The organism is Kitasatospora sp. NPDC088861 (genome assembly GCF_044750105.1).
Classification (GTDB): Bacteria; Actinomycetota; Actinomycetes; order Streptomycetales; family Streptomycetaceae; genus Kitasatospora.
In genome coordinates this window covers 124,101-235,549 of the sequence record NZ_JBIVJF010000007.1, presented here as the reverse complement: position 1 = coordinate 235,549, position 111,449 = coordinate 124,101, and the positions used below count along the sequence as shown (strand labels likewise).

109 protein-coding genes (2 of these 109 cut by a window edge) are annotated in these 111,449 nt (G+C 72.5%); 50 read left to right on the top strand and 59 right to left on the bottom strand.

Annotated elements, in window-relative coordinates:
• From ACIP37_RS16000 to ACIP37_RS15935, 14 genes are all read left to right on the top strand, one after another.
• Nucleotides 1–633, top strand: partial view of an ABC transporter permease gene (locus tag ACIP37_RS16000; RefSeq protein ID WP_400334696.1) — the 3' portion only. It extends 405 nt beyond the left edge of the window; 633 of the gene's 1,038 nt are visible here — the last part of the coding sequence; its start codon lies beyond the left edge, outside the window; its stop codon occupies nt 631–633.
• Nucleotides 633–1,442, top strand: coding sequence for an ABC transporter permease (locus ACIP37_RS15995; protein ID WP_387818562.1), 810 nt, complete (start codon nt 633–635; stop codon nt 1,440–1,442). Before ACIP37_RS16000 ends, ACIP37_RS15995 begins: the two co-directional genes overlap by 1 nt.
• A gap of 78 nt (nt 1,443–1,520) precedes the next feature.
• A complete protein-coding gene (locus tag ACIP37_RS15990) occupies nt 1,521–2,606 on the top strand; it encodes an ABC transporter ATP-binding protein (RefSeq protein ID WP_363580531.1) in 1,086 nt (361 codons plus the stop codon).
• A gap of 55 nt (nt 2,607–2,661) precedes the next feature.
• On the top strand, nt 2,662–3,396 hold the full coding sequence (locus tag ACIP37_RS15985) for an HAD family hydrolase (RefSeq protein ID WP_400807504.1): 735 nt from the start codon (nt 2,662–2,664) through the stop codon (nt 3,394–3,396).
• Between the two features lie 5 nt (nt 3,397–3,401).
• A complete protein-coding gene (locus tag ACIP37_RS15980; protein WP_363618628.1) occupies nt 3,402–3,722 on the top strand; it encodes a multidrug efflux SMR transporter in 321 nt (106 codons plus the stop codon).
• Between the two features lie 100 nt (nt 3,723–3,822).
• Entirely contained in the window at nt 3,823–4,311 is a 489-nt protein-coding gene (locus ACIP37_RS15975; RefSeq protein WP_363580525.1) for a hypothetical protein, read from the top strand.
• Nucleotides 4,312–4,445: 134 nt separating this feature from the next.
• Nucleotides 4,446–4,742, top strand: a complete 297-nt coding sequence (locus ACIP37_RS15970; RefSeq protein ID WP_363580523.1) for a hypothetical protein — start codon at nt 4,446–4,448, stop codon at nt 4,740–4,742.
• Nucleotides 4,739–6,052, top strand: coding sequence for a putative T7SS-secreted protein (locus ACIP37_RS15965; RefSeq protein ID WP_400807503.1), 1,314 nt, complete (start codon nt 4,739–4,741; stop codon nt 6,050–6,052). Before ACIP37_RS15970 ends, ACIP37_RS15965 begins: the two co-directional genes overlap by 4 nt.
• A complete protein-coding gene (locus tag ACIP37_RS15960) occupies nt 6,045–6,716 on the top strand; it encodes a hypothetical protein (RefSeq protein WP_400807501.1) in 672 nt (223 codons plus the stop codon). Before ACIP37_RS15965 ends, ACIP37_RS15960 begins: the two co-directional genes overlap by 8 nt.
• Complete coding sequence (locus tag ACIP37_RS15955) at nt 6,713–7,606, top strand: hypothetical protein (RefSeq protein WP_363618636.1); 894 nt, start codon at nt 6,713–6,715, stop codon at nt 7,604–7,606. Before ACIP37_RS15960 ends, ACIP37_RS15955 begins: the two co-directional genes overlap by 4 nt.
• 307 nt (nt 7,607–7,913) lie before the next feature.
• On the top strand, nt 7,914–8,246 hold the full coding sequence (locus ACIP37_RS15950; protein WP_400807498.1) for a WXG100 family type VII secretion target: 333 nt from the start codon (nt 7,914–7,916) through the stop codon (nt 8,244–8,246).
• 135 nt (nt 8,247–8,381) lie between these two features.
• Nucleotides 8,382–9,872 (top strand): hypothetical protein, encoded by a 1,491-nt coding sequence (locus tag ACIP37_RS15945; RefSeq protein WP_400807497.1) that lies wholly within the window; start codon nt 8,382–8,384, stop codon nt 9,870–9,872.
• A 20-nt stretch (nt 9,873–9,892) separates the two neighbouring features.
• Nucleotides 9,893–10,453, top strand: coding sequence for a hypothetical protein (locus tag ACIP37_RS15940; protein WP_400807494.1), 561 nt, complete (start codon nt 9,893–9,895; stop codon nt 10,451–10,453).
• 175 nt (nt 10,454–10,628) lie between these two features.
• Nucleotides 10,629–11,243 carry a hypothetical protein gene (locus ACIP37_RS15935; protein WP_363618644.1) on the top strand — a complete coding sequence of 205 codons (615 nt, stop codon included), beginning with the start codon at nt 10,629–10,631 and terminating at the stop codon, nt 11,241–11,243.
• A 60-nt stretch (nt 11,244–11,303) separates the two neighbouring features.
• Here ACIP37_RS15935 and ACIP37_RS15930 read toward each other — a convergent pair whose 3' ends face one another.
• From ACIP37_RS15930 to ACIP37_RS15910, 5 genes are all read right to left on the bottom strand, one after another.
• A complete protein-coding gene (locus tag ACIP37_RS15930) occupies nt 11,304–11,978 on the bottom strand; it encodes a phosphonatase-like hydrolase (RefSeq protein WP_363627935.1) in 675 nt (224 codons plus the stop codon).
• A gap of 11 nt (nt 11,979–11,989) precedes the next feature.
• Nucleotides 11,990–13,111: a TIGR03364 family FAD-dependent oxidoreductase gene (locus tag ACIP37_RS15925; protein ID WP_400807492.1), complete on the bottom strand. Its 1,122-nt coding sequence runs from the start codon at nt 13,109–13,111 to the stop codon at nt 11,990–11,992.
• Between the two features lie 104 nt (nt 13,112–13,215).
• Nucleotides 13,216–13,731: a pyridoxamine 5'-phosphate oxidase family protein gene (locus tag ACIP37_RS15920; protein WP_350880400.1), complete on the bottom strand. Its 516-nt coding sequence runs from the start codon at nt 13,729–13,731 to the stop codon at nt 13,216–13,218.
• A 221-nt stretch (nt 13,732–13,952) separates the two neighbouring features.
• Entirely contained in the window at nt 13,953–14,624 is a 672-nt protein-coding gene (locus tag ACIP37_RS15915) for a phosphatase PAP2 family protein (RefSeq protein WP_371519329.1), read from the bottom strand.
• Nucleotides 14,621–15,289, bottom strand: coding sequence for a DedA family protein (locus tag ACIP37_RS15910; RefSeq protein WP_363580503.1), 669 nt, complete (start codon nt 15,287–15,289; stop codon nt 14,621–14,623). The genes ACIP37_RS15915 and ACIP37_RS15910 overlap by 4 nt, the downstream gene beginning before the upstream one ends.
• A 115-nt stretch (nt 15,290–15,404) precedes the next feature.
• Between ACIP37_RS15910 and ACIP37_RS15905 the strand changes: the two genes are divergently transcribed.
• The 3 genes from ACIP37_RS15905 (at nt 15,405) to ACIP37_RS15895 (ending at nt 18,792) form a co-directional block, all read left to right on the top strand.
• A complete protein-coding gene (locus ACIP37_RS15905) occupies nt 15,405–15,860 on the top strand; it encodes a BlaI/MecI/CopY family transcriptional regulator (RefSeq protein ID WP_363580501.1) in 456 nt (151 codons plus the stop codon).
• Nucleotides 15,860–16,954 (top strand): M56 family metallopeptidase, encoded by a 1,095-nt coding sequence (locus tag ACIP37_RS15900; protein WP_363627936.1) that lies wholly within the window; start codon nt 15,860–15,862, stop codon nt 16,952–16,954. The genes ACIP37_RS15905 and ACIP37_RS15900 overlap by 1 nt, the downstream gene beginning before the upstream one ends.
• A gap of 314 nt (nt 16,955–17,268) precedes the next feature.
• Complete coding sequence (locus tag ACIP37_RS15895; protein WP_400807487.1) at nt 17,269–18,792, top strand: GAF domain-containing protein; 1,524 nt, start codon at nt 17,269–17,271, stop codon at nt 18,790–18,792.
• Here ACIP37_RS15895 and ACIP37_RS15890 read toward each other — a convergent pair.
• A complete protein-coding gene (locus ACIP37_RS15890; protein ID WP_400807484.1) occupies nt 18,711–19,211 on the bottom strand; it encodes an SsgA family sporulation/cell division regulator in 501 nt (166 codons plus the stop codon). The genes ACIP37_RS15895 and ACIP37_RS15890 overlap by 82 nt on opposite strands.
• A 346-nt stretch (nt 19,212–19,557) precedes the next feature.
• Between ACIP37_RS15890 and ACIP37_RS15885 the strand changes: the two genes are divergently transcribed.
• From ACIP37_RS15885 to ACIP37_RS15870, 4 genes are all read left to right on the top strand, one after another.
• Nucleotides 19,558–20,907, top strand: a complete 1,350-nt coding sequence (locus ACIP37_RS15885) for a hypothetical protein (RefSeq protein WP_371519325.1) — start codon at nt 19,558–19,560, stop codon at nt 20,905–20,907.
• Nucleotides 20,908–21,141: 234 nt separating this feature from the next.
• Nucleotides 21,142–22,419 carry a TerD family protein gene (locus ACIP37_RS15880; protein WP_400807619.1) on the top strand — a complete coding sequence of 426 codons (1,278 nt, stop codon included), beginning with the start codon at nt 21,142–21,144 and terminating at the stop codon, nt 22,417–22,419.
• A gap of 191 nt (nt 22,420–22,610) precedes the next feature.
• A complete protein-coding gene (locus ACIP37_RS15875; RefSeq protein ID WP_363580491.1) occupies nt 22,611–23,573 on the top strand; it encodes an SGNH/GDSL hydrolase family protein in 963 nt (320 codons plus the stop codon).
• A gap of 129 nt (nt 23,574–23,702) precedes the next feature.
• Nucleotides 23,703–24,191, top strand: coding sequence for a GNAT family N-acetyltransferase (locus ACIP37_RS15870; protein WP_400807481.1), 489 nt, complete (start codon nt 23,703–23,705; stop codon nt 24,189–24,191).
• Between the two features lie 9 nt (nt 24,192–24,200).
• Here the strand turns inward: ACIP37_RS15870 and ACIP37_RS15865 are convergent, their stop codons facing one another.
• The 5 genes from ACIP37_RS15865 to ACIP37_RS15845 all read right to left on the bottom strand — a co-directional run bounded on the left by ACIP37_RS15865 (nt 24,201) and on the right by ACIP37_RS15845 (nt 29,732).
• Entirely contained in the window at nt 24,201–24,578 is a 378-nt protein-coding gene (locus ACIP37_RS15865; protein ID WP_363580487.1) for a hypothetical protein, read from the bottom strand.
• 363 nt (nt 24,579–24,941) lie between these two features.
• Nucleotides 24,942–25,871 carry a proline dehydrogenase family protein gene (locus ACIP37_RS15860; RefSeq protein ID WP_363580483.1) on the bottom strand — a complete coding sequence of 310 codons (930 nt, stop codon included), beginning with the start codon at nt 25,869–25,871 and terminating at the stop codon, nt 24,942–24,944.
• 212 nt (nt 25,872–26,083) lie between these two features.
• Entirely contained in the window at nt 26,084–27,712 is a 1,629-nt protein-coding gene (gene pruA, locus ACIP37_RS15855) for an L-glutamate gamma-semialdehyde dehydrogenase (RefSeq protein WP_363580481.1), read from the bottom strand.
• A gap of 161 nt (nt 27,713–27,873) precedes the next feature.
• Nucleotides 27,874–29,139: an FAD-dependent oxidoreductase gene (locus ACIP37_RS15850; protein WP_400807477.1), complete on the bottom strand. Its 1,266-nt coding sequence runs from the start codon at nt 29,137–29,139 to the stop codon at nt 27,874–27,876.
• Nucleotides 29,136–29,732, bottom strand: a complete 597-nt coding sequence (locus ACIP37_RS15845; RefSeq protein ID WP_063349534.1) for a PadR family transcriptional regulator — start codon at nt 29,730–29,732, stop codon at nt 29,136–29,138. Before ACIP37_RS15845 ends, ACIP37_RS15850 begins: the two co-directional genes overlap by 4 nt.
• A gap of 142 nt (nt 29,733–29,874) precedes the next feature.
• Here ACIP37_RS15845 and ACIP37_RS15840 point away from each other — a divergent pair, with 142 nt between their 5' ends.
• Nucleotides 29,875–31,512: a PucR family transcriptional regulator gene (locus ACIP37_RS15840; RefSeq protein ID WP_400807475.1), complete on the top strand. Its 1,638-nt coding sequence runs from the start codon at nt 29,875–29,877 to the stop codon at nt 31,510–31,512.
• 27 nt (nt 31,513–31,539) lie between these two features.
• On the opposite strand, the gene ACIP37_RS15835 is transcribed toward ACIP37_RS15840, so the two are convergent.
• Nucleotides 31,540–33,030 carry an alkaline phosphatase PhoX gene (locus ACIP37_RS15835; RefSeq protein WP_363580473.1) on the bottom strand — a complete coding sequence of 497 codons (1,491 nt, stop codon included), beginning with the start codon at nt 33,028–33,030 and terminating at the stop codon, nt 31,540–31,542.
• A gap of 203 nt (nt 33,031–33,233) precedes the next feature.
• Entirely contained in the window at nt 33,234–34,322 is a 1,089-nt protein-coding gene (locus tag ACIP37_RS15830) for a hypothetical protein (protein ID WP_400843996.1), read from the bottom strand.
• Nucleotides 34,323–34,607: 285 nt separating this feature from the next.
• Here ACIP37_RS15830 and ACIP37_RS15825 point away from each other — a divergent pair, with 285 nt between their 5' ends.
• Nucleotides 34,608–35,051 (top strand): VOC family protein, encoded by a 444-nt coding sequence (locus ACIP37_RS15825; RefSeq protein WP_363580469.1) that lies wholly within the window; start codon nt 34,608–34,610, stop codon nt 35,049–35,051.
• Nucleotides 35,052–35,094: 43 nt separating this feature from the next.
• Here the strand turns inward: ACIP37_RS15825 and ACIP37_RS15820 are convergent, their stop codons facing one another.
• The gene (locus tag ACIP37_RS15820; protein WP_400807468.1) at nt 35,095–36,735 is read right to left on the bottom strand and encodes a hypothetical protein; all 1,641 of its coding nucleotides are present in this window, start codon (nt 36,733–36,735) and stop codon (nt 35,095–35,097) included.
• A gap of 345 nt (nt 36,736–37,080) precedes the next feature.
• Here ACIP37_RS15820 and ACIP37_RS15815 point away from each other — a divergent pair, with 345 nt between their 5' ends.
• Complete coding sequence (locus ACIP37_RS15815; RefSeq protein WP_400807466.1) at nt 37,081–38,412, top strand: MFS transporter; 1,332 nt, start codon at nt 37,081–37,083, stop codon at nt 38,410–38,412.
• 61 nt (nt 38,413–38,473) lie between these two features.
• On the opposite strand, the gene ACIP37_RS15810 is transcribed toward ACIP37_RS15815, so the two are convergent.
• From ACIP37_RS15810 to ACIP37_RS15770, 9 genes are all read right to left on the bottom strand, one after another.
• Nucleotides 38,474–39,133 carry a Uma2 family endonuclease gene (locus tag ACIP37_RS15810; RefSeq protein ID WP_400472055.1) on the bottom strand — a complete coding sequence of 220 codons (660 nt, stop codon included), beginning with the start codon at nt 39,131–39,133 and terminating at the stop codon, nt 38,474–38,476.
• Nucleotides 39,134–39,258: 125 nt separating this feature from the next.
• On the bottom strand, nt 39,259–39,639 hold the full coding sequence (locus ACIP37_RS15805) for a metal-sulfur cluster assembly factor (RefSeq protein WP_350880450.1): 381 nt from the start codon (nt 39,637–39,639) through the stop codon (nt 39,259–39,261).
• A gap of 20 nt (nt 39,640–39,659) precedes the next feature.
• Entirely contained in the window at nt 39,660–40,112 is a 453-nt protein-coding gene (sufU, locus tag ACIP37_RS15800; RefSeq protein ID WP_063349529.1) for a Fe-S cluster assembly sulfur transfer protein SufU, read from the bottom strand.
• A 16-nt stretch (nt 40,113–40,128) separates the two neighbouring features.
• A complete protein-coding gene (locus ACIP37_RS15795; protein WP_350880453.1) occupies nt 40,129–41,388 on the bottom strand; it encodes a cysteine desulfurase in 1,260 nt (419 codons plus the stop codon).
• On the bottom strand, nt 41,385–42,149 hold the full coding sequence (sufC, locus tag ACIP37_RS15790; protein WP_030290237.1) for a Fe-S cluster assembly ATPase SufC: 765 nt from the start codon (nt 42,147–42,149) through the stop codon (nt 41,385–41,387). Before sufC ends, ACIP37_RS15795 begins: the two co-directional genes overlap by 4 nt.
• A gap of 6 nt (nt 42,150–42,155) precedes the next feature.
• A complete protein-coding gene (locus ACIP37_RS15785; RefSeq protein WP_063349526.1) occupies nt 42,156–42,473 on the bottom strand; it encodes a bifunctional 3-phenylpropionate/cinnamic acid dioxygenase ferredoxin subunit in 318 nt (105 codons plus the stop codon).
• A 5-nt stretch (nt 42,474–42,478) separates the two neighbouring features.
• Nucleotides 42,479–43,711, bottom strand: coding sequence for a Fe-S cluster assembly protein SufD (gene sufD, locus ACIP37_RS15780; RefSeq protein WP_363627949.1), 1,233 nt, complete (start codon nt 43,709–43,711; stop codon nt 42,479–42,481).
• 64 nt (nt 43,712–43,775) lie between these two features.
• Nucleotides 43,776–45,191 carry a Fe-S cluster assembly protein SufB gene (gene sufB / locus ACIP37_RS15775; protein ID WP_063349524.1) on the bottom strand — a complete coding sequence of 472 codons (1,416 nt, stop codon included), beginning with the start codon at nt 45,189–45,191 and terminating at the stop codon, nt 43,776–43,778.
• A gap of 9 nt (nt 45,192–45,200) precedes the next feature.
• Nucleotides 45,201–46,043, bottom strand: coding sequence for a MarR family transcriptional regulator (locus tag ACIP37_RS15770; RefSeq protein WP_350880459.1), 843 nt, complete (start codon nt 46,041–46,043; stop codon nt 45,201–45,203).
• Nucleotides 46,044–46,207: 164 nt separating this feature from the next.
• On the opposite strand from ACIP37_RS15770, the gene ACIP37_RS15765 reads away from it, so the two are divergent.
• Entirely contained in the window at nt 46,208–47,134 is a 927-nt protein-coding gene (locus ACIP37_RS15765; RefSeq protein WP_400807458.1) for an ABC transporter ATP-binding protein, read from the top strand.
• Between the two features lie 50 nt (nt 47,135–47,184).
• Nucleotides 47,185–47,904 (top strand): ABC transporter permease, encoded by a 720-nt coding sequence (locus ACIP37_RS15760; RefSeq protein ID WP_363580676.1) that lies wholly within the window; start codon nt 47,185–47,187, stop codon nt 47,902–47,904.
• 122 nt (nt 47,905–48,026) lie between these two features.
• Here the strand turns inward: ACIP37_RS15760 and ACIP37_RS15755 are convergent, their stop codons facing one another.
• Entirely contained in the window at nt 48,027–48,731 is a 705-nt protein-coding gene (locus ACIP37_RS15755) for an LAETG motif-containing sortase-dependent surface protein (RefSeq protein WP_363580455.1), read from the bottom strand.
• A 301-nt stretch (nt 48,732–49,032) separates the two neighbouring features.
• Nucleotides 49,033–50,385 (bottom strand): choice-of-anchor A family protein, encoded by a 1,353-nt coding sequence (locus ACIP37_RS15750; RefSeq protein ID WP_400807454.1) that lies wholly within the window; start codon nt 50,383–50,385, stop codon nt 49,033–49,035.
• 267 nt (nt 50,386–50,652) lie between these two features.
• Between ACIP37_RS15750 and ACIP37_RS15745 the strand changes: the two genes are divergently transcribed.
• Nucleotides 50,653–51,576 (top strand): heme A synthase, encoded by a 924-nt coding sequence (locus ACIP37_RS15745; protein WP_400807615.1) that lies wholly within the window; start codon nt 50,653–50,655, stop codon nt 51,574–51,576.
• 44 nt (nt 51,577–51,620) lie between these two features.
• Here ACIP37_RS15745 and ACIP37_RS15740 read toward each other — a convergent pair whose 3' ends face one another.
• Nucleotides 51,621–52,025 (bottom strand): NUDIX domain-containing protein, encoded by a 405-nt coding sequence (locus tag ACIP37_RS15740; protein WP_363627998.1) that lies wholly within the window; start codon nt 52,023–52,025, stop codon nt 51,621–51,623.
• 14 nt (nt 52,026–52,039) lie between these two features.
• Nucleotides 52,040–52,597 (bottom strand): GNAT family N-acetyltransferase, encoded by a 558-nt coding sequence (locus ACIP37_RS15735; protein ID WP_363627951.1) that lies wholly within the window; start codon nt 52,595–52,597, stop codon nt 52,040–52,042.
• Nucleotides 52,598–52,858: 261 nt separating this feature from the next.
• On the opposite strand from ACIP37_RS15735, the gene ACIP37_RS15730 reads away from it, so the two are divergent.
• Nucleotides 52,859–52,981, top strand: coding sequence for a hypothetical protein (locus ACIP37_RS15730; RefSeq protein WP_400807450.1), 123 nt, complete (start codon nt 52,859–52,861; stop codon nt 52,979–52,981).
• 66 nt (nt 52,982–53,047) lie between these two features.
• Here the strand turns inward: ACIP37_RS15730 and ACIP37_RS15725 are convergent, their stop codons facing one another.
• Nucleotides 53,048–53,386, bottom strand: a complete 339-nt coding sequence (locus ACIP37_RS15725) for a hypothetical protein (protein WP_350880471.1) — start codon at nt 53,384–53,386, stop codon at nt 53,048–53,050.
• 72 nt (nt 53,387–53,458) lie between these two features.
• On the opposite strand from ACIP37_RS15725, the gene ACIP37_RS15720 reads away from it, so the two are divergent.
• Complete coding sequence (locus tag ACIP37_RS15720; protein WP_400807447.1) at nt 53,459–54,100, top strand: DUF2461 domain-containing protein; 642 nt, start codon at nt 53,459–53,461, stop codon at nt 54,098–54,100.
• A gap of 54 nt (nt 54,101–54,154) precedes the next feature.
• On the opposite strand, the gene ACIP37_RS15715 is transcribed toward ACIP37_RS15720, so the two are convergent.
• Nucleotides 54,155–55,102 (bottom strand): heme o synthase, encoded by a 948-nt coding sequence (locus tag ACIP37_RS15715; RefSeq protein ID WP_363580445.1) that lies wholly within the window; start codon nt 55,100–55,102, stop codon nt 54,155–54,157.
• A 463-nt stretch (nt 55,103–55,565) separates the two neighbouring features.
• On the opposite strand from ACIP37_RS15715, the gene tkt reads away from it, so the two are divergent.
• The 5 genes from tkt to pgl all read left to right on the top strand — a co-directional run bounded on the left by tkt (nt 55,566) and on the right by pgl (nt 62,403).
• Complete coding sequence (tkt, locus tag ACIP37_RS15710) at nt 55,566–57,665, top strand: transketolase (protein ID WP_363580443.1); 2,100 nt, start codon at nt 55,566–55,568, stop codon at nt 57,663–57,665.
• An 89-nt stretch (nt 57,666–57,754) separates the two neighbouring features.
• Nucleotides 57,755–58,894 (top strand): transaldolase, encoded by a 1,140-nt coding sequence (tal, locus tag ACIP37_RS15705; RefSeq protein ID WP_063349514.1) that lies wholly within the window; start codon nt 57,755–57,757, stop codon nt 58,892–58,894.
• Between the two features lie 64 nt (nt 58,895–58,958).
• On the top strand, nt 58,959–60,515 hold the full coding sequence (zwf, locus tag ACIP37_RS15700; RefSeq protein WP_363580670.1) for a glucose-6-phosphate dehydrogenase: 1,557 nt from the start codon (nt 58,959–58,961) through the stop codon (nt 60,513–60,515).
• Nucleotides 60,512–61,618, top strand: coding sequence for a glucose-6-phosphate dehydrogenase assembly protein OpcA (gene opcA / locus ACIP37_RS15695; RefSeq protein ID WP_363627954.1), 1,107 nt, complete (start codon nt 60,512–60,514; stop codon nt 61,616–61,618). The genes zwf and opcA overlap by 4 nt, the downstream gene beginning before the upstream one ends.
• On the top strand, nt 61,615–62,403 hold the full coding sequence (gene pgl / locus ACIP37_RS15690; protein WP_363580439.1) for a 6-phosphogluconolactonase: 789 nt from the start codon (nt 61,615–61,617) through the stop codon (nt 62,401–62,403). Before opcA ends, pgl begins: the two co-directional genes overlap by 4 nt.
• Before the next feature lie 68 nt (nt 62,404–62,471).
• On the opposite strand, the gene ACIP37_RS15685 is transcribed toward pgl, so the two are convergent.
• The 11 genes from ACIP37_RS15685 to uvrA form a co-directional block, all read right to left on the bottom strand.
• Nucleotides 62,472–62,759, bottom strand: a complete 288-nt coding sequence (locus ACIP37_RS15685; protein ID WP_063349510.1) for an RNA polymerase-binding protein RbpA — start codon at nt 62,757–62,759, stop codon at nt 62,472–62,474.
• Between the two features lie 205 nt (nt 62,760–62,964).
• Nucleotides 62,965–63,201: a preprotein translocase subunit SecG gene (gene secG, locus ACIP37_RS15680; RefSeq protein WP_063349509.1), complete on the bottom strand. Its 237-nt coding sequence runs from the start codon at nt 63,199–63,201 to the stop codon at nt 62,965–62,967.
• A gap of 87 nt (nt 63,202–63,288) precedes the next feature.
• Complete coding sequence (gene tpiA, locus ACIP37_RS15675; protein ID WP_350885798.1) at nt 63,289–64,074, bottom strand: triose-phosphate isomerase; 786 nt, start codon at nt 64,072–64,074, stop codon at nt 63,289–63,291.
• 5 nt (nt 64,075–64,079) lie between these two features.
• Nucleotides 64,080–65,282, bottom strand: coding sequence for a phosphoglycerate kinase (locus ACIP37_RS15670; protein ID WP_363580436.1), 1,203 nt, complete (start codon nt 65,280–65,282; stop codon nt 64,080–64,082).
• A 150-nt stretch (nt 65,283–65,432) separates the two neighbouring features.
• Complete coding sequence (gap, locus tag ACIP37_RS15665) at nt 65,433–66,440, bottom strand: type I glyceraldehyde-3-phosphate dehydrogenase (protein WP_363580434.1); 1,008 nt, start codon at nt 66,438–66,440, stop codon at nt 65,433–65,435.
• A gap of 300 nt (nt 66,441–66,740) precedes the next feature.
• On the bottom strand, nt 66,741–67,721 hold the full coding sequence (gene whiA, locus ACIP37_RS15660) for a DNA-binding protein WhiA (protein ID WP_063349505.1): 981 nt from the start codon (nt 67,719–67,721) through the stop codon (nt 66,741–66,743).
• On the bottom strand, nt 67,712–68,809 hold the full coding sequence (gene yvcK / locus ACIP37_RS15655; protein ID WP_350885867.1) for a uridine diphosphate-N-acetylglucosamine-binding protein YvcK: 1,098 nt from the start codon (nt 68,807–68,809) through the stop codon (nt 67,712–67,714). Before yvcK ends, whiA begins: the two co-directional genes overlap by 10 nt.
• Before the next feature lie 63 nt (nt 68,810–68,872).
• Complete coding sequence (gene rapZ / locus ACIP37_RS15650) at nt 68,873–69,757, bottom strand: RNase adapter RapZ (RefSeq protein WP_350885802.1); 885 nt, start codon at nt 69,755–69,757, stop codon at nt 68,873–68,875.
• A 118-nt stretch (nt 69,758–69,875) separates the two neighbouring features.
• A complete protein-coding gene (uvrC, locus tag ACIP37_RS15645) occupies nt 69,876–71,957 on the bottom strand; it encodes an excinuclease ABC subunit UvrC (protein WP_363580432.1) in 2,082 nt (693 codons plus the stop codon).
• Between the two features lie 96 nt (nt 71,958–72,053).
• Nucleotides 72,054–72,497 (bottom strand): Rieske (2Fe-2S) protein, encoded by a 444-nt coding sequence (locus tag ACIP37_RS15640; protein WP_363580430.1) that lies wholly within the window; start codon nt 72,495–72,497, stop codon nt 72,054–72,056.
• 111 nt (nt 72,498–72,608) lie between these two features.
• Complete coding sequence (gene uvrA, locus ACIP37_RS15635; protein WP_350885808.1) at nt 72,609–75,518, bottom strand: excinuclease ABC subunit UvrA; 2,910 nt, start codon at nt 75,516–75,518, stop codon at nt 72,609–72,611.
• A gap of 268 nt (nt 75,519–75,786) precedes the next feature.
• Between uvrA and ACIP37_RS15630 the strand changes: the two genes are divergently transcribed.
• Together ACIP37_RS15630 and ACIP37_RS15625 are read left to right on the top strand one after the other, a co-directional pair.
• Complete coding sequence (locus ACIP37_RS15630; protein WP_363580428.1) at nt 75,787–76,521, top strand: maleylpyruvate isomerase family mycothiol-dependent enzyme; 735 nt, start codon at nt 75,787–75,789, stop codon at nt 76,519–76,521.
• A 48-nt stretch (nt 76,522–76,569) separates the two neighbouring features.
• A complete protein-coding gene (locus ACIP37_RS15625; RefSeq protein WP_363580426.1) occupies nt 76,570–77,223 on the top strand; it encodes an MBL fold metallo-hydrolase in 654 nt (217 codons plus the stop codon).
• 80 nt (nt 77,224–77,303) lie between these two features.
• Here ACIP37_RS15625 and ACIP37_RS15620 read toward each other — a convergent pair whose 3' ends face one another.
• From ACIP37_RS15620 to zapE, 6 genes are all read right to left on the bottom strand, one after another.
• A complete protein-coding gene (locus ACIP37_RS15620) occupies nt 77,304–78,284 on the bottom strand; it encodes a TerC family protein (RefSeq protein WP_363580424.1) in 981 nt (326 codons plus the stop codon).
• Nucleotides 78,285–78,501: 217 nt separating this feature from the next.
• Entirely contained in the window at nt 78,502–79,080 is a 579-nt protein-coding gene (locus ACIP37_RS15615; RefSeq protein ID WP_363627957.1) for a TerD family protein, read from the bottom strand.
• 281 nt (nt 79,081–79,361) lie between these two features.
• Nucleotides 79,362–81,455 carry an excinuclease ABC subunit UvrB gene (uvrB, locus tag ACIP37_RS15610; RefSeq protein WP_363580420.1) on the bottom strand — a complete coding sequence of 698 codons (2,094 nt, stop codon included), beginning with the start codon at nt 81,453–81,455 and terminating at the stop codon, nt 79,362–79,364.
• Nucleotides 81,456–81,498: 43 nt separating this feature from the next.
• On the bottom strand, nt 81,499–81,777 hold the full coding sequence (locus ACIP37_RS15605) for a helix-turn-helix transcriptional regulator (RefSeq protein ID WP_363627958.1): 279 nt from the start codon (nt 81,775–81,777) through the stop codon (nt 81,499–81,501).
• Nucleotides 81,778–81,803: 26 nt separating this feature from the next.
• Nucleotides 81,804–81,944, bottom strand: a complete 141-nt coding sequence (locus tag ACIP37_RS15600) for a hypothetical protein (RefSeq protein WP_363627959.1) — start codon at nt 81,942–81,944, stop codon at nt 81,804–81,806.
• A gap of 4 nt (nt 81,945–81,948) precedes the next feature.
• Nucleotides 81,949–82,995 carry a cell division protein ZapE gene (zapE, locus tag ACIP37_RS15595; RefSeq protein ID WP_350885869.1) on the bottom strand — a complete coding sequence of 349 codons (1,047 nt, stop codon included), beginning with the start codon at nt 82,993–82,995 and terminating at the stop codon, nt 81,949–81,951.
• Between the two features lie 102 nt (nt 82,996–83,097).
• On the opposite strand from zapE, the gene ACIP37_RS15590 reads away from it, so the two are divergent.
• The 4 genes from ACIP37_RS15590 (at nt 83,098) to msrB (ending at nt 86,355) form a co-directional block, all read left to right on the top strand.
• Nucleotides 83,098–83,865, top strand: a complete 768-nt coding sequence (locus ACIP37_RS15590) for a pyrimidine reductase family protein (RefSeq protein WP_363580416.1) — start codon at nt 83,098–83,100, stop codon at nt 83,863–83,865.
• Nucleotides 83,866–83,931: 66 nt separating this feature from the next.
• The gene (locus ACIP37_RS15585) at nt 83,932–84,393 is read left to right on the top strand and encodes an indole-3-glycerol phosphate synthase (RefSeq protein WP_350885822.1); all 462 of its coding nucleotides are present in this window, start codon (nt 83,932–83,934) and stop codon (nt 84,391–84,393) included.
• A 104-nt stretch (nt 84,394–84,497) separates the two neighbouring features.
• A complete protein-coding gene (gene murC, locus ACIP37_RS15580; RefSeq protein ID WP_400807433.1) occupies nt 84,498–85,928 on the top strand; it encodes a UDP-N-acetylmuramate--L-alanine ligase in 1,431 nt (476 codons plus the stop codon).
• 22 nt (nt 85,929–85,950) lie between these two features.
• Entirely contained in the window at nt 85,951–86,355 is a 405-nt protein-coding gene (gene msrB, locus ACIP37_RS15575; RefSeq protein WP_063349491.1) for a peptide-methionine (R)-S-oxide reductase MsrB, read from the top strand.
• 155 nt (nt 86,356–86,510) lie between these two features.
• On the opposite strand, the gene ACIP37_RS15570 is transcribed toward msrB, so the two are convergent.
• From ACIP37_RS15570 to ACIP37_RS15535, 8 genes are all read right to left on the bottom strand, one after another.
• Nucleotides 86,511–87,701: a cytochrome P450 gene (locus ACIP37_RS15570; RefSeq protein ID WP_063349490.1), complete on the bottom strand. Its 1,191-nt coding sequence runs from the start codon at nt 87,699–87,701 to the stop codon at nt 86,511–86,513.
• Nucleotides 87,698–88,333 (bottom strand): ATP/GTP-binding protein, encoded by a 636-nt coding sequence (locus tag ACIP37_RS15565; protein WP_363580665.1) that lies wholly within the window; start codon nt 88,331–88,333, stop codon nt 87,698–87,700. Before ACIP37_RS15565 ends, ACIP37_RS15570 begins: the two co-directional genes overlap by 4 nt.
• 55 nt (nt 88,334–88,388) lie before the next feature.
• Nucleotides 88,389–88,742 carry a DUF742 domain-containing protein gene (locus tag ACIP37_RS15560; RefSeq protein ID WP_350885830.1) on the bottom strand — a complete coding sequence of 118 codons (354 nt, stop codon included), beginning with the start codon at nt 88,740–88,742 and terminating at the stop codon, nt 88,389–88,391.
• Nucleotides 88,739–89,170 carry a roadblock/LC7 domain-containing protein gene (locus ACIP37_RS15555; protein ID WP_363580410.1) on the bottom strand — a complete coding sequence of 144 codons (432 nt, stop codon included), beginning with the start codon at nt 89,168–89,170 and terminating at the stop codon, nt 88,739–88,741. The genes ACIP37_RS15560 and ACIP37_RS15555 overlap by 4 nt, the downstream gene beginning before the upstream one ends.
• The gene (locus ACIP37_RS15550; protein WP_363580408.1) at nt 89,167–90,987 is read right to left on the bottom strand and encodes an ATP-binding protein; all 1,821 of its coding nucleotides are present in this window, start codon (nt 90,985–90,987) and stop codon (nt 89,167–89,169) included. Before ACIP37_RS15550 ends, ACIP37_RS15555 begins: the two co-directional genes overlap by 4 nt.
• Nucleotides 90,988–91,091: 104 nt before the next feature.
• The gene (locus tag ACIP37_RS15545; RefSeq protein WP_363627961.1) at nt 91,092–92,105 is read right to left on the bottom strand and encodes an MBL fold metallo-hydrolase; all 1,014 of its coding nucleotides are present in this window, start codon (nt 92,103–92,105) and stop codon (nt 91,092–91,094) included.
• 121 nt (nt 92,106–92,226) lie between these two features.
• Nucleotides 92,227–93,030 carry a hypothetical protein gene (locus ACIP37_RS15540; protein WP_363580404.1) on the bottom strand — a complete coding sequence of 268 codons (804 nt, stop codon included), beginning with the start codon at nt 93,028–93,030 and terminating at the stop codon, nt 92,227–92,229.
• Between the two features lie 116 nt (nt 93,031–93,146).
• Nucleotides 93,147–94,067 (bottom strand): GNAT family N-acetyltransferase, encoded by a 921-nt coding sequence (locus ACIP37_RS15535; RefSeq protein WP_363627962.1) that lies wholly within the window; start codon nt 94,065–94,067, stop codon nt 93,147–93,149.
• A 266-nt stretch (nt 94,068–94,333) separates the two neighbouring features.
• Here ACIP37_RS15535 and ACIP37_RS15530 point away from each other — a divergent pair, with 266 nt between their 5' ends.
• From ACIP37_RS15530 to ACIP37_RS15520, 3 genes are all read left to right on the top strand, one after another.
• Entirely contained in the window at nt 94,334–95,647 is a 1,314-nt protein-coding gene (locus ACIP37_RS15530) for a DUF692 domain-containing protein (protein ID WP_400843991.1), read from the top strand.
• A gap of 40 nt (nt 95,648–95,687) precedes the next feature.
• Nucleotides 95,688–96,785: a TIGR04222 domain-containing membrane protein gene (locus ACIP37_RS15525; RefSeq protein WP_363627964.1), complete on the top strand. Its 1,098-nt coding sequence runs from the start codon at nt 95,688–95,690 to the stop codon at nt 96,783–96,785.
• Between the two features lie 69 nt (nt 96,786–96,854).
• Nucleotides 96,855–97,637 carry a TIGR04222 domain-containing membrane protein gene (locus ACIP37_RS15520; protein ID WP_363580396.1) on the top strand — a complete coding sequence of 261 codons (783 nt, stop codon included), beginning with the start codon at nt 96,855–96,857 and terminating at the stop codon, nt 97,635–97,637.
• A gap of 51 nt (nt 97,638–97,688) precedes the next feature.
• Here the strand turns inward: ACIP37_RS15520 and hemQ are convergent, their stop codons facing one another.
• From hemQ to ACIP37_RS15505, 3 genes are read right to left on the bottom strand one after another with little or no spacing between them, the layout of a single operon-like run.
• Nucleotides 97,689–98,414 carry a hydrogen peroxide-dependent heme synthase gene (gene hemQ, locus ACIP37_RS15515; RefSeq protein ID WP_363580394.1) on the bottom strand — a complete coding sequence of 242 codons (726 nt, stop codon included), beginning with the start codon at nt 98,412–98,414 and terminating at the stop codon, nt 97,689–97,691.
• The gene (gene hemG, locus ACIP37_RS15510) at nt 98,411–99,844 is read right to left on the bottom strand and encodes a protoporphyrinogen oxidase (protein WP_363627965.1); all 1,434 of its coding nucleotides are present in this window, start codon (nt 99,842–99,844) and stop codon (nt 98,411–98,413) included. Before hemG ends, hemQ begins: the two co-directional genes overlap by 4 nt.
• A gap of 34 nt (nt 99,845–99,878) precedes the next feature.
• Nucleotides 99,879–100,451, bottom strand: coding sequence for a Uma2 family endonuclease (locus ACIP37_RS15505; protein WP_363618745.1), 573 nt, complete (start codon nt 100,449–100,451; stop codon nt 99,879–99,881).
• A gap of 55 nt (nt 100,452–100,506) precedes the next feature.
• Here ACIP37_RS15505 and ACIP37_RS15500 point away from each other — a divergent pair, with 55 nt between their 5' ends.
• Both ACIP37_RS15500 and ACIP37_RS15495 read left to right on the top strand, forming a co-directional pair.
• The gene (locus ACIP37_RS15500) at nt 100,507–100,959 is read left to right on the top strand and encodes a DUF523 domain-containing protein (RefSeq protein ID WP_363627966.1); all 453 of its coding nucleotides are present in this window, start codon (nt 100,507–100,509) and stop codon (nt 100,957–100,959) included.
• An 88-nt stretch (nt 100,960–101,047) separates the two neighbouring features.
• On the top strand, nt 101,048–102,010 hold the full coding sequence (locus ACIP37_RS15495) for a DUF4349 domain-containing protein (RefSeq protein WP_400807424.1): 963 nt from the start codon (nt 101,048–101,050) through the stop codon (nt 102,008–102,010).
• Between the two features lie 56 nt (nt 102,011–102,066).
• Here the strand turns inward: ACIP37_RS15495 and hemE are convergent, their stop codons facing one another.
• Nucleotides 102,067–103,170, bottom strand: coding sequence for a uroporphyrinogen decarboxylase (gene hemE, locus ACIP37_RS15490; RefSeq protein ID WP_063349474.1), 1,104 nt, complete (start codon nt 103,168–103,170; stop codon nt 102,067–102,069).
• 146 nt (nt 103,171–103,316) lie between these two features.
• Between hemE and ACIP37_RS15485 the strand changes: the two genes are divergently transcribed.
• The 5 genes from ACIP37_RS15485 (at nt 103,317) to ACIP37_RS15465 (ending at nt 110,057) form a co-directional block, all read left to right on the top strand.
• Nucleotides 103,317–103,979 (top strand): DUF3000 domain-containing protein, encoded by a 663-nt coding sequence (locus ACIP37_RS15485; RefSeq protein ID WP_363368843.1) that lies wholly within the window; start codon nt 103,317–103,319, stop codon nt 103,977–103,979.
• A gap of 320 nt (nt 103,980–104,299) precedes the next feature.
• Nucleotides 104,300–105,034: a response regulator transcription factor gene (locus ACIP37_RS15480; protein ID WP_063349472.1), complete on the top strand. Its 735-nt coding sequence runs from the start codon at nt 104,300–104,302 to the stop codon at nt 105,032–105,034.
• A 163-nt stretch (nt 105,035–105,197) separates the two neighbouring features.
• Entirely contained in the window at nt 105,198–106,442 is a 1,245-nt protein-coding gene (locus tag ACIP37_RS15475; RefSeq protein ID WP_363580384.1) for an HRDC domain-containing protein, read from the top strand.
• Between the two features lie 238 nt (nt 106,443–106,680).
• On the top strand, nt 106,681–107,925 hold the full coding sequence (locus ACIP37_RS15470; RefSeq protein WP_363580382.1) for an acetyl-CoA C-acyltransferase: 1,245 nt from the start codon (nt 106,681–106,683) through the stop codon (nt 107,923–107,925).
• A 2-nt stretch (nt 107,926–107,927) separates the two neighbouring features.
• Complete coding sequence (locus ACIP37_RS15465) at nt 107,928–110,057, top strand: 3-hydroxyacyl-CoA dehydrogenase NAD-binding domain-containing protein (protein WP_400807418.1); 2,130 nt, start codon at nt 107,928–107,930, stop codon at nt 110,055–110,057.
• A 75-nt stretch (nt 110,058–110,132) separates the two neighbouring features.
• On the opposite strand, the gene ACIP37_RS15460 is transcribed toward ACIP37_RS15465, so the two are convergent.
• Nucleotides 110,133–111,449, bottom strand: the 3' portion of a protein-coding gene (locus ACIP37_RS15460) for a glycosyltransferase family 39 protein (protein WP_363580378.1). 213 nt of this gene lie beyond the right edge of the window; the window shows 1,317 of its 1,530 coding nt (coding positions 214–1,530); its start codon lies beyond the right edge, outside the window; the stop codon is at nt 110,133–110,135.

Below are 111,449 nucleotides of genomic sequence, written 5' to 3'. Positions count from 1 at the left end.
CTGACCGCGCTGATCGCCGCCGTGGTCGGCCTGCCGCTGGCCCAGGCCGTGGCCACCTCCCGGTTCCGGGTGTTCCGCGAGGCGGTGCTCTCCGCCTCCGGCGTGCTCGCCAACTTCGGCGGCGTGCCGCTCGCCTTCATGTTCGTCGCCACCCTCGGCAACGCCGGCGAGGTCACCAAGAAGTTCGGCCTCACCAGCCACGGCTGGAACCTCTACACCTTCACCGGCCTCTCCGTGGTCTACCTGTACTTCCTGGTGCCGCTGATGGTCATCACCATCACCCCGGCCCTGGAGGGCCTGCGCACCCAGTGGCGCGAGGCCGCGTACAACAACGGCGCCACCGTCGTGCAGTACTGGCGGCACGTGGCCCTGCCGGTCCTGGTGCCCTCGCTGCTCGGCGGCTTCGTGCTGCTGTTCGGCGCCTCCTTCGCCGCGTACGCCACCGCCGAGGCCATGGTGGGCAGTTCGGTGCCGCTCATCTCGATGCAGATCGGCGACGCGCTGTCCGGCAACGTCCTGGTCGGCCAGGGCAACCTCGCCCTCGCCCTCGGCCTCGACATGATCGTGGTCGCCTGCCTGGTGATGGCCGTGTACCTGCCCCTTCAGCGCCGGAGTGCCAAGTGGCTCGCCTGATCAATCGCATCCGTTTCGGCCGCGGCCTCGTCCTGCTGCTCTGCGGCGTCTACTTCGCCGTACCGCTGGCCTCCTCGGTGATCTTCAGCGTCGACGACAACAAGGGCGGCACCACCTTCCGGGCCTACACCGAGCTGCTGAACGCGCCCGGCTTCCTGGACAGCCTGGTGCTGAGCCTGGAGCTGGCCGGCGTCACGGTGGCGGTGCTGCTGCTCCTGCTGGTCCCGGCGATGCTCGCCGCCCGGCTCGGTGCGCCGAAGCTGCGCCCGGTGATCGAGGTGATGTGCTCGATGCCGCTGGTCGTCCCCGTGGTCGCGCTCACCACCGGCATCATCGGCGTGCTGCGCTGGGGCCCGGACTACCTCCAGGACACCCCGCTGTTCCAGACCATCGTGGCCATCCAGGACCCGAAGTTCCCGATCGTCCTGGTCATCGCCTACGTGCTGATGGCGCTGCCGTTCGCCTACCGGGCGCTGGACGCCGGGCTGCGCGGCGTGGACGTCGCCACCCTGGTCGAGGCCGCCCGCAACTGCGGGGCCGGCTGGCTGCGCGCGGTGTTCACCGTCGTCCTGCCGAACCTGCGCAGCGCGCTGCTGAACGCGGCCGTCCTCACCGTCGCCCTGGTGCTCGGCGAGTTCACCACCGCCTCCATCCTCGGCTTCGCCCCCTTCTCGGTGTGGATCAACTCCAACGGCAAGAGCGACGGCCAGATGTCCGTCGCCGTCTCGATGCTCAGCCTGCTGATCGTCTGGCTCGTCCTGCTGCTGATGTCCGCCGCCGGCCGCGGCCGCAAGGGCGCGCGGGCCTGAGGCGCCCCGCCGCACGGCCATCCCGCGCTCCGGCCGCACGGTCCTGAACCACCCCACGCTTTCCAGGAGTTACCAGCCATGACCACGGTTTCCGCCCCCGTCACCGGTGTCGCGCTCGCCCCCGGCGGCGCCACCGTCGAGTTCCGCTCGCTGCGCCGCTCGTTCGGCGCCACCACCGCCCTCGACGGCCTGGACCTGACCGTCCACCCGGGCGAACTGCTCGCCCTGCTCGGCCCGTCCGGCTGCGGCAAGACCACCGCGCTGCGCATCCTGGCCGGCTTCGAGCAGCACGACTCCGGCGAGGTCCTGGTCGACGGGCAGGACATCACCGCGATCCCCGCCCACAAGCGCGACGCGGGCATGGTGTTCCAGTCGTACAGCCTCTTCCCGCACCTGACCGCGCTGGACAACGTCGCCTTCGGGCTGCGGATGCGCGGCGCCGGCAAGGCCGAGCGCCGCAAGCGCGCCCAGGAGCTGCTGGAGCTGGTCGGGCTGCCGCACCGCGCCGAGCACTACCCGCACCAGATGTCCGGCGGCCAGCAGCAGCGCATCGCGCTCGCCCGGGCGCTCGCCCTGCAGCCGCGCGTGCTGCTGCTCGACGAGCCGCTGTCCGCGCTGGACGCCAAGGTCCGCCTCCAGCTGCGCGAGGAGATCCGCCGGCTCCAGCAGGAACTGGGGATCACCACCCTGTTCGTCACCCACGACCAGGAGGAGGCGCTGTCGATGGCCGACCGGGTCGCGGTGCTGCGCGCGGGCCGGCTGGAGCAGTGCGCCACCCCGTCCGAGCTGTACGGCCGCCCGGCCACCGCGTTCGTCGCCGAGTTCGTCGGCACCATGAGCCGCATCCCGTGCACCCGCACGTCCGACGGCGTCGAGGTGCTCGGCCGCCGGCACGCGGTGGACGGCGACCTGCCCGCCGACGGCGAACTCCAGGTGCTGGTCCGCCCGGAGAACGTCACCCTGACCCCGTCCGAGGCCGGCCCGGCCCTGGTGATCACCGCGTCCTTCCTGGGCGCCGTCACCCGGCTCACCGTCCGCCTCGACGACGGCACCGAGGTCAAGGCCGACCTGCCGACCGAGGCCGCCGCCGCGCTGCCGGCCGGCTCGCGCGCCGAGCTCCTGCTGCCGGAGCGTCCGGTGCTGGTGGACCGCCGCACCGTCTGAGAGCCTCGAACCCCATCTGCGTAGCACCATCTGATGAACCACCGAAGGTACCGCCATGCCTGAAGCCCTGACGCCATCCTCCCCGACGCCCTCCTCCCCGACGCCCGGCCCCTCGACGACCGAAGCTCCCCGCCCCGCCGCCGTCCTGTTCGACATGGACGGCACCCTGGTCGACACCGAGCAGCTCTGGTGGCAGGCCGCCGCCGAACTCGCCGACGAGCTCCACCACGCGCTCACCGACCAGGACGCCCCCGAAGTGCTCGGCCAGGCCGTCGAGCACACCGCCGCCCACCTGCACAGGGTCAGCGGCACCACCCTCACCGAGGCCGAACTCGCCGCCCGGCTCGGCGAGTCCTTCGCCGCCAAGGTCGCCGCCGAGACCGTCCCGCGCCCCGGCGCGCTCGCCCTGCTGGCCTCCCTGCGGGACGCGCGGGTGCCCACCGCGCTGGTCTCCGCCTCCCCGCGCCAGGTCGTCGACCTGGTCCTCGCCGCCATCGGCCGGGACTGGTTCGCCGTCACCCTGGCCGCCGAGGACACCCCGCGCACCAAGCCCGCACCGGACCCGTACCTCGCCGCCGCCGAACGGCTCGGCCTGGACCCGGCCACCTGCGTCGCCGTCGAGGACACCCCGACCGGAGTCGCCTCCGCCGCCGCGGCCGGCTGCGCCGTGCTCGCCGTGCCGTCCACTGCGACGCCGATGCCCGACGGCGGCCGGATCACCCTGCTCGCCAGCCTGGAACAGGCCGACCTCGCCCTGCTGGGGAAGCTCGGCGCCGCCCGGGCCGTTTGACCGGCATGCCCTATCTCCTGCTCTCCCTCGCCATCCTGAGCGAGGTCTGCGCGACCAGCTGCCTCAAGCTCACCGAGGGGTTCACCCGCCTCTGGCCGAGCGTGGGGGTGGCGGTCGGCTACGTGCTGTCCTTCGTGCTGCTCGGGCGCGCGCTCAAGCACATCCCGGTCTCGGTCGCCTACGCCGTCTGGTCCGGGGCCGGGACGGCGGCGGTCGCCGGAATAGGCGTGGTCGCCTTCGGCGAATCGCTGGGACGCCTCCAGTGGCTGGGGATCGCCCTGGTGATCGTCGGAGTGGTCGTGCTCAACCTCAAGAACAGTCACTGACGGGCCGCCCCCCGCCCGCGGCGCTGGTCAACTACCCTTTCGGAGCGGGAAGTCGGATGTGCCGACCGCCCGCTCCGAGTGGTTCGCTACCGTGGGCCCCATGAGCGACCCACGACCCCACCACTACCGCTTCGTCCACCGCGAGCTCGCCCGCCAGGTCCTCGAATTCGGCCCCCGGCTGACCGTCCCGGACGCCGGCGGCAGCCTCCTGCCCGTCCTCACCGGTATCTGGGACAACCTCGGCCAGACCCTCCCGCCCGAGGACCGGCTGCCCAGCCACGGTCTGGACTGCCAGCACCTGCGGGCCGACGGCCACCCCCTGCTGCTCGTCACCCTCCCCACCCCGACCAGCGCCACCGAGGCCCACTTCGTCGCCGCCGTCCACCCCCAGGGCACCAAGACCGTCCGCTACGTGACCCTGGAGCACGCGCTCAACCCCTTCGACAGCAGCCCCGGCACCGTCCTCGGCGAGTGGTCGTCCGAAGGCCACCTCAACCACGGCGAGGGCCCCTCCCCCGTCGCCGAACTGTTCGTCGCCGCGGTGGCGAAGCTCGTCACCCCGAAGAAGCGCGGCTTCTGGCGACGCTGACCCCGACGCCGCCGCGCGCCGGCGCATCGTCAAGGTCCCGTCATCGCACCGTGAAGCACCCGTCACAACAGATCGCCCGCGCACCGACTGCGGCTATGCTCGGCCGGTCACGCCATCGACACATCGGGGGAGCAGTGGCCGACTTCACGGTCAGCACCGAGTTCCTCGCCAAGCTGGCCAAGGACCTCAAAGGCTGCGGCGACGAACTCGACCAGGGACTCAAGGCGCTCAAGGAAGCGAGTCGCAGCGGACTGGGCTACGACTTCCTCGACGAGGCCTGCGGACACTTCCAGGGCACGTGGGAGTACGGACTGAAGAAGGTCCGCGAATGCGTCAAGATCCTTGACGACGGCCTGGAGAAGGTGCAACAGGGCTACGACAGCACCGAACAGGACACCACCAAGGCCCTCACCCCCCAGGGGCGCTCATGACCGACCCCACGCCCGACTGGTCCGGCCTCGGCTTCAACCCGACCCCCGGCGACGCCACCGCCGTCACCGGCCTCAGCGGAAGCCTGCGCCGGGTGGGCCAGCACCTGACCGACGTCCACACCACGCTCTCGCAGCTCTCCGCCAACCAGGGCCAGTGGACCGGCGAGGCCGCCAAGGCCTTCGCCGGCCAGTTCGGCAAGCTCCCCGCGTACCTCCAGGACGCCGCCGACTCGATCACCGCCGCCTACCAGGCCCTCGACGTCTGGTACCAGGCGCTGACCGAACACCAGCCCAAGGCCGCCGAGTTGGCCCGCTCCGCGGTCGCCGCCAAGCAGCAGAAGGAGCAGGCCGAACAGGCGCACACCGCCGCGGCCGCCGCCCCCGACCTCAAGCTCGCCGGCCAGACCTTCCCCGACGACGCCGGCCTCGCCGCCGCCGAACAGCGCTACACCAAGGCGAAGGACCACCTGGACGCGGCCGCCAAACTGGTCTCCAGCGCCGCGAGCGACCTCACCCAGCTCCAGAACCAGGCCCACGAACTCGCCGGGGGCCACAAGTCCGACGCCCACAAGACCGCGGCCGCCATCCGCAAGGCCGCCGACAGCAAGGCGCCGCCGGAGCCCGGCTGGCTCAGCAAGGTCGGCAACTGGCTCAAGAACCACGGCGCCGACATGCTCACCGTGGCCGCCGGCATCTGCGGCGTCGCGGCGATCTTCTTCCCCGCCTTCGCGCTACCGGCCCTCCTGCTGAGCGCCGCCGCGGCAGGCGCTCACGTGAAGCAGTACGGCATCAAGGGACTGATGCCGACCAGCATGGCGAACCTCGGCAACGACCTCACCCTGGCCGGTGATCTCCTCGGGGCGCTCCCCGGAGGAGCCCTCCTCAAAGGCGGAATCACCGCGTTCAGGGGTGCCCGCGCGGCCGGCACCGGGGTCAAGGCCGTGAGCGCCGGCGCCACCGAGATCCGCACCGCCGCCAGGGCAATGGACCCGGCCAGCCCGATCTTCACGACGGCGATCGAGAAGCCCGCCATCAAACTCGGGCTATCCAAGGCCGCTGCGATGAACGTCTCCGACGGCGTGCAGGCAGCCAGTGGCGTCGCGCTGACGGCCCCTACCGCCTGGGGCCTCACCCAGGACAACCCGAGCCCGGGGCTGAGCGCCGCGGTGAACTACACCACCGGAGGCGGGACGGCGCTCAACGGTGCCGGATCCGCCATCGGCGGCAGCGGCAAGAGCCGGATCGTAGCCGGACTGCTCGGTGGCGGCAGTGCGATCGTCACCGGTGTGTGGGGAGTCGGCCATGGCTGACACGACCGCCCCGTCGTTCTGGCTCTCCCTGCCCGAAGGGTTCACGAGCATCGACCTGTCCGAGGATCCGGGCGACCGCATGAGTCGGATCGTGGACGGACTCGACGCGCTCACCGATGCCGGTCCGGAACAGAAGCTCGGTATCACTGTCTCTGCCGAGCTCGCCCTCCAGGCGCAGCTGCGCGAGGGTGCGGTCCACGTCTCCAACTGCCTGGTACAGACCGAGGAAGGCACGATCGTCCAGGGCATGTTCAGCCTGTTCCTCCGCGAGCAGGAGCAAGGCGCCCCGGGCACCTACCCCCAGCGCGTCGCCGAGGAGCTCGCGGCCGCCTGGCCGGACGCCGACGTCGACGTCCTCGACTTCCGGCTCGGCCGTGCCACCGTGACCGTCCGCGACCTGGCCGTACCCGTGTCCGGGGCGGTCTACGGCCTGCCGGGATCGGGCGTCGTCACCGTCCGCCAGCTGGAAGCCCTGTTCCCTCATCCGTGGAGCCCTCACGTGCTCGCCGTCGTCTTCACCACCCAGCACCTGGACTACTGGGACGGGTGGTCGGTCCTGGTGGGCGCCGCCATCAGTGGGATCTCCTTCTACCCTCCGCTCGACGAAGCACAGAACGCCCTGTCGCCGGAGCGGCGGGACACCATCCGAAAGGCCTTCGGGTGACACTCGCCCAGTCCGCCCCGGAGACGGGAAGCAAGGCGCGCTGGCTCCGCCGTGGCGCCGTCCTGGTCGCCGTCCTGACCTGCCTGTCCGTCGGCACCGTCCTCGCGTTCGTGTACGTCGGCACCCTCCTGGCTTTCGGCCTGGGTGCGCTCTACATGGTCGCGACGGGCGTCGGACTGGCGAAGCTCGGAGGACCGGGGAACGACCCCGATGGCAAGGACGTCAGCGCCGGGCTGGTCCTCGTCTTCTTCGCCGTCCTCATCGCCACCGGTGCGGGCGCCGACGCCTGGCACAACCAGCTGCTGGGTTCGGGGCGGGACGTCAAGGCGGTGGTCATCGCCGAGCACGTCGACAAGTCGATCCACGGCACGAAGCGGACGTACGACCTCTCCACGCAGGGCGAGAAGGTCCCCGGCGGACCCCTGGAGCCGGACAGTCGGCGCTTCAACCCCGGCGACCACGTCACCGTCCGGATGGACCCGGCCGGCCGGGTCGCCCCCAAGCTGCCCGGGGAGGCCGATTCCCCGGCATCCCTGTGGAGCGCGATCGGAATCAACGCGGTCATCGCCCTGTTCCTGCTGTGGTTCGCCTACGACAGCAGCAAGCCGCCCCGGGACCCACGCCCGGCCGGACCGTGGCGCGAGCGCATGCGCCGACTCGACGGGCTGCCGCTCACCGCGGCGGCGACGGCGGTCTCGGTGCCCTGGCTCCTGTGCTTCCTGCTCGTCCAGAACCGTCTCGGCTTGGCCCTGATGGTCGCGATCCCCTATCCCCTCGCCGGGTTGGCGGCCTTCGGCTCGCTCGTTCGCGACGAGGACCGGAAGCAACCCCAGGGCCTGGTCCTCCTCGCGGTCGGTCTCGTCTTCACCGCGCTCGCCCTGTTCCTCTGACCGACGACCCGGCACGCGCCGGCGGAAGGAGTCGGGACGGCACGGAAGGCATTCGGACGATGACCGCCCGGTTCGGCCGGGGCACACAGGGCCGAGTTGGCCGACGAGGTCCCCGGCGGGGGCCTGGAACAGAGTTCCGCCCGGCTCAAGCCCGGCGACGTGATCACCGTCCGGTGACGCGCGGCCGAGCCGACCAGCCCGCCACGGCGTGACGCCCGTCACACGAAGTATCGGCAACCCTGTCGCTCCGAACGGGCATCTCACTCCTCGCTGCTCATGACACACGGACAGTACGGGGGATGACGCCATGGCGGATGATGGACCGAAAGCCGGCGGCCCGGAGTTCAAGATCCGGCCGGGGGACCTGAAGGCGGCCGCGCCGACCTTCCAGGCTCAGAGCAGGGCACTCAAGGACGCCCTCGACACGCTCAGGCACAGCCTCGCCGACGCCGGCAGCCCGTGGGGCGACGACAAGCAGGGCAAGGAGTTCGCCCAGGCCTACAACGGCCCGCACGACCACGTGCTCTCCGCGCTGGACACCCTGGTCAAAGGCCTCACCAGCATTCACGACGGGCTGAACGCCCACGCCGACAACCACACCGACGCCGACAACCACGTCCACAAGGACCTGACGCCGTGATCGGCCGCCCACCGCGGAGGGAGCCGGCGCGTGGGTGAGTCCGCGGCCGAGAAGATCGTCCGCAAGGTCACCGGCCTGTGGTGGCCCGACGCCGACCCGGACCAGCTCCGCACGGTCGCCGCCGCCTGGGACACGATGGCCACCGCCATCGACAACGTCACCGCGCCCACCCACCAGGCCGCCGCCGCCATCGTCGCCAACAACCACGGCCCCGCCATCGACGCCTTCGGCAAGTTCTGGGGCCAGTACTACGGAGGCAAGGGCAAGGGCTGGCTCCCCGATGTCGCCGCCGCCTGCCGCAACCTCGCCAAGGCCCTGCGCGCCTTCGCCGACGAGGTCGACAAGGCGCTCAAGAAGCTGAAGGAGGAGGCCGCGATCGTCGGCGCGACCCTGGTCGCCGGCACCGCCCTCGCCATCTTCACCGCCGGCATCTCCGAAGCCGCCGCCGGCACCGCCGCCGCGGGCATCATCGCCACCGCCGCGAGCCTCGGCGTCGCCGTCTCCGAAGCCATCGCCACCATCGCCGCCACCATCCTCACCGGCGTCGTCTTCGGCGCCGTCGAGGCCATCGCCGTCGACCTCGCCGTCGCCCAGCCGATCCGCGTCGAGTTCCTCGACGACGGCGGCTACAGCCTCCAGGAGGCCGTCGACTCCGCCGAGACCGGCGGCGTGATGGGCGGCGCCGGAGGCGGCCTCGGCGCCGGCGGCCGCGTCGTCGCCAACACCGCCGAGGGCGCCGAGAACGCCTCCGTCGCCCTCGCCGGCCTCGCCAAGGCCGCGGGCGCCGCCGATACCCTCCCCGGCCGCATGCTCACCGGCGCCGGCCTCACCTACGGCTACGACGCCACCTTCAAAACCGGCCCGGTCATGCCCCTCGACCTCATCCTCGGCGCCATCGGCAGCGCGGCGGCTCCCGGGAGCAGCACCCCGAAGCGCCGCCCCGGTTTCACCGGGGCCGACGCGAACGGCTGGGAGGGCGGACTTGGCGCCCGCCCAGAACCCTGGCTCTCCGAGTCGGGAACCCCGTACGCGATCGACCCGACCGGTACACCGAACAAGAGGGCCGTGCAGCGCTACGAGGACTACCGCACCAGGACGGACGATGTGATCGAGGTCGCCAAGGAAACCGGTGTCGATCCGCGGATCGTCCAGGTCGCCAAGGACAACCTCATGATCAACCGGCATGACGTCCCGGTGGGACCGGGCGCACACAATGTCCTGAAGAACGTCCATTTCGAACCGGACCCGGCGGTCTCCACACCCTGGAACGCCGCCGTCAACGGTTTCATAAAACCGGGCAGCATTCCACCGCTGCGTGGAACGCTCGCCCACGAGTATGTCGAGGCCAAGCTTCTCGAAGCCGGCCTCCCCTATCTTTCCAGCCATCCGGACGCATGGAACTCGGAGGGCGCGCCAATTGTCCACCCCGAGCATTTCGGCGCACACAATCTGGCACCGCGGAGCTATCACGAGGGAGAAGTGTCGGCGGACGGATCACTCGACCACTGGAAGCTCTACGGACTCAAGGCGCCCACCGGGGCTGTAGCCGAAGACCTCTCGAACCTTGATATCGTAGTCGATGCCATTAAATCCCAACTCCGCGAGAAAGGTTATGATCTCAAGTGAGCACGGAAAATGTTCAGTTGATGGTCGACCGCCTCAAAGCCATCCAGTGGACGGCCTATCGGGAGGGGGAACGGAAGGCCTTTTCTCGCGCGGCGCTCATGAAGGAGTACTTCCGACGGGCCGCGCTCTGGCTCGATGCCTACGGGGAAACCGAAGAATGGCCTTTCTTCGATCTCGCGGCGATTGTGGCGCCGTCCGTGCGGGCCGACCCGGCGGTGGTCTCCGACATCGAGGATTTCGTGGAGGACGCCTCCGGTTCGTGGCACGCGATCGAGTGCTCGGCGGCCGCCGTCCAGTGGGCCGCCCTGGGTGACACCCCCGGGCCGGTGCTGCATCCGCTGCCCGATCCCTTCGAGCCACTGATCCGGGTCTACGAGCGCGGCGGCGCCGGTTTCTCGTTCGCCAACGGCTTCCTCGACTTCGGCATGCTGATGGTGAAGCGTGGCAACTGGCGCGCCCACCTGTCGCCGGAGCCCGTCGTCGAACTCGACGACGGCCTCCTCGACGACCTGGATGCGCAGTCCTGGGCCGAGTTCCGAGCGCTGGCGGCCCGCACCGGACACCCGGTGGACAACAGCTGAGCGCTACGAGCGGCTCCGCGTGCTCGCGGCCCTGCGCCATGCCTGACGAAGGCCCACGCCTGCCGCTTCCTCGGTGCCGAGGAAGTTCCCCCTCCCGCCCGACCAGCCCCCGTGTCCGGGGGCGAGGGGACGCGTCGTACTCTTCCAGCCCGATCGGACGCACGCGGGGAGAGTCATGGGTACGACCAGGGACCGCAGCCGGGCCACCGCGCTGAGCACTGTCCTGATCCTGGGCGTCCCCGTGGGGACGTTCGGGCTGGTGCTCGCGGGCACCTACCTCGGTGGGGCTGCCGCGTCGCTGCTCGGGCTGGTGCTGGTGGTGGCCTGGGTGGTGGGTTTGGTGCGGCTGCTGGGGCGGTGGGTGGGCTGTTGGGTGGCGCTGTTCGCCGTCGTCCTCGCGGGCGTGGCGACGGGGGCCGTGGCCATGGCGCGGGACGACGTGATCCTGCGGCTGTCCGGCGAGACGGTGACGGCCCGGGTCACCGGGGAGACGGACCGCCTCGCCGGGAAGCACCCGTCCTCGATGTACGACCTCGCGGCCGAGGACGGCACCGCGTTGCCCGGCGGCGAGTTGTCGACGGGGCTGCGCGCGCTCGCGGTCGGTGACCGGGTGACGGTCCGTTTCGATCCGGCCGGCCGCGCCGACCCGCAGCGCCCGGGGGACATCAGCCTTCCCCGGGATCTCGGGCTCGCCGTCGGGCTGACGGCCGCCCTGATGCTCGCCGTCACCTGGCTGTGCCGCGAGTCGGCCCGGCGGCGAGGCGGCGGAGCGGCCGGGCAGGTGTCCTGATCCGACCCCGGGGAGCAGGAAGTCGGCCGGGCCGACTTCCTGCTCCGGGAAAAGGATCGATCAGCCCAGCAGAGCCGGCAGTTCCGCGACCGAGCCCAGCACGTGCGTCGCCCCGTCGGCGCGCAGCCGGGCCTCGTCGTGGGCGCCGGTGAGCACGCCGGCGACGACGGACGCCCCGGCCCGTACGCCGGTCAGCATGTCGTAGCCGGTGTCGCCGGCGACGGCGATCTGCCGCACCGACTCGACTCCGGTCCGCAGCAGCGCGGTGAGCGCGAGGTCCGGGTAGGGGCGGCCGCGGCCGGCCTCGGCGGGGCTGAGGGTGAGGTCGGCGACGGACTGCCAGCCGAGGGCGGTGAGGATGCGGTCCTGGGTGGCCCGGGAGAAGCCGGTGGTGAGGGCGACCTTCCGGCCCTGGCCGCGCAGTTCGGCGATGGCTTCGGCGGCGCCGGGCAGGGCGGCGCAGTGCCCGGCATCGACGAGGTCGTGGTAGGCGGCCTCGAAGGCGGTGTTGGCCCGCTGGGCCTTGTCCTCGTCCCCGAAGAGGTGCCGGAAGACGGAGATCTTGGATTCGCCCATGGTGGCGCGGACGTGTTCCAGCATGGGGCCGAAGCCCGGACTGCCGGCCTCGACGCCGAGCGTCCGGGCGGCGGCGGTGAAGGCCTGTTCGACGAGGCCGTCGTCGGCCACGGTGGTGCCGGCCATGTCGAGGACGACCAGGCGGATATCAAAGGACATGTCAACTACCCTTACAGGTTTGCGAGTTCGGCGGTGGTTTCGGCGATGGCCGGGGAGCAGGTCATGCCGCGGCCGCCGGGGCCGGTGACGAGCCAGACGCCGTCGCGGAGTCGTTCGCGGTGAACGACCCGGGTGGTGTCGACGCACTGCGCGTACACCCCGGCCCAGCGGCGGCGGACGCGCGGCAGGGGGCGGCCGAGCAGGTCCTCGGCCACGGCGACCAGGTGGTCGTACGGGTCCTCGACGACGTCGAAGCCGAACGGCTGGTCGTACTCGTGGGTGTCGCCGATGGTGAGGCCGCCGTCGCGCCGCTGGACCATGAGCAGCTGCATCTTGTGTTCGGCGGCGACGTCGGGCTGCGGCTGGGTGTCGCGGAGGCGGTCCAGGGCGGTGCCGGCGAAGGCCGGGTAGTAGCGGAAGCTGTCGCCGTCGGCGACGGAGGTGGTGAGGGTCTCGCCGAGCGGGTCGGTCTGCATCATCTGCAGCCGGACCCTGCGTACGGGCAGCGAGGGGGCGAGTTCGCGGACGAGGCCGCCGAGCCAGGCGCCGGTGCAGAGGATGACGAGGTCACCGGTGTGGATGTCGCCGTGGTCGTCGCGGACGGCGTTCTCGCCGATCACGTCGCGGACCTCGCGGCCGGGCAGGAAGGTGTAGCGGCCGGTGGTCTGGAGGGCGGCGCGCAGCGCGGGCTGGGCGGTGCGGGGTTCGACGGCGGCGTCGCGCTCGCACCACAGGGCGCCGAGGAGTTCGCCGCGCAGGGCGGGGTTGGCGGCCCTGGTCTGGTCGGCGTCGAGCAGCCGGTAGCCGCGGGCGGCGGCGTCGGGCAGGGTGAGTGCCTGTTCGGCGACGGCGAGTTCGGCCTGGGTGCGGATCGCGGTGAGCGATCCGTTGGCGCGGAAGCCGAGGTCGGGGACCCGGGCGCCGATGCCTTCCCACAGTTCGCGGGCGCGCAGCGCGGTGTCCAGTTCCTCGCCCTGCGCGCGGCCGCTGACCCAGACCAGGCCGAAGTTGCGCACCGAGGCGCCGCGCGCCTCGGTCTCGCGCTCCAGGTGGACGACCTCGTGGCCGCGTTCGACGGCCTGCCAGGCATGCATGGTGCCGAGCACGCCTGCTCCTACGACGATGACTCTCATGCGGCCAGGCTGGTGCGCCCAGGTGTCCTGGGGGCGTCCCGGCAGCGTCCCGCAGATGAATCACCCGAAAAGTTGTACAGACAACCCTGGGGACCGGACAGGGCCTACGGCCGCAGCACCCGCGCCCGCAGGTAGTTGCGCCGCCCGAAGTTCGGCTCGTCCACCGCCGTCAGCTCCTCCACCTGGAACCGGTACAGCGCCGCCGCCCCGCCCCCGGTGAGGAACTGCCGCCGCACCTGCTCGTCCTGTGCGAAGGACGGGTACCGCCCCTGGTAGGCGGCCAGCGCCGCCTCGGCCTGCCGCCCCCAGGCCTCGCTCGCGCCGCCGGCCAGTTGCAGGCCGCGCAGCTGCTCGCCGAAGACCGGCGGCGGCAGGAAGACGGTGGCGGCGGCCCGGGCCTCCTCGGCGAGGTGGTGGCTGTGCCGGGTGGAGCGCTCGCTGACGAAGTACAGGACGAGGTCGTCGTCGTACGCGAAGAAGGCCAGGTTGGCGTGCGGGCCGTGCTCGTGGCCGGCGGTGGCGAGGGTGAGCACCATGGCCTCGGCGAGCAGGCCCTCGACGCCCTTGTGCGGCGACTCGCCCGGCCAGTCCCCCTGCGTGATGTCGAGTCGGTACGGCATTGGCACTCCCTCCGCTGGCACGCCCGGCGCTCCCGCGCCCCGGCACGACTGAGCCGGGCGGGTTCCCCGCGAAGGGGCCCCACGCCCGGCTCACATGCTCTACCCGCCACCCCGGCCAGACAAGGGTCGGACGGGCTACGGGGAGGCTACGGAATCAGCGCTGTCGGGTCTCGCCGCCAGTGCCGCCGACACCCGCCAACAGTGCCGTCGGCACCCGCCGTTCAGTGCTGCCGCGTCCCGTACGCGGCGTGGCGGCCGGCCGTCACCGGCACCGCGCCCGGGCCGAGCAGCGGGCGCAGCGCACCCGTCCGCATCCGGTCCACCAGCGGCCCGCAGCGGCCGGCGAGCGGCGCCAGCACCACCGCGACCAGGAGGCCGACCAGCGCGCCGACGGCCACGTCGTGCGGGTAGTGCACGCCGACCCAGACCCGGGAGGCGCCCATCAGCACCGCGAAGATCCCGGCGATCCAGCCGAGCCGCCGGTCGGCGAACCAGAGTGCGGTGGCGGCGGCGAAGGCGATCACAGTGTGGTTGCTGGGGAAGGACCAGTCACCGGCGCCGGGGCAGGTCTCCAGCGAGACGCTGCCGGGGATCTGGGCGCACGGCCGGACTTCTTCGACCATGCCCTTGAGCACCGAGTTGACGCCGTACGCGACGACGACGATCACCGGCGAGGCGAGCACCTTGGCCATCACGGCCGAGTCGGCGCCGCGCGCCCGCCACCAGGCGTAGAGCATGAAGACCGCGAACAGGCCGAGGCCGAGCGCCGACCAGACCTTGATCAGCTCGTCGAGCCAGTGCGGGGCGGCTTGCGCCCACCCGTTCACCCGGGTGTAGAGGCTGCCGTCGATGCCGCTGCCGTCGTAGACGGCGAGAGCCCGGGAAGACGTCACTTGTCACCTCCGTGACGGTGCGCCTTACGGGCGCGGAACAGTTCGAGAACAATGGGGAGCACGGAGACAACTACTACCAGACCGATGATCGGGAGCAGATATCTGTCGATGCTGGGGATCGACGATCCGAGCCCGTACCCGGCGAGCACGACGCCGACGGTCCAGACGGCGCCGCCGGTCACCTGCCAGAACGTGAACGAGCGGGCCGGCACTTCGAGCACGCCGCAGAGCGGGTTCAGCACCGTTCGGACCACCGGGATGAAGCGGGCGAGCACGATCGCCTTGCCGTGGCCGTACTTGCCCAGCAGTTCCTCGGCCCGCTCGACGCCCTCCAGCAGGCTCTTGCGCTCGGTGCGGCGCAGCAGCGCGCGGCCGCCGCGCTTGCCGATCAGGTAGCCGACCTGGGCGCCTGCCAGCGCGCCGACCAGGGCGGCGGGCAGCACCTGGTAGAGCTCCAGCTGCGGGCCCCTGGTGGCGCCGGGCACGCACAGCAGCCCCGCGGTGAACAGCAGCGAGTCTCCGGGCAGGAAGAAGCCCACCAGCAGGCCGGTCTCGGCGAAGAGCACGACGGCGATGCCGAGTGCGCCGAAGGCGGCGAGCAGCGAGGACGCGTCCAGCGGGTTCACCGCGAGGTGAGCGGCCGGATCGGCGAGGAACTGAAGCAAGGCTGGCGGACCTCCCGTACGTTGGGGGGCGGTTCACAGCGGAACCCGCCCCGACCGTCTACAGTGACGTAGACGGTCTACATGACTGTAGACGAAACCTGGAGGAAGCGCCGCCATGTCCGACGTACCGTCCGCCCGCCGGCCCGCCGGGGAGCTGGAGGCCGAGGTGCTGGCCGCGCTCTGGTCGGCCCGGCAGCCGATGACCCCGCAGGACGTCCAGTCGGCACTCGGCGGGGACCTCGCCCGCACCACCATCGCCACGATCCTCGCCCGCCTCCACGACAAGGGCACCGTGGAGCGCACCCGGGCCGGCCGCGCCTACGCGTACACCCCGACCGTCCAGGACACCGCGGGCCTCGCCGCCCGCCGGATGCACACCGAGCTCGGCCGCGAGGCCGACCGCTCCACCGTGCTCGCCCGCTTCGTCTCCGACCTCTCCGCCGAGGACGAGCAGCTGCTGCGCGACCTGCTCGGCGACGGCGCCCCGGGTCTCGACTCCACCCCGGGCATCGCCCCCGCCCCCGGCCACCGCACCTCCGGCCACGGCACCCCCGGGGCGGCCGGATCGTGATGATCGCCGTCTGGGCCCCGCTGCTGCTGCCGTTCCTGGCCGCCCCGCTGGCCCGCCGCCTCGCCGACGCGCTGCCGCCCCGGGCCGCCGCCTGGATGCTCGCCGGGACGTCCGCCGTGCTGGCCGGCGGCACCCTCTGCTCGCTCGGCCTGCTCGCCGCCGCCGGGCTGCTCCAGCTACCGCCGGTCGCCGCGATCGGCCACCTGTCGCTGCCCTGGCTCACCGCCGCCGCACCCGACGCGCCGGTGGCGGCCGCCGCGGCCGGTCTGGTGCTCGCCGCGCTGACCGCCCGGGCCGTCCGCACCGCCCGCCGCCACCGGCTGGAACTGCGCGAGGCCCGGGCCGCCCTCCCGGCCTGCCCCGCGCCGGACTGCCCCACGCCGACCGAGGGCCGGCATCCGGACACACGCCCCGGGCACGTCACCATGCGCCGGGCACGCACCCCGCAGGCCGTCCTGGCCGGCGCCCGCGCCCTGCTCCAGCCGAGCGAGCACCCGCTCGCCGTCCTCGACGACGAGCGCGCCGACGCCTTCGCCCTGCCGGGGCGCCTGCCCCTCCCCGGCCGGCCCGGCGAGCCCGGCCGGATCGTGGTCACCTCCGGCATGCTGCGCATCCTCACCGGGCCCGAGCGGGCCGCCCTGCTCGCCCACGAGCGCGCCCACCTGACCGCCCGCCACCACGTCTTCCTCGCCCTCGCCGAGCACGCCGCCGACCTCCACCCGGCGCTGCGGCCGCTCCGCGCGCCCCTCGGGTACCACCTGGAGCGCTGGGCCGACGAGGTGGCGGCCGCCCGGGTCGGCGACCGCGCCGTGACCGCCCGCGCGGTCGGCCGGGCCGCCCTGGCCGCCAGCCGCTCCCCCTGGCCGGCCCGGCCCCGGCTCGTCCCCGCCGCCCACTCCGGGCCGGTCCCGCGCCGGGTCGCCGCCCTGCTCCAGCCCCGCCCGGCGACCACCGCCACCGGCACCCGCCTGCGCGCGGTCGCGATCGCGCTGGCCGCCTGCCTGGCGCTGAGCACCGCCGCCTCCCTGGAGGCCACCGCCGACCTGCACCACACCGTCGAGGCGGCCCAGCGCGGCACCGGCGCGGAACGCTGACCGCTGACCGCTGACCGCTGACCGCTGACCGCTGACCGCTGACCGCTGACCGCGGCACGATCCACCGAGCCCGCACCAGGCCCACGCAAGGCCCTCACCAGGTCCCGTGCCAGGCCTCGCACCAGGCCCGCGTCAGGCTCACACCAGGCCCGCACCAGGACCCCCGCTAGTCATCACACCCCGGCATGTCCACGGTCATACCGTCCGGTATGCCGAGTTGGCAGACCCCGTCCCCAGACACTCACCGCCCCCGTACGCTTTCGTCAGCGCGTCGACCCCGGCGCGGCCTCGAACGGCGGCGAGGAGCAACGCGAGTGCGGCAGACCGGACGGCAGTCCCGACGACCAGAACGCCGCACCGCGCCGAGCACGGCCGAGCTGGCCAGGGTCCACGACCGCACCCTCGCCGAAGCCGCCGCCCGCGAACTCGCCCAGCCCCCCTACCCCGACCCCGGCTCCCCCGGCCTGCTCGAACCCCGCCCCGAGATCGGCGACTCCTGGGCCCGGCTGCGCCGCCTCGGGCTCGACCCCGACGCCGGTGCCGCCGCCGTCCACCTCGGCCCCGCCGAGATCGAGCAGCGCCGCCGCACCAGCGGCCTGGACGCGGTCCTGCCGGTGCTGCGCGACACCCTGCTCCAGCCGGTCGGCCAGAGCCCGCTGATCCTCGCCATCGCCGACGCCGACGGCCACGTGCTCTGGCAGGAGGGCGAGCGCGCCCTGCGCCGCAGCGCCGACCGGATCGGCTTCCTCACCGGCGCCCGCTGGATCGAGGAGAGCGTCGGCACCAACGGCATCGCCGTCGCACTGCGCGCCCAGCGCCCGATGCACGTCCACTCCGCCGAGCACTACCTGCGCAGCCACCACTCCTGGACCTGCGTGGCCGCCCCCGTGCACGACCCGGGCACCGGGCGGCTGGTCGGCGCGATCAACCTCAGCGGCCCGGCCCGCAACGTCCGCCCGTACCTGCTGCAGCTCACCGCCACCGCCGCCCGGCTCGCCGAGACCGAGCTGCGCGCCCACCGGCTGGAGGCGCTGCACCAACTGCGCACCCTGGCCGCGCCGGTGCTCGCCCGGGTGGCCGGCCCGGCCCTGGTGGTGGACTCCGCCGGGTGGACCGCCGCCGCGGCCGGGCTGCCGCCGCCCGGCCGGCTGCGGGTGCCGGTCGGCGGCTGGGGGACCGCCGCCGTGCACTGGGTGCCGGGCCTCGGCGAGTGCGCCCTGGAACCGCTCGCGGACGGCTGGCTGGTGCGACCGGTCCGGCCACCCGAGGCGGACGGCTCCGGCACGGTGACGGCCGAACAGTCCGAGCAGGCCGAGGGCGCCCGCCTCCGGCTCGACCTGCGCCGCCAGGACCGCCCGGAGCTGACCGTCCGGGGCGCGGCCGGCAGCTGGTCTCACCCGCTCAGCCCGCGCCACGCCGAACTGCTGCTCCTGCTCGCCACCGGACGCGAGGGCAGCACGGCCGCGCAGCTCGCGGAGGCGCTGTTCGGCGACCCGGGCCGGACGGTGACGGTCCGCGCCGAGCTGTCCCGGCTGCGCCGCTACCTGGGCGGCCTGCTGGCCCACCGGCCGTACCGCATCGCCGAGTCGGTGCTGGTCACGGTGGACGGGCCGGACGACCCGTACGACCTGCTGCCGGCCTCCTCGGCCCCGGCCGTCCGGCGGCTGCGGGCCGGGCTGGCCACGGGGACGGTCCGGCTGCCGGGTACGGCGCCCGTCCCGCCGCCGCGCGGGCCCGCCGGCGCCCCGACCGGGCCTCAGCCGCCGGCGAGCAGCGCGGCCAGCTGGGCGTCGGTCGGGCCGCAGGCGCGCTCCGCCTCGGCGGAGACCAGCACGTAGGTACGGTCCAGCCACGCCCGCACCCGGGGCTTGGAGGCCTCCAGCAGGGCGCTGCCGTGCGGTGATTCGAGCGCCAGGTGCAGCGTCGAGCCGTGGCACGGGCAGTACGCCGGCCACAGCTTGACGTCGCCCTGGCCGCTCAGCGCCTGGAGACCGTCGCGCAGCAGCTCGCGCGAGAACACCCAGTCGGCCTCGTCCGGCCGCCCCAGATGGAAGGTCAGCAGCACCTCGTACGGGCGCGCGGCCTCGAACCGGAACCGGGTGCGCACCTCGCCGACCACCTCCTCGCCCAGCGAGATCCGCAGCATCAGCACCTCCTCCACCGCCGCCGGAGCGGCGGTGGAGCCGTCCCCATCGCCGCCCGTGGGGGTGGCGGCGAGGGGTGCACTGGAGGCTGCGGACAGCGGGTCGGGCGGCATGACGGTCTCTCCGGGACGGCGTGGGATGACCTCAGCCTGAGCCACTTCCGGCCGGGCGGGCAAGGGTTGCAAGGAGGTTGCATCGATCCCCGTCCGGGCGGGTCCGGCCGCCCTCACCGACTTATCAGACGGATCGTCAACTTCCTTCTGTCAAACGGGTGTCCACGAAACGGATCAAAACCGTCCAGGCCGCGACGAGCCGCTGGTACGCTCTCCCCCTCCCGGCGCGGGCCCCACCCGGACCCCGGCCGACCGACCCCGGGCGGCCGATGCCGGCCCGGTGGCAGCGCATGGGAGAATACCGCGACCGCGACCGCGACGGCGACTTCGGGGAGGGAGGGGTCCGGTGGCTGCGCGCGAGGACACTGCGCGGGACGTTCGGCACGAACCCGAACGGCACGGCCGGCACGGGCGGCCACGCCCGTTCGGCGGCCGGTTCCGGCTGCCCACCCTGCGCTTCTCCGGTGCCGCGATGGCGATGTCCACCGTCGTCGGCATCAGCATCGCCACCACCCTCCTGCTCAACGAGCAGCAGGGCGTGGGCCGGCGGGCCGGGGTCGCGCGCGTCGGCACCACCCCGCCGCCCACCCCCGCCGCGGGCGACCAGGCCGAGGCCGCCGCCGACCGGGCCCCGACCGCGCCGAACCCCACCGCGCCGAACCCCACCGACCTCCCGGCCACCGGCCGACCGCCCGCACCGAGCCCCTCGGCGCACCGCCCGGGGGCGGCGGAGGGCACGGCCGCCGGAGCTGCCTCGCCCAGCGCCTCGCCCAGCGCGCCCGGCACCCGGTCGGCACCCCCGGAACCCGCCGGCGGACAGGCCGCGGCCGAACCCATGGCCGACCACGGCCCCGGCACCCGGCCGGCCGGCACCGGCGAGCCCGCCACGCCGGCCGACGCCGCCGCGCCCTCGCCGTCGGCCCAGCCCGTCGCGCCCGCCGCCGAGCAGCCGGCCGACCCCTCTTCGCCCTCCCCCTCGCCGACCACGCCGCACGCGCCCGGACCCCGCCCGGCCGCCCCGGCGCAGCCCGCACCGCCGCCGCCCGGCGCGGTTGCCCCGGGCACCGACGGCCCGACCGCCGGCACCCCTGACCCGGACACCGACCCGGGCACCGACCAGGCCCTGACCGGCGTCGCCACGGTCACACCGCTCGGCCGGGACGGCCTCCGGCACCAGCTCGACCTCACCGCCACCGAGCCGCTCACCGCATTTCAGGCCGAATTCCGCCTCACCCCGGGCGAGTTGGCACCCGGAAGCGGCGCCGCCTGGACCGACCTGCCCGGCGCGGTCGTCACCGCCCAACAGGAGCGCGGCACCCTCGTCTACCGCTTCACCACCCCGGCCGGCATCGACGTCCCGCCCGGCCACTACGCCTTCGGCGTGCGCGGCACCCGCCCCGCCGCCGAACCCCCGGGGCCCACCGGCCCGTCCGGCCCGTCCCTCCCGTCCGGCCCCTCGCTCCCGTCCGGTTGGCCCGCTTCGTCCGGCCCGGTCCGCAAGGTCGCCGCGGCGGAGAGCTGGAGCGCCGCCGCCTTCGGCATCGACCGGCCCCGGGCGGTCGCCGCGCTCGGCGCCTTCGGCCCGGTCGCACCACAGCCGGCCGCGCCGCAGCCGGTCACACCGCGGCCCGCCGCGCCCGAGGCACCCGGGCTCCCGCCGCGCCCCGGCACGCCGACGGCCTTCACGCCCCGCTGACCTCCGGCCGCGCCGTCCCGCCGGCTTGCCACCTCGCAGCCTCGCCACCTCGCCGGGGTCTGCCGCCCACCCCCGTCGTCCGGCCGTACCGTCCGACGATCCGACAGGTCACCGCCCCGGACGGGCTCATCCCGACGCGCCCGTTCGTTACTGTGGGCAGCACCCGGCCCGGCGGTCCCAGCGGCCCCGGCCGGCCGCCGTTCCGCATCCGAGGAGGAGTCCGTGTCCACCGTCCTGACCCAAGGCGGCAACGCCCCGCTGACCGCCGCGCGGGTGACTGTCGAGGTCACCGCGCCCAAGGCGCTGGACGTCTCCGGCCTGCTGCTGACCGACGCCGGAAAGGTGCGCTCGGACGACGACTTCGTCTTCTTCAACGCCCCGCACGGCCCCGGCGTCAGCCACCGCCCGGCCGCCGCCGGAGCGCCGGACGCGATCACCGTCGACACCCTGGCCGTCCCGGCCGGCATCACCAAGATCGTGGTGACCGCCAGCCCCGCCGACCAGTCCTCCACCTTCGCCGGGATGGAGCCGACCGCCACCGTCCGCGACGCCGACACCGGGCAGGCCCTGGTCACCTTCACCCCGCCGCAGCTGGGCCAGGAGACCGCGCTCATCGTGGTCGAGGTCTACCAGCGCGGCGGCGCCTGGAAGGTGCGCGCGGTCGGCCAGGGCTACGCCAACGGCCTGGCGGGCATCGCCACCGACTTCGGCGTCTCCGTCGACGACTCCCCGGCCGCGGCCCCGGCCGCCCAGGCCCAGGCCCCGGCCCCGGCCACTCCCCCCGCGGCCCCGCCCACCCCTCCGGCCGCTCCCCCGGCTCCCCCGGCTCCCGCGGCTCACCCGGCTCCCCCCGTCGACCCGCGGATCGCCCTCGCCGCCACTCCGCCCGCGCCCCCCGTGCCCCCGGTCGCCCCGCCGGCCCCGGCCGCCCCCGCCAAGGTCACCCTGGACAAGGGCCGGGTCAACCTGGTCAAGGGCAGTTCGGTCTCCCTGGTGAAGAACGGCCGCCCGTTCCTCTCCTCGGTCCGGATGGCGCTCGGCTGGGAGCCCGCCGGCCGCGGCCGCAGCGTCGACCTGGACGCCTCCTGCCTCGCCTTCGACGCCCGGCGCAAGAAGCTGGAGACGGCCTGGTTCATGAAGCTGACCGTCTTCAAGGGCGCGATCGCCCACTCCGGCGACAACCTCACCGGCGGCGGAGCCGGCGACGACGAGTCGATCACCGTCCATCTGGACGGCCTGCCGGCCGAGGTCACCGGCCTGGTCTTCGTCGTCAACTCCTTCTCCGGCCAGCGGTTCACCGAGGTCAAGAACGCCTACTGCCGCCTGCTGGACGCCCGGACGGAGGAGGAGCTGGTCCGCTTCGACCTCACCCACTCCGAGCCGCACACGGGCGTGGTGATGTGCAAGCTGGTCCGGCAGTCGTCCGGCGAGTGGGTGATGACCGCGCTCGGCGAGTACGTCGATGCCAAGACCGCCCGGGCGATGGTCGATCCGTCCGCCGCCCTGCTCTGAACCGTCTCGCCCCCACCCCGCTCCGCCCCACCCCTCACCGACCCGCCCTGACGCCCAGGGCCGATCGGCCCAACGTCATGGCCGCACACGCGAATTCACCCTCCTGAGGGATCAAGTCGTCCACCCGCCGACTCGATTTACCTCTAGGGGGGTGAATCGCGCTCTCCCGCGCACTCGTTGAGGGAGAGACCGTGCCACGCTTCCTGTCCCGCCTCGCCGTCGCCGGCACCGCCGTCGCGCTCACCGCCGGCCTGATCACCCCGTCCGCCGCCCAGGCCGCCGCCGAGCCGTCCGGCCGCGTCCGGACGCTCGCCTGGGCCGCGCTCGGCGACTCCTACACGGCCGGCTTCGTCGAGGCCGCCGGCGCCGAGACCGAACCCCGCGACGGCTGCGCCCGCACCACCGGCTCCTACCCCGAGCTGATCCGCCGCGGCCTCGGCCCCCTGGTCGAACTGCGCAACGTCAGCTGTTCCGGCGCCACCGTCAAGGACGTCTACCAGACCAAGGAGGCCCCGCCCGGCCGCCCGCTCCCGCCGCTCGGGACCAACCCCGGCGCCCCCTTCCCACCGGTCCCGTCGCAGATCGACGCCGTCTCCCCGAGCGCCGACGTGATCACCGTCGAGATCGGCGGCAACACCCTCGGCTTCGCCGAGATCCTCAAGGGCTGCATCGAACTCGGCGCCGCGGTCCTCGGCCAGGGCACGCCCTGCAAGGACAAGTTCGACGCGAGCCTGCCCGACCGCTTCGACCAACTGCGCGGCGACTTCGACCAGATGCTCGGCGCCCTGCACGCCAAGGCCCCGTCCGCGCGACTGCTGGCCGTCGGCTACCCCCACCTCGTCCCCGAGGACGCCACCCGCTGCACCTACGGCGACCTGGAGCAGTTCGCCACCTTCACCACCGGCGACCTCGCCTGGGCGCGGACGGCCATCCTGGAGCCGCTCAACGCGATCATCGCCCAGCGGACCGCCGCCCGCGGCGACACCTTCGTCGACCTCTACCCCTCCACCACCGGCCACAGCGTGTGCGACCAGGACCACTGGCTGGACGGCGTGCTGACCAGCATCATCCCGCTGCGTTACGCCCTGGTGCACCCCAACGCCAAGGGCCAGGCCCACGCGGCCGCCCTGGTCGAGGACGCCGTCCTGAACTGACCGGCCGCACCGGAAGCGGCCGTACCCGGAAGCGGCCGAACCGGAAGCAGCCGAACCGGAAACGCCCGCGCATCGAGAACCGATCGAAAACCAGTGGCAGGCCCTCCCGTCGCGGATCATGCTGAGCGGATGCTCATCCGCGAAGCCACCCCCGAGGACTGGCCTGCCGTCTGGCCCTTCTTCCACACCGTCATCGCCGCCGGTGAGACGTTCCCCTACCCCCTCGACCTCTCCTCCGACCTCGGCCGGGAGTGGTGGATGCTCGCCGCACCCCATCGCACGGTGGTCGCGGTGGACGAGGCCGGCACGGTCGTCGGCACCGCCAACATGACCCGTAACCGCCCCGGCAACGGCGCGCACGTGGCCAGCGCCAGCTACCTGGTCGACCCGGCGCACCACGGCCGCGGCATCGGGCGGGCCCTGGTCGAGTACACCCTCGACTGGGCTCGCGCCAACGGCTACCGCGCCATGCAGTTCAATGCCGTGGTCGCCAACAACCACCACGCCGTGAAGCTCTACCGGTCCCTCGGCTTCGACATCGTCGGCACCGTCCCCGAAGGCTTCCGCCACCCCGTCGACGGCTACGTCGGCCTGCACGTCATGCACCGGGCACTGTAAGGGAGTTCGCTACTCCTCGATCGCCCCGCCGACCCGCCGCAGGTGCTGCCGGAAGCTGTACGACGGGTCGGCGGCGCGGCGCTCCAGGTACTCGTCGAAGGCGGTCTGCCGGCGCAGCGTGTCGCCGGAGGCGATCCGCCCGGCCTGCGCGCGCTCGGTCCCGGCGATCCCGGCGGCCGTATCCAGCACCTCCCCGGCCCGGTCGGCCGGGACGAACAGCACCCCGTCCGCGTCGCCGAACACCACGTCCCCGGCGCTCACCAGGTGCGGCCCGACCCGCGCCGCCACCGCCGCCACCCCCACCGGCGCCGCCCTGAGCCCCACCCCCAACCGCACACACGCATCCGCCACCAACGGCGTCGACAACCCTGCGAACTCCTTCAGCATCCCCAACTCCTCCCGCCAAAAGCCCAGTTCACGCTGCCTCGATCCTAATCCGGGGTTCCGCCTCACCCCATTGAGTGATCGTCATCCATCCACCCGACGTGCCACTCCGAGCTCACCTATTCTGTTGGCGCGTCCAACCAATCGACCGCGAGCGGGCCCAGGTCAGCCTCTTCAGCAATCCCCACCGCGACGAGTACACCGAGGTGCACCTGGCAGCCTTCGGCGAACCGCTCGCCCTCCCCGCCCCGTTCGAGTTCGAGTTGGACACCAAGGACTTCCTCTAGAAGTCCCGGGAACGCGACAAACGGCCCGCACCCCCCTTCCACCGGGGGTGCGGGCCGTCGTCGTGCGGGTGCGCGCGGGTCAGCCGCGGGTGGCCATGGCGCGCAGGAAGAAGGTGAGGTTGGCCGGGCGCTCGGCGAGGCGGCGCATGAAGTAGCCGTACCACTCCTGGCCGTAGGGCAGGTACACGCGCATGGTGTTGCCCTCGCCGGCGAGGCGCAGCTGCTCCTCGGGGCGGATGCCGAACAGCATCTGGTACTCGAAGGAGTCGCGCTTGCGGCCGTTCCACTGGGCGAGCTGGCCGGCGATCTTGATCATGTTGGGGTCGTGCGAGGCGATCATCGGGTAGCCCTCGCCGGCCATCAGGACCTTGAGCGCGCGGACGTACGCGAGGTCGACCTCGTGCTTGCCCTGGAAGGCGACCGACTCGGGCTCCTTGTAGGCGCCCTTGCACAGGCGCACGCGCGAGCCGGGGCCGGAGAACTCGCGGCAGTCGGCCTCGGTGCGGCGCAGGTAGGCCTGGAGCACGACGCCCAGCCAGGGGAAGTCCGCCCGCAGCTCGCGCGCGATGCCGAGGGTGGAGTCGGTGGTGGTGTGATCCTCCATGTCGAGGGTCACCGTGGTGCCGGCGTCGGCGGCGGCCTCGCAGATGCGGCGGGCGTTCTCCAGCGCGATCTTCTCGCCGTCCACCGGGAGGAACTGGCCGACGGCCGACAGCTTGACCGACACCTCGGCGCCGGCCGCGAGGCCGGTCTCCTTGAGCGCCTTGAGCAGGTGCTCGTAGGCCTCGGCGGTGCCGGCGGCCTGGGCGGCGTCCTGGGTGTCCTCGCCGAGGTGGTCCAGGGTGACCTTGCGGCCGGTGGCGATCAGGTCGTCGGTCGCGGTGACGGCGTCGTCGAGGACGTCACCGGCGACGAAGCGCTCGACTATCGCGTGGGTCGGCGGGAACTTCTCGACCACGGTGCGGACCTGCGGCGACCGGGAGGCCGCGAGAAGGGCGGAACGGAGCATCGTGACTCCTGGAGCTGGTGCTTCTAAGGGTGGCAGAAGGGGGCCGGGGCGGCGGGCGGCGGGTATGTGACACCGCCGCCCCGGCGGGCGGCGCCCGGCTGCGGGGCCGGGCGTCGCGGGTGACCGAGTGGTCAGGCGACCGGAGTGGTCAGGTGACCGACGCGGCCACGTGACCTGGACGGTCAGGCGACCGGAACGGTCGGGAGGGGCACTCAGCCCATGTGCGGGTAGCGGTAGTCCGTCGGCGGGACGAAGGTCTCCTTGACCGAGCGGGTCGAGGTCCACCGCGCCAGGTTCTGCTTGGCACCGGCCTTGTCGTTGGTGCCGGAGGCCCGGCCGCCGCCGAAGGGCTGCTGGCCGACGACGGCGCCGGTCGGCTTGTCGTTGATGTAGAAGTTGCCGGCCGCGAAGCGCAGCTTGTGCATGGCGTCCTGGGCGGCCGCGCGGTCCTGGGCGATGATCGCGCCGGTCAGGCCGTAGGCGGAGGCCGACTCCATCTGGGCCAGCATCTCGTCGTACTTGTCGTCCTGGTAGACGTGCACGGCGAGGATCGGGCCGAAGTACTCCTCGCGGAAGTACTCGGACGCCGGGTCCTCGCAGACCAGGACGGTCGGGCGGACGAAGTAGCCGACCGAGTCGTCGTAGGTGCCGCCGGCCAGGACCTCGACCGCGGGGTCGGCCTGGGCGCGGTCGATGGCGGCCTTGTTCTTGGCGAAGGCACGGTCGTCGATGACGGCGGACATGAAGTTCGCCAGGTCGGTGACGTCGCCCATGGTGAGGCCCTCGACCTCGGCGGCGAACTCGTCCTTGAGACCGGCCCAGATCGAGGCCGGGACGTAGGCGCGGGAGAGCGCCGAGCACTTCTGACCCTGGAACTCGAAGGCGCCGCGGGTCATCGCGGTCTTCAGCACGGCCGGGTCGGCGGACGGGTGGGCGACCAGGAAGTCCTTGCCGCCGGTCTCGCCGACGATCCGCGGGTAGGTGCGGTAGCCGGCGATGTTCTCGCCGACGGAGCGCCACAGGTGCTGGAAGGTGGCGGTGGAGCCGGTGAAGTGGATGCCGGCCAGCGCCGGGTGCTTGAGCGCCACGGCGGAGACGTCCAGGCCGTCGCCGGTCACCATGTTGATGACGCCCTTGGGCAGGCCGGCCTCCTCCAGCAGCTGCATCAGCAGGTGCGCGGAGTACTGCTGGGTCGGGGACGGCTTCCAGAGCACCACGTTGCCCATCAGCGCGGGCGCGGTCGGCAGGTTGCCGGCGATCGCGGTGAAGTTGAACGGGGTGATCGCGTAGACGAAGCCCTCCAGCGGGCGGTGGTCGCTGCGGTTCCACACGCCGTCCGAGGAGATCGGCTGCTCGGCCATGATCTGGCGGGCGAAGTGCACGTTGAAGCGCAGGAAGTCGACCAGCTCGCAGGGCGTGTCGATCTCGGCCTGCTGGGCGGTCTTGGACTGGCCGAGCATGGTGGCGGCGGCCAGGGTCTCGCGCCAGGGGCCGGCCAGCAGGTCGGCGGCCTTGAGGAAGATCGCGGCGCGGGAGTCGAAGGAGAGCGCCTGCCAGGCCGGGGCCGCGGCCAGGGCAGTGTCGATGGCCTCCTGCGCGTCGGCCTGGGTGGCGTTGCGCAGGGTGCCGAGCCTCGCCGCGTGGTTGTGCGGCTGGACGACGTGGATCTCGGCGCCGCCGCCCATGCGGCGCTCACCGTTGATCGTCATGGTCAGCTGGACCGGCTCCTGGCCGCCCAGCTCCTTCAGCTTGGCCTCCAGACGGGCCCGTTCCGGGCTGCCCGGGGCGTAGCTGTGGACCGGCTCGTTCACCGGCGCGGGGACCTGGGTCACAGCGTCCATAGAGCGCACGCTCTCCTTCGTTGATGCGGGGGGATGCCGGCGCGGGTCGCACGTCGGCCACAGCACGAACGCTATTCCTGCCCCTGGGGCCACTTGATTGGCCGGAAGGCTAAATTCCCCCGTACGGCGTTGTCCGGCCCGACGAAGGGGTCACGGCGCAATCACGGCGCGGTCACGGCGCGCCGTTGCCGGCCCGTCGCGCCGGAGGCCACCGGGAGCACCGGCCGGTCCCAGTCGATCCGGTGGCCGTGCACCGGGCGGAGCATCTTCTCCGGGCTCAGGAAGGTCCGCATCGCGATCGGCGCGAGCAGCCGGAACAGCGCCCGGCCGACCGGCCCGGAGGACTTCTGGTTGTTGGTGCGCGCCGCGTCGGCCGCGATCTTCTCGACCCGGGGCCGGCGCAGCGCCTCGTAGGCGGCGAAGGCGGCGGTGTGGTCGGGCAGGTCCCGCAGGCAGCGGGCGAGTTCGACGGCGCTCTCGACGGCCAGCGAGACGCCCTGGCCGGAGCTGTTGGAGGGGGCGTGCGCGCAGTCGCCGACCAGCACCATCCGGCCGCGGTACCAGTGCGGGACGGACGGCATGATCTCCAGCCGCGGGAAGACCTCGACGGTGTCGGCGGCGGCCTCGCGCAGCACGTCCCGGGCGGGCAGGTCGTCGGCGTGCAGGTCGCGGACCCGGCGCAGCCACTGCTCCGGGCTGACGGCGCGGACCTGTTCGGCGGTCAGCTGATCGGGCTGCGGGATGTTGCTGAACCAGGCCGTCCCGGCGCCGTCCGGCAGCCCCCAGTAGCCGAAGAAGGCGCGGGCGCCGTTGGCGAAGTGCATGGTCTCGCCGTGTCCGGCCCGGCCGGGCAGCCGGTGCGGGCTGTAGCCGCCGACGCCGAGCAGGCCGGTGTACCGCGCACCGGGTGCGGCCGGGTCGATCAGGGTGCGGACGGTGGAGCGGGTGCCGTCGGTGCCGATCAGCAGGTCGCCGGTGGCGGTGTCGCCGTCGGCGAAGCGGGCGGTGATGCCGTCGGCGCCCTCCTCGGCGCCGACCAGCCGTTTGCCGTACCGGACTTCGATGCCGCTCTCGCGCAGCCGCCGCTGGAGCACCTCGTACAGTTCGGCGCGGCGCATGACCCGGCCGGGCGGCAGGTCGGGGAGGCCGGCGAACTCGGCCAGCACGCCGCCCCGGCCGTCCTCGATCAGCATCGGGCCGATCGGCTGCCCGATCGCGCCGACCTCCGCCCCGAGCCCGACGGTCGCCAGGGCGTCGAGCCCGTTGGGGGCGATCATGAAGGTGCCGCCGATGCCCTCGGCGGAGGACTCGTAGGCCTCGAAGACGACGGCTTCGACGCCGGCCTTGCGCAGGGCCAGGGCCGTCACCGGCCCGGCGATCCCGCCGCCGATGACGAGGGCCCTCTTCTCCCCGTTGCTCGTACTCATTCCAGACTCCCGAAGATCTCGTGCCAGGTCCGGATGAACTCCGGCTCCTTGAGTCGACCGACGAGGTGCTCGACGAAGCGGCCCTCGGCCTCCAGCGCGCCGACCCGGTGCTCCTCCTCGATCAGGAAGATCCAGGCCACGCCGTCGTCCGAGGCCTTCCGCAGGGCCGCCCGGATGCCCGCCACCTCGGCGGCCAGCGCGGCCCGCCGCTGTTCCAGCAGTTCCACGGCCTCGGCCGGCGGGACCACCATGAGCAGCGACAGCGCGACCCCGAACGCGGGGTACTCGTGCTGCGGTTCGGCGACGAGTTCGCGCATCCAGTCGGTGAGCTCCGCCCGGCCCTCGGGGGTGACGGCGTAGACGGTGCGCTCCGGTCGCTGGGTGTCGCGGACGGTCTCCTGTTCGGCGACGAACCCGGCCTTCCGCAGTTGCTCCACGACCATGTACAGCGAGCTGCGGTTGTACTTGATGTTGCGGTCCTTGCCGTGCTCCTTGAGCCGGCGCCCCATCTCGTACGGGTGCATCGGCCCGGCCACGAGTTCGGCCAGGACCGCGAGGGCCAGCGGGTTCGACACCTTGCGTCGCTTCGCCACGAGACGTCCTCATCTCTTGGTCAGTACTAACTATCCAATCCTGAATAGTCAGAGTCAACTATTTAAGAAAGCCGGGCCACGACTCTGTCCGCCCGGCTAAAATCAACCACACGGCATTGTCCGAGCGGATGAAGGAGGCCCGATGACGACCCCCGGCCTCCCCGCCATCCCCGGCCTCCCGCCCACCTCCGGCCTCCCGCTCCGCCGGCTGCTGATGTCCCTCGGCGAACCCCTGGTCGAACTCCAGGCCGCCCCGCAGGGCCTGGACGTCCCGGTCCGCGACGTCGCGATCCTCGACCCGGAGGACCCGCCGACCGCCGCCCCCGGCGAACTCGTCCTCGCGATCGGCGCCCGCGGCCGCGCCGCCCTCCCCGCCCTGCGTGCCGCCGGACGGGCCGGCGCCGCGGCGGTCGCGGTCAAACTGGACGGCCCCGGCCAAGCGGACGCACTGCGCGAGGCCGCCACCGAGGCGGGCGTCGCCCTGCTCTCGGTCCGCCGCGAGACCCGCTGGGAGCACCTCGACTCGCTGGCCCGCGCGATCATCGCCGGCCCGGACGCCCCGGACACCCCCGGCGCCCCCGAACCCAACGCGGGCGACCTCTTCTCCCTCGCGCAGACCGTCGCCGTGCTCACCAACGGCATCGTCTCGATCGAGGACACCTCCAGCCGGGTGCTGGCGTACTCCCGCTCCTCCGACTCGGACGAGGTCGACGACCTGCGCCGGCTCTCCATCCTCGGCTGGCAGGGCCCCGAGCCGTACCTGTCCAAGCTCCGCGAGTGGGGCATCTTCCAGCACCTGCGCACCTCGGACGCCCCGATCGCGGTCGAACCGCACCCCGAACTCGGCCTGCGCCGCCGCCTGGCGATCGGCATCCGGGCCGGGGCGCAGCCGCTCGGCACCATCTGGGTGCAGGAGGGGGCGCAGCCGCTGGCGCCGCTCGCCGATCAGGCCCTGGTCGGCGCCGCCCGGGTGGCCGCCGCCCAACTGGTGCGCCGCCGACGCGAGTTGTCCGCCGACACGCGACTCACCCGGACGCTGCTCACCGGCCTGCTGGAGGGCTCCACCGGCCCGCAGTCGCTCGCCACCCACCTGGGGCTGGACCTGCGGCGCCCGGCCACCGTGCTCGCCTACAGCGCGCACACCACCGAGGCGCTGCACCGCTCCGACGTCACCGGCCTGATCTCGGTGCACGCCGCCGCCCGACACCGCACCGCACTGCTCGCCCCGATCGAGTCCCGGGTGTACGTGCTGCTGCCCGAACTCCCGCCCGGCCTGCCGATGGCCACCGTGCGCGGCTGGGCGGACGAGGTGGTGGCGGCCGCCCGGGAGCACCTCGGCGTCCCGCTGCGCGCCGCGATCGGCTCGACCGTGGACGGCCTGGCCCAGGTGCCGGACTCCCGCGCGCAGGCGGACCGCATCCTGGACGCGATGGGCCGCGGCGGGGTGGACCTCGACGTGGCGGCGCTGATCGACGTCCAGGCCGAGGTGCTGGTCAGTGAGATGCTCGCGCTGCTCCAGGAGCGCTCCGGCCTGCGCGACCCCCGGCTCACCGCGCTCGCCGCGTACGACCGCCGGCACGGCACCCGGCTCGCCGAGTCGGTGCTGGCCTGGCTGGACGCGCTCGGCGAGGTCCGGGTCGCCGCGGACGCCCTGCACATCCACCCCAACACCCTGCGCTACCGGGTGCGCCGCGCCGAGCAGTTGACCGGCATCGACCTCGCCCAGCCGCAGCAGCGCCTGCTGGCGATGCTGCAACTGAGGCTGCCCGCGGACGAATGACCGCGGGCAGCCTCGACTCTCAGTGGCTCACTCGCCGTAGCCCTGGCCGCGCTTGTGCTCGTTCAGCCGGTGCCACGGGCCGGTGATGGCCAGCTGGATGCCCGGGGTCTGGATGTTGGCGAAGAGGGTCTTGCCGTCGTCCGAGAAGGTCACCCCGGTGAACTCGCTGAACTCCGGCTTCTCGGCGGTGCCGATGTTCAGCTCGTTGCGGGCGACGGAGTAGGTCAGCCCGTCCTCGGTGGCGCCGAACAGGTGCGACACGCCCTCGCCGTCCTCGGCGATCACGATGCCGCCGTACGGCGAGACGGTGATGTTGTCCGGGCCGTCGAAGTTGTCGTGGTCGCCCCAGACGTCGGTGTTGACGCCGAGCAGCACCTTCAGGGTGATGGTGCGGCGGGTCGGGTTGTAGAACCAGACCTGGCCGTCGTGCTGCACCGGGCTCTCCGAGCGGGCGAAGCTGGAGACGAAGTAGAAGCCGCCGTCACCCCACCACATGCCCTCCAGCTTGCGGGCACGGGTGACCTCGCCGTCCTTGAACTGCTTGCGGACCGAGACGGTCCTGGCGTCGCGGTCCTGAACCTTGACCCAGTCCGCGCCGTAGGTGGTGCCGACCTTGGTGGCGCGGGAGAGGTCGTCGACGAACTTGCCCTGGGAGTCGAAGACCTTGAAGGCCTCCAGCACGCCCGCGTCGGCGGCCAGCTTGCGCAGCTGGTAGCGGCCGTGCTTGAAGCCGGCCGGCGGGGTCCAGCGGAACAGCAGGCCGTTGGGGTTCGAGGCGTCCTCGGTCAGGTAGACGTGGCCGCGCTTCGGGTCCACCACGACGGCCTCGTGCGCGTACCGGCCGAAGGCCTTCACCGGCTGCGGGTCGCGGTTGTAGTCGTCGTCGAACGGGTCGACCTCGAAGATGTACCCGTGGTCCTTGGTGAAGCCGTTCTTGCCGGCCTTGTCCTCGGTCTCCTCGCCGGACAGCCAGGTGCCCCACGGGGTCACGCCGCCCGCGCAGTTGGTGGAGGTGCCGGCGATGCCGACCCACTGCTCGACCGAGCCGTTCCGCTTGGCGTGCACGATGGTGCAGCCGCCGGCCGCGCCCGGGTCGTAGACGTGGCCCTCGGTCAGCGGCACCGGGTACGGCCAGTTGGCGCGGGCACCGGACAGCTCGTGGTTGACGACCAGCAGGTTGCCGCCGCGCTCGTCCTCGAAGGCGGAGGTGCCGTCGTGGTTGCTCGGGGTGAACTCGCCGGTGCGCAGCCGGGTGACGCCGGCGCGGTTGACGACCTTGTACGCGAAGCCCTTGGGCAGCGACAGCAGCCCGGCCGGGTCCTGCACCAGCGGGCCGTAGCCGACGGCGGCGCGCGCGGCACCGGTGTCACCCGTCGCGGACGCGGCCGGCAGCTCGCCGCCGGCCGGGGCGGCGATCGCGCCCGGAGCGCTGGCCAGCGCCTCCGCGCTGCCGGCGATCAGCACGCCGGCCCCGACGAGGGTGGAACGGTTGACGAAGTCCCGGCGGGACAGCGGCATGGCAGCAACTCCTGAGGAATCGGCCGCCGGACCGGGGGCGGGCCCGGTGCCCGGCGGGCGGGGCGTCGAGACGGGGCGTCGACGACCAGCAGACTCCGCCGCGGGGATGAACCCGGCATGAAGCCCACCTCACGCCCAGGCGGCCATTTGCCGACCGATGACCGACACATGACCTCCGCTTTGCCTAAGGCACCTGCCGGGGGTCACCCCGACCGCGTCGTCCGCCACTGCTCCCAGGCCGACAACCACAGCTGCTCGGCGAGCCGGTGCTCCTCCCAGACCTCCGGCCCGCCGCCCCGCCGCTCCCGCCAGAGCTGCTCCCAGGCCCGCTGCGCCGGCAGGCTCGCCACCTCGCTGGCGAACACCGTGTACCGGACGACCTCCTCGACGGCCGCCCCGCCCTCCGGCGTGCCGATCAGCCAATGCGTGTGCCGGGCAAGCCGGTTGAGGTGGTTGACCATCGCGGTCAGCGCCGTCACCGCCTCCTCCCGGGTCTCGGTGGCGAGCCGCATCTGCTGGCGCACCGCCACCTCCCAGCGCACCTCGTAGGCGTCCCCGCGCGGGCGCCGCGGCGTCCGCCCGGCCCGGACCTGCGCCTCGACGGCGGCGGACTCGGCGACGCTCTGCGCGATCAGCTCCCGGTGCGCCTCCAGCCCGACGGCGGGCGGCAGTTCGCGCTCCTCCACCGGGACCTGCCGGGCCCGCCGGGCGGCCAGCTCGCCCAGCAGCTCGGCCCGGCCGCGCAGGTACGGCTCGAAGTCCGCGATCCCGCCGAGCTCCACGCCGCCGGGCGGCACCCCGCGCCCGCACACCGTCACGGTCAGCCCGCCGATCCGCAGCCGCCCGGCCCAGACCGGTGCCGCCCCGTCGGCGGCCGACGCTCCCGGCCAGAGCACCGGCCGGTCCTCGTGCACCTCCACCGGGTACGGCTCGCCGTCCACCGTGATCCACTCGCGCAGCGCCCGCACCCGGCCCGGCCCGTCGCCCTCGTCGACCCCGAGGTGGTCGTAGACCCGGTCCCGTTCGTCCTCGACCACGTCCTCCAGCTCGGGCAGGTCCTCGCCGTGCTCCGCGCCCGGCCGGTAGGTGCGCACGCTGACGTACGGGCCGGCCACCGAGCTCCAGTCGCCGGACTGCACCTCGACCCAGGCGAGTTCGCCGCCGGAGGTCTCGAAGGCGGCCAGCGCCTCGCCCCAGCCGCCCGTCGCGCCGCCCCCGCGCGACAGCCCCGCGACGACGCCGTACACCGGGAAGTCGGCCGCGGCCACCGTCCGGCGGGAGAAGTCCTCCACCGCGGCGAGACGCTCCTCCCTGCTCCTCGGGTCCGGGACGCGCGCAGGGTCCGTCCGCCCGACGTTCCACTCCGGGGGCCTGCCGCCACTCTCCCGCATCATCCTGTGCCGCACCCCCGAGTCCTCGCGCCCGCACCGCCGACGCCACCTTAGTGCCCGGGACCTGCCGGGTCATCAGCTCGGGTGCCGGGCACCGGCGCAGGCCGCGTCGGGACGCCCGGTCGCCAACGGGCACGGGCCGTGTCAGGAGGCGCGGTTGTCAGCCGCCCTCCCTACCCTGGCGGCATGACAGCAGACAGCAGCTTCCCGGCCCGGATCAGCATCGTCACCCTCGGGGTCGCCGACCTCGACCGCAGCGCCCGCTTCTACGAAGGCCTGGGCTGGCGGCGGTCCTCCGCCTCCAGCCCGGAGATCGTCTGGTTCCGCACCGCCGACTCGGCGCTCGGCCTCTTCCCCACCGAGGAGCTGGCCGCCGACGCGGGCGTGCCCGCCACCGGCGAGCCCGCCTTCCGCGGCGTCACCCTCGCGGTGAACCTGGAGTCCCCCGCGCTGGTGGACGCCGCGTTGAAGACGGCGGTCGAGGCCGGCGCCGTGGTGGTCAAGCCGCCGGTCCCGACCAGCTGGGGCGGCTACTCCGGCTACTTCGAGGACCCGGACGGCCACCTCTGGGAGCTGGCCCACAACCCGTTCTTCCCCTTCGCCGAGGACGGCTCCCTGGATCTCCCCTGACCCGCCCGCCCATCAGCCCGTCGAAGCCCCCCCCGTCGGCCCGTCAGCCCTTGGACCGCGCCTTGAAGGCCGCCTTGCGCGCCTCCTTGGCCACCGCCCGGTCCAGGTGCAGCTCCCCGACGGCCTCCAGGACGTCCGCCGTGTACGGGTGGTCGACCCGCCAGAGCTCGCCGAAGTAGGACGCCGGGTTGCCGGTCACCGGCAGGTCCGCGATCAGCTCGCGCAGCAGCTCGGCGTCGCCGCCGCTGTCCAGCAGCTGGGCGGCGAAGGTGTCGACCACCGTCCACAGCGCCATCGTCCGCTCCGGCACCGGCACGTCCGTCGCTCCCTTCGAGGTCAGCCAGGCCCGGGCGGCGCCGCCCAGCTCGGGGTCATCCAGTACGTCGCGCGCGGCCGGCTCGGCGGCCGTGCCCAGCATGTTCAGCGCCGAGACGCCGAGCATCCGCCGCATCGGGGCGTACGCGTCGTCGCCGCGCGCCGCCGCCAGCAGCTCGCGCGCCGCCGCCACCGGCTCCCGGCCGGTGATCCAGACCCGCAGCTCCTCGTCCGGCAGCACGTTGGCGGCCTCGCACACCGCGCGCAGCAGCTCGGCCGCGTCGCCCTGGGCCAGCTCGCCGACCAGCGGCGCGTCGTAGCCGTCCTCCAGCAGCCACTGCCGGATGCCGTACTGGCCGAGCGGGGTGAGCCGGACGAGACCGAAGCGCGCCGACTCCTCCTCGTCCAGCGGCGCCTCGCCGACGAGGGCGGGCTCCTCGCCCTCCGGGCCCTCCTCCTCGTCGAACAGCTCCGGGTCGATCGGCCGGTACTCCAGCAGGCCCAGCTCGGCCAGGTCGCCCAGCATCGGGTCCAGTGCGACCATCACATCGGTGATGTCGCCCAGCAGCTCCTCGCTCGGCTCCTCGCCCTCCGGCACCACCAGCAGCGCGGCCAGCACGCCCAGCGGCACGGTCTCGTTGCCCGGATCGGCGAAGGCGGTGGTCTCGTACAGCACCTGCAACGCCTCGTCCAGCAGCTCGGCGGCGGCGTCCCGGGCCTCCTCGACCTCGCTCAGGGCGTCCTCGTCCTCCTCCCCGGCCTCGCCGGCCTCCCCGCCCTCGGCGGCCCGCGCGGCCTCCTCCTCCGGCAGCGAGTCGGCCTCCACGGCCAGCTCCCGGACGATCCCGGCGGCGGTCAGCCACAGCTCCAGGACGGTCTCCGGGTCACCCTCCTCGGCGGGCTCCAGATCCGGGCCCGGCACGGCGACGTGCTCACCGGCCGCCGTCGTCCCGATCTCCACCAGGTCCAGGTCGCAGGCCAGCGACCAGGCCCGCATCGCCTCGACCTCCGCCTCCTCCGGCACCTCCCCCTCGGCGGGGGCCAGGCCCAGCAGCTGCGCCGCGGGAGCCCGGTCCTCCTCCACCAGGTCGCCGAACTCGTCCACCACCCGGTGCGGGGCGGCCCAGCGGGCCAGCGCCAGCGCGTACCCGAACATCGGCACGGCCTTCGCCAGGGCGGCCAGCTCCTCCTCGGCGGGCAGCTTCACCGGCGGTACCAGGACCGCCGCGTCGTCCAGGTCCTCGTCGTCCAGCCCGTGCGCGGCGAACGCCCCGTAGAGGTCCTGGAGCTCCAGGTCGGCGGGCAGAACCGGCTCGGCCGCACTCTCCCCCGGCGAAGCCCCGGCGTTCTTCCGACGTCGTCCGGCCATCGTTGTGCGTTCTCCCTCAGCCAGCGGTCCGCCTATCAGCTCAGCGTCCCGATCCACCACCTCAGCGTATAGGCCGGGCACCCCCGATGCCCGGCCTCAAGGGGCGCGCGCCGCAACCGTGCGCCCACCCTTTATCCTTCGCATTGGCACCGTGCACACCCCGCGCGGGCCACCGGGCAATGAAGCCCTTCGCCCTCCCCGCCCGACACCGGGCAGGAGGGGCCCACTCAGCTCACCCGCTCCACCAGGGAGCCCCGCACCGCGGCCACCACCACAGCGCCTCAGGACGGGCGCGCCGGCACACCCCGCCGACCCGGTGGTGCCCTGCCACAGGAGATCCCTTACATGGCGGACCTCTCCCCCGCCGGCTCCGGCCTGCGCACCGCGCAGCTCGACGGACGCCGACTCTCGGAGGCCCTGCTTCCCCTGGAGCTCGCGCCCCGCGCCCAGCTCCAGCTCGCCGCGGTCAGCCGCTGGAACGCGTTGCGCGGTGTCCGCGTCGGCCTCGTCGCCGCCGCCCTGCTGCTGATGCTGATCGGTGCCAACCTGGCGACGCCGATCTACCCGCTCCTCCAGCAGCGCCTCGGCCTCGGCCCGCTCGACACCACGATCCTCTTCACGGTCTACGTGTTCGCGCTGGTCCCCGTGCTCGCCGTGGTCGGCCACTGGTCCGACCACCTCGGCCGCCGCGCCCTGATCCTGCCCGCCGTCGCCCTGGCCGCCGCCGGCGACGTCGTGTTCGCCACCTCGGGCAGCTTCTGGCAGCTCGCCGCCGGCCGGGCCGTCCAGGGCATCGCCGTCGGCCTCTCCACCGGCGCCGCCGGGGCCGCCCTCGGCGACCTGCTGCCCGACCACCCGACGCTCGCCGCCAAGCTCACCCTGGCCTGTTCCGCCGGCGGCGTCGCGCTCGGCCCGGTGGTCGGCGCCCTGCTCGCCAACGGCGCGGACCCGCTGCTGACGCCCTTCCTGCTGCACGCCATCGCCCTGCTGGCACTCTGCGTGCCGCTGGCCCTCGTCCACCCGCGGATGCCCGGCCGCAACCGCCCGCCGACCACCCCGCCCCGCATCACCACCCCGGCCCATCTGCGCCCGCGCCGGCTCGCCCTGCCGGTCGCCGGCCGCCGCGAGTTCCTGCTCGCCGCCTCGGCCGGCTTCATCTCGTACGCGGTGTTCGGCGTCTACCTGGCGCTCGCCCCGGCCTTCTCCGCCAAGCTGCTGCACACCTCCTCGCACCTGACCGGCGCGATCGTGGCCGCCCTGCTGCTCGGCTCCTCCGCGCTGGCCCAGTTGGTCGTCCCGCCGACCTCCGACCGTCTGGTGATCGCCCTCGGCATGACCGGCCTGGCCGCCGGCCTGGCCCTGGTCGTCGCCGCCCAGTACACCGGCACGCCCGCCCTGCTCTTCATCGGCAGCATCCTCGGCGGCGCCTGCCAGGGCATCGCCTTCCGCTCCCTGTTCACCAGCGCGGCCGCCGCGATGGACCCGGAGCGCCGCGGTTCCGAGCTCTCCGCCCTCTGGGTCATCGTCTACCTCGGCAGTTCCCTCCCCATCGTGATCGTCGGCGCCCTGGTCCAGCACTACGGCCTCCTCCCCGCCGTCAGCGGCTTCGCCGCCGTCGCCGCCCTCCTCTGCGCGGCCCTGGCCCTCGCCGTGGCCCGCAAACCCAGGCAGTCCTGACCTACCGCAGCCAAAAACACCGCCGCCCGGGACCGAAGTCCCGGGCGGCGTTCGTACAGGGCTACTCAGCCCAAGGGGCCCAGTCACCGGTGTTGATCTCAAGATCAAAGGGCTTGGGCAACCGAACTGGCTCGCCGAACTTCCACTGACCCAGCACCTGGTAGGTCCCCTCGCCGCGGTCCGGCTCGCCGAACAAGGTGACGCCGGGCTGCCGCGGGTCACGGTCGACCAACAGGTAGTACGGGATCCCGGTGCGTGCGTAACCACTCCATTTGGTGGGCTTCACCTGTCGACCGAACATGGGGCGCCGGTCATGGCGCGCGTTGGACGCGGAGGTCACCTCCACCACCAGCTCAAGATCGACCGGGTGGACGTACAACACATCCTTGGCCCGCTTCTCTGCATCGACGTCCCTGCGCACGATCACCATGTCCGGGATGTAACCGCCCTCGATCTCGACCAGGTCCAGGTTGACCGTCCGGACGGCGCGCCATTGGAACGTCGCGTCAGCGATTTTGCCTGCCAGCACCGACTCCTGAATGTCCGTGAGGATCCCCTCATGGAGGTACACCGGGGCTGGTGACACAACGATCTCCCCTCCGATCACCTCAACCCGTGTGCCGTCATCCGGGAGCCGGAGATACTCGCCGAGTTCTCCCCGGACCCACATGGCGTACGGCGAGTCAGGCAGAAGCAACTGCGCGAACGCAACTACCGACATGACTTCGCTCCCTCCGAGGTCGCGGCTCCAGCCTGGCCGCCCGCTGGCAGATATACCACTGCCGCACAAACCTTTCCCCCGAAGGAGAGGTTTGCGCGGCAGCGGGTTGACGGAAAAGCCGTCCGTCAGACGTTGAAGCCGAGGGCGCGGAGCTGGTCGCGGCCGTCGTCGGTGATCTTGTCGGGGCCCCACGGCGGCATCCAGACCCAGTTGATGCGCAGGTCCTGGACCAGGCCGTCGGTGGCGGTCTTGGCCTGGTCCTCGATGACGTCGGTCAGCGGGCAGGCCGCCGAGGTGAGCGTCATGTCGATGGTGGCCACGTCGGACTCGTCGATGTGGATGCCGTAGATCAGGCCCAGGTTGACGACGTCGATGCCCAGTTCGGGGTCGACGACGTCCATCAGGGCCTCGGTCAGGTCCTCCACGGACACGGTGCCGGCGGTGGTGCCGACGATGACGACGCCGTTCGGCTGGTCCTCCGCAGCGGAGGGGGTTTCGTCACTCATGGTCTGTCCTCCTCTGCGGGTCAGTCGTTCACGGCGGGGTGCTGGGCGAGCGCCTGGGCGGTGGCGTCCTTCCAGGCCATCCAGCTGAGCAGGGCGCACTTGACCCGGGCGGGGTACTTGGAGACGCCGGCGAACGCGACCGCGTCCTCCAGCACCTCCTCGTCGCCCTCGCCCTGGCCCTTGCTCTGCATCAGCTCCAGGAAGGCCTCCTGGACGGTCTGCGCCTCGCCGACGGTCTTGCCCACGACCAGGTCGTTCAGCACCGAGGCGCTGGCCTGGCTGATCGAGCAGCCCTGGGACTCGTACGAGACGTCGGCGACCGTCGAGCCGTCGAGCCGCACCCGCAGGGTGATCTCGTCACCGCAGGTCGGGTTGACGTGGTGCACCTCGGCGTCGCCGTCCCGCAGCCCCTTGCCGTGGGGGTTGCGGTAGTGGTCCAGGATGATGTCCTGGTACATCGAGTCGAGCTTCATGTCCTGCCCTGTCCCGTCAGCCGAAGAAGTTCCGGACGTGGTGCAGGCCGTCGATCAGTGCGTCGACCTCGCCCGGCGTCGAGTACAGGTAGAACGACGCCCGCGTGGTCGCCGGAATTCCGTACCGCAGGCAGACCGGCCGCGCGCAGTGGTGGCCGACGCGCACGGCGATGCCCTGCTCGTCCAGCACCTGGCCCACGTCGTGCGGGTGGATGTCGCCGAGGGTGAAGGAGATCGCGGCGCCGCGGTCGACGGCCGTGCGCGGGCCGATGATCCGCAGGTCCGGGACCTCCAGCAGGCGCTCGACCGCGTACGCGGTGATCGCGTGCTCGTGCGCGGCGATCTTCTCCATGCCGATGTCCGACAGGTAGTCGATGGCCGCGCCGAGCCCGACCGCCTGGGCGATCGGCGGGGTGCCGGCCTCGAACTTGTGCGGCGCCGGGGCGTAGGTGGACGAGCCCATGGTGACGGTCTCGATCATCTCGCCGCCGCCGAGGAACGGCGGGAGGTCCTCCAGCAGCTCCTGGCGGCCCCAGAGCACGCCGATGCCGGTCGGGGCGAGCATCTTGTGACCGGTGAAGGCGACGAAGTCGGCTTCCAGCGCCTGGACGTCCAGCACCATGTGCGGGGCGGCCTGCGAGGCGTCGATGACGACCAGCGCGCCGACCGACTGGGCCTTGCGGACGATCGTCTCGACCGGGTTGACGGTGCCGAGCAGGTTGGAGACCAGGGTGAAGGAGACCACCTTGGTCTTCTCGGTGATCAGCTCGTCGATGTCGGACAGGTCGAGCCGGCCCTCGTCGGTGAGCCCGAACCACTTCAGCTTCGCGCCGGTGCGCTGCGACAGCAGCTGCCAGGGAACGATGTTGGAGTGGTGCTCCATCTCCGTGATGACGATCTCGGAGTCGGCGTCCACCCGGTACGGCTCGTCGGCCCAACCGAGCATGTTGGCAACGAGGTTGAGCGACTCGGAGGCGTTCTTGGTAAAGATCACCTCGTTGCGGCTGGGCGCGTTGACGAAGGCCGCGACCTTGTCCCGCGCGCCCTCGTAGAGCGCCGTGGCCTCTTCGGCGAGCACGTGCACGCCGCGGTGGACGTTGGCGTTGTGCCGCTCGTAGTAGGCGGTCAGGGCTTCCAGCACCTGGCGCGGCTTCTGCGAGGTGGCCGCGTTGTCCAGGTAGACGAGCGGCTTCTCCTCGTGCAGCACACGCTGCAGGATCGGAAAGTCCTTGCGGATCGCGTCGGTGTCGAGCAGACCCGTGAACGGATGCGTCACTCGGACGCGCCCCCCTTCACATACGCCTCGTAGCCCTCGTTCTCCAGCTTGTCGGCCAGCTCGGCACCGCCGGACTCGACGATGCGGCCGCCCGCGAAGACGTGGACGTAGTCGGGCTTGATGTACCGCAGGATGCGGGTGTAGTGGGTCACCAGCAGGGTGCCGACCTCGCCGGTCGAGCGGACCCGGTTGATGCCCTCGGAGACGATCCGCAGCGCGTCGACGTCCAGGCCGGAGTCGGTCTCGTCGAGGATCGCGATCTTCGGCTTGAGGAGCTCCAGCTGGAGGATCTCGTGGCGCTTCTTCTCGCCGCCGGAGAATCCCTCGTTGACGTTGCGCTCGGCGAAGGCCGGGTCCATCTGGAGGGCGGCCATCGCCTCCTTGACCTCCTTCACCCACAGACGCAGCTTGGGGGCCTCGCCGCGGACGGCGGTGGCGGCGGTGCGCAGGAAGTTGCTCACCGAGACGCCCGGGACCTCGACCGGGTACTGCATGGCCAGGAAGACGCCGGCCTTGGCGCGCTCGTCGACGGACATCTCCAGGACGTCCTCGCCGTCCAGCAGCACCGAGCCGCCGGTGACGGTGTACTTGGGGTGGCCGGCGAGCGAGTAGGCCAGGGTGGACTTGCCGGAGCCGTTCGGACCCATGATCGCGTGGGTCTCGCCCTGCTTCACGGTCAGGTCGACGCCCTTGAGGATCTCGCGCGGGCCGTTCTCGGCCTCGACGGAGACGTGCAGGTCGCGGATTTCAAGCGTTGCCATGGGTACTCAGGACTCCTGGTTGACGGAGACGAGCACATCGTCCCCTTCGATCTTTACGGGGTAGACAGCGACCGGCTTGGTGGCGGGCAGGCCGGAGGGCTTGCCGGTGCGCAGGTCGAAGCTGGAGCCGTGCAGCCAGCACTCGATCATGCAGTCCTCGACCTCGCCCTCGGAGAGCGAGACGTTCGCGTGCGAGCAGGTGTCGTTGATCGCGAACACCCCCTCGTCGGTGCGGACGACGGAGACCGGCACGCCGTTGAGGTCCACGCGCTTGGGCACGTCCTCCTGGAGGTCGCTCAGCGCGCAGGCACGGAGGAAGGTCATCTGGATCAGACCGCCGCTTCCAGCTCGGCCTCGATCTTCTCCATCAGCTGGTCCTGGATCTCGGCGACGCCGATCTGCTGGACGAGTTCGGCGAAGAAGCCGCGGACCACCAGGCGGCGGGCCTCGTCGGCCGGGATGCCGCGGGACCGCAGGTAGAACAGCTGCTCGTCGTCGAAGCGGCCGGTCGCGGAGGCGTGGCCGGCGCCGACGATCTCGCCGGTCTCGATCTCCAGGTTGGGGATCGAGTCGACCCGGGCGCCGTCGGTGAGCACCAGGTTGCGGTTGAGCTCGTAGGTGTCGGTGCCCTCGGCGGCGGCGCGGATCAGCACGTCGCCGACCCAGACGACGTGGGCGTCCTGGCCCTGCAGCGCGCCCTTGTAGACCACGTTGGAGCGGCAGTGCGGGGTGTCGTGGTCGATGACCAGACGGTGCTCCAGGTGCTGGCCGGCGTCGGCGAAGTAGAGGCCGAACAGCTCGGCCTCGCCGCCGGGCGCGGCGTAGTTGACCCGCGGGTGGATCCGGACGACGTCGCCGCCGAAGGTGACGACCACGGACTTCAGCGAGGCGTCCCGGCCGACCAGCGCGGTCTGCTGGGCGACGTGGACGGCGTTGCGGTCCCAGTCCTGGACGGAGACGAAGGTGAGCTTGGCACCGTCGCCGACGAGCAGCTCGACGTTGGCGGCCCGGGTGCCGGTACCGGTGTGGTTGATCACCACGACGGCCTCGGCGAACGGCTTGACGTCGACCACCACGTGGGCGAAGCGGGTGCCGCCCTCGCCGTGCACGTCGATCTTGACCGGCCCGGTGAGCACCGCGTCCTGGGGGACGGTGACCACGAGCGCCTGCTCGAAGGCGCTGAACGCCTGCGCGGCGACCCGGTCGACGGGCTTGCCGGCCTTGCCCAGACGGGCGTCGTCGCGGCCGACGGTCTCGGCGGTGACGCCGTCCGGCAGGCTCAGCTCGACCTTGTCCTCGCCCTTGGCCGCCTCGGCGGCGGTGCCGTCGTGCAGGCCGCCCAGGCGGTGCATCGGGGTGAACCGCCAGTCCTCCTCGCGGCCGGTGGGCACCGGGAAGTCGCCGACCTCGAACGAGGGCTTGACGGCGACCCGGGCGTCGATCGGCTGCTGGACGGTGGCGCGGCCGGTGCCGGGGCCGGCGAGCTGGGCGCCGGCGCCGGCGGTGCCGACCTCGATCGACCCGGCGGTGGTGGAGCCGGTGGTGGTGTTGACGTCAGCCATGGCTGTCGTAGTGCTCTCTTCCTCGAAAAGCTCGAAAAGTCGGTGGGCGGTCAGCGGCTGGACGTCAGCCGACCGCACCCTCCATCTGCAGCTCGATCAGCCGGTTGAGCTCCAGCGCGTACTCCATCGGCAGCTCGCGCGCGATCGGCTCGACGAAGCCGCGGACGATCATCGCCATCGCCTCGAACTCCGTCATGCCCCGGCTCATCAGGTAGAACAGCTGGTCCTCGCTGACCTTGGAGACCGTCGCCTCGTGGCCCATGGACACGTCGTCCTCGCGGACGTCCACGTACGGGTAGGTGTCCGAGCGGGAGATGGTGTCCACCAGCAGCGCGTCGCACAGCACGTTGGACTTGGCGCCCTTGGAGCCCTCGCCGATCTCGATCAGACCGCGGTAGGAGGTCCGGCCGCCGCCGCGCGCCACCGACTTCGAGACGATGTTGGAGGAGGTGTTCGGCGCCATGTGCACCATCTTGGCGCCGGCGTCCTGGTGCTGGCCCTCGCCCGCGAAGGCGATCGACAGGGTCTCGCCCTTGGCGTGCTCACCCATCAGGTAGACGGCCGGGTACTTCATGGTGACCTTGGAGCCGATGTTGCCGTCGACCCACTCCATGGTCGCGCCCTCGTACGCCACGGCGCGCTTGGTGACCAGGTTGTAGACGTTGTTCGACCAGTTCTGGATGGTCGTGTAGCGGCAGCGGCCGCCCTTCTTGACGATGATCTCCACGACCGCGGAGTGCAGCGAGTCGGAGGAGTAGATCGGCGCGGTGCAGCCCTCGACGTAGTGGACGTACGCGTCCTCGTCGACGATGATCAGCGTCCGCTCGAACTGGCCCATGTTCTCGGTGTTGATCCGGAAGTAGGCCTGGAGCGGGATGTCGACGTGGACGCCCTTGGGCACGTAGATGAACGAGCCGCCGGACCACACCGCCGTGTTCAGCGCGGCGAACTTGTTGTCGCCGGCCGGGATGACGGTGCCGAAGTACTCCTTGAAGATCTCCGGGTGCTCGCGCAGCGCGGTGTCGGTGTCCAGGAAGAGGACGCCCTGCTCCTCCAGGTCCTCGCGGATCTGGTGGTAGACGACCTCGGACTCGTACTGGGCGGCGACACCGGCGACCAGGCGCTGCTTCTCGGCCTCCGGGATGCCCAGCCGGTCGTAGGTGGCCTTGATGTCCGCGGGCAGGTCCTCCCAGGACTCGGCCTGCTTCTCGGTGGAGCGGACGAAGTACTTGATGTTGTCGAAGTCGATGCCGGAGAGGTCGGAGCCCCAGGTCGGCATGGGCTTCTTGCCGAACAGCTTCAGGCCCTTGAGACGCAGGTTCAGCATCCACTCGGACTCGTTCTTCTTCGCGGAGATGTCGCGGACGACCTCCTCGCTGAGCCCGCGCTTGGCCGCGGCACCGGCGGTGTCCGGGTCGGCCCAGCCGTACTCGTAGGTGCCCAGGCCCTCGAGCTCGGGGTGCGAAACGGTGTCAGTCATGCGAGCTTCCTAACGCGCGGACGCTGAATCTTCGGTGGACGTACCGGCAGTCGGCACTGCATCGGAGCCGCGGCCCGCGGAACGCCGGGCAGGCGACGATGCGGCACCGGGTGCCGGCACATAGGTGGTGCAGACCCCGTCGCCGTGGGCGATGGTGGCCAGCCGTTGCACATGGGTGCCCAGCAGCTGGGAGAAGACCTCGGTCTCCGCCTCGCAGAGCTGCGGGAACTGCTCGGCGATGTGCGCGACCGGGCAGTGGTGCTGGCAGAGCTGGGCGCCTGCCGGGGCCTTCGCCACGGCCGGCGGGACCCGCCGCACCGTGGCAGCGTACCCGTCCGCGCTCAGCGCCTGGGCGAGCGCCTCGGTGCGCTCCCCCGCCTCGGCCAGCCGCAGGAGCTCCAGGTACCTCTCGCCCTGCTTGCCGAACCGGGCCCGGGCGAAGGCGGCGACCGCCTCCTCGCCCGCCTTCCCGCCGCCGACCGAGTCGGAGATCCAGCGCAGCGCGTCGGCGGCGAGCTGGTCGTACGCCTGGTAGAAGGCGTCCCGGCCGCCGTCGGTGAGGGCGAAGACCTTGGCCGGGCGGCCCCGGCCACGGCTGCCGTAGACCCGCTGCTCGCGGGACTCGACCAGGCCGGCGGCGGCTAGTCCGTCCAGGTGGCGGCGGACGGCGGCGGCGGTGAGGCCGAGCCGGGTCGCCAGGTCGGCGGCGGAGGAGGGGCCGTGGTCGAGGATCGACCGGGCGACCCGGTCCCGGGTGGCCCGGTGGCCCTCCAGCAGCACCTCGGCCGCCGTCACGGGCACGTCGCACCCGGGGGCCGACTCGGCCTCCTGGGGCGTGGCGTGCTCGCGCATGTTTTTCACAACACCAGTGTTGCGTAATTACTTCCGACAGGACAAGCCGTGATGCAGGCCTCACTCGTGTCATCTGTCACGCAGGTAAGCCTTACCTGACCTGCAAAAACGATCATTGAGGGCGCCGTCCGGGCCCGGCGTCGGGGCCTCTTACACTCGCCGGTATGCACTCCGAACCCGCGGTGAAGATCGCCGGGCTGGTCAAGCACTACGGCGACAAGCCCGCGGTGGACGGCCTCGACCTCACCATCGCACGCGGCGCGATCACCGCCGTCCTCGGCCCCAACGGCGCCGGCAAGACCACCACCATCGAGACCTGCGAGGGCTACCGCCGCCCCGACGCCGGCACCGTCCGCGTCCTCGGCCTCGACCCGGTCGCCCAGAACGCCGCGCTGCGCCCCCGGATCGGCGTCATGCTGCAGTCGGGCGGCGTGTACGCGGGCACGCGCGCCGTCGAGATGCTGCGTCACACCGCCGCACTGCACGCCCACCCGCTGGACGTCGACGCGCTGGTCGAACGGCTCGGCCTCGGCTCCTGCGGCCGCACCGCCTACCGGCGCCTGTCCGGCGGCCAGCAGCAGCGGCTCGCCCTGGCCATGGCCGTCGTCGGCCGCCCCGAGCTGGTCTTCCTGGACGAGCCCACCGCCGGACTCGACCCGCAGGCCCGGCGCGCCACCTGGGAACTGGTCCGCGACCTGCGCCGGGACGGCGTCACCGTGGTCGTCACCACCCACCACATGGACGAGGCCGAACAGCTCGCCGACCAGGTCGCCGTCATCGACCGCGGCCGGGTGATCGCCACCGGAAGCCCCGAGGAGCTGTGCCGCGGCGGCGCCGAGAACGCCCTGCGCTTCGACGGCCCGCCCGGGCTCGACCTCGGCCCGCTGCTCAAGGAACTGCCCGAGGGCGCCACCGCCACCGAGACCACCCCCGGCGGCTACCGCGTCGAGGCGCCCGTCGACCCGCAGCTGGTGGCCACCGTCACCGGCTGGTGCGCGGCCTCCGGCGTCCTGCCCGAACGGCTGTCCGTCCAGCGCCGCAGCCTCGAAGACGTCTTCCTCGACCTGACCGGACGGGACCTGCGCTCGTGAGTACGACCACCGACTACTCCCCCAAGCCCGGCGCGGCCCCGGTCGGCCGGATGCTGCTCGCCCAGACCGCCTTCGAGACCAGGATGCTGCTGCGCAACGGCGAACAGCTGCTGCTCACCGTGGTCATCCCGACCGTGCTGCTGGTGCTGTTCTCGGCCGTGGACATCGTCGCGGTGGACGGGCCCGGCAAGCGGGTCGACTTCCTGGCCCCCGGCCTGCTCGCGCTGGCCGTGATGTCCACCGCCTTCACCGGGCAGGCCATCGCCACCGGCTTCGAGCGCCGCTACGGCGTGCTGAAGCGGCTCGGCGCCAGCCCGCTCCCGCGCTGGGCACTGCTGACCGCCAAGACCGGCTGCGTCCTGGTCACCGAGGCGCTGCAGGTCGCGCTGCTGTCGGCGATCGCGCTGGCGCTCGGCTGGTCCCCGCACGGCAACCCGCTGTCGGTCGTCGCGCTGCTGGTGCTCGGCACCGCGGCCTTCTCCGGCCTGGGCCTGCTGATGGCCGGCACGCTCAAGGCGGAGGCCACGCTGGCCGCCGCCAACCTGGTGTTCATCCTGCTGCTGCTGGCCGGCGGGGTGATCGTGCCGCTGAGCAGGTTCCCCTCGGCCGTGCAGTCGGTGCTGGAACTGCTGCCGATCTCCGCGCTCTCGGACGGCCTGCGGTCGGTCCTCCAGCACGGCGCCGGGGTGCCCTGGTCCGACCTCGGCATCCTGGCCGGCTGGGCCGTCCTCGGCCTGGCCGCCGCGGCCCGCTTCTTCCGCTGGGAGTAGCCCCCGGCCCCGCACGTGAACCGCTACGTACACGAGGCCGCACCGCACGTGAGGCCGCACCGCACGGGAACCGCCCCCCGGCCGCTTCGGCCGGGGGGCGGTCTCACGTCACCGACGGAACGTCAGCTCTGGCTGCCGCGACGCTTGCGGGCCAGCAGGACGAGCGCGCCACCGACCAGCAGCACGCCGCCGCCGGCCGCCGCGATCATCGGGGTGGCGTCGTTGCTACCGGTCTGGGCGAGCGCCGGGCCACTGGTGGTGGGCGTCGGGACCGGGGTCGGGGTCGGCGTCGCGGTCGCGGTCTTGCTCGCGGTGGGCGAGGCCGACGGGGTCGGGGTCTTGGTGGGCGTGGGAGTCGGCGTCGGAGTCGTGGTCTGCGACGGGGTCGGGGTGGGAGTCGGGGTCGAGGTCTTGGTGGGCGTGGGGGTGGGAGTCGGCGTCGGAGTCGGCGTGTGGCACGGCTCGATCGTCTTGGTCTCGTTGATGTTCCAGCCCTTTTCGTTGGGCGTCTCCGTCGTGTTCACCACGAGGTTCGCCTTGACGGGGGCCGTGTGGTCCTTCACCGGGAAGGTGCCGTGGAACTCCGCGGGGAAGGCCTTGGCGTCCAGGACCTTCTCGCCGTCGATGGTGAGGCTGACGGTGTTCTTCACGTCGGGCTTCGGGCTGTAGTTGATCAGATCGATCACGATCTTGTCGCAGGTCACCGACCAACTCGGCACGTGCGCCGAGGCGTTGGTTGCCAGCGCCAGAGGCAGGAGAATTCCGGCCGCCGCCGTCCCGGCGAGTGCCGCCGCGCCGATCCGCATGTGCCGCTGCTGTCGCGCCATTTACGCTGTTCCCCTCAGAACGGTCTTGCGCAGCAGGCGTGTTGAAGGTTTCGCGGTGGCCCGCTACGACTGTCCGGGGGACTCTACCGGCACTCCCGCACCTCTCCACACCCCGCCGTACGACCGAATTTCGTCTGTTGGTCCGTCGTCTGATGTGTATGACCAGCCCATCACAGCTGCCACCTCGCGGAACGCGGATTCGGCAAACTTGAATGAACTTCGTCACCTGACTGAAATACGTGCGCCCTCGGTGATCAGGTTCAATCACCAAGGGCGCAACACCGGTCGACCGGCGAAATGATCAGGCCTTCTTCGCCGCCCGACGCCGGGTGACGACCACGATCGCGCCACCGGCCGCGAGCACCACCGCGCCGCCGATCGCCAGCGGCACGACGGGCCCGGAGCCGGTGTGCGCGAGGTTGCCGCCCGCGTTCGCCTGGGCGGACGGGCTCGCCGAGGCCGAGGCCGAGGCGGCCGGCACACCCGCCGAGGCGGTGGCCGACGGGCTGGCCGAGGCACCCGCGCTCGGCTTGCCGCTCACCGGGGCGGAGGGCGTGTCCGAGGGGCTCGCCGAGGTCCCGGGCGTGGCCGAGGTGCCGGGAGTCCCGGGCGTCCCGGGCGTGGTGGAGGCCGACGGCGTCCCGCTCGGCACCACCGGCGGCACGGTGGGCGTGGTGGACGGCGTCGGGACGACGACGCCGGGCAGGCAGCCGGCGAACGGGTAGTGGTGCGTCTCCGCCCCGCCCTTGCCGGTCAGCGAGGCCGCGATGACCGAACCGTTGACCGGGCCGCCGCTGCCGAGGTCGAAGGCGGCGTTCGGCGCCAGCACGGTGCCGGCCCAGGCGGCCTTGCTGCTCTTGACCACCTTGGTCGCGGTGGGGAAGTTCCACAGCAGCTTGGCGCGGATCGCCCCGCCGGCCGCGCTCTGCAGCTTGTCGTCCAGGACGAAGGACGCCTTGGCCTCGTCCCACAGGTGGAAGCCCGTGGTCCCGGCGGCCGCCATGTCGTACGAGCCGCCGGTCACGGTGACCACGGTGACGGACCCGGCCGGCACCTTGAGGAAGACGTCCTTGGCGCCCTGGAGCTTCGCGGCGTCGACGGTGAAGCTGTTGTACTTCGCGTCGCCGCCGGTGAACGTGAGCTTGGCCCCGTCGGCCTGGACGGTGGCGCCGGCGGTCTGCGGCGCGGCGGCCAGCGCGGTGGAGGCGGCGCGCAGCTTGGCGAACTCGGCCTTGAAGTCGATCGGGGAGGCGCCCTGGGCGATGGCGCCCTGGTGGGCCTGGACGACGGCGCCGTCGGCCTTGGAACCGTAGACGCCGCTGCCCTTCATCACCTGGGTGTTGTGGCCGGTGATGCGGCCGGCGACCACCAGCGCGTTCTTGCCGGGCAGGGCGTCGACCTCGGCGGGGGTCAGCTCCTGGCCGACCGAGAAGCCGCCGGTGAAGTCGGCGTTGCCGCCCACCGCGACGGCGCCCTCGGCGTCGGGGGTGTGGGTGTCGTCGCCCTCGACGAACTCGCCGTAGAGGTTGGCGACCCCGAGGCTGCGGCACTCCTGGCCGGGGTCGGCGGCGTGGGCGGCGGCGGGGGCGATCAGGCCGGCCAGTGCGAGCGAGCCGCCGACTGCGAGCGCGGCGGCGGACGTGGGTATGCGCATGTGCAGGTCTCCGCTTGTGCGGGAGGAGTGGGAGAGGTCCGAAAAAGGTATGGACCAATCCGCACTCTTTCGGCCTCGCAGGTGATTGGTCAAGACCAATGACCGCCTTGACCGAAGAGTCCGGTTTGCGCCCCGTCCGGCCCGGTGCGGGCGACGCCCACGCGGCACCCGCGCCCCGCCCCAAGATCGGCTGTAAGGCCGCCTACGATTGACCCCGTGCCTAATCCCTTCTCCCTGCTCGCCGACCGCTGGCAGCCGTCCGCCGTGATGGTCCGGCGCGCCGCGTTCGCCGCGCTGGTGATGAGCGTGGTGATCGTCGTCACCGGCGGCGCCGTCCGCCTCACCGCCTCCGGCCTCGGCTGTACGACGTGGCCCCGCTGCACCGCCGACAGCCTGACCCCGACCGCCGAGATGGGCTTCCACGGCGTCGTCGAGTTCACCAACCGGATGCTCACCTACGTGCTGAGCGCCGCCGTCGGCTGGGCCATCCTGGCCGCCCGCTGCCACCGCCCCTGGCGGCACAGCATGACCAGGCTCGGCTGGGCGCAGTTCTGGCTGGTGATGAGCAACGCGGTGCTCGGCGGCATCACCGTGCTGACCGGCCTCAACCCGTACACCGTCGCGCTGCACATGATCGCCGCGATGGCGCTGGTGTGGGTCGCGCTGCTGATGTGGGAGCGGTCGAAGGAGGGCGACGGCGTCCCCAAGCTCGCCGTGGCCCGCCCGATCCACCAGCTCTCCTACGTGCTGGTCCTGGTCGTCGGCCTGCTGGTCGCGGCCGGCACCCTGGTCACCGGCGCCGGCCACCACCCGGGCACGCCGAAGGACAACAAGATCGTCCCCCGGATCCCGATCGACTACGACAGGCTGGCCCAGTTCCACGCCGACCTCGCGTTCGTGTCGGTCGGCCTGGCCATCGCGGTGCTCTTCGTCTTCGCCGCCGTCAAGGCCCCGCCGGCGGCGAAGGCCCGCGCCAAGGAACTGCTGGCGGTCCTGCTCCTCCAAGGCGTACTGGGCTTCATCCAGTACTTCACCGACGCCCCCGAGCTGATGGTCGGCCTCCACATGCTCGGCGCCACCCTCACCTGGATCGCCGCCCTCCGCATCCCCCTCGCCCTGCGCGTACGCGAGGTCGAGGCCCCCGCCGCCGAGCAGTTGCCCGCCCAGACCCCACAGGCTGCCACCGTCTGAGCCTCGTCGAAGGCCCCCATCCTCGGATGGGGGCCTTCGACGTGTCACAACAGCCGCCGCCCGTCGTGGCTCCGGATACTCGGCGACGTGTCCCCCCGAAGCGCGTCCAACACCCGCACGGCATAGACCTCCGCCATGCGCACGGAGACCTCGTCCGCCGTGAGCCAGTCGACCTCGACCGACTCATCCGAGAGCCGTACTTGTCCGCCCTCAGGCCGACACCGGAAGACCAGCGCGACAACCCCTCGACGCAGGTTCTTGTAGACACCGGTCAGCCGCTCCACGCCGGCGTGGATCCCGGTCTCCTCGTAGACCTCCCGGCACACGCCGTCCTCGATGCCCTCGCCCAGCTCCAGCACGCCCCCCGGCGGCTCCCAAGCCCCGTTGTCAGCCCGCCGAATCGCCAGCACCCGCCCGTCCTCCCGCACCACCACCCCCGCGACGGACACCGAGTGGAGTGGCGTCACGCTCGCACCACCGGGTGGATCAGATCGAGGAGCATCACGTCGTGCCGAGCCGCGCCGTCCCACGGGATCGCCGACCCGACGCGCCGGTAGCCCCACGCTCGGTAGGACGCCCGGGCCGCAACCGCCTCTGGTCGGGTGTTCAGCATCACCCGGGCGCTGTCGATGCCCTCGATGAGGACGCGATGCATGCGAGTGGCGACGCCCTGGCGCCGCCACCGGGGCCGAACCGCCAACTCGAAGAGACCGAACGTGCGCTTTCCGTCCTCATGCCTGGGGTTCTCGGGCACGGGATCGATCAGGGTGTCCCACCATCCGGTGTCCGCCGACAGCGGGTAGCCGTACGCCATGCCCACAACGGTGTCGCCGTCGAAGGCGATGGCCGCCCGGAACCCCCGCCGACGCGCCTGCGAGCGGAACCGGCGAAACGCCCGCTCCACGTCGGTCGGCCCCTCGCCGTAGGGGGCTTCCGCGAACGCCTCCGAGAACACCTCCTTCAACTGGCCCTCCAGCTCGACCGCCTGCTCGCCGTCCAACAGCCGAACCACCACCGTCACACCGTCCTCTGTTTCCGGGCCGAAACCCCGAGCGATCGAAGTTCCTCGACGCAGTCTCGCGCCATCGCCGTATCAACAGGACGACCAGGGCGGCTACGAGCCCTGCGGCCTCTCGACCGACCACCAGCGCTGGTTCGAGGCGGCTTACACCGACGCCCCCGTCGTCACCCAGGTCAATGACGGCCAGGCATCGGCCGATCCGCCCGACCCAGCCGACGTTTGGCGCTCCTCCTCCGCCTCCGCCCCTCGATCGTCGTCCGCATGCTCCGCGACCTCGACATCCGACCCGGAATGAACGTCCTGGAGATCGGCACCGGCACCGGCTGGCTGGACCAACCGGCCCGACTCGTCCGGGTGCTCGACCGCGAGGAGCTGCCCCGTTGAGCCCACGGCAACGGCCCGGCTCCCCCGCCTGGGGGAGCCGGGCCGTCGCCGTGGGCGCCGAAGTGATCAGCCGCCGAGCTGGATGCCGGCCATGCGCTTCCACTCGTACGGGCCGGTCTTCACCTTGAGGGCCAGCTCGCCCTCGAAGTCGTCGTGCAGGGTCAGCCCGGCCAGTTCGGCGGCCCGGCGACCGACGGCGTAGCTCGGGGCCACCTGGTCGCCCCAGGCGCCGTCCGCGCCCACCACGACGATCCGGGTGGCCACGGCGCCGACGTACTCGACGACCGCGTCGGCGCCGCCCCCGTGCTGGCGGGCGAAGCTGCTGAGGTGCTTGGCGATGCGCTTGGCGCGGCGCTCGGTACGGGCGTCCGGCGCGGTGGCGGTGGCGGTCTCTGCGCTGCTCATGCCCGCATGCTACCCACCGGTAGTCGAGCTGGCGACGGGAGCGCCCTGTGCACCGGGCCACATACTGGAGGCGTGACCTTCTCCGGCTGGCCGGCCGCGGCGCTCGACTTCTACGAGCACCTCGAAGCCGACAATTCCAAGACCTTCTGGCAGGCCCACAAGGAGCAGTACGACAACGACGTACGGACCCCGATGGAGCTGCTGCTCGCCGAGCTGGAGCCGGAGTTCGGGCTTGGGAAGATCTTCCGTCCCAACCGCGACGTCCGGTTCAGCGCCGACAAGTCTCCGTACAAGACGCACATCGGCGCCCACCTGGAGACCGGCGGCTACGTCCAGCTCTCCGCCGACGGCCTGGCCTGCGGCAACGGGATGTACCAGCTCGCCCCCGACCAACTGGACCGCTACCGCGCCGCCGTCGCCGAGGACGTCAGCGGCGCCGAACTGGAGCGGGTGATCGCCGCGGTGGAGCAGGACGGCCCCCAGGTGCACGGCCGGGACTCCCTCAAGACCGCTCCGCGCGGTTTCCCCAAGGACCACCCGAGGATCGAGCTGCTGCGCCACAAGGGCCTGGTCGCCTGGCAGGAGTGGGCGCCCGCGAAGTGGCTCGGCACCCGTGGCGCCCACACCCGGATCACCACCTTCCTGCGCGCCTCCCAGCCGCTCCGGGACTGGCTGGACGACCACGTCGGCCCGTCCGAGCTGCCGGCCCGGTGAGAACGCGAAGAGCCCCGGTCCACCGGACCGGGGCTCTTCGACGTCGGACGGGCCCTACTTCACGAACGGGTCGATCGCGCACACCACGAACAGCAGCGACAGGTAGGTGATCGACCAGTGGAACAGCCGCATCTCCTTCAGCTTCGCGCCCACCACGCCGGCCTTGGCCCGGCCGTACAGCGCGTGCGCCTCGCGCAGCCAGAACCCGCCGAGCAGCACCGCCGCGACGGGGTACAGCCAGCTCATGTGCCCCAGCGGCCACACCGCCAGCGAGGTCGCCACCATCACCCAGGAGTAGGCGACGACCTGCTTGCCGACCGCGACGTTGCCCTTGACCACCGGCAGCATCGGCACGCCGGCCCGCTCGTAGTCCTCGCGCACCTTCATCGAGAGCACCCAGGTGTGCGGCGGCGTCCAGAAGAACACCACCAGGAACAGCGCGACCGCCGCCCAGGACAGCGAGTTGGTGACGGAGGACCAGCCGATCAGCACCGGCATGCAGCCGGCGATGCCGCCCCAGACGATGTTCTGCGAGGTGCGCCGCTTGAGCCCCAGCGTGTAGACGAACACGTAGAACAGCAGCGCGCCGAGCGCCAGTCCGGAGGAGAGCCAGTTGACGCCGAAGCCCAGCAGCAGGGTCGAGACGATCGCGAGGGCGATGCCGAACACCAGCGCCTCGCGCGGCGACACCATCCCGGTGACGATCGGCCGGCGCTCGGTGCGGGACATCACCGCGTCGATGTCGCGGTCGATGTACATGTTGAGGGCGTTGGCGCCGCCCGCCGAGAGGTAGCCGCCGACCACGACCTTCAGCACCAGCAGCATGTTCGGGACGCCCTGCTGGGCGAGGAACATCACCGGCACCGTGCTCATCAGCAGCAGTTCGATGATCCGTGGCTTGGTCAGTGCGACGAAGGCGCCGACACGGGCCCCGATGGGCCGGTGCGCAGGAGTCGCCCCGGTGACCCCGGCGGGACGGGTTTCGACGGCGGTCACTAACACCCCAACTGAAGATGAATCCTCGCAGGCGTCCACAGGAACGAAGGGTCCCAAATCGTCCGCTCTGCGCGTACCACGCCACCTTAGACGCTCCATATATCCCATCCGGCTCCGGGGTCCCCCGGCGAGGCCGATGGCACACCCCCGGGTGAACCGACCGGGTGAAGCCACGGAGCCGTTCCGGCGCGCCGCCGCAACCCGTCCTGACCACCGGAGCGGCAGGGTGCCGTAAAACAGGAGAGCCTGGGACAAAATCAGGCAGACCGCCCTGGTGGGAATCACCATCCGGATTTCCTGGTTGTCCCAGCACGGAGGGTGAGCCCCGGGCCGGACGGTAGGCTCGCACGCAGAAGCGGGATCTACCCTCCGTGACCGGCACCACCCAGCGTCGAGACCACAGCGCCGTGGCCGACCCGGTCCCCTTTCACGGGGTCACTCTTCACAACGGAAGGAGCCCTGAGACAGGGTGAGCACGACGCCGACGAACGCATTCGAGTGGTCCGAACTGGACGAGCGCACGGTTGACACAGCGCGGGTCCTGGCCATGGACGCCGTCCAGAAGGTCGGCAACGGACACCCCGGGACGGCCATGTCGCTGGCCCCCGCGGCGTACCTGATCTTCCAGCGTTTCCTGCGCCACGACCCGACCGACCCGTCGTGGGTAGGCCGCGACCGGTTCGTGCTGTCCCCCGGGCACACGAGCCTGACCCTCTACACCCAGCTGTACCTGTCGGGCTACGGCCTGGAGCTGGACGACCTCAAGGCCTTCCGCGTCGCGGGCAGCCGCACCCCGGGCCACCCGGAGCACGGCCACACCGCGGGCGTGGAGACCACCACCGGCCCGCTCGGCCAGGGCATCGCCAACGCGGTGGGCATGGCGATGGCCGCCCGCTACGAGCGCGGCCTGTTCGACCCGGACGCCGCCGCCGGCGAGTCCCCCTTCGACCACACCATCTGGGCCATCGTCTCCGACGGCGACCTGGAGGAGGGCATCTCCGCCGAGGCCTCCTCGCTGGCCGGTCACCAGAAGCTGGGCAACCTGGTCGCCCTGTACGACGACAACCACATCTCGATCGAGGGCGACACCGAGACCGCCTTCTCCGAGGACGTCCTCAAGCGCTACGAGGCGTACGGCTGGCACGTCCAGCGGGTCGCCCCGAAGGCCAACGGCGACATCGACGTGGCCGTCCTGGCCGACGCGCTGGCCGCGGCCAAGGCCGAGACCACCCGTCCGTCGATCATCGCGATGCGCACGATCATCGCCTGGCCGGCCCCGGACGCCCAGAACACCGCCAAGGCGCACGGCTCCGCGCTCGGCGCCGCCGAGATCGCCGCCACCAAGAAGGTCCTGGGCTTCGACCCGGAGAAGACCTTCGAGGTCTCCGACAAGGTGATCGAGCACGCCCGCGAGGTCATCAAGCGCGGCAAGGCCGCCCACGCCGAGTGGGAGCAGTCCCTGGAGGCCTGGCGCGCCGCCGACCCGCAGCGCGCCGCCGAGTTCGACCGCATCCAGGCCGGCGAGCTTCCCGAGGGCTGGAAGAAGACCGTCCCGGTCTTCCCCGCCGGCAAGGACGTCGCCACCCGCAAGGCCTCCGGCGAGACCCTCAAGGCGATCGGCGCGGTCATCCCGGAGCTGTGGGGCGGCTCGGCCGACCTCGCCGAGTCCAACCTCACCACCATCGACGAGGACAGCTCGTTCCTCCCCGAGGGCAACCCGCTGAAGAGCGCCAGCCCGTACGGCCGGACGATCCACTTCGGCATCCGCGAGCACGCCATGGGCTCGACCATGAACGGCATCGCCCTGCACGGCAAGACCCGCGTGTACGGCGGCACCTTCCTGGTCTTCGCCGACTACATGCGCCCGGCCGTTCGCCTGGCCGCGCTGATGAAGCTGCCGGTCACCTACGTCTGGACGCACGACTCGATCGGCCTCGGCGAGGACGGCCCGACCCACCAGCCGGTCGAGCACATGGCCTCGCTGCGCGCCATCCCGGGCCTGGCCATGGTCCGCCCGGCCGACGCCAACGAGACGGCCGTCGCCTGGCGCACCGTCATCGAGCGCCAGACCACCCACCCCGGCCCGGTCGGCCTGGCGCTCACCCGCCAGAACGTCCCGACCTTCGACCGCGAGGTCTTCGGCTCCGCCGAGGGCACCGCGAAGGGCGGCTACATCCTGGCCGAGGCCTCCAGCGGCGACCCGCAGGTGATCCTGCTGGGCACCGGCTCCGAGGTCCAGCTGGCCGTCAAGGCCCGCGAGGTGCTGGAGGCCGAGGGCATCGCCACCCGGGTGGTCTCGGTGCCGTCCTTCGAGTGGTTCCAGGAGCAGGACCAGGCCTACCGTGACAGCGTGCTGCCGCCGTCGGTCAAGGCCCGGGTGTCGGTCGAGGCCGGCATCGGCCAGGGCTGGCGCGAGCTGGTCGGCGACCACGGCCGGATCGTCTCGCTGGAGCACTTCGGCGCCTCCGCCGACTACAAGGTGCTCTTCGAGGAGTTCGGCCTGACCGCCGAGCGCGTGGTGGCCGAGGCCCACAACGCCCTCCGTTCCCTTGAGGCCGTCAACCGCTGACGCCCCCCGGGCCGTGCGCCCGCCCGCACGCGGGCGCACGGCCCCCTCTGACTACCCCACGAAGCAGAACAAAAAAGGACTGAAGCACCATGACTGACGCACTGAAGCGCCTCAGCGACGAAGGCGTGGCGATCTGGCTGGACGACCTCAGCCGCAAGCGGCTGAACACCGGCAACCTCGCCGAGCTGGTGCAGAACAAGCACGTGGTGGGCGTTACCACCAACCCGACCATCTTCCAGAAGGCCATCGGCGGCGGCGACGACTCCTACGACGGCCAGCTGCGCGACCTCGCCGTCCGCAAGGTCACCACCGACGAGGCCGTCCGCATGATCACCACCTCGGACGTGCGCGACGCGGCCGACGTGCTGCGCCCGGTCTACGACGCCTCCAACGGCCGCGACGGCCGGGTCTCCATCGAGGTCGACCCGCGCCTGGCGCACGAGACCGCGGCCACCGTGGCCGAGGCCAAGCAGCTGTGGTGGCTGGTCGACCGCCCGAACGTCTTCATCAAGATCCCCGCCACCAAGGCCGGCCTGCCCGCGATCGCCGAGGTGATCGGCCGGGGCATCAGCGTCAACGTCACGCTGATCTTCTCGCTGGAGCGCTACAAGGCCGTCATCGACGCCTACCTGACCGGCCTGGAGGCCGCCAAGGCCAAGGGCCTGGACCTCTCCCAGATCGAGTCGGTCGCCTCCTTCTTCGTCTCCCGCGTGGACACCGAGATCGACAAGCGCCTGGAGAAGATCGGCGGCGACGCCCGGGACCTTCGCTCCAAGGCCGCCCTGGCCAACGCCCGCCTCGCCTACCAGGCGTACGAGGAGGTCTTCGGCTCGGTCGACGGCAAGTCCGCCGGCAGCGCCCGCTGGCGCTCGCTGGAGGCCGCCGGCGCCAAGCCGCAGCGCCCGCTGTGGGCCTCCACCGGTGTCAAGGACCCGGCTCTGCCGGACACCCTGTACGTCACCGAGCTGGTCGCCCCCGGCACGGTCAACACCATGCCCGAGGCCACCCTGGAGGCCACCGCCGACCACGGCGTGGTCACCGGCGGCACCATCGTCCCCAACTACGCCGACGCCAAGGCCGTGATGGACGCCATCGCCGCCGCCGGCGTGGACTACGACGACGTGGTCCAGGTGCTGGAGGACGAGGGCGTGGAGAAGTTCGAGCAGTCCTGGAACGAGCTGCTCGACACCGTCACCGCCTCGCTCGCCTCCTTCGCCGGCGAGAAGTGACCGTTCGCTCACACAGCCAGCGCACGAAAGCGGAGCCCAACAAGTGAGCACTGATTTCCCCGAGTTGACCTCGGAGTCGGACGCGGACGATCTCCCGCCGGCCCCCGTCAACCCGCTTCGTGACCCGGCCGACCGACGGCTCCCGCGCATCGCGGGGCCGTCCGGTCTGGTCATCTTCGGAGTCACCGGCGACCTGTCCCGCAAGAAGCTCATGCCGGCCATCTACGACCTGGCCAACCGCGGTCTGCTGCCGCCGGGCTTCTCTCTCGTCGGCTTCGCCCGGCGCGAGTGGGACGACGAGGACTTCGCCAAGGAGGTCCACGACGCGGTCAAGGACCACGCCCGCACCCCGTTCCGGGAGGAGGTCTGGCAGCAGCTCGCCAAGGGCATGCGCTTCGTCCACGGCACCTTCGACGACGACGACGCCTTCGACAAGCTCCGCGAGACCATCGACGAGCTGGACAAGGCGCAGGGCACCGGCGGCAACTTCGCCTTCTACCTGTCCGTCCCGCCGAAGTTCTTCCCGACCGTCGTCCAGCAGCTCAAGAAGCACGGCCTGGCCGACCCCCCGCAGGGCTCGTGGCGCCGCGCGGTCATCGAGAAGCCCTTCGGCCACGACCTGGAGAGCGCCCAGGAGCTGAACCGGATCGTCCACGAGGTCTTCCCCCGGGACGAGGTCTTCCGGATCGACCACTACCTGGGCAAGGAGACGGTCCAGAACATCCTGGCGCTGCGCTTCGCCAACCAGATGTTCGAGCCGATCTGGAACCGGTCGTACGTCGACCACGTGCAGATCACCATGGCCGAGGACATCGGCATCGGCGGCCGGGCCGGCTACTACGACGGCATCGGCTCCGCCCGCGACGTCATCCAGAACCACCTGCTCCAGCTGATGGCGCTCACCGCCATCGAGGAGCCTGCGTCCTTCCACCCGAAGGCGCTGGTGGCCGAGAAGCTCAAGGTGCTCAGCGCCGTCAAGCTCCCGGCCGACCTCGGCCGGCACACCGTGCGCGGCCAGTACGCGGCCGGCTGGCAGGGCGGCGAGGAGGTGGTCGGCTACCTGGACGAGGACGGCATCGACCCGGACTCCAAGACCGACACCTTCGCGGCGATCAAGCTGGAGATCAACAACCGCCGCTGGGCGGGCGTCCCGTTCTACCTGCGCACCGGCAAGCGGCTGGGCCGCCGGGTCACCGAGATCGCGGTGGTCTTCCAGCGCGCCCCGTACCTGCCGTTCGACTCCTACGCGACCGAGGAGCTGGGGCAGAACGCCCTGGTCATCCGGGTCCAGCCGGACGAGGGCGTGACGGTGCGGTTCGGCTCCAAGGTGCCGGGCACCTCCTTCGAGGTCCGGGACGTCACGATGGACTTCGCCTACGGCGAGTCCTTCACCGAGTCCAGCCCGGAGGCGTACGAGCGGCTCATCCTCGATGTGCTGCTCGGCGACGCCAACCTGTTCCCGCGTCACCAGGAGGTCGAGCTCTCCTGGCAGATCCTCGACCCGATCGAGAAGTACTGGGACACCCACGGCAAGCCCGCCCAGTACTCCGCGGGGACCTGGGGCCCGGCCGAGGCGGACGAGATGCTCGCACGAGACGGCAGGAGCTGGCGCCGGCCATGAAGATCGACCTCACCAACACGACGTCCAGCAAGATCAACGCCGCGCTGATGGAGGCGCGCCGGGCCAGCGGCTCCACCGCCGCCGGCATGGTGCTCACCCTGGTGATCGTGACCGACGAGGGCAGCGCGTACGACGCCCTCAAGGCCGCCAACGACGCCTCCCGCGAGCACCCCTCGCGCACCCTCGCGGTGATCAAGCGCGCCGGGCGCTCGCCCCGGGCCCGCGCCGAGACCCGGCTGGACGCCGAGATCCTCGTCGGCACCGACGCCGGCTCGGGAGAGACGGTCATCCTGCGCATGCACGGCGAACTCGCCGCGCACGCGCAGTCGGTGGTCCTGCCACTGCTGCTCCCGGACGCCCCGGTCGTCGTCTGGTGGCCCGACAACGCGCCGCTGCACCCGGCGCAGGACCCGCTGGGCGCGCTCGCCCAGCGCCGGATCACCGACGCCGTCACCGCCGAGTCCCCGGTCGGCCAGCTCGCCCAGCGGGCCCAGAGCTACACCCCGGGCGACACCGACCTGGCCTGGACCCGGATCACCGGCTGGCGCTCGATGCTGGCCGCCGCGCTGGACCAGCGGCCGGTCACGATCACCTCCGCGGTGGTCGAGGGCGAGTCCTACAACCCCAGCGTCGAACTGCTCGGCCTCTGGCTGCACAACCGGCTGCACGTGCCGGTCGAGCGGATCGTCACCGGCGGCCCCGGCATCACCGCGGTGCACCTGCGCACCAAGGACGGCGACATCACCCTGGACCGCCCGGACGGCCTGATGGGCACGCTCTCCATGGTCGGTTCCCCGGACCGCCAGGTGGCGCTCAAGCGGCGCGAGACCTCGGAGCTGATCGCCGAGGAACTGCGCCGGCTCGACCCGGACGACATCTACGCGACGGCCGTGCGCACGCCCGTCGACCGGCTGCGCGAGCCGGACACCGCCGAGACGGCGGCGGCCGAGCGGGTCGCCCGCGCGGCGGTCACCGAGGCCGCGGTGGCCAACCCCGCCCGGGTGACCGCCAAGGTCGCGTCCGAGGACGTGGCCGAGGCCGAGGCCGCCGAGAAGGCTCCCGCCAAGAAGCCCGCCAAGCGCGCCGCCAAGGGGAGCGCATGACCAACGCGACCCCGCAGCTGGTCGTCCACCGGGACAAGGAGCTGATGGCCCAGGCGGCCGCGGCCCGGCTGATCACCCGGATCGTGGACGCCCAGGCCGCCCGCGGCACCGCCTCGGTGGTGCTCACGGGCGGGCGCAACGGCAACGCCCTGCTGGCCGCGATCGCCGCCTCCCCGGCGCGCGACGCGGTCGACTGGGCGCGGCTGGACCTCTGGTGGGGCGACGAGCGCTTCGTCCCCGCCGGGGACCCGGACCGCAACGCCGTCCAGGCCCGCGCCGAACTGCTGGACTCCGTCCCGCTCGACCCGGCGCGGGTGCATGAGATGCCCGCCTCGGACGGTGCGGACGGCTCGGATGTGGAGGCCGCCGCCGCCCGCTACGCGGAGGAGCTGGCGAAGGCCTCCGGCCCGGGTGACCGGCTCGGCGTCCCGGCCTTCGACGTGCTGCTGCTCGGCGTCGGCCCGGACACCCACGTCGCCTCGCTCTTCCCCGAGCACCCGGGCGTGCGGGAGACCGAGCTGACCGTGATCGGCGTGCGCGGGGCCCCCAAGCCCCCGCCGACCCGGATCTCGCTCACCCTCCCGGCGATCCGGGCGGCCCGCGAGGTCTGGCTGCTGGCGGCCGGCGCGGACAAGGCGGACGCGGTCGCGATGGCCCTGTCCGGCCCGGGCGAGCTCCAGGCGCCCGCCTCCGGCGCGTACGGCCGCAGCCGCACCCTGTGGCTGCTGGACCGGGCCGCGGCGGAGCAGATCCCGCCCCAGCTGTACCCGCCGGCCTCGGCGTAACGGGCCCGGCAACGCACAAGGGCGCCACCGTCCTCGACGGTGGCGCCCTTCGCTGTCTGTCGTCCGGGTCAGATCTCGCCGCGCAGCTTGGCCAGCGCCTCGGCGAGGATCGCCTCGCCGTCGGCGTCGGTGCGCCGCTCGCGGACGTAGGCGAGGTGGGTCTTGTACGGCTCGTTGCGCGAGGGCGCGGGCGGGTTGTGCTCGTCCTGTCCGGCCGGGAAACCGCACCGCGGGCAGTCCCAGGTGTCCGGGATGACGGCCTCGGCGGCGAAGCTCGGCCGGGTCTCGTGCTTGTTGGCACACCAGAAGGTGATCCGGTTGCGCGGGGCGGACTCGCCGCGCTCCGCCTCGCCCATCGGGCCCGCTCCGACCCTGCTGCCACGGATGGCGTTGCCACTTGCCACGGTCTGACTCCCTGCGTGCTGGTGCGCCGACCCTCCGCGGTGCGCGTCGGTGGCGAAAGTCGTCCTAGTGTAAGCAGGAGTTAAGCGTCCACCGCCATCGCCTCCGCCCCCGACCGTCCCAGGATAGGCGCTCGGGCGACGGGGCGTCAGGGTTACGTCAGCTCTTGTACTTCAGCACCAGGCCCAGCACGATGATGCAGGCGAACCAGGCGAGACCGACCACGATCGTGATGCGGTCCAGGTTGCGCTCGGCCACCGCCGAGCCGCCGCCGGTGGACATCGCGCCGCCACCGAACATGTCCGACAGGCCGCCGCCCTTCCCCTTGTGCAGCAGCACCAGCAGGATCATCAGCAGACTGAAGATGATCAGGGCAATCGAGAACCCGAGAACCACGACGGGACCAACTCTCTCGTATCTTCGGCGACGGGGCCGGACCGCTGACGGCGGTCCGGCCCCAAAGCCTACGTTGCTGCAGCGGCGTTAGCCTACTGCCTGCTCACGGTAGCGCACGATCTTGACGAACTCGTCGGCGTCCAGCGAGGCACCGCCGATCAGGCCGCCGTCGATGTCGGGCTTGGCCATCAGACCGGCCGCGCTCGACGACTTCACCGAACCGCCGTACAGCACGCGGACCTTGTCGGCCAGCTCGGCGTCGTACAGCTCGGCGATCCGCTTGCGGATGGCGGCGCAGACCTCCTGCGCGTCCTCCGGGGTGGCCACCTCGCCGGTGCCGATCGCCCAGACCGGCTCGTAGGCGACCACGATGGACTCGGCCTGGTGGGCCGGGATGTCCGCCAGGGCGCCGTCCAGCTGGGCGAGGGTGTGCTCGACGTGGGTGCCGGCCTTGCGGACGTCCAGCGGCTCGCCGATGCACAGGATCGGGGTGATCCCGGCCCGGTAGGCGGCCTTGACCTTGGCGTTGACGATCGCCTCGTCCTCACCGTGGTACTGGCGGCGCTCCGAGTGGCCGATCACCGCGAAGGTGCACTTCAGCTTGGCCAGCATCGGGCCGGAGACCTCGCCGGTGTAGGCACCGGAGTCGTGCTGCGAGATGTCCTGCGAGCCGTACTTGATCTTCAGCTTGTCGCCGTCGACCAGGGTCTGCACCGAACGCAGGTCGGTGAACGGCACCAGGACGGCGACCTCGACGGCCTCGTAGTCCTTGTCGGCCAGCGCGAAGGCCAGCTTCTGGGTGTGCTGGATGGCCTCAAGGTGGTTGAGGTTCATCTTCCAGTTGCCCGCCATCAGCGGGAGACGCTCAGTCATTGCTTTCAGCCTTCCAGGGCGGCGAGACCGGGGAGGGTCTTGCCCTCCAGGTACTCGAGGCTGGCGCCACCGCCGGTCGAGATGTGTCCGAATGCGTTCTCGTCGAAGCCCAGGATGCGGACGGCCGCGGCGGAGTCGCCGCCACCGACCACGGTGAACGCGTCGCTGTCCAGCAGCGCCTGGGCCACGGCCTTGGTGCCGTTCGCGTAGTCCGGGTGCTCGAAGACGCCCATCGGGCCGTTCCAGAACACGGTGCCCGCGTCGGCCAGCTTCGCCGCGTACAGCTCGCGGGTCTTCGGGCCGATGTCCAGGCCCTCCTGGTCGGCCGGGATCGCGTCCGCGGCGACGAGCGAGGGGTTGGCCGGGGCCTTGGTCTTGAGGTCGGGGAAGTCCACCGACACCAGGACGTCCACCGGCAGGACGAACTCGACGCCCGTCTCCTCGGCGCGCTTCAGGTAGTCCAGGACGACCGGGATCTGGTCCTCCTGCAGCAGCGAGATGCCGACCTCGTGGCCCTTGGCCTTGAGGAAGGTGTACGCCATGCCGCCGCCGATCAGGATCCGGTCGGCCTTCTTCAGCAGGTTGTCGATCACGCCGAGCTTGTCGGAGACCTTGGCGCCGCCGAGCACGACCACGTACGGGCGCGCGACCTCCTCGGTGAGCTTCTTGAGCACACCGACCTCGGTGGCGATCAGGTCGCCGGCCGCGTGCGGCAGCAGGCCGGGCAGGTCGTAGACCGAGGCGTGCTTGCGGTGCACGGCGCCGAAGCCGTCACCGACGTACAGGTCCGCGAGGGCGGCCAGCTGCTCGGCGAAGGCCTTGCGCTCGGCGTCGTCCTTGCTGGTCTCGCCGGCGTTGAAGCGCAGGTTCTCCAGCAGCGCGACCTCGCCGTCGCCCAGCGCGGCCACGGTGGACTCGGCGCTCTCACCCACGGTGTCGGTGGCGAAGGCGACGTTCTTGCCGAGGATCTCGCCGAGGCGCGCGGCCGCCGGCGCGAGGGAGAACTGCGGGTCCGGCGCGCCCTTGGGGCGGCCGAGGTGGGAGGCGACGACGACCCGGGCGCCGCGCTCGACGAGCTTGGCGATGGTCGGGGCGACGGCGCGGATCCGGCCGTCGTCGGTGATCGTGGTGCCGTCCAGCGGGACGTTCAGGTCGGCACGGACGAACACGCGCTTGCCGGCGACGTCGAGGTCTTCGATGGTCTTCACGGGGATTGGCTCTCCTGGGGAGATGGTTGATGCGCAGAGGCGGCACGGCGCAGGGGCCGCCTGGGAAGTCCTGGTGCGCAGAGCGAGGGCCCGGTCGGCACAGTGCGCCAGCCGGGCCCTCGCCCCTACATCACGTCAGCTCCCGCTGCGTCAGAGCTGGCCGCCGACGAGGGAGGTCAGGTTGACGAGGCGGTTCGAGTAGCCCCACTCGTTGTCGTACCAGCCGAGCACCTTGACCTGGTTGCCCTGGACCATGGTGAGCTGGGAGTCGAAGATGCAGGAGGCCGGGTCGTTGACGATGTCCGAGGAGACGATCGGGTCCTCGGTGTAGGTCAGGATGCCCTTGAGCGGGCCCTCCTGCGAGGCCTTCTGGAAGGCGGCGTTGACCTCGTCCTTGGTCACCTCGCGCTCCAGGGTGACGACCAGGTCGGTGATGGAGCCGGTCGGGACCGGGACGCGCAGCGAGGTGCCGTCCAGCTTGCCCTTCAGCTCCGGCAGGACCAGGGCGGTCGCCTTGGCGGCACCGGTCGAGGTCGGGATGATGTTCTGCGACGCGGCACGGGCGCGACGCAGGTCCTTGTGCGGGAAGTCCAGGGTCACCTGGTCGTTGGTGAACGCGTGGACGGTCGTCATCAGGCCCTTGACGATGCCGAAGTTCTCGTGCAGCACCTTGGCCATCGGCGCCACGCAGTTGGTGGTGCACGAGGCGTTGGAGATGATCGAGTGGTTGGCGGCGTCGTACTTGTCCTCGTTGACGCCCAGGACGATGGTGACGTCCTCGTCGCTCGCGGGCGCCGAGATGATGACCTTCTTGGCGCCGGCGGTGAGGTGCTTCTTCGCGGCCTCGGCCTTGGTGAAGATGCCGGTGGACTCGACGACGATGTCGGCGCCCAGGGCGGCCCACGGCAGGTTGGCGGGGTCACGCTCGGCGCTGACCTGGAAGGTCTTGCCGTCGACGGTGATGCTGTCCTCGGTGTGCGAGACCTCGCCCGGGAAGGTGCCCAGGGTGGTGTCGTACTTGAGCAGGTGAGCCAGGGTCTTCGTGTCAGTGAGGTCGTTGACACCGACGATCTCGATGTCCGCGCCCTGCGCCTTGACCGCGCGGAAGAAGTTGCGGCCGATGCGGCCGAATCCGTTGATGCCTACCCGGATCGTCACGAACCGATCTCCTCGTTAGGTACGCCGGAGCTAAGCCGACGGGGGTGAGATTTGGGAAGTCCCCGACCGCCTATGACCCTACCCCTCCCAGGCCTGGGAGGGCACATCGCGCCACGTGCGACGACCTGGCGTGGCGCGAAATCAGGCCGACCGTCCTTGGCCGTCAGGGCAGTTGGTCCCGGTCAGTGGTCTCTACCAATTTGCGCACACCGGGCGCGTCCGGGTATCCCCTCCGGACACGGCGGCGGCCGGTGCCCGGAATCCGGACACCGGCCGCGGAACAGCCACTCGGTGCGGCGGTCAGTTCATCGCCATCTCGTCGGTGAGGTTGGCCTCGGTGCTCGGCAGGCCGAGCTCGGAGGCGCGCTTGTCCGCCATCGCCAGCAGGCGGCGGATCCGGCCGGCCACCGCGTCCTTGGTCAGCGGCGGGTCGGCGAGCGCGCCCAGTTCCTCCAGCGAGGCCTGCTTGTGCTGCATCCGCAGCTGACCGGCCGCGGCCAGGTGCTCGGGCACCTCCTCGCCGAGGATCTCCAGCGCCCGCGCCACCCGGGCGCCGGCCGCCACCGCGGCGCGGGCCGAGCGGCGCAGGTTGGCGTCGTCGAAGTTGGCCAGGCGGTTGGCGGTGGCCCGGACCTCGCGCCGCATCCGGCGCTCCTCCCAGGCGAGCACCGACTCGTGCGCGCCGAGCCGGGTCAGCAGCGCGCCGATAGCGTCGCCGTCGCGGATCACCACCCGGTCCACGCCGCGCACCTCGCGGGCCTTGGCCGGGATGCCGAGCCGGCGGGCCGCGCCGACCAGGGCGAGGGCGGCCTCGGAGCCGGGGCAGGTGATCTCCAGCGAGGAGGAGCGGCCCGGCTCGGTGAGCGAGCCGTGCGCCAGGAAGGCCCCGCGCCAGGCCGCCTCGGCATCGCAGGTGGCCCCGGAGACGACTGCCGGGGGCAGCCCCCGGATCGGCCGGCCCCGGCCGTCCACGAGGCCGGTCTGGCGCGCGAGCAGTTCGCCGTCCTTGACCACCCGGACGACGAAGCGGCTGCCGCGCCGCAGTCCGCCGGGGGCCATCACCACGAGGTCGGAGGAGTGTCCGAAGATCTCCAGCAGGTCCTTGCGCAGCCGCCGCGCCGCCGCGCCGGTGTCCAGCTCCGCCTCGATCACGATCCGGCCGCTCACGATGTGCAGCCCGCCCGCGAACCGCAGGATCGCCGACACCTCCGCCTTGCGGCAGCAGGCCCTGGTGACCGGGAGCCGGCTGATCTCGTCCTTCACCGCTGGAGTCATCGCCATGGCCCGATCCTTCCATGTGTCCGGAAAATCCGGTCGTACGCTGCCGCCAACAGCTCCGGGTCGTGTCGCGGGGTGCCGTCGGTGCGGGCCACCCGGCCCAGGACCAGGGCGGCGCCCATCCGCTCGGCGGCCTTCTCCAGACCGGCCAGATCCGCCTGGCCGAAGGCGCCGCCGGTGACGGCGCGCTCGTCCACCAGGATCGCATCCACCGCGAGGCCCGGGGCGTGGTCGGCGATGACCTCCAGGTGGCGCTGCGGGGTGAAGCCCTCGGTCTCGCCGGGCTGGGGGGCCAGGTTCAGGGTGAGCAGGCGGCGGGCGCGGGTCTCGGTGAGCGCCTTGGCCAGCTCCGGGACCAGCAGGTGCGGCAGCACGCTGGTGAACCAGGAGCCGGGACCGAGCACCACCCAGTCCGCCTCCCGGACGGCGGTGACCGCCTCCGGGACGGCCGGCGGCCCGTCCGGCAGCAGCCGGATCGACTGCACGGTGCCGGGCGTGACCGCGACGCTGGCCTGGCCGCGGACGGCCGACAGCTCGCCGGGGCGCTCCGGGTCGTGGCCGCGCACGGTCGCCTCGATGTCCAGCGGCACCGCCGACATCGGCAGTACCCGGCCCTGGACGTTCAGCAGCCGGCCGACCCAGTCCAGGGCGGCCACCGGGTCACCGAGCTTCTCCCAGAGCGCGACGATCAGCAGGTTGCCGACCGCGTGGCCGCCGAGCTCGCCGGTGCCGGTGAAGCGCTGCTGGATCACCTCGGACCAGGTGCGCCCCCAGTCGTCGTCCCCGCACAGCGCGGCCAGCGCCTTGCGCAGGTCGCCGGGGGGCAGCACGCCCAGCTCGGTGCGGAGCCGGCCGCTGGAGCCGCCGTCGTCGGCGACGGTGACCACGGCGGTCAGGTCGCTGGTGAGCCGGCGCAGCGCGGAGAGCGAGGCGGACAGGCCCTGGCCGCCGCCGAGCGCGGTGATCCGGGGGGCCGGGTTGGCCCGGGCGGGGCTGCTGCGCGGCCGGCTCGGGACCGGCGGCCGGGCCGGGCCACCCGCCCGGTCGGCACTCCTGTTCTGCGGCTGCCGCCCGGGCACATATCCCGCCACACTCACCTCGCGTTCCTCGCCGCGGCCGCCGGCCCCGCCGGCGGCCCGGCTAGGAGGCGGCGGTCACTCCCGTCCCATGTCACGGTGGACGAGCACCGTCTCCACTCCGTCGGCGATGAGACGCTTGGTCAGGCGCTCGGACATCGCGACGCTGCGGTGCTTGCCACCGGTGCAGCCTACGGCAAGCGTCATGTAGCGCTTCCCCTCGCGGCGGTACCCCTCGGTGATGATGCGCAGGAGCTCGGCGTAGCCGTCCAGGAACTCGTTGGCGCCGGGCTGCTGGAACACGTAGTCGGCGACGTCCGCGTCGGTGCCGGTGCGGGCGCGCAGCTCGGGCACCCAGTGCGGGTTGGGCAGGAAGCGGCAGTCCACCACCAGGTCGGCGTCGACCGGCAGGCCGTACTTGAAGCCGAAGGACATCACGGTGGCGCGCAGCTCGGGCTCGTCGTGGTCGGCGAACTGGGCGTCCAGCTTGGCGCGCAGCTGGTGCACGTTGAGGTTGGAGGTGTCGATCACCAGGTCGGCCTCGCCGCGCAGGTCGCGCAGCAGGTCGCGCTCCTGGGCGATGCCGTCGACGATCCGGCCGTCGGCCTGCAGCGGGTGCGGGCGGCGCACGCTCTCGAAGCGGCGGACCAGCGCGTCGTCGGAGGAGTCCAGGAAGACCACGCTGAGCCGGACGCCGCGCTTCTCCAACTCGTCGAGCGAGGTGAGCAGGTCGTCGAAGAACTGGCGGCCCCGGACGTCCACGACCACGCCGATCCGGGCGACGTTGCCCTGGGAGCGGGCGCCCAGGTCGACCATGGTCGGGATCAGGGCCGGTGGCAGGTTGTCCACCACGAACCAGCCCAGGTCCTCCAGGCACTTCGCGGCGGTGGAGCGGCCGGCTCCGGACATGCCGGAGATGATCACCAGCTCCGGCGCGTTCTCGGCCACGTCTGACACGGTCACTTCGGTTCCCCGCTCTCGGTCTTTCTGCTGGGGAGAACGCGCACGGCGCGACCGCCCTTCCCCTGCCCGGACAGGCGGGCGGGGGCTGGGCGCGCCGTCTGACGGTCGGCGTCGACCGTCATGGCGTCTCCTGGGATGGTGCGGTCTGGGATGCTGCGACCACCGGCTCGGCGGCCGGTTCGGCCCCGTCCTCGATGATCTCGCCGGTAGCGGTGTTCACCGCTGGTGCGACGGGTGTACGGGAGGACAACGCCGCCGCAACAGTCTCCGCCGTGCGGCGTCCGATGCCGGGTACGGCGCAGAGTTCGTCGACGGTGGCGGCCCGGAGCCTCTTCAGCGAGCCGAAGTGCTTGAGCAGCGCCTGGCGGCGAGTCTCGCCGAGGCCCGGGACGGAGTCCAGTTCCCCGGCGGTGAGTCGCTTGGAACGCTTGCTGCGCTGGTAGGTGATCGCGAAGCGGTGGGCCTCGTCGCGGACCCGCTGGAGCAGGTAGAGGCCCTCGCTGGAGCGCGGCAGCACGACCGGGTCGTCCTCGCCGGGCAGCCAGACCTCCTCCAGCCGCTTGGCCAGGCCGCACAGCGCGACGTCGTCGATGCCGAGTTCGTCCAGGGCGCGCTTGGCGGCGGCGACCTGCGGCTGGCCGCCGTCGACGACCAGCAGTTGGGGCGGGTAGGCGAAGCGGCGCGGACGGCCCGTCTCCGGGTCGATCGGGCCGGCCGGGGCCCCGGTGCCGTCGGCGGCGGCGCCCGGGTCGTCGGCCTCGGGGACGACCCACTCGCCGGTCTGCTCGCGCTCCTGGAGGTAGCGGCGGAAGCGCCGACCGATCACCTCGTGCATCGAGCGGACGTCGTCCTGGCCCTCGAAGCCCTTGATCTGGAAGCGCCGGTACTCGCTCTTGCGGGCCAGGCCGTCCTCGAAGACGACCATCGAGGCGACCACGTCCTCGCCCTGGAGGTGGGAGATGTCGAAGCACTCGATGCGCAGCGGCACCGAGTCCAGCTCCAGCGCGTCGGCGATCTCCTGCAGGGCGCGGCTGCGGGTGGTGAGGTCGGAGGCGCGCTTGGTCTTGTGCAGTGCCAGCGCCTGCTGGGCGTTGCGCTGCACGGTGGCCATCAGGTCCTTCTTGTCGCCGCGTTGCGGGATCCGCAGGTCGACCTGGCTGCCGCGCAGGCCGCTCAGCCAGTCCCGGACCGGACCGGCCGGCTCGGGCAGCGCGGGGACGAGCACCTCGCGCGGGACGGACTCGTTGCGCTCGTCCGGGCCGCCGGCACCACCGTAGAGCTGCTGGAGGGCGTGCTCGACCAGGCCGGCGGTGTCGACGTCCTCGACCTTGTCGGTGACCCAGCCGCGCTGGCCGCGCACCCGGCCGCCGCGGACGTGGAAGATCTGGACGGCGGCCTCCAGTTCGTCCTCGGCGACGGCCAGCAGGTCGGCGTCGGTGGCGTCGGCGAGCACGATGGCGTTCTTCTCCATCGCGCGCTTGAGGGCGCCGATGTCGTCCCGCAGCCGGGCCGCCTTCTCGTACTCCATCTCCTCGGCGGCCTCCCGCATCTGCTCTTCCAGCCGGCGCAGGTAGTTGCCGGTGCGCCCGGCCATGAAGTCGCAGAAGTCCTCGGCCAGCGCCCGGTGTTCGTCCGGCGAGACCTTGCCGACGCAGGGCGCGGCGCACTTGCCGATGTAGCCGAGCAGGCAGGGCCGGCCGACCTGCCGGGCGCGCTTGAACACGCCGTTGGAGCAGGTGCGGACGGGGAAGACGCGCAGCAGCAGGTCGACCGTCTCGCGGATCGCCCAGGCGTGCCCGTACGGGCCGAAGTATCGCACGCCCTTCTTGTGCGCCCCGCGCATCACCTGGACCCGCGGGTACTCCTCGTCGAGGGTGACGGCGAGTTCCGGATAGCTCTTGTCGTCGCGGTACTTGACGTTGAACCGCGGGTCGAACTCCTTGATCCAGGAGTACTCCAGCTGGAGCGCCTCGACCTCGGTGGCCACCACCGTCCACTCCACCGAGGCGGCGGTGGTGACCATGGTCGCGGTGCGCGGGTGCAGGCCGGCCAGGTCCTGGAAGTAGGACGACAGGCGCGGCCTCAGGCTCTTGGCCTTGCCGACGTAGATGACCCGTCCGTGGGCGTCACGGAACTTGTAGACGCCCGGTGAGGTCGGGATCGCGCCCGGCGCCGGGCGGTAGGTGCTCGGGTCAGCCATGGGTCCACCGTACCGAGTGGGGCCGGGGCCGCGAAGGAGAGATCGACGGGGCGGAGATCAACGGGGCGGGGATCGACTGGGCGGAGATCAACTGCTTCAGCTCGGGGTCACCTTGAGGTTCCCGCCGTCGACCGTGACGGCGTAGGCGGGCAGCGGCCTGGGGGCCGGGCCGTCCTGGACGGCGCCGTCGGTGATGGCGAACCGGCTGCCGTGGCAGGGGCACTGGATCTGCTGGCTCTTCACCTGGTCGACGACGCAGCCGGCGTGGGTGCAGACGGCGCTGAAGGCCTTGTACTCCCCCGCGGTCGGCTGGGTCACGACGATCTTCTGGTTGCGGAAGACCTTGCCGCCGCCCTCCGGCACCGCCGAGGCCGGGCCGAGGTCCACCGGGCTCTTGGCCGCGCTGCCGGCGCCGGAGGAGCCCGAGGAGGAACCGCAGCCGGCGACCGCCACGGTGCCGCCGGCCGCCAGTACGGCGGCGGCGCCGCAGAGCACGGTGCGGCGGGAGGTGGCGGGGCTGGTCTCGGGGGCCTCTGACATCGGTGCGCTCCTGCGGTTCGGCTTCCTACGAGGGACCACGGAAGTCTATGCGGCACCCGCTCCGCCGCCCCGGGGGGCGGGGCGGCGGAGCGGGTCGCTTCTCCCTCTTCGCTACTTCTTCGCCGCGGCGGCGCGCTTGCGCGGCGCCTTCTTCACCGGGGCGACCGGGGCGTCCGCGAACTCGCCCGGAAGGATGTCCCGGAGGAACTTGCCGGTGTGGCTCTCCGGGACGGCGGCGATCTGCTCCGGGGTGCCCTCGGCGACCACCATGCCGCCGCCGGAACCGCCCTCGGGGCCCATGTCGACGACCCAGTCGGCGGTCTTGATCACATCGAGGTTGTGCTCGATGACGATCACCGTGTTGCCCTTCTCCACCAGCCCGCTGAGCACCTTGATCAGCTTGCTGATGTCCTCGAAGTGCAGGCCGGTGGTGGGCTCGTCCAGCACGTAGACCGTCCGCCCGGTGGAGCGCTTCTGCAGCTCGGAGGCGAGCTTGACGCGCTGCGCCTCGCCGCCGGAGAGCGTCGGCGCGGACTGGCCGAGCCGGACGTAGCCGAGGCCGACGTCGTTGAGCGTCCTGAGGTGCCGGGCGATCGCCGGGACGGCCTCGAAGAAGGCCAGCGCCTCCTCGATCGGCATGTCCAGCACCTCGGAGATGGACTTGCCCTTGTAGTGGACCTCCAGCGTCTCCCGGTTGTACCGGGCGCCGTGGCAGACCTCGCACGGCACGTAGACGTCCGGCAGGAAGTTCATCTCGATCTTGATGGTGCCGTCGCCCGAGCAGTTCTCGCAGCGGCCGCCCTTGACGTTGAAGGAGAACCGGCCGGGCAGGTAGCCGCGGACCTTCGCCTCCTGCGTCTCCGCGAAGAGCCGGCGCACGTGGTCGAACACCCCGGTGTAGGTGGCCGGGTTGGAGCGCGGGGTGCGCCCGATCGGCGACTGGTCGACGTGCACCACCTTGTCCACCAGGTCGGTGCCGGTGATCCGGGTGTGCCGGCCGGGCACGCTGCGGGCGCCGTTCAGCTCCCGGGCGAGGTGGGTGTAGAGGATGTCGTTGACCAGCGTCGACTTGCCGGATCCGGAGACGCCGGTGATCGCGGTGAAGGTGCCGAGCGGGAAACCGACCGTGACGTCCTTGAGGTTGTGCTCGCGGGCGCCGTGGACGGTCAGCTGGCGCTTCTTGTCCCGGTCGCGGCGGCCCGCCGGGATCGGGATGGACCGCTTGCCGGAGAGGTACTGGCCGGTCAGCGACTCCTTGTTGGACAGCAGCCCCTTCAACGAGCCGGAGTGCACCACCTTGCCGCCGTGCTCGCCGGCGCCCGGGCCGATGTCGACCACCCAGTCCGCCGTCTTGATGGTGTCCTCGTCGTGCTCGACCACGATCAGCGTGTTGCCGATGTCGCGCAGCCGCACCAGCGTCTCGATCAGCCGGTGGTTGTCCCGCTGGTGCAGGCCGATGGACGGCTCGTCCAGCACGTACAGCACGCCGACCAGGCCGGAGCCGATCTGGGTGGCCAGTCGGATGCGCTGGGCCTCGCCGCCGGACAGGGTGCCGGCCGCGCGGTTCAGCGAGAGGTAGTCCAGGCCGACGTCGACCAGGAAGCGCAGCCGCTCGTTGACCTCCTTCAGGACGCGCTCGGCGATCTGCTTGTCCCGGTCGTTCAGCTTCATCGCGCCCAGGAACTCGGCGCAGTCGCTGATCGACATCGCCGAGACGTCGGCGATCGACTTCTCCTCGACGGTGACTGCGAGCACCACCGGCTTGAGCCGGGTGCCCTCGCACGTCGGGCAGGGCACCTCGCGCATGTAGCCCTCGAAGCGCTCGCGGCTGCTGTCGCTCTCCGCCTCGGTGTGCCGGCGCTGGATGAACGGGACGGCGCCCTCGAAGCCGGTGCTGTACGAGCGCTCGCGCCCGAAGCGGTTGCGGTAGCTGACCTGCACCTGGTGCTTGTGCCCGTACAGCAGCGCCTTCTTGGCGCGGGCCGGCAGCCCGGCCCACGGGATGTCGGTGCGGAAGCCGAGCTCCCCGGCGAGCGCGTCGATCAGCCGCTGGAAGTACTCCTTGGCGTGGCCCGCCGACCACGGGTGGATCGCGCCCTCCTCCAGCGAGCGCTCGGGGTCCGGGACGACCAGCTCCGGGTCGACCTCCATCCGGTTGCCCAGGCCCGAGCAGTCCGGGCAGGCGCCGAACGGCGAGTTGAAGGAGAACGAGCGCGGCTCCAGCTCCTCGAACGACACGTCGTCGTACGGGCAGTAGAGGTGCTCGGAGTACATCCGCTCGCGCTCCGGGTCGTCCTCCGCGAGGTCGACGAAGTCGAGCACGACCATGCCGCCGGACAGCCGCAGGGCCGTCTCCACCGAGTCGGTGAGCCGCCGCTTGGCGCTCTCCTTGACGGTCAGGCGGTCGATGACCACCTCGACGGTGTGCTTCTCCTGCTTCTTGAGCTTCGGCGGCTCGGCGAGCTGGATCGTCTCGCCGTCCACCCGGGCGCGCGAGTAGCCCTTGGACTGGAGGTCGGCGAAGAGGTCGACGAACTCGCCCTTGCGCTCGCGCACCACCGGGCTGAGCACCTGGAACCGGGTGCCCTCGGCGAGCTCCAGCACCTTGTCGACGATCGCCTGCGGCGACTGCTTGGCGATCGGGCGGCCGCAGTGCGGGCAGTGCGGCTTGCCGATCCGGGCGAACAGCAGGCGCAGGTAGTCGTAGACCTCGGTGATCGTGCCGACGGTCGAACGGGGGTTGCGGTTGGTGGACTTCTGATCGATCGAGACGGCCGGGGAGAGGCCTTCGATGAAGTCCACATCGGGCTTGTCCATCTGCCCGAGGAACTGGCGGGCGTAGGAGGACAGCGACTCGACGTAGCGGCGCTGGCCCTCGGCGAAGATCGTGTCGAAGGCGAGCGAGGACTTGCCGGAGCCGGAGAGGCCCGTGAAGACGATGAGGGAGTCGCGGGGCAGGTCGAGCGAGACGTTCTTGAGGTTGTGCTCGCGAGCACCGCGGACGATGAGGCGGTCGGCCACTGCTTCTGGCGCCTTTCTCCGGGGCGAGAGGACTTGCGGGGAGATGTGTGCTTCTTCCAGGATGCGGCAGCCAGCCTACTAGCTCAGACGTTCGAATATCGACCGTGTCCAGTGGAGTCCACCCGAACGAGTGAGAGCGCCCCTCGGACCCTCCGTACCCGGACCGAAAAAGGCCCTGCTCAGCGGTCGGATTCGGCGATAGCGTCAGCTGGTCAACGAGCGGAGCCCCCCGCGGGCAACGCGCCGTCTCCCACAGAAGGCCGATCCGATGACCGACCCGCAGACCGCCGCCGAGGCCGCCGCGCAGTACCTGGCCCTGGTCGAGGAGAGCACCCGGCACCTGCTGCACACCGTCGCCGAGCTGAAGCCCGAGGCCGTCGCCGAGCCCTCCGCCCTGCCCGGCTGGACCCGCGGTCACGTGCTGGCCCACCTCGCCCGCAACGCCGACTCCCTGGTCAACCTGCTGGACGGCGCCCGCACCGGCACCGACATCCCGCAGTACGCCAGCACCGAGGCCCGCGACCGGCAGATCGAGGAGGGCGCGCCCCGCCCGGTCGACGTCCAGCTCGCCGACCTGCGCGACTCCCGCGAGCGCTTCGCCGCGGCCGCCGCGCTGCTGCCCGCCGATGCCTGGACGGTCGAGGTCCGCCACCGCACCGGCTACGTCTTCCCCGCCCACGACCTCCCGTGGAAGCGCCTCGCCGAGGTCGAGTACCACCACGTCGACCTGGACGCCGGCCACACCCCCGCGCACTGGCCGGAGGTCTTCGCCGTCACCGAGTTCCACAAGATCGCCAACAAGCTGCACGGCGCCGCCCTGCCCGGCGTCGAGCTCGTCGCCGAGGACACCGGGGACATCGGCCTGATCGGCACCGGCGAGCCCGCCCTCACCGTCCGGGGCCCCCTCCGCTCCCTGCTCGCCTGGCTCTCCGGCCGCTCCGACGGCGCCGACCTCCGGGCCACCCCCGACACCGCCCTCCCCCAGCTTCCCCCGCTGGGCTGACGGCGCGAAGATGATCCTGAACCCCTTCACCGGACGAGGAGCGGACGGATGACGTACCACGGAGCGGTCAAGGTCGGCGGGCCGCCGGACGTGCGGGAGCTGGCGCACCTGATCATCACCAAGGTGGCCGTCGGCCCGTACGACAACAACGCCTACCTGCTGCGCTGCCGGGCCACCGACGAGCAGCTGCTGATCGACGCGGCCGCCGACGCCCCGGTGCTGCTGGAGACCATCGGCGACGAGCTGGCCACCGTGGTCACCACCCACCGGCATCACGACCACTGGGCCGCGCTCGCCGAGGTGGTCGCGGTGACGGGGGCTCGCACCGCCGCCGGCGCGCACGACGCCGAGGGCGTCGACGTGCCCACCGAGCTGCTGCTCGCGGACGGCGACAAGCTGCGGGTCGGCGACGTGGAACTCACCGTCCGGCACCTGGTCGGACACACCCCGGGCGCGATCGTGCTGGTCTACGACGACCCGCAGGGCCACCCGCACGTCTTCACCGGCGACTGCCTCTTCCCCGGTGGCGTCGGCAACACCTGGGGCGACCCGGAGGCCTTCCGCACGCTCTTGCGAGACGTCACCGAGAAGGTCTTCGACGTGCTGCCGGACGAGGCCTGGGTCTACCCCGGCCACGGCAACGACACCACCCTCGGCGCCGAGCGCCCGCACCTCGACGAGTGGCGCGAGCGCGGCTGGTGACCTCGGCCTCCGGGCACCGGGCACGACGAGGCCCCCGCGACCCCTTTCGGGTCGCGGGGGCCTCGGCCGTCACGCGGGGATCAGGCGTCCAGCTTCTGGGCCTCGCGCTCGGCCCGCTCCTGCTTCTTCGAGGCGATCAGGCTGGTCACCGTGGTGACGGCCAGCACGACCACGATGACGCCCAGCGAGAGCGGGATGCCGATCTCCGGCACGTTCGCGCCCGCCTCGTGCGCCGCGTGCAGCACCAGCTTCACGCCGATGAAGCCGAGGATCACCGACAGGCCGTACGACAGGTGGACCAGCTTCTTCAGCAGGCCGCCGATCAGGAAGTACAGCTGGCGCAGGCCCATCAGGGCGAAGGCGTTGGCGGTGAAGACGATGTACGGGTCCTGGGTGAGGCCGAAGATCGCCGGGATGGAGTCCAGCGCGAACAGCACGTCCGTGGTGCCGATCGCCAGCATCACGATCAGCATCGGGGTCATCAGCCGGCGGCCGTTCTCCCGGATGAAGAGCTTGGTGCCGTGGTACGTGTCGGTGGACGGGAAGCGCCGCTCGATCGACTTGAGCAGGCGGTTCTCCTCGAACTCGTCCTCCTCCTCGCCGGCCCGGGCCTCCTTGATCAGCTTCCAGGCGGTCCAGATCAGGAAGGCGCCGAAGATGAAGAACACCCAGGAGAACTGGGTGACCAGCGCCGCGCCGCCGGCGATGAAGACCGCCCGCAGCACCAGCGCGATGATCACACCGAACATCAGCACGCGCTGCTGGTAGATCCTCGGCACCGCGAACTTGCCCATGATCAGGATGAAGACGAACAGGTTGTCGACACTGAGCGACTTCTCGGTGATGTAACCGGCGAAGAACTCACCGGCCGGCTGCGCGCCGGAGTGCCACCAGAGGAACCCGCCGAAGATCAGCGCCAGCACGATCCAGACCGCGGTCCAGATCCCGGCCTCCTTGACCGAGACCTCGTGCGGCTTGCGCCCTCCGATGAAGAAGTCCGCCACGATCAGTGCGATCAACACACCGATCGTGGTGACCCACATGGCTATGGAAACGTCCACTACTGCTCCTCCGGCAGGTAGGCGAGACAGTCATCGTCACTGCCGGAGGTCTCTTCCGCCCGTCGGGCCCGCTCTCGGGGCGTCCGCACGGACCAGCGCCCCGGGGCGCCGCTCGTGGGCGCCCGTGATGACGGGGACAACTGCGGGGGAATACTCCCCTCCGCTGCCATCGAGAGTAACAGGAAGCCCAAAGAAAGGTAAAGAAGGTAAAGAACCGTCAGAGGTACGGCTCGATCGCCGGCAGCAGGTCCTGGAAGGTCCGCCCCTTGGCCGGCGCGCCGATCGCCTGCATCTCCCAGCCGCCGGCCCCGTCACGGAACACCCTCGCCATGATCTGCCCGGTGTGCGACCCTCCCCCGGCCAGCTCGTACCGGGCCAGCTCCTCGCCCGTGGTCTCGTCCACCAGCCGGCAGTGGGCGCCCCGCACCTCCGCGAAGGTCTGCCCGGTGTACGAGCTCACCGTGAACACCACCTGGGTGATGTGCGCCGGCACGTGCAGCAGGTCCACCAGGATCGCCTCGTCGTCCTCCGTGCCCGAGCCGCCCTCCAGGTTGTCCCCGGTGTGCCGGACGGAACCGTCCGTGCTCTCCAGGTGCTGGAAGAACACCACGTCGGACGGGGTCTTCTCGGCGTACAGGAGCGCCGACGCGTCCAGGTCGATCGTCCTGGTGCGGCTGCCGAACAGGCCCCGCTTCGGCGCGGCCTGCCAGCCGAGCCCCATCCGGACCACGGTCAACGCGCCGCCCGGCCCCTTCTGGAGACTGACCCGCTGTCCCTTGGCAAGGTTCACCGACACGGCGTTGTCCTCTCTACCCGGCCACGCGGTCGCTCCCCGCGCGGCGCCACGGTGGAACACCCCGTGCCGTCCCCCGGCTGAGGCCCCCTGTTGCTGTCGCACCACCCCGTCCCGAGGTCGATGCCGCAGGCCAGCCTAGGGCCTGCGGCACCCCGCACCTCCCGGCGGTCGCCGCATTGTGGCAAGGCTGAGACACCGCCGGGCTTGACCGGTGTCACACCGGCCCGGCCCGGCGGCCGTCTCGACCCGCCTCAGACCCCCGTCGGCCCCTCGGCCCCCGCTCAGGCCACGCCGGCCTCCCTCATCTGGCGCAGCTCCCGCTTCAGCTCCTTCACCTCGTCGCGCAGTCGGGCCGCGACCTCGAACTGGAGGTCGGCGGCGGCCGCGTGCATCCGGTCCGTCATCGACTGGATCAGCTCCGCCAGCTCGGCGGCCGGCAGGCTCTCGCCCTGCTTGCGCTCCATGCCCAGGGCCGGCACCGGGGCCTTGCCCTTCCCGGCGGCCCCGCGGTAGCCGGTGGACAGCAGCTCGTCGGTGTCCACGTCCTCGCGGGCGAGGGTGTCCAGGATGTCGCCGATCTTCTTCCGCAGCGGCTGCGGATCGATCCCGTGCTTCTTGTTGTACGCCTGCTGCACGACCCGGCGGCGGTTGGTCTCGTCGATCGCCTTCTCCATCGACGGGGTGATCCGGTCCGCGTACATGTGCACCTGGCCCGAGACGTTTCGGGCGGCCCGCCCGATCGTCTGGATCAGCGAGGTGCCGGAGCGCAGGAAGCCCTCCTTGTCCGCGTCCAGGATCGCCACCAGCGACACCTCCGGCAGGTCCAGGCCCTCGCGCAGCAGGTTGATGCCGACCAGCACGTCGTACCTGCCCGCGCGCAGCTCGCGCAGCAGCTCCACCCGGCGCAGGGTGTCCACGTCGCTGTGCAGGTACCGGACCCGGATGTCCAGGCCGAGCATGTAGTCGGTGAGGTCCTCGGCCATCTTCTTGGTCAGCGTGGTCACCAGGACGCGCTCGTCCCGCTCCACCCGCTTGCGGACCTCGTGCACCAGGTCGTCGATCTGGCCCTCGGTCGGCTTGACGATCACCTCCGGGTCGATCAGACCGGTCGGGCGGATGATCTGCTCGACCTGGCCGTCGCCGCGGGACAGCTCGTACGGGCCGGGCGTCGCCGACAGGTACACCGTCTGGTCGATCCGCCCCAGGAACTCCTCCCACTTCAGCGGGCGGTTGTCCATCGCGGAGGGCAGCCGGAAGCCGTGCTCCACCAGGGTGCGCTTGCGCGAGGCGTCGCCCTCGTACATCGCGCCGATCTGCGGGACCGTGACGTGCGACTCGTCGATGACCAGGAGGAAGTCCTCCGGGAAGTAGTCGAGCAGGGTGTTCGGCGGGGAGCCGGGCTCGCGGCCGTCGAAGTGCATCGAGTAGTTCTCGACGCCCGAGCAGGTGCCGATCTGGCGCAGCATCTCGATGTCGTAGGTGGTGCGCATGCGCAGCCGCTGGGCCTCCAGCAGCTTGCCCTGCTTCTCCTGCCGGGCGAGCGTCTCCTCCAGCTCCTTCTCGATGCCGGTGATCGCCCGCTCCATGCGCTCCGGGCCGGCCACGTAGTGCGAGGCGGGGAAGACGTACACCGACTCGTCCTGGCTGATGATCTCGCCGGTGAGGGGGTGCAGGGTGTACAGCGCCTCGATCTCGTCGCCGAACATCTCGATCCGGACGGCCAGCTCCTCGTAGACCGGGAAGATCTCGATGGTGTCGCCGCGGACCCGGAAGGTGCCCCGGGTGAACGCCACGTCGTTGCGGGCGTACTGGATGTCCACGAAACGGCGCAGCAGGACGTCCCGGTCGATCTCCTCGCCGACCTTGAGCGGGACCATCCGGTCCACGTACTCCTGCGGGGTGCCGAGGCCGTAGATGCAGGACACCGACGCGACCACGATCACGTCCCGCCTGGTCAGCAGCGAGTTGGTCGCCGAGTGCCGCAGCCGCTCGACCTCCTCGTTGATCGAGGAGTCCTTCTCGATGTAGGTGTCCGTCTGCGGGACGTACGCCTCGGGCTGGTAGTAGTCGTAGTACGAGACGAAGTACTCGACCGCGTTGTTCGGCAGCAGCTCGCGGAACTCGTTCGCCAGCTGGGCGGCCAGCGTCTTGTTCGGCGCCATCACCAGGGTGGGCCGCTGCAGCCGCTCGATCATCCAGGCCGTGGTGGCCGACTTCCCGGTACCGGTGGCACCGAGCAGGACGACGTCCTTCTCCCCGCCCTTGATCCGCCGCTCCAGCTCGGCGATCGCCGCCGGCTGGTCCCCGTTCGGCTGGAAGGGACTGACGACCTCGAAGGGCGCCACTGACCGCTCAATACTCGTGATGGGTCGCACGAGTCCACCGTACGACCCACCACCGACAAGCGGTGCGGCTCCCTCAGGCCGCGTGCCCCTCGAACCTCATGGCCGGCTCGCGGGCCGGGTCGATGCGGACGACCGAGTCGAAGTCGGCGGCGAGGCGTTCGATCAGCGGCAGGGCCGGATCGACGCCGCTCTCCTCGATGCTCTCGACCGTCGCCTCGTCCAGCCCGGACCGCTCCGCGAGTTCGGCGAGCGTCCAGCCGAGAGCGGAGCGGCGGGCGTACACGGCCTCGGCCGGCGCCATCCGCCGCCCGGCCGGCCGGTACTGCTCGCTCTCCCGATGCTCCGGCGGCACGACCCACCGCGTGTGACAACCGCTGCTCACCGCTGCTCCTCCCGGTCGTAGACGTCGTGGTCGGCAGCGGGCAGATGCTCGGCCTCACGCTCTGCTCCGCCGGGCCCTGTCCGGCTGATCTTGCCGGACAGGGCCCGGGAGCAGCGCCCGGCCGGGGCGGGGGTCACGGGCTCAGGTCTTCGCGCTGTCGCGGGCGAGGGCTACCAGCCGGGAGATGGCGCGGAGGTACTTCTTGCGGTAGCCGCCGCGGAGCATGTCGTCGGGGAAGACCTGGTCGAAGGGGAGGCCGGAGGCGGTGATGGGGAGCTCGCGGTCGTACATGCGGTCGGCGAGGACGACCAGGCGCAGGGCGGTGGACTGGTCGTCGACCTGGCGGACGCCGCGCAGGCAGACGGCGGTGACGTCGTCGAGCAGCGCGCCGTAGCGGCTGGGGTGGACGGCGGAGAGGTGGGCGAGGAGGGTGTCGAAGTCGTCCAGGGAGGCGCCGGGGGTCCGGGCGGCGACGGCGTCGACGGCCGCGTCGGGGTAGGGCGGCGGGGCGTCCGGGAGGCCGCGGTGGCGGTAGTCCTGGCCGTCGATCCGCATCGGGCGGAAGTGCGCGGACAGGCCCTGGATCTCGCGCAGGAAGTCGGCGGCGGCGAAGCGGCCCTCGCCGAGCTTCTCCGGCAGGGTGTTCGAGGTGGCGCAGAGCTTGACGCCGTTGTCGACGAGGCGGCCGAGCAGCGTGGAGACGAGGACGGTGTCGCCCGGGTCGTCGAGCTCGAACTCGTCGATGCACAGCAGCGTGTGCCCGGAGAGGGTCCGGACGGCCTGCTGGAAGCCGAGCGCACCGACCAGGTTGGTCAGCTCGACGAAGGTGCCGAAGGCCTTGGGGCCGGGGGCGGCGTGCCAGAGCGAGGCGAGCAGGTGGGTCTTGCCGACGCCGTAGCCGCCGTCGAGGTACACACCGGCCGGGCCGGTGGGCGCCGGGGCGGAGCGGCGGAACCAGCTGCGCTTGGGTGCGGAACCGTTTCCCCCGCCGAGGGTGGTGGCGAACTGCTCCAGGACCTGGACGGCCTCGTACTGGCTGGGCTGGTTCGGGTCCGGAATGTACGTCCCGAAGCTCACGTCGGAGAACCGGGGCGGCGGGACCATCTCGGCGACCAGCCGCTCGGCGGGCACGACGGGGCGGCGGTCGGCGAGCGCGATCGGGGAGCCGGCCGCGCTCGCGGCGGCTATGGACTCGGTCGCGGTGTCGGGGCGGGGGGCTGCTGGCACGTTAGTAGAGGGTACGCCTGGTCCCAGGCCCCTCGGGACGGCGGCCGGTGGAAGACTGAGGGCATGCAACAGTTGATCAGCCCGCTGGGCGAGCCGGTCGTGGACCCGGCCTCGCTGGAGTCGCTCGCCGCCGTCTACGCGTACCCCGACCAGGTGAATCGGGGGCGGCCCTGGCTGCGCGCCAACATGGTGGCCGGTCTGGACGGCGGGGCGAGGCTGGAGGGCCTCTCGGAGGGCCTGTCCGGGGACGCCGACAAGCGGATCTTCGGTGTGCTGCGCGCGCTGTCGGACGTGGTGCTGGTGGGCGCGGAGACGGTCCGCGCGGAGGGCTACCGGCCGGCCCGGGCCCGGGCCGAGTTCGCGGCGGCGCGGGCGGCGGCCGGGCAGGCCCCGGCTCCGGCGATCGCGATCGTGAGCCGCTCGCTGACCCTGGACCTGACCGCGCCGCTGTTCACCGCCCCGCTGGTCAGAACGGTGGTGATCACCACCGCGGACGCGCCCGAGGAGCGCCGCCGGGCGGTCGCCGAGGTGGCCGACCTGGTGCTCGCCGGGGAGGGGGCGGTGGACCTGCGGGCGGGCGTGTCGGCGCTGGCGGAGCGGGGCTGGACGCGGTTGCTGAGCGAGGGCGGCCCGCGGCTGCTGGGGCAGCTGGCGGCGGCGGGTCTGCTGGACGAGTTGTGCCTGTCGCTGGCTCCGTTGATCACGGGCGGCGACGCGCCGCGCATCATCCGCGATGCGGAAATGCCTGACGTGCAGCGGATGCGGCTGGTCTCATTGATCGAGCAGAAAGGATTCCTCTTCACCCGCTACATGCGTCCGCCGACCCCGTGACCGACGGGTCGTGATCCCGTTAATGCGATGCCGGGGCCCGGGGGCCGGCCACTGGAAGGGACTCACGTGTTCAAGACGGTACTGATGATCGAAAAGGCTCTCTCCGACGCGGACGTGGAACTCGTCACCACGCTCCACAGCGACGAGAAGGTCTCCTTCGTCGTCCTGATGCAGCCGCGCGGCAAGCAGGACGAGCTGCTGCGGGCGCTGGACGACGTGGCGCTCGGCCACCTCGACAAGGTGGTGCACGAGCACGACGAGTCCGAGTCCGGGCCGACCGTGGCCTCCGAGTCGCTCGAACACAGCCTGCGCCACCTGCGCGCGGCCGGGGCCGAGGCGGTCGGCGAGCTGGTCGAGGAGAAACCGCTGGACCGGCTGCGGGCGGCGGTCGAGGAGCACCGCGCGGACGAGGTGGTGGTGCTCACCTCACCGCACTTCGTCGAGGAGTTCTTCCACCGCGACTGGGCCTCCCAGGCCCGGCACAAGGTGGGGGTCCCGGTGCTGCGGCTGTTCGCCAGCGACTCCTAGGGATCCCGGCCGGTGGTGCAGAATCGTCCTTGCGGTCCGCCCGCGAGGACGATTCCCCATCCCGTCCGCCCGACCATTCCGCCCCCGCCCTACGGAGCCCCGCCTTGAACGACGCCGCGCACGACCTGCACGCCCCGCACTTCATCGGCATCGGCGGCGCCGGGATGTCCGGCCTGGCGAAGATCCTCGCGGTGCGCGGCGCCAGCGTCTCCGGCAGCGACTCCAAGGAGTCCGAGACCGTCCTCGCGCTGCGCGCCCTCGGCGCGACCGTGCACGTCGGCCACGCCGCCGAGCACGTGCCGGACGGCACCAGCAGCGTGGTGGTCTCCAGCGCGATCCGCGCCGACAACCCGGAGCTGGCCGCCGCCCACGAGCGCGGCATCCCGGTGGTGCACCGCTCCGACGCGCTGGCCGCCCTGATGGGCGGCCGCCGGGCGCTGGCGGTGGCCGGCACCCACGGCAAGACCACCACCACCAGCATGCTCGCCGTCGCCCTCGGCGAACTGGGCCTGGACCCGTCCTACGCGATCGGCGGCGACCTCGACACGCCCGGCTCCAACGCCCACCACGGCGCCGGCGAGATCTTCGTCGCCGAGGCCGACGAGAGCGACCGCAGCTTCCACAAGTACGCGCCCGAGGTGGCGATCGTGCTCAACGTGGAGCTGGACCACCACGCCAACTACGCCTCGATCGAGGAGATCTACGAGTCCTTCGAGACCTTCGTCGGCCGGATCACCCCCGGCGGCACCCTGGTGGTCTCCGCCGACCACGACGGCGCCCGCGAACTGACCGCCCGGGTGGCCGGCCGCGAGGGCCTCACCGTGGTGACCGTCGGCGCCGCCGAGGACGCCGACGTCCGGGTCCGCTCGGTGGTCGCCCGCGGCATGACCAGCGAGGTCACCGTCGAGCTGGACGGCGCCGAGCTGTCCTTCACCGTCTCGGTGCCCGGCCGGCACTACGCGCACAACGCGGTCGCCGCGCTGGCCGCCGGCGTCGCACTGGGCGTCCCGGTCGCCGACCTGGCCAAGGCCCTGGGCGCCTACACCGGCGTGCGGCGCCGCCTCCAGCTCAAGGGCGAGGCCGGCGGCGTCCAGGTGATCGACTCCTACGCCCACCACCCCACCGAGATGACCGCCGACCTGGAGGCGATCCGGGAGGGCCTGGAGGGCGAGGGCCGGGTGCTGGTGGTCTTCCAGCCGCACCTGTTCAGCCGCACCCAGCAGCTCGCCGAGGAGATGGGCCGGGCCCTGGCGCTGGCCGACGCCTCGGTGGTGCTGGACATCTACCCGGCCCGCGAGGACCCGATCCCCGGCGTGACCAGCGAGCTGATCATCGACGCCGCCCACCGGGCCGGCGCCGACGTCACCGCCGAGCACTCCTTCGCCGCCGCCCCCGCCGTGCTGGCCGGCCTGGCCCGCCCCGGCGACCTGCTGCTCACCATGGGTGCCGGCGACGTCACCAACCTGGGCCCCGCCATCCTGGAGGAGATCCGGGGAAGCGTGCAGCACCTCTCGAACGTTGCCTCCAACGTCTGACGTACCCCGACCGGGAGCCGTGATGAGCTACGAGATCGAGAAGACCGAGGCCGAGTGGCGGGACGAGCTGAGCCCCGAGGAGTACCACGTGCTCCGCGAGGCCGGCACCGAGCGCCCGTTCACCGGTGAGTACACCGACACCAAGACCGTCGGCGTCTACGGCTGCCGGGCCTGCGGCGCGGAGCTGTTCAGCTCCGAGACCAAGTTCGACAGCCACTGCGGCTGGCCGTCGTACTACGCGCCGCTGGCCGGGGACCGGGTCCAGTACATCGAGGACACCACGCTCGGCATGCGCCGGGTCGAGGTGCGCTGCGCCCGCTGCGGCGGGCACCTGGGCCACGTCTTCGAGGGCGAGGGCTACGGCACGCCGACCGACCAGCGGTACTGCATCAACAGCGTCTCGCTGACGCTGAAGCCGGCCGAGTAGGGCCGGCCGGTCGCGCCGCGAGGCCCGGGTTTCCGTACGGACGGACGCCCGGGCCCTCGTGCGTCCCGGGCCGCCGGGGCCCGGACCAGCAGGGTCCGGGCCGCCGAGGGGCGGGCCGCCGGGGCTCAGGCCGCCGGGGCTCAGGCCGTCGGGGCTCAGGCCGTCGGGGCGAAGCGGACCGGGAGGTGGACCAGGGCCCGGTGGAACGGGCCGGGGCGCCAGAGCAGGTCCTCGGCCGGGGTGGCCAGCTCCAGGTCGCTGAGCCGGCTGGTCAGCTGCTCGATCGCGGTGATCGCGATCAGCAGCGCCGGGTCACGGGCCGGGCAGCCGTGCGGGCCGGCCGCCCAGGCCAGGTGGGCGCTCTCGCCGCTGCGCAGCTCGGTGCCGTCGGTGGGCGGCGCGGCCTGCGAGTTGGCGGCCGCGTAGGAGACCAGCACCAGCGTGCCGGCCGGGATCTCCCGGCCGTGGAAGGTGATGTCGTAGCGCGGGTAGTGGGCGGAGAGGTTGGCCAGCGGCGGCTCGTGCCAGAGCACCTCGTCGATCGCCTGGTAGGCGGTCATCGCGCCGCCGATGAGGGAGCCGGCGTAGCGGGCGTCGGTGAGCAGGCGCAGCAGGGCGTTGCCGATCAGGTTGGTGGTCGGCTCGTGCCCGGCGATCATGGTGAGGGTGATCTGCCGGATCACCTCGTCGTCCTCCAGCCCGGCCGGGTGGGTGACGAACCAGGAGGTGAGGTCGTGCCGGGGCCGCTCGCGCCGCTCGGCGACCATGGCGGTGACCACCGCGACGAGGTCCCCGTACGCGACGACGGCCTTCTCGGTGGACTCGATCATCCCGGCGATCCCGGCGACCAGCCGGGCGCTGTGCTCCTCCGGCACGCCGAACCAGGTGGTGAGGACGAAGGCCGGCAGCTGGCGGGCGTACTCGGCGATCAGGTCGGCGGTGCCGGCCGCCTCGAAGCGGTCGACCAGCTGGTGGGCGACCTCGGCGACCCGGCGCTGGAGCCGGTGCGGTTCGAGCAGGGCGAGGCCGTCGGTGATCACCGCGCGGTAGCGCGCGTGCACCTCGCCGTCACTGAACAGGGCGGTCGGGCGGTAGCCGAGCACCGGCAGCAGCGGGTTGTCGGGGGCGACGGTGCGCTGCCAGGCGCGGGAGTCCTTGGAGAAGGTGTCGGTGTCGCGCAGCAGGTCCAGGGCGGCCTGGTAGTCGGTGACCAGCAGGGCCTCGACGCCGGGCGCGATCTCCACCGGGGCGACCGCGCCGTAGCGGCGCAGCCGGTCGTAGACCAGCTGCGGGTCGGCGGCGAAGACCGGGCCGTAGATGGGGGTCGGGCGGGTGTCGGTGGTCACGGGCGCTCCTCGGCGGCGGAGGCGGCAGGGGCGGTCGCTGCCGGGACGGCGGGCTCGGTGACGTCCGCCGGGGTGGCGAGGTCGGCGGCGTCCGCGGGGGCGGCGGGCAGGCCGTCGAGGACGTGCTCGGCCAGCGCGATCAGCGCGTCCAGGCTGGCACCGCGCTCGCGGGCGTCGCAGAGCAGCAGCGGGGTGGTGGGGTGCAGGTCCAGGTGGGCGCGCAGCACCTCGATCGAGTGGACCGGCGCGTCCGGGAAGCAGTTGACGGCGACGGCGTAGGGCAGGCCCTGCTCCTCGACCATGTCCATGATCTCGAAGGAGTCGGCGAGCCGGCGGGTGTCGGCGAGCACCAGCGCGCCGAGGGCGCCGCGGGCGATGTCCTGCCAGAGCGGGAAGAAGCGGCGCTGGCCGGGGGTGCCGAACATGTAGAGCACGAGGTTGCCGGGCAGGGTCAGCCGGCCGAAGTCGACGGCGACCGTGGTGGTGGCCTTCTCGGGCAGGCCCGCCAGGTCGTCCACCGGCCGTCCGGTCTCGGTCATCGCCTCCTCGGTGTGCAGGGTGGCGATCTCGGAGAGGGTGCGGATGAGCGTCGTCTTGCCGACCCCGAACGGGCCGGCCACCACCAGCTTCATCAGCGTCTGGTCCCGGTCGGGCAGGTAGCCCACCCGGCTCGGCCGGTCGGCCGGGCTACCGGAGCGCACGGAGTCCAACGAGGAGCCTCTCGACGATGGAGCGGTCGGTCTGCTGGGCGCGCGGGATCGGCGCGCGGGCGCGCAGGCAGCCCGCCTCGACCAGATCGGCCGCGAGGAAGACGGTGGCGCTGACCGGCAGGCGCAGGTGCGCGGCGGCCTCCACCACGGTCAGCGCGCCGGGCCGCAGCAGTTCCCAGAGCCGCTGGTGTTCGGGTTCCAGCTCGCGGGGCGGTTCGACGCGGTCCGCGAACAGCACGGTGAGCCGGTCGAAGCCGGCGGTACCGGGGCGGCTGCGGCCGCCGGTGGCCAGGTAGGCGGGCACCATCCGCCTGCGGGGTACGGCGGTCATGATCGGACGGTGGTGTCCTGCTGCCGGGTCGGACTCGCGAGGGCACGGCCCAGGGCGGCGACCTGTACCTGCATCTGGTAGGCCACGTTGCCGAGTTGGGCCTCCGGGGAGGTGAACACGGCGAGCGAGGTGTTCTCCCCGGCCGGGACGACGACGGCGTAGCCGAGGTCGGACTCGACCACGGTCTGGGCCAGCCGGGGCCGTTCGGTGTCGGTGAAGGCGCTGGTGAACGCGCGGGCGGCGGCGTGCACGGTGGCGGTCATCGCGGCGACCCGCTCGGCGGAGGCGCGGTCGAGCCCGTCCGAGGCTCCCTCGACGAGGCCGTCACCGGTGGCGATGACCGCGTGCAGCACCCCCGGCAGCTCCAGCAGCGGGGTCAGCACCCACGAGATCTCGTCGGCGGTGGTCGGGCTGGGCGTGCTGGTCACTGCTCGGCTCCTTCGGGGGTCGGGGCGGTCGGGCGGACGGTGGTGCGGGCACCGGTGTCGCGGGCGGCCGCGGTCGGGCCGGTCGCGCTGGTCCCGGCGGTCGCGCTGGACTCGCCGGTCGTGCTGGTCCCGCGGGCGGCCTGTGCCACGGCGGCGCGGCCGGAGTCGGTGCCCTCCTGGAGCGCCTGCCAGTGGGCGGCGGCGCGCTCGGGCGTCCGCTCGGGGGCCCGGGCGGGCGGCTCGGCCGGTGCGGCGGACGGCCCGGCGGCGGGCTCGGGGGCTCCGGGGCCGTCGGCGGTGACCGGTCGGCGGCGTCGCCGACTGGGCAGGCCGGTGCCGTCATCGACCGGGTCGGCGGGGCCGGCCGGTGCGTCGGGCACCGCGTGGATGGCGGGCGCGGGGTGCGGGCCCGGCTGGTTGTGCCGGTCGGCGAGCGGGGGCGGCCCGTCGCCCTCGTCGGCGTCGCGCATCGGCGGGACGGCCTGGACGGTGGGCGCGGGGGCCGGGCCGGCGCCGGCCCGCAGCGGCAGCGGGGTGAGCACCGACAGCGGCTGCTCGTCGTCGACGACGGTCACCAGCGCGGCCGGGATGCGCAGGATGGTGCGCATCCCGCCGTACGGCGAGGGCTCGATGTGGCAGGAGAAGCCGTACTGGCGGGCCAGTTTGCCGATCACCGCGAAGCCGGTCTTGGGCGGGTTGCCGAGTTCGGTGAGCAGGACGTCGGGCGGGCCGGCCAGCAGTCGGCGGGCCCGGCGCAGCTGGTCGTCGTCCATGCCGATGCCGCTGTCGTCGATGATCACCAGCGCGCCGCGGCCGCCCTGCTGGACGGTGACCGGGATGTCGGTCTCCGGGTGCGAGTAGGCGGAGGCGTTGGCGAGGAGTTCGGCGACGGTGATGGCCAGCGGCTCGGCGGCCCGGGCGACCACGGCGAGCCGCTGCTCGCGCAGGTGGTTGGCGACCTTGATCCGGGCGTAGCCGGGCACCCGGGAGAGCGCGCCGACCACCACTTCGGCGAGCGGCGAGTCGGTGCGGGCCAGGCCGGGCCAGGCTTCGCAGAGCACGGCGACGGTCTGGATCCGGCGCAGCGCGACCTCGTTGCGGAAGTCGACCTCCAGCAGCCGGGGGTCGTCGTTGTCGTGCTGGAGCTGCTGGACCAGGCTCTGGATCTGGTAGAGCAGGGTCTGGATCCGGGAGGTGGCGCCGCGCATGGCGGCGCGGGCGGCGGCGTCGACGCGTTCGCGCTCGTCGGTGAGGGCCGCGGAGGCGGCGTCCAGGACGGACTGCAGCGCCCGGACGGCCTCGGGGCCGACGGCCTGCCCGTCCAGCGGGCCGACCAGCGGGGCGTTGGCGTGGCTGAGCCGGACGGCGGTGGCGGCCACCCGTTCCTGGGCGAGGTGGCCGATCTCGGCGAGCACGGCGGCGGTGTGCTCCTCGGCGGCGGTGAGCCGCCGTTCCGCCTCCCCGGCCCGGGTGTTCGCGGCGGCGGCCCGCTGGTCGGTCTCCCGGGTGGCGTCCTCGGCGGTGCGGGCCCGGCTCTCGGCCTCCCGGGTGCGCTCCTCGGCGGCCCGGTAGCGGCTCTCGGCGTGGTGGGTCTCCTCGGTGGCGCGCCGGGCGGCGTCCTGCGCCTCGCGCAGTTGCTGCTCGGCGCGGGCCAGCCGGCCTTCGGCGGCGCGGGCGCGTTCCTCGCCGTGTCCGCGGGCGGTCTCGGCGGCGACCGCCCGGGTGAGGGCCCGGGCCCGGCCGCGGGCGAGCACGCCCGCCGTCGCGGCGGCGACCAGCGCCAGGGCGATCAGCGCAATCTGCGCGATCTGCGTCATCGAAGTCCTCGGAAGTCCTCTGGGGGTCCGGTTGGTCGGCTGCTGCCGGGGCCGGGGCCGGCGGTGGTCCGGCCCGGGCGCGGCGGGCGGTCGGTCCCGGGCGGTCAGTCCCGGGCGGCGGCGCGCGGGCGCGGGCTGCGGGCGGCGTCCTCGGCCAGTTCGCGGGCCACCTGGGCGACCTGGCCCATGGCCACCAGGACGTTCGGCACCTCGGTGCCGTCCAGGTGTCGGTACTCGGCGGCGACGGTGAGCACCAGCCGCTCGGGCAGGCCGAGTTCGGGGTGGCGCTGCTCGGCTATCACCCGCCGGGCGGCGTCCAGCGCGGGGATCCCGGCGGTGTGCAGGGCGTGCGCGCGCTCCCGGACGTACGTCAGGTAAGCGATGTGGTGGCGAACCCCGTCGCGGTCGAGCACAGGGCCGTGGCCGGGGACGAAGATCTCGGCGCCGGTGGCCAGGATCCGCTCACAGGCGGTGATCACGTTCTCCAGCGGGCCGGCCCAGTGCACCGGGTGGTCGCCGGGGTACTCGGGGGTCGAGCCGAAGATCACGTCGCCGGTGAAGACGGCGCGCTGGTACGGGAGGTGGACGATCAGGTCGCCGCCGGTGTGGGCGGCGGGCAGGCCGGTCACCTGCACCGGGTACTCCCCCACCCGCAGTTCCAGCTCGCCGGTGAAGACGGTGTCGGGGTGCACGGGGTCGGTGGCGGACCAGTCGAACCGTCCGAAGTGCTCCCTGAGGTAGCCGCCGAGCGGGGAGTCCGGGTCGCCGCCGACGACGAGGGCGTGCTGCTGCTGCGGGGTGGGCTCGTAGTGGATGTGCTCCAGCGCCTCACGGGTGGAGATCACCTCGGCGTCCGGGACGACTCCGGCGCCCCACAGGTGGTCGCCGTTGGCGTGGGTGACGATCACCCGGTCGACCTCGACCCCGGCCGGCAGCAGGCGGCGGCTGGCGGCGAGGAACTTCCCGGCCAGGGTGGGGTCGTAGGGGGTGTCGATCCAGAGCGCGGTCTTCGCCGAGGCCAGCAGCCCGCAGTTGGCCAGGCCCCAGCCCCGCTTCGGGGGGAGCCACACGTACAGGTCCTCGGCAATCGCGCTCACGTTCGCACGGTTGATCGTCATGTGCGCGATTATGCCCAAAGTGTGTCAGGGGCGGGGCAAAACCTGTACGGCTGCCAGGAGTTGCTGCCCCAGACTCTCCCGAGCTGTCCGGTTTCGCCCCTCGTGGTCGAGACCAATCGTCTCAACCGTCGGGACGACCCGTGGACACCTCGCCCCGGAATCCCGACGGGACGTCGGACCGGGGCGCGGGCAGGGTGCGGCAGACCTCGACCGTGACGTCGACGGTGTCCAGGCCTATGACCCGCCCCTCCACCGCGACGAATCCTTTCTCCCCCGAGCGGAAGAGCGCCGCCAGCGGGGAGTTGCGGCTCGCCGCGGTCAACGCCTCCACCGCCATCGCGGAGCCGAAGGCGAACACCCCGCAGAGCACGATGCAGGGCGCCTGCCGGGGCGTGCGGGTCACGAAGATGAAGCCGTGGTCGCGGATCAGCTCCCCGGCTGGGTTGTACAGCGCCTCGAAGGTCATTCCGCCCCACCGGGCGCGGGCCTCGTCCGGGTACTCGATGGCGAAATCCGGGAACACCGCGTCCAGCACGCCGCCGGAATAGGAGTTGACGCTCGGGCCCCCGATCGAGAACGTCGGCATCCGGGGATCCTGCGCGCCGGCCACCACCAGTTCGATCGTCGCCTTCCGGTTGACCTTCCGCAGCAGGTCGGTGAGCCCCGCTATCGCCCTGGCCTCGGCCATCGGCATGAACAGCACGTTCTTCGGCCCGCGGCTGGTCAGCTGGCAGCCGTCCGTGGTGAAGGCGAACTCCGCGACCTCGATGCTCGGCGTGATGATCTGCACCCGGCTGTACGGCGCCAGCAGCGCCCGCAGGAAGCCGTAGCGCAGGAACAGTCTGGTCCGGGCGAGGGAGCGGGCCGCGAGGAATCCGATCACGGCCGGAACCGATGCGATGAACACCTGGAGCAGGATCTCCATATCATCCCCACGGAGGAAGACTCGACCACGAACTGTGTGCCCTGGTTAAGTCCCCTCCGTGGCCGGAAATACCCCCCTCGCGGCAATTCCCACCGTCAGGATCGCCGCACCCGGCGTCACTTCAAGCGCTTGATCCCCTTGCGTTCCCCCGCGCACCGCTCGTACCCCAGCCACGCGTTGATCGCGAGCATCGGCGCATTGGTCTCGTCGTTGGAGGTGTACGCGCGCCGGTAGCCCGCCGCGGCCGCCAGGCGCAGCGACTCCAGCTTGGCCAGCTTGCTCAGCCCTCGCCCGCGGAACTCCCGGCGGCAGGCGGTGAACGCGGACCAGTAGCGGTCCACCCCGTCGGTCTGCGCCATGCTGAACGCGGCCGGTTCGCCGTCCACCACGGCGACGACGGTCAGCGCCCGGTCCAGGTCCGGCCGGGCCCAGTCGCCCCGCAGCCAGTCCTCGTAGTCCAGGGCGTCCATCGGCACCTCGCCGGGCTCGTCCTGGATGGCGTCCGCCTCGACCAGGAACAGCGGGCGTGGGTCGGCCGCCCAGTCTCCGGCCGGGCGCAGCTCGACGCCGGCCGGCCGTACGGGCGCCTGCGGCAGCGGCAGCGCCAAGTCCCGTCCGCCGAACTGCGCCGCGCGCCCGAGCTCGTAGCCACGGGCGGCGGCGAAGGCCAGCGAGGCGGGCTCGTCGTCCAGCCAGGTGTGCAGCTCGCTCACTCCGTGCCCGGCCAGGTGCCGTTCGGCCGCGGCCAGCAGCGCGGTGGACGCGCCGCGCCGCCGGAACTGCGGCAGCACGCTGCCGTTGGCGTACCCGACGCCGGTGGTCGTCGTCCCGAGCACCACCGCGCAGCGCACCGCGCCGACCACCCGGCCGTCCAGCTCGGCGACGAAGGTGCGGAAGTGCTCGCCCGGGCTCTGCCGGCCGTTAAGCCAGAGCAGGGCCTCGGAGGTCATCACCAGGTGCTCGCGCCCGGCCCGGTGGGCGGCGGCCACGGCCTCGGCGTCGTCGGGGCGGAAGTCACGGATCGTCAAAGAAGTCATGGGTTCCCACGCTAACCCCGACGCCCGTCCGGCGCCTTCGAATTTCCCCTCGCCGGTGCGCCTCACCTGCGGCAACGGCCCCGGCTCGGGACCAAAGTCCCTCACCCCCGCAGCGGCAAGCTCAAATAATGCTCTGAGAAGACCGGGCGGGGCTTGGCAGCCGTCCCACCCGGGGACATCCTCAGCACACGGCCGCGCGGTCCTGGCGACGAAGCCCGCACCACCCGGCGGCCTCCCCACCCGGCCCTCCGAAAGGGGGCGAACCGATGACCTCCCCTGCCCTGGACCTGCCCGGCTCCGCCACCCCGGCGCGGGACGGCGCGCCCCGCCTCGGCGTCGGCCTCGGCTGGCGCAGCGAGATCGACACCGTCGTCGAACGCCAACCCGGCCTGGACTGGGTCGAGGTGGTCGCCGAGAACATCTGCGCCGACCACCTGCCCGAGTCCCTGACCGTCCTGCGCGCCCGCGGCGTCACCGTCGTCCCGCACGGCGTGGCGCTCGGCCTCGGCGGCGCCGACCTGCCCGACCCCGCCCGGCTCGCCAAGCTCGCCGAGGCGGCACTCGCCCTCGACTCCCCGTTGGTCACCGAACACCTGGCGTTCGTCCGGGCCGGCGGCCTGGAGGCCGGCCACCTGCTGCCCGTCCCCCGCACCCGGGACTCGCTGCGGGTGATCGCCGAGAACGTCCGGATCGCCCAGGACCAGCTCCCGGTGCCGCTCGCCCTGGAGAACATCGCCGCCCAGCTGGCCTGGCCCGACGAAGAGCTGACCGAGGGGCAGTTCCTCGCCGAACTGGTCGAGCGGACCGGCGTCCGGCTGCTGATCGACGTCGCCAACCTGCACACCAACCGGGTCAACCTCGGCATCGACCCGGCCGCCGAACTGGACCGCCTGCCGCTGGAGGCGCTCGCCTACGTCCACGTCGCCGGCGGCACCCTGGTCGACGGCGTCTGGCACGACACCCACGCCCACCCCGTCACCGAACCGGTGCTGGAGGTCCTGGCCGAACTCTGCGCACGGGTCGCACCACCCGGCGTCCTGCTGGAACGGGACGCCGACTTCCCGCCGCCCAGCGAGCTGGCCGGCGAACTGGACGCCGTCCGCCGGGTGCTGGAGGGGAGCACCCCGCGGACGGCCCCACCGGCCCCCCGCGCCGAGCCCCGGGGGACCGCGGCGGGAGCGTGCCCGAGCGGCACCCGCGCCCGGCTGGCGCGGCGCCAGGAGGACCTGCTCGCCGCCCTGGTGGCCGGCGGGCCCGTCCCGCCCGGCTTCGACCCGGACCAGGTCCGCGCCCAGTCCACCGGCCTGGCCACCAAACGGCGGGACACCGTCGCCAAGGTGGCCCCCGAACTGCCCCGCCTGCTCGGCCGGCCGTACGGGCCGCTGTTCCTCGACTACGCCCGCCAGCACCCGCAGACCGGCGGCTACCGCGCCGACGCCCGGGCCTTCGCCGCCTGGGCGCTCGCCGACGGCGGCCCGCTCGCCGCCGACCACCGCCGGTCCCTGGAGCAGTGGCTCCACCCGGCCGCCGAGCGGCCGCCCGGCGCGTTCGCCCGTCTGCGCCGAGCCCTGCGGCGCTGAGCACCCGCCTTCACCGCACACCTTCGGGGGGAACCCGCCCATGTGGCACAACACCTACTTCGTCATCCCCGCCGTCCTGCTGGTGGCGGCCTCGCTGTACGCGTCCCGGACCAAGCAGCGGGTCGGCCACGTCCCGCACGTCCAGGGCCTGCCGGGCCGCGGCCTGCCGCTGATGGACGCCGCCTTCCTGTCCGGCGGCCCCGGCCGGGTCTTCGACACCGCCCTGATCCGGATGCACCTCTCCGAGCGGGCCGTGATCAGCCGCGCCGGCCTGGTCACCCTCACCGGGCACAAGCCGTACGACGCCGTCGACCAGGCCGTCCTGGACGCCGTCGGCCCGGGCGGCAGCCGTGAACTCGCCCCGCTGCGCCGCGCCGTGATGCGCTCCGCCGCCGTGCAGGAGATCGGCGACCGGCTCGCCGACCGCGGCCTGATGCGCCACCCCGAGCGGCTGCGGCGGGCCCGCACCGCCCGGCGGCTGCTCTGGCTCGCGCTGCTCGGCGTCGCCGTCTCGACCGTCCTCTCCCACGTGCTGGACGAGGGCGGCGCCGGCTCCGACCGCCCCGCGCTGTGGATCCCGGTGGTGCTCCTGGTCTTCGGCGGGATCAGCCTGCTCGTCACCTGGCCAGCCAAGGGCCGGATCACCCCGGCCGGGCGGCGCCAGCTCTCCCTGATGAAGGTCGGCACGCCGTGGACGCCGAGCGCCGGCCTGTCGCCGAAGGCGACCGGCGGCGTGCTGCTGGGCGCCCTCGCGCTCGGCGGGCTGGCCACCGCCGGGCTGGAGGACGACGAGCTGCGGTCCGCGATGCTGGCCGCGTCCGCCCAGGACGAGGCGATGAAGTCGGCCGCCGCGAGCTCCTACGCCGCCTCCTCCTCGACGGGCTCCTCCACCAGCTCTCCCCCCAGCTCGTGCAGCTCGTCCGGGTCCTCCTGCGGGGGCTCCACGGCCTGGTGCGGCTCCTCCCACTCCGGCTCCTCCGGCTGCGGGGGAAGCGGCAGCAGCTGCGGATCCTCGTCCTCCAGCTGCGGCTCCGGCTCCAGCAGTTGCGGCTCCTCCTCGTCGAGCTGCGGGTCGTCCTCCTCCAGTTGCGGGTCGTCCTCGTCGAGCTGCGGTGGTGGCGGCGGCTGCGGCTCCTGACGTCACAGTTCGGTATCGCGGTCCGGGAAGCCGTTCCCCGCGCCATCGGCCCAGGCATACAACAAGCCCATGTGGTTGCTGTTCCTGATACCGGCGTGCGTCGCGGCGGTCCTCTCGTGTCTCCGGCTCGTCCGGACGACCGCCACCGCCGACGCCCTGGCCGAGGCGGACGGCCTGCGCCCGCCCGAGGCCGTCGGGATCGGGCTGTACGAGACGGCCTACCTGGCCGGCGGCCCGGACCGGGTGGTCGAACTCGCCCTCGTCCTGATGGCCGGCCGGGGCCGGCTGCACCTGGCGCACACCGGCTGGACCACGGTGGTCGACCCCCGGGGCCGCAGCCGCCTGGAGCGCGCGGTCATCGTCACCGTCGGCCCCGACGGCCAGTGCCGCACCGACGGGCTGCGCCGGGCGATGGCCGAGCACCCGACCGTCCTGGAGATCGGCGCCCGGCTCTCGCTGGCCGGCCTGGCCACCCCGGCCCTGGTCCAGCGCAGCACCGTCCTGGTGGTCCGGCAGGTGCGGCACGCACTGCTGCTGACGCTCCTCCTGCTGGCCGCCGCGCTGACCCTCACCGGCTTCACCGGCGGTGACACCGTCGCCCCGCTCGCCTGGTTCTCGCTGCCGCTGGTGCTCACCTCGGGCACCCTGCTGATGGCCCGGGTCGACGTCTACCCCTACACCCGCTGGGCGTCCCCGGTCGGCCAGGAGGTGCTGCGCGAGGTCCGACCGGCCCGCCAGCACGGCCTCGCGGACGACGAGGAGCGCGAACTGCTCACCGCCGTCGCCATGAACGGCCCCGCCGTCCTCCCCGACCCCCGCCTGCGCGCCGCCCTCCGCCCCCACCGGACGTGACACGCAAACGGGGCCCGCCGAAGCGAACCCCGTTCACCGATCCCGCGGAACTCAGGCCAGGCCGTTGAGCAGCTCGCTGACCGGCTTGCGGCGGCCGGTGAAGAACGGCACCTCCTCGCGGACGTGCAGCCGGGCCCGGGAGGGGCGCAGGTCGCGCATCAGGTCGACGATGCGGTGCAGCTCGTCCGCCTCGAAGGCGAGCAGCCACTCGTAGTCGCCGAGCGCGAACGAGGCCACCGTGTTGGCCCGCACGTCCGGGTAGCCGCGGGCCATCTGGCCGTGCTCGGCGAGCATCGCGCGCCGCTCGGCGTCCGGCAGCAGGTACCACTCGTAGGAGCGGACGAACGGGTACACGCAGACGTAGTCGCGCGCGCGCTCGTCGGCGAGGAACGCCGGGATGTGCGACTTGTTGAACTCGGCGGGGCGGTGCAGCGCCATGTTGGACCAGACCGGCTCCAGCTGACGGCCCAGACCGGTGCGGCGGAAGCGGTTGTACGCCTCCTGCAGGTCGTCCGAATCCTCGGCGTGCCACCAGACCATGAGGTCGGCGTCCGCGCGCAGACCGGACACGTCGTACGTGCCGCGCACCGTCACGTCCTTCGCGGCCAGCTGGGCGAACAGCTCGTCCACCTCGGCGGCCAGCGCCGTCCGGTCCTCGGGCAGCGTGCCCTTGAGCTTGAACACCGACCACATGGTGTAGCGGATGACCTGGTTCAGGTCGCGCGCCTTCTTCTTCTCGGGCTGCTGCTCCGGCTGCCGCTCAACGGTCTCAGTCATGCGCCCATTGTCCTCTCCGTGGAACCTTCCCCGGTTGCCGGGGTCAACAGTTTGTCGAGGGCGGCCACCGCGGCGGCCGCCGAGCCGATGCAGGCCGGAATGCCGACCCCGTCGTACGCGGCGCCGCACAGCGCCAGTCCCCCCACCCCGGCCGCCGCCGCCCGGACCCGGGCCACCCGGTCCAGGTGGCCCACCGGGTACTGCGGCAGGCCCGCCCGGAAGCGCGAGACGGCGGTGTCGTACGGCCGGGCGGTCAGGCCGATCGCCTCCCGGAGGTCCGCCAGCGACCGTGCCACCAGTTCCTCGTCCGGCAGCTCCAGTGCCTCCTCCTCGCGGTAGCGGCCCAGCGAGGTGCGCAGCAGGAACGCGTCCGGGGCGGAACGCCCCAGCCAGCCCCACTTGTTGGAGGAGAAGGTCGACGCCTTGATCCGCCGCCCGTCCACCGGCGGCACCAGGAACCCGCTGCCGGCCGGCAGCTCCGCCAGGTCGGCCCGGCGGAACGCCAGGGTCACCAGCGCCATGCCCGCGTACTCGACGGCGTCCAGCTCGGCGGCCGCCGCCGGCGCGTCCGCGCGCAGCAGCCGGGCCGCGGCCGGCGCCGGGACGGCCAGCACCACGGCGTCCGCGTGCAGCACCTCGCCGTCGCCGGTCACCACCCGCCAGCCCCCGGGGGTGCGGTGCAGCCCGTCCACCGGCGCACCAGTGCGCAGGTCCACGCCCGCCTTCCGGCAGGCGGTGGCGACGGCCTCCGGCAGGGTGCCGAGCCCGCCGCGCAGGCCCTGGAACACCGGTGTGCCGACCACCTTCGGCCGCGAGGCCAGCTCGTGCACCCCGTCGACCAGCGAGCCGCCGCCCCGCGCGATCGCCAGCAGCTGCGGCACGGCGGCGCGCAGCGAGATCTCCTCGGCCCGCCCGGCGTAGACGCCGCCCAGCAGCGGCTCGACCAGCCGGTCCACCACTTCCTGGCCCAGCCGGTCGGCGACGTAGCGGCCGATCGCCACGTCGTCCCCGACCTCGGTGGCGCCCTCGTGCCGGGCCCGCTCCAGCCCCGCGGCGGTGAGCACTCCGGAGGCCGCCAGCGCGTCCAGGTCGCCCGGGACGCCCATCACCTGCCCGCCCGGCAGCGGGCGCAGTGCGCCCCGCGTCCAGATCGAGGCCTTCGCGGTGGTCGGCGGCTCCAGTTCCTCGCCCAGCCCGACCGCCCGTGCCAGCTCCACCGCCTCCGGCCGCCGCGCGAGCATCGACTCGGCCCCCAGGTCCACCCGGACCCCGCCGACCTCGCCGCCCCGCAGCTTCCCGCCGACCCGCTCAGACGCCTCCAGCAGCGTCACCCGCGCCCGCGCCGGCCCCCCGGCGGCCCCGCTCAGAAAGGCGGCCGCAGCCAGCCCCGCGATCCCACCACCGACGACGACGACCTGTGCATCCGACATGCCTCGCAGTCTCGCAGGTCTTTACACCGGGCCCTCAATCCGCCAGCGCGTTCAGGTCGATCATGATCGGGAACGGCACCGGGCGCTCCAACGACTCCCGGAAGATCCCGGCGGGCACGTACGCCGAGGTCGCCTGGTCCAGCTCGTAGACGTGTACGGCTGGCCGACCGCCCTCTTCCTCCTCGACGATCCAGTAGTGCGGGATCCCTGCCTCGGCATACTTGCGGACCTTGACGAAACGGTCACGGTCTACGGACTCAGGCGAGACGACCTCGATGACGAGCAGGACTTCATCAGGAGTGAACTGCGTGCGCTTTCTCTCGAAATTGGCCTTGACGACGAGAACGTCCGGCTCGGGACGGTTCCGCCTGTCGAGCTTGATCGACATCTCCCGCCCGACCCTGGCCCCTTCCGGGACCTGGGGAATCAGCGCCATCTTCAGGTTGTCGACAACTTCACCGTGCCACCAGCGCTGCGGAGACATCACGAAGACCAGTGCCCCATCGATCAGTTCGGTGTGGCGCGGCGCCTGCGGCAGGTGGTCGAGGTCATCGGCAAACCAGCCCTCGTCTCTGGGCGCGTACATCCAGTCCGGCAGCTCGCTCATGCTCCCAAGATAGCGAGTTCCGAGGCCCTGCGAGCCGCTGCCTAGGCTGTGTGCTATGGAACCGATCGTGGTGAGTGCGTGTCTGGCCGGGGTGCCGTGCCGGTACGACGGGCGGGCGAAGACCTCGCCGGACGTGGTGGGGCTGGTCGAGGCGGGGCGGGCGGTGGTGGTGTGCCCGGAGGGGGCCGGCGGGCTGCCGACCCCGCGCCCTGCGGCGGAGATCGTCGGCGGGGACGGGGCGGACGTGCTGGACGGGCGGGCCCGGGTGGTGGACGCGACGGGCGCGGACTGTACGGCGGAGTTCGTGGCCGGGGCCCGGGCGGCGCTGGCGGCGGCCGAGGCCGCGGGGGCGCGGCGGGCGGTGCTGATGGCGCGCAGCCCGTCCTGCGGCTGCGGGCGGGTGTACGACGGGACGTTCACCGGGGAGCTGCGCCCCGGGGACGGGGTGACGGCGGCGCTGCTGCGGCGGGCGGGCATCGAGGTTGTCCGGTCCGCTGCCGAGCTGTGATCGAGTCGCGACCTCCCGGCGGGGTCCGCTCGGGGCGTTCCTTCGTCCAATGGGCAGATCTCACAGCGGACTTGGGGAGGGCTTCGGAATGGGGAGACGGGCAGGAACGGGGGCGCTGGCGGTAGCGACCGCGGGCGTGCTGCTGGTCGGGGCGTGCAGCGCCGGCGGTGCGGGCCGGGCGGGGGAGGCGGCGAAGGCGGACGCCGTCGCCCCGGCGGCACCGGCCGCCGCGCCGAGCGCCGCCGGGACGGCTCCGGCGGCGGGGGCGAGCGCCCAGCCGGTCGCGGACAACCGGCTGATCGCGTACACCGCGCAGTTGACGCTGCGGACCGGGGACGTCGCCCAGGTGCTGGCGAAGGCCCGGGAGTTGACGGCGGCCGCGGGTGGCTACGTCGGCACCGAGTCGGTACCCGGCGCGGTGGAGGGCGGGCCGGGGAGCACGGCGGGGGGCGAGGCGGGCGGCCAGCTGACGCTGAGGATCCCCTCCGCCGCCTACCAGCAGACGCTGGACCAGCTGGCCGCGCTGGGCCAGGTGGTGTCCCGCAGGAGCCAGGCGGACGATCTGACCCAGCAGGTCGCGGATGTGGCGAGCCGGGTGCAGACCCAGCAGGCGAGCGTGGAGCGGGTGCGGGCGCTGATGGGGCAGGCGAAGTCGCTGAGCGAGGTGACCACGCTGGAGGCCGAGTTGAGCCGCCGGGAGGCCGACCTGGAGTCGCTCCAGAAGCAGCAGAAGGAGCTGGCCGGCAAGACCTCGTTCTCGACCGTCACGCTGGACGTGCGCCGTGCGGCCGCCTCGCCGACGCCCACCCCGGCACCGCCGAAGGGCGGCGGCGAGGACTTCGGGGCGTCGGTCGGCTCCGCGCTGGGCGGCGGCTGGCACGTGCTGGTGGCGATCGTGCGCGCCCTGGCGGTGGGGCTCGCGGCGGTGGCGCCGTTCCTGCTGGTGCTGGGCGTCCCGGCGGCGCTGGTGTACCGGCTGCGGCGCCGGCGCCGCCCGGCGACCGCGCTGCCCCCGGAGTCCGGCCCGCGGGAAGGGCCCGCGGAGGACTGAGCGAGGACTGAGCACGGCGTGCCCCCGCCCGGTCGGGAGGGGGCACGCCGCCGGGGTCAGCGGGCGCTGGCCTCGTGGACGAAGGCGACGAGGCGGGAGAGGGCGTCCGGGTCCATGGACGGCAGGACGCCGTGGCCGAGGTTGAAGATGTGGCCGCTGGTGCCGAGGGCCTGGGCGGCGTGCAGCACCTCGCGGGCCTTGGTCTCGACGACCTTGGTGGGGGCGAACAGCACGGCCGGGTCGAGGTTGCCCTGGAGGCCCTTGCCGGGGCCGACGCGCTCGGCCGCGACGTTCAGCGGCACCCGCCAGTCGACGCCGACGATGTCCGCGCCGGCCTGGCCCATCAGGCCGAGGAGTTCGCCGGTGCCGACGCCGAAGTGGATCCGCGGCACGCCGTAGGAGGCGACGGCGTCGAAGACCTTGGTGCTGGACGGCATGACCGAGCGGCGGTAGTCGTCGGGGGCCAGCGAGCCGACCCAGGAGTCGAAGAGCTGGACGGCCGAGGCGCCGGCCTCGATCTGCACCTTCAGGAAGGTGGAGGTGATGTCGGCGAGCCGGTCGACCAGGGCGGCCCACAGCTCGGGCTGGCCGTACATCATGGCCTTGGTGTGCTCGTGGTTCTTGGACGGGCCGCCCTCGACCAGGTAGCTGGCCAGCGTGTAGGGGGCGCCGGCGAAGCCGATCAGCGGGGTCTCGCCGAGTTCGTCCACCAGCAGGCCGACGGCCTCGGTGATGTAGGGGACGTCGTCGGGCTCCAGCGGGCGCAGCCGCTTGAGGTCCTCGGCGGTGCGGATCGGGTCCGCGATGACCGGGCCGACGTTGGGCTTGATCTCGACGTCGATGCCGACGGCCTTGAGCGGCACCACGATGTCGCTGAAGAAGATCGCCGCGTCCACCTTGTGCCGACGGACCGGCTGGAGGGTGATCTCCTTGACCAGCTCGGGCCGCATGCAGGACTCCAGCATGGGGATGCCCTCGCGGACCTTCAGGTACTCGGGCAGCGAGCGGCCGGCCTGGCGCATGAACCACACCGGGGTGTGCGGCACGGGCTCGTGCCGGCAGGCGCGCAGGAACGCGGAGTCGTGCGCGGCGCCGCGGCGCGCGGGGGTGGGCCTGCCGTCGGGGGTGGCCGCCGTGGTGTCTGCCGTAGTCTCGCTCACGGTCCAAATCTTCGCATGCGCCTCGGGGCGCTCTTCCCGGCCGGTCTCGTCGGTTCCTCCAAGATCTGGCCGGGTTTGCCGTTCCGGCACGCCGCTCGGACGGAAGTTGCGGCCTTAACCGCGGTTTTCGACCTAGTCTTCGGGTCATGGCAGCGGTCGGCGGGCACCCCGCGCAGGGTGGCGGAGCAGGTGGCGGAACAGGTCGGGAGGGGGCTCCGAGCGAGTTCCGGGCCGCCGTGGAGGCCCTCGACGGAGCACGTCTGCGGCCCGAGATCCAGCTCTCCCCCGCGCCGGCCCCGCGCCGGCTGGCCCCGTACGCGTTCGCGGTGACCGCCTCGGTGGAGGTGGACGGCGAGGAGCTGGCGGACGGCCGGCTGGTGCTGCTGTACGACCCGGCCGGGCAGGAGGCCTGGAACGGGGAGTTCCGGGTGGTGACGATGACCCGGGCGGAGCTGGAGCCGGAGATGGCCGGCGACCCGATGCTCTCGGAGGTCGGCTGGGCCTGGCTGCTGGACTCGCTGCAGGCACACGGGGCCGGGTACGCGGAGCCGTCCGGCACGGTGAGCCACTGCGCCTCGCAGTACTTCGGCGGGCTGGCGGACCGCCCGTCCTCGACCGAGATCGAGATCCGGGCCTCCTGGACGCCGGCCGACGGCCGGTTCGAGCGGCACCTGGCGGCCTGGGGGGACCTGCTGTGCATCAGCGCCGGCCTGCCGCCGGCCGCGCCGGCCCCGCAGGCGCCGGCCGATGTGCCGTCACTCGGTGGGGTGGTCCCGATGCCCGCGCGGCGGCGTCCTCGTTCGCACTGAGGAGTGGCGCACCGGGCCGGGCGGCCCCGACCGCCCCGATGCCACCCCCAGGGCTGACGGAGTGTGACTTCGAACCCGCTCTGGGTCAATTAACCGGCTGAAACCGACCGATCAGCACCAGATCTGATCGATTTTGTGCGAATTCAGGACGGGTCGTATCACTCATATGCGCGATTTGTCCGTATTGTTACTCACTAGATCGTGATCTTTCGCTAAAGCCGGGCACGGTAGCTGCCGAAGCAGACTGTGACCCTTTCCGAACGCGGAACACTCCGACCGCCCCCTCGGGGTTCCGTCCGCCACTCCCCGCAGGAGGCCTGGTGTCGGTCCTTCTTGAGCACCCCGCAAACGTGGTCGCCTACCGGCCGACCAAGCCCACCGCCATGGTGGTCATCGCCGATCCCCGTGTCCGAAACACCGTCACCCGCCACCTGTGGGCGCTCGGCGTCCGGGACGTGATCGAGGTGTCCTCGATCGCCGAGGCCCGCCCCCGGGTCTCCACTCCGCGCGACATCTGCGTCGCCGACGTACACCTGCCGGACGGCTCCGGCCTGACCATCCTGGCCGAGACCCGCGCCGCGGGCTGGCCCAACGGCCTGGCCCTGTCCGCCGCCGACGACATCGGCGCCGTCCGCAGCGCGCTGGCCGGCGGCGTCAAGGGATACGTCGTCACGGGCACCCGCACCAACGTGGCGATGCCCGGCCGCCCGGGTCTGCCGCTCGGCGCCGCCGGGCTGGCCGGGCGGATGCGCCGCCCCGGCATGCCGGGCATGCCGGGCGCCGTGGGTGCGCCGGGCGCCCACGGAACCCACGGAGCCCCCGGTGCGCCCGGTGCGCCGGGCACGCAGCAGTCCGCCTACCGCGAGCTGTCGGGCCGTGAGGTCGAGGTGCTGCGGCTGGTCGCCGAAGGACAGTCGAACAAGGCGATCGGGGTGGCGATGGGCCTGTCCGCGCTCACCGTCAAGAGCCACCTCGCCCGGATCGCCCGCAAGCTGGGCACCGGCGACCGCGCCGGGATGGTCGCGGTCGCGCTGCGCACCGGCATCATCCACTGAGTCCTCGGACGGACCCGCCACGGCGGTCGAGGAGGAACGTTTCCTCCTCGGCCGCCGTAGCCGTGCCCCTCGGCCACCGCCCGGGCCCCGTGGCATAGTCACGGACCCGGTCTGACCAGTCCGACAACACTCCCGGCCGCGAGGACCGTCGTACCCTTGGTGGGTGACCGACGCCGTAGCAGCCATCCCAGAAGAAGCAGCCCCGGTCCCGCTCCTCGAACCGAAGGAGGGGATCCCGCCCGTCGTGGCGGACGAGCAGGCGCTGGCCGCCACCGTCGCCGCCTTCGCCGGGGGCACCGGACCGGTCGCCGTCGACGCCGAGCGGGCCTCCGGCTACCGCTACGGGCAGCGCGCGTACCTCATTCAGCTGCGCCGTGCGGGCGCCGGCAGTGCGCTGATCGACCCGATCGCCTGCCCCGACCTCAGCGGCCTGGGCGACGCCCTCGCCGACACCGAATGGGTGGTGCACGCGGCCACCCAGGACCTGCCCTGCCTGGCCGAGGTCGGCATGAGACCCCGGCAGCTGTTCGACACCGAGCTGGCCGGGCGGATCGCCGGCTTCGCCCGGGTCGGCCTCGGGCCGATGACCGAGAGCGTGCTCGGGCTGAGCCTGGCCAAGGAGCACTCCGCGGTCGACTGGTCCACCCGCCCGCTGCCCGAGCCGTGGCTGCGCTACGCCGCTCTGGACGTCGAGGTGCTGGTCGAGCTGCGCGACGCACTCGAACAGGAGCTGGACGCCCAGGGCAAGCTCGGCTGGGCCCTGGAGGAGTTCGCGGCGATCGCCGCCGCACCGCGCCCGGCTCCGCGCACCGACCCGTGGCGCCGCACCTCGCAGCTGCACAAGGTCCGCCGGCGCCGCCAGCTGGCCGTGGTGCGCGAGCTGTGGCTGGCCCGGGACCGGCTGGCGCAGGAGCGCGACGTCTCGCCGGGCCGGGTGCTCTCGGACGCCGCGATCGTCAACGCCGCACTGGCCATGCCGCTGAACATCGCCGCGCTGCAGGGCGTCCAGGGCTTCGGGCCGCGGGTGCACCGGCGCCAGCTGGAGCAGTGGCTGGCGGCCGTCCAGCGGGGCCGGGAGGTCCCGGAGAACCAGCTGCCGCCGGCCTCCGCGCCGCACGACGGGCCGCCGCCGCCGCGGGCCTGGGCCGAGAAGGACCCGGTGGCCGCCGCCCGGCTGTCCGGGGCGCGCGCCGCGGTCGCGGACCTCGCCGAGCGGCACAACCTGCCGGCCGAGAACCTGATCACCCCGGACCTGGTGCGCCGGGTCTCCTGGGAGCCGCCGGCCGATCCGGCCGCCGCGGGCGTGGCCGCCGCGCTGCGCCGGCTCGGCGCCCGGCAGTGGCAGGTCGACCTGGTGGCGCCGGTGGTGGCCGCCGCGTTCGCCGAGGCCGCGGCCGCCCAGGACTGACCTGGAGCGCGTCCGGAGGGGGTGCCGTCCTCGTGACGACACCCCCTTCGGCGTATTCGGGGTCCGTCTTTCGAACTCCGCCGGTCGGACGTGTCGCGGGACACACGGGGTGAACCCTCCGTGAGGCCTGGGCAGGTTGGTTACCGACCGGTAGCATGACGGTGAAGCGGCGCCGCTCGGGTCTTCACCGGCGGCAGCCTGCCCACCTCAAATGTTGGTCCCTGGGAGGAGAGCCCCCGTGCCTCGTACCGTGAGGGACGTCGTCTTCGTCGATGGCGTCCGCACCCCGTTCGGCAAGGCCGGCCCGAAGGGCATCTACCACGAGACGCGCGCCGACGACCTGGTCGTCAAGTGCATCCGGGAGCTCGTGCGCCGTAACCCGAACCTGCCCGTCGAGCGCATCGACGAGGTCGCCATCGCGGCCACCACGCAGATCGGCGACCAGGGTCTGACCATCGGGCGCACCGCCGCCCTGCTGTCCGGCCTGCCCAAGTCCGTCCCCGGCTACTCGATCGACCGCATGTGCGCCGGTGCGCTCACGGCCGTGACCGCCACCGCCGGCGGCATCGCCTTCGGCGCGTACGACGTGGTCGTGGCCGGCGGCGTCGAGCACATGGGCCGCCACCCGATGGGCGAGGGCGTCGACCCGAACCCGCGCTTCGTCTCCGAGAAGCTGGTCGACGAGTCCGCCCTGTTCATGGGCATGACGGCGGAGAACCTGCACGACCGGTTCCCGCACCTGACCAAGGAGCGCTGCGACGCCTACGCCGTGCGCTCGCAGGAGAAGGCCGCCAAGGCGTACGCCAACGGCGACATCCAGCCCGACCTGGTGCCGATCTCGATCCGCAACACCAACCCCGAGGTCGGCGAGACCGGCTGGGGCCTGGCCACCGTGGACGAGCCGATGCGCCCGGGCACCACGATGGAGAGCCTGGCCGGTCTGAAGACCCCCTTCCGCCCGCACGGCAACATCACCGCGGGCAACTCGGCCGGCCTCAACGACGGCGCCACCGCCTCGCTGCTGGCCGCCGAGGACGTCGCCGAGGAGCTCGGCCTCCCGGTCAAGATGCGCCTGGTCTCCTACGCCTTCGCGGGCGTGGAGCCCGAGGTCATGGGCATCGGCCCGGTGCCGGCCACCGAGAAGGCGCTGGCCAAGGCCGGTCTGACCATCGACGACATCCAGGCCTTCGAGGTCAACGAGGCCTTCGCCGTCCAGGTGCTGTCCTTCCTCGACCACTACGGCATCGCGGACGACGACGAGCGGGTCAACCCGTACGGCGGCGCGATCGCCTTCGGCCACCCGCTGGCCTCCTCCGGCGTGCGCCTGATGAACCAGCTGGCCCGCCGCTTCGAGCAGCGCCCGGACGTCCGCTACGGCCTCACCACGATGTGCATCGGCTTCGGCATGGGCGGGACCGTCATCTGGGAGAACCCGCACTGGAGCGGAGCGGAAAAGTCGTCCGAGCTCGAGGGTGGTAAGTGAACATGACGAGCACCACTGAGCTGCTGCAGCACGGCGCCGAGCTGTTCCCCGGCGAGGTCGTCACGACCGCGCACGTGCGCCACCTGGACCTGCCGCTGCAGGCCGGCAAGCTGGCCCTGATCACCCTGGACAACGGCTTCGACCACACCAAGCCGACCACCTTCGGCCCGGGCTCGCTGCTGAAGCTGTCCACCGCGCTGGACCAGGTCGAGGCCGAGGCCGCCGAGGGCAAGGTCGTCGCCGTCGCCGTCACCGGCAAGCCGTTCATCTTCGCGGTCGGCGCCGACCTCAAGGGCGTCGAGCTGCTCAAGGAGCACGCGGACGCGCTGGCCATCGGCAAGGGCGGCCACGAGGTCTTCAAGCGGATCGCCGCGCTGCCCGTCCCCTCCTTCGCCTTCTACAACGGCGCGGCGATGGGCGGCGGCGTCGAGGTCGGCCTGCACGCCACCTACCGCACGGTCAGCGCGGGCGTCCCGGCGTTCTCGCTGCCGGAGGTCTTCCTGGGCCTCGTCCCCGGCTGGGGCGGCTGCACCCTGCTGCCGAACCTGATCGGCCCCTCGAAGGCGATCAAGGTCATCATCGAGAACTCGATGAACCAGAACAAGCAGCTCAAGGGCAAGGACGTGTTCGAGCTGGGGATCGCCGACGCGATCTTCGAGCCGGCCGACTTCCTGGAGCAGTCGCTGCTGTGGGCCGCCAAGGTCCTCAAGGGCGACGTCGTCGTCGAGCGCGAGGAGATCGACCGCGGCAAGGCCTGGGACGACGCCGTCGCCTGGGGCCGCCTGGTCGCCGACGCCAAGGTGCACGGCGCCGCGCCGGCCGCCTACAAGGCGCTGGACATCATCCAGCAGGTCAAGGACTCCGACCTCCAGGCCGGCTTCGACGCCGAGGACGCGGCCCTGGCCGACCTCATCATGAGCGGCGAGCTGCGCAGCGGCATCTACGCCTTCAACCTGGTGCAGCGCCGGGCGAAGCGCCCGGTCGGCGCGCCGGACAAGTCGCTGGCCCGCCCGGTCAGCAAGGTCGGCGTCGTCGGCGCCGGTCTGATGGCCTCGCAGCTGGCGCTGCTGTTCGCCCGCCGTCTGGAGGTGCCGGTGGTCCTCACCGACATCGACCAGGAGCGCGTCGACAAGGGCGTCGGCTACGTCCACGCCGAGATCGACAAGCTGCTCGGCAAGGGCCGGATCGGCCAGGACAAGGCCAACCGTCTCAAGGGCCTGGTCAGCGGCTCGCTCGACAAGGCCGCCGCCTTCGGCGACGCGGACTTCGTGATCGAGGCCGTGTTCGAGGAGATGGGCGTCAAGCAGACCGTCTTCGCGGACCTGGAGAACGTGGTCTCGCCGACCTGCGTGCTGGCGACCAACACCTCCTCGCTGTCGGTCACCGAGATGGCCTCGAAGCTGAAGCACCCCGAGCGGGTCGTCGGCTTCCACTTCTTCAACCCGGTCGCGATCCTGCCGCTGCTGGAGATCGTCCGCGGCGAGCAGACCGACGACGCCTCGCTGGCCACCGCCTTCGGCGTCTCGAAGAAGCTGAAGAAGACCTCGGTGCTGGTCAAGGACGCCCCGGCGTTCGTGGTGAACCGGATCCTGACCCGCTTCATGGGCGAGATCCAGACCATCATCGACGAGGGCACCCCGATCGCCACCGTCGAGAAGGGCGTCGAGCCGCTCGGCCTGCCGATGTCCCCGATCGTGCTGCTGGAGCTGGTCGGCCCGGCCATCGCGCTGCACGTCTCGGAGACCCTGCACGGCGCGTTCCCGGAGCGGTTCGCCGTCTCCGAGAACCTCGGCAAGGTGGTCAAGGCCGGCAAGCGCGGCTTCTACACCTGGGTGGACGGCAAGCAGGTCCTCGACCCCGAGGTGCTGGAGCTGCTGACCTTCGGCGACACCGTGCTGACCAAGGAGCAGGTCCTGGACCGCGCCCTGGAGGCCGTGGCCCAGGAGATCGGCCTGATGCTGGAGGAGGGTGTCGTCGCCGAGGCGCAGGACATCGACCTCTGCATGATCACCGGCGCCGGCTGGCCCTTCCACCTGGGCGGGATCACCCCGTACCTGGACCGTGAGGGCGTCTCGGAGCGGGTGAACGGCAAGCGCTTCCTCGCCCCCGGCGTGGCTTCGGTGCCCGCGTAACGCGTAGCGCCCCCGCACATGCCGGAGCCCCGGTGACCTGGACGGTCACCGGGGCTCCGGCATGTGCGGGGGCGGTCAGCTCTTCTTGAGGCGGTAGACCACGGTGTCGGCGAAGACGCCGACCATCTCGTAGTGGGTGTCCAGCAGGTTCTCGATCCGCGGGACCAGCACCGGCTGGTACGGGGCGATGCCGGAGTCGTCCACCACGACCTCGGGCAGGTTGTCGGCGAGCTCCTTGTCGAAGGTCTGCCAGGCGTTGCTGACGCTGAACTGCTCGCCCACGTTGGCGTTGCCGTCCTTGCCGCCGCTGTAGTTGGTCAGGAAGCCGGCGGTCAGGTAGCGGGTGGCGGGCTTGCGGTCGGCCAACCAGTACAGCTCGGGGTGCATGCCCCAGACCAGGACGGTGTCCTTGGGGGTGGTCTGGGCGGCGACCGCGGTGGCGACCTCGGTGGTGCGGTCGAGCCGCTCCCCCGGCCAGGCCAGGGCCAGCGCCCAGAAGACCGTCGAGGCGACCGTGGTGTACACCAGGACGGGCTTCCAGCGGACCGCCGAGGTGGCCACCGCCCCGGTGCCCAGCAGCACCAGCGGGGGGATCAGCTGTAGGTAGTAGTGGCCGAAGAAGTGGAAGCCCACGCTGACCGCGACGACCGAGGAGGCCAGCCAGACCCACAGGTCGCCGGTGGAGCCGTGCTCCTCCCCGGCGACGGGCAGCGGACGGTGGCGGTGCTTGAGCCAGAGCCGGCGCCCGACCGGGAGCAGGAAGCCCAGCCCGGCCGCGACCAGGATGGCCGAGTTGCCGAGCGCGCGGCCGATCATCTGGAGCCAGGCGCCGCCGAAGGAGGCATAGTCCCCGCTGCCGGTGACCACCCAGAACAGGAAGCCCTTGGGCTTGGTCAGGATGACCGCGACCAGCGCTATCGGCAGGATGAAGCCGAAGCCGATCTTGAACAGGGCGGGCGGCCAGCGCACCCCGCGCCGGCGGGCGTCCTGGAACAGCATCCAGAGCACGGGCAGCAGCACCGCGCCGCCGGTCTGCTTGGTCAGCGAGCAGAGCGCCACCGCGATGCCCGCGGCCAGCCAGCGGCGGCGCTCGGCGTACCGGAACGCGGCCACCATGGCGGGCAGCATGAAGACCTCGAAGGTCGCCGCCTGGGTGTCCTCCGGGGAGAGCCCGATGGAGACCAGCAGGTAGAGCAGCCCCGCACCGGCCCCGGCCCGGTTGCCCCAGCGGCCGCGGGCGATGGACGCCAGCAGGATCGCGGTGACCAGGTGGGCGCCCACCGCCAGGGTGCGCAGCGGCCACAGCGAGGCGGAGCCGAAGATCGTGAAGCAGGCCTGGTAGAGCCAGGGGAGCAACGGCGGCTTGCGGTCCACCACGGTGTCGTACAGCAC

What these genes read in the sequence shown, in the direction of transcription:
- ACIP37_RS15755 (WP_363580455.1), bottom strand. Translation starts at nt 48,731, where the DNA reads ATGGCGCGACAGCAGCGGCACATGCGGATCGGCGCGGCGGCACTCGCC.
- ACIP37_RS15940 (WP_400807494.1), top strand. Translation starts at nt 9,893, where the DNA reads ATGGTCGACCGCCTCAAAGCCATCCAGTGGACGGCCTATCGGGAGGGG.
- hemG (WP_363627965.1), bottom strand. Translation starts at nt 99,844, where the DNA reads ATGTCGGATGCACAGGTCGTCGTCGTCGGTGGTGGGATCGCGGGGCTG.
- ACIP37_RS15930 (WP_363627935.1), bottom strand. Translation starts at nt 11,978, where the DNA reads ATGTCCTTTGATATCCGCCTGGTCGTCCTCGACATGGCCGGCACCACC.
- ACIP37_RS15765 (WP_400807458.1), top strand. Translation starts at nt 46,208, where the DNA reads ATGCACTCCGAACCCGCGGTGAAGATCGCCGGGCTGGTCAAGCACTAC.
- ACIP37_RS15545 (WP_363627961.1), bottom strand. Translation starts at nt 92,105, where the DNA reads ATGACGATCAACCGTGCGAACGTGAGCGCGATTGCCGAGGACCTGTAC.
- ACIP37_RS15890 (WP_400807484.1), bottom strand. Translation starts at nt 19,211, where the DNA reads ATGCCGCCCGACCCGCTGTCCGCAGCCTCCAGTGCACCCCTCGCCGCC.
- ACIP37_RS15505 (WP_363618745.1), bottom strand. Translation starts at nt 100,451, where the DNA reads ATGAGCGAGCTGCCGGACTGGATGTACGCGCCCAGAGACGAGGGCTGG.
- ACIP37_RS15870 (WP_400807481.1), top strand. Translation starts at nt 23,703, where the DNA reads ATGCTCATCCGCGAAGCCACCCCCGAGGACTGGCCTGCCGTCTGGCCC.
- ACIP37_RS15860 (WP_363580483.1), bottom strand. Translation starts at nt 25,871, where the DNA reads ATGCTCCGTTCCGCCCTTCTCGCGGCCTCCCGGTCGCCGCAGGTCCGC.
- ACIP37_RS15535 (WP_363627962.1), bottom strand. Translation starts at nt 94,067, where the DNA reads ATGACTTCTTTGACGATCCGTGACTTCCGCCCCGACGACGCCGAGGCC.
- ACIP37_RS15590 (WP_363580416.1), top strand. Translation starts at nt 83,098, where the DNA reads ATGCAACAGTTGATCAGCCCGCTGGGCGAGCCGGTCGTGGACCCGGCC.
- ACIP37_RS15565 (WP_363580665.1), bottom strand. Translation starts at nt 88,333, where the DNA reads ATGAAGCTGGTGGTGGCCGGCCCGTTCGGGGTCGGCAAGACGACGCTC.
- pruA (WP_363580481.1), bottom strand. Translation starts at nt 27,712, where the DNA reads ATGGACGCTGTGACCCAGGTCCCCGCGCCGGTGAACGAGCCGGTCCAC.
- ACIP37_RS15985 (WP_400807504.1), top strand. Translation starts at nt 2,662, where the DNA reads ATGCCTGAAGCCCTGACGCCATCCTCCCCGACGCCCTCCTCCCCGACG.
- ACIP37_RS15485 (WP_363368843.1), top strand. Translation starts at nt 103,317, where the DNA reads ATGGCAGCGGTCGGCGGGCACCCCGCGCAGGGTGGCGGAGCAGGTGGC.
- ACIP37_RS15500 (WP_363627966.1), top strand. Translation starts at nt 100,507, where the DNA reads ATGGAACCGATCGTGGTGAGTGCGTGTCTGGCCGGGGTGCCGTGCCGG.
- ACIP37_RS15810 (WP_400472055.1), bottom strand. Translation starts at nt 39,133, where the DNA reads ATGTCGGTAGTTGCGTTCGCGCAGTTGCTTCTGCCTGACTCGCCGTAC.
- ACIP37_RS15980 (WP_363618628.1), top strand. Translation starts at nt 3,402, where the DNA reads ATGCCCTATCTCCTGCTCTCCCTCGCCATCCTGAGCGAGGTCTGCGCG.
- ACIP37_RS15935 (WP_363618644.1), top strand. Translation starts at nt 10,629, where the DNA reads ATGGGTACGACCAGGGACCGCAGCCGGGCCACCGCGCTGAGCACTGTC.
- msrB (WP_063349491.1), top strand. Translation starts at nt 85,951, where the DNA reads ATGAGCTACGAGATCGAGAAGACCGAGGCCGAGTGGCGGGACGAGCTG.
- ACIP37_RS15750 (WP_400807454.1), bottom strand. Translation starts at nt 50,385, where the DNA reads ATGCGCATACCCACGTCCGCCGCCGCGCTCGCAGTCGGCGGCTCGCTC.
- ACIP37_RS15920 (WP_350880400.1), bottom strand. Translation starts at nt 13,731, where the DNA reads ATGCCGTACCGACTCGACATCACGCAGGGGGACTGGCCGGGCGAGTCG.
- sufB (WP_063349524.1), bottom strand. Translation starts at nt 45,191, where the DNA reads ATGACTGACACCGTTTCGCACCCCGAGCTCGAGGGCCTGGGCACCTAC.
- opcA (WP_363627954.1), top strand. Translation starts at nt 60,512, where the DNA reads ATGAAGATCGACCTCACCAACACGACGTCCAGCAAGATCAACGCCGCG.
- ACIP37_RS15530 (WP_400843991.1), top strand. Translation starts at nt 94,334, where the DNA reads ATGACCTCCCCTGCCCTGGACCTGCCCGGCTCCGCCACCCCGGCGCGG.
- ACIP37_RS15905 (WP_363580501.1), top strand. Translation starts at nt 15,405, where the DNA reads ATGTCCGACGTACCGTCCGCCCGCCGGCCCGCCGGGGAGCTGGAGGCC.
- ACIP37_RS15725 (WP_350880471.1), bottom strand. Translation starts at nt 53,386, where the DNA reads ATGAGCAGCGCAGAGACCGCCACCGCCACCGCGCCGGACGCCCGTACC.
- tpiA (WP_350885798.1), bottom strand. Translation starts at nt 64,074, where the DNA reads ATGACTGAGCGTCTCCCGCTGATGGCGGGCAACTGGAAGATGAACCTC.
- pgl (WP_363580439.1), top strand. Translation starts at nt 61,615, where the DNA reads ATGACCAACGCGACCCCGCAGCTGGTCGTCCACCGGGACAAGGAGCTG.
- hemQ (WP_363580394.1), bottom strand. Translation starts at nt 98,414, where the DNA reads ATGACTGAGACCGTTGAGCGGCAGCCGGAGCAGCAGCCCGAGAAGAAG.
- ACIP37_RS15835 (WP_363580473.1), bottom strand. Translation starts at nt 33,030, where the DNA reads ATGCCGCTGTCCCGCCGGGACTTCGTCAACCGTTCCACCCTCGTCGGG.
- ACIP37_RS15760 (WP_363580676.1), top strand. Translation starts at nt 47,185, where the DNA reads ATGCTGCTCGCCCAGACCGCCTTCGAGACCAGGATGCTGCTGCGCAAC.
- ACIP37_RS15785 (WP_063349526.1), bottom strand. Translation starts at nt 42,473, where the DNA reads ATGACCTTCCTCCGTGCCTGCGCGCTGAGCGACCTCCAGGAGGACGTG.
- ACIP37_RS15945 (WP_400807497.1), top strand. Translation starts at nt 8,382, where the DNA reads ATGGCCACCGCCATCGACAACGTCACCGCGCCCACCCACCAGGCCGCC.
- ACIP37_RS15730 (WP_400807450.1), top strand. Translation starts at nt 52,859, where the DNA reads ATGCTCCGCGACCTCGACATCCGACCCGGAATGAACGTCCTGGAGATC.
- ACIP37_RS15965 (WP_400807503.1), top strand. Translation starts at nt 4,739, where the DNA reads ATGACCGACCCCACGCCCGACTGGTCCGGCCTCGGCTTCAACCCGACC.
- ACIP37_RS15770 (WP_350880459.1), bottom strand. Translation starts at nt 46,043, where the DNA reads ATGCGCGAGCACGCCACGCCCCAGGAGGCCGAGTCGGCCCCCGGGTGC.
- ACIP37_RS15540 (WP_363580404.1), bottom strand. Translation starts at nt 93,030, where the DNA reads ATGGAGATCCTGCTCCAGGTGTTCATCGCATCGGTTCCGGCCGTGATC.
- sufC (WP_030290237.1), bottom strand. Translation starts at nt 42,149, where the DNA reads ATGGCAACGCTTGAAATCCGCGACCTGCACGTCTCCGTCGAGGCCGAG.
- ACIP37_RS15495 (WP_400807424.1), top strand. Translation starts at nt 101,048, where the DNA reads ATGGGGAGACGGGCAGGAACGGGGGCGCTGGCGGTAGCGACCGCGGGC.
- ACIP37_RS15815 (WP_400807466.1), top strand. Translation starts at nt 37,081, where the DNA reads ATGGCGGACCTCTCCCCCGCCGGCTCCGGCCTGCGCACCGCGCAGCTC.
- ACIP37_RS15525 (WP_363627964.1), top strand. Translation starts at nt 95,688, where the DNA reads ATGTGGCACAACACCTACTTCGTCATCCCCGCCGTCCTGCTGGTGGCG.
- ACIP37_RS15850 (WP_400807477.1), bottom strand. Translation starts at nt 29,139, where the DNA reads ATGAGTACGAGCAACGGGGAGAAGAGGGCCCTCGTCATCGGCGGCGGG.
- ACIP37_RS15960 (WP_400807501.1), top strand. Translation starts at nt 6,045, where the DNA reads ATGGCTGACACGACCGCCCCGTCGTTCTGGCTCTCCCTGCCCGAAGGG.
- sufU (WP_063349529.1), bottom strand. Translation starts at nt 40,112, where the DNA reads ATGAAGCTCGACTCGATGTACCAGGACATCATCCTGGACCACTACCGC.
- ACIP37_RS15975 (WP_363580525.1), top strand. Translation starts at nt 3,823, where the DNA reads ATGAGCGACCCACGACCCCACCACTACCGCTTCGTCCACCGCGAGCTC.
- ACIP37_RS15990 (WP_363580531.1), top strand. Translation starts at nt 1,521, where the DNA reads ATGACCACGGTTTCCGCCCCCGTCACCGGTGTCGCGCTCGCCCCCGGC.
- ACIP37_RS15550 (WP_363580408.1), bottom strand. Translation starts at nt 90,987, where the DNA reads ATGACGCAGATCGCGCAGATTGCGCTGATCGCCCTGGCGCTGGTCGCC.
- ACIP37_RS15865 (WP_363580487.1), bottom strand. Translation starts at nt 24,578, where the DNA reads ATGCTGAAGGAGTTCGCAGGGTTGTCGACGCCGTTGGTGGCGGATGCG.
- ACIP37_RS15950 (WP_400807498.1), top strand. Translation starts at nt 7,914, where the DNA reads ATGGCGGATGATGGACCGAAAGCCGGCGGCCCGGAGTTCAAGATCCGG.
- ACIP37_RS15630 (WP_363580428.1), top strand. Translation starts at nt 75,787, where the DNA reads ATGACCGACCCGCAGACCGCCGCCGAGGCCGCCGCGCAGTACCTGGCC.
- ACIP37_RS15825 (WP_363580469.1), top strand. Translation starts at nt 34,608, where the DNA reads ATGACAGCAGACAGCAGCTTCCCGGCCCGGATCAGCATCGTCACCCTC.
- sufD (WP_363627949.1), bottom strand. Translation starts at nt 43,711, where the DNA reads ATGGCTGACGTCAACACCACCACCGGCTCCACCACCGCCGGGTCGATC.
- ACIP37_RS15820 (WP_400807468.1), bottom strand. Translation starts at nt 36,735, where the DNA reads ATGGCCGGACGACGTCGGAAGAACGCCGGGGCTTCGCCGGGGGAGAGT.
- ACIP37_RS15685 (WP_063349510.1), bottom strand. Translation starts at nt 62,759, where the DNA reads ATGGGCGAGGCGGAGCGCGGCGAGTCCGCCCCGCGCAACCGGATCACC.
- uvrC (WP_363580432.1), bottom strand. Translation starts at nt 71,957, where the DNA reads ATGGCTGACCCGAGCACCTACCGCCCGGCGCCGGGCGCGATCCCGACC.
- ACIP37_RS15640 (WP_363580430.1), bottom strand. Translation starts at nt 72,497, where the DNA reads ATGTCAGAGGCCCCCGAGACCAGCCCCGCCACCTCCCGCCGCACCGTG.
- ACIP37_RS15625 (WP_363580426.1), top strand. Translation starts at nt 76,570, where the DNA reads ATGACGTACCACGGAGCGGTCAAGGTCGGCGGGCCGCCGGACGTGCGG.
- whiA (WP_063349505.1), bottom strand. Translation starts at nt 67,721, where the DNA reads ATGGCGATGACTCCAGCGGTGAAGGACGAGATCAGCCGGCTCCCGGTC.
- ACIP37_RS15805 (WP_350880450.1), bottom strand. Translation starts at nt 39,639, where the DNA reads ATGAGTGACGAAACCCCCTCCGCTGCGGAGGACCAGCCGAACGGCGTC.
- tal (WP_063349514.1), top strand. Translation starts at nt 57,755, where the DNA reads ATGACTGACGCACTGAAGCGCCTCAGCGACGAAGGCGTGGCGATCTGG.
- ACIP37_RS15465 (WP_400807418.1), top strand. Translation starts at nt 107,928, where the DNA reads ATGACGAGCACCACTGAGCTGCTGCAGCACGGCGCCGAGCTGTTCCCC.
- ACIP37_RS15745 (WP_400807615.1), top strand. Translation starts at nt 50,653, where the DNA reads ATGGTCCGGCGCGCCGCGTTCGCCGCGCTGGTGATGAGCGTGGTGATC.
- ACIP37_RS15560 (WP_350885830.1), bottom strand. Translation starts at nt 88,742, where the DNA reads ATGACCGCCGTACCCCGCAGGCGGATGGTGCCCGCCTACCTGGCCACC.
- ACIP37_RS15840 (WP_400807475.1), top strand. Translation starts at nt 29,875, where the DNA reads ATGACGACCCCCGGCCTCCCCGCCATCCCCGGCCTCCCGCCCACCTCC.
- ACIP37_RS15925 (WP_400807492.1), bottom strand. Translation starts at nt 13,111, where the DNA reads ATGAGAGTCATCGTCGTAGGAGCAGGCGTGCTCGGCACCATGCATGCC.
- ACIP37_RS15520 (WP_363580396.1), top strand. Translation starts at nt 96,855, where the DNA reads ATGTGGTTGCTGTTCCTGATACCGGCGTGCGTCGCGGCGGTCCTCTCG.
- ACIP37_RS15900 (WP_363627936.1), top strand. Translation starts at nt 15,860, where the DNA reads ATGATCGCCGTCTGGGCCCCGCTGCTGCTGCCGTTCCTGGCCGCCCCG.